109 protein-coding genes and 7 pseudogenes (1 of these 116 running past the window's edge) are annotated in these 111,063 nt (G+C 67.0%); 47 read left to right on the top strand and 69 right to left on the bottom strand.

Going from position 1 to position 111,063, the window contains the following annotated elements; genetic code table 11:
• Positions 1–185 precede the first annotated feature (185 nt).
• The gene (gene fnr, locus BFF94_RS17290; protein ID WP_128846378.1) at positions 186–959 is read left to right on the top strand and encodes a fumarate/nitrate reduction transcriptional regulator Fnr; all 774 of its coding nucleotides are present in this window, start codon (positions 186–188) and stop codon (positions 957–959) included.
• Between the two features lie 25 nt (positions 960–984).
• Here fnr and BFF94_RS17285 read toward each other — a convergent pair whose 3' ends face one another.
• Positions 985–1,974 (bottom strand): zinc-dependent alcohol dehydrogenase family protein, encoded by a 990-nt coding sequence (locus BFF94_RS17285; RefSeq protein WP_128846375.1) that lies wholly within the window; start codon positions 1,972–1,974, stop codon positions 985–987.
• Positions 1,975–2,085: 111 nt separating this feature from the next.
• On the opposite strand from BFF94_RS17285, the pseudogene BFF94_RS17280 reads away from it, so the two are divergent.
• The 3 genes and pseudogenes from BFF94_RS17280 to BFF94_RS17270 form a co-directional block, all read left to right on the top strand.
• Positions 2,086–2,289, top strand: a pseudogene (locus tag BFF94_RS17280) (nitroreductase family protein); the annotation flags it as partial.
• Positions 2,290–2,372: 83 nt separating this feature from the next.
• The gene (locus BFF94_RS17275; protein ID WP_128846372.1) at positions 2,373–2,708 is read left to right on the top strand and encodes a c-type cytochrome; all 336 of its coding nucleotides are present in this window, start codon (positions 2,373–2,375) and stop codon (positions 2,706–2,708) included.
• A gap of 231 nt (positions 2,709–2,939) precedes the next feature.
• A complete protein-coding gene (locus tag BFF94_RS17270) occupies positions 2,940–3,164 on the top strand; it encodes a hypothetical protein (RefSeq protein WP_128846370.1) in 225 nt (74 codons plus the stop codon).
• Here BFF94_RS17270 and BFF94_RS38470 read toward each other — a convergent pair.
• The 5 genes from BFF94_RS38470 to BFF94_RS17245 all read right to left on the bottom strand — a co-directional run bounded on the left by BFF94_RS38470 (position 3,151) and on the right by BFF94_RS17245 (position 5,817).
• A complete protein-coding gene (locus tag BFF94_RS38470; protein ID WP_372454221.1) occupies positions 3,151–3,513 on the bottom strand; it encodes a hypothetical protein in 363 nt (120 codons plus the stop codon). The two genes, BFF94_RS17270 and BFF94_RS38470, sit on opposite strands and share 14 nt — an antisense overlap.
• A 78-nt stretch (positions 3,514–3,591) precedes the next feature.
• Complete coding sequence (locus BFF94_RS17260) at positions 3,592–3,831, bottom strand: hypothetical protein (RefSeq protein ID WP_128846367.1); 240 nt, start codon at positions 3,829–3,831, stop codon at positions 3,592–3,594.
• A 55-nt stretch (positions 3,832–3,886) separates the two neighbouring features.
• The gene (locus BFF94_RS17255; RefSeq protein ID WP_128846364.1) at positions 3,887–4,537 is read right to left on the bottom strand and encodes a BON domain-containing protein; all 651 of its coding nucleotides are present in this window, start codon (positions 4,535–4,537) and stop codon (positions 3,887–3,889) included.
• A 411-nt stretch (positions 4,538–4,948) separates the two neighbouring features.
• Entirely contained in the window at positions 4,949–5,224 is a 276-nt protein-coding gene (locus tag BFF94_RS17250) for a DUF1488 family protein (protein ID WP_128846405.1), read from the bottom strand.
• A gap of 119 nt (positions 5,225–5,343) precedes the next feature.
• On the bottom strand, positions 5,344–5,817 hold the full coding sequence (locus BFF94_RS17245; protein WP_128846403.1) for a universal stress protein: 474 nt from the start codon (positions 5,815–5,817) through the stop codon (positions 5,344–5,346).
• A 945-nt stretch (positions 5,818–6,762) separates the two neighbouring features.
• Between BFF94_RS17245 and BFF94_RS17240 the strand changes: the two genes are divergently transcribed.
• Complete coding sequence (locus BFF94_RS17240) at positions 6,763–8,460, top strand: M4 family metallopeptidase (RefSeq protein WP_128846362.1); 1,698 nt, start codon at positions 6,763–6,765, stop codon at positions 8,458–8,460.
• A gap of 249 nt (positions 8,461–8,709) precedes the next feature.
• Here BFF94_RS17240 and BFF94_RS17235 read toward each other — a convergent pair whose 3' ends face one another.
• The 3 genes from BFF94_RS17235 to BFF94_RS17225 form a co-directional block, all read right to left on the bottom strand.
• Positions 8,710–10,104 (bottom strand): hypothetical protein, encoded by a 1,395-nt coding sequence (locus BFF94_RS17235; RefSeq protein ID WP_128846360.1) that lies wholly within the window; start codon positions 10,102–10,104, stop codon positions 8,710–8,712.
• 569 nt (positions 10,105–10,673) lie between these two features.
• On the bottom strand, positions 10,674–12,263 hold the full coding sequence (locus BFF94_RS17230) for a tetratricopeptide repeat-containing glycosyltransferase family protein (RefSeq protein ID WP_128846356.1): 1,590 nt from the start codon (positions 12,261–12,263) through the stop codon (positions 10,674–10,676).
• A 359-nt stretch (positions 12,264–12,622) separates the two neighbouring features.
• Positions 12,623–13,756: a glycosyltransferase family 9 protein gene (locus BFF94_RS17225; protein ID WP_128846353.1), complete on the bottom strand. Its 1,134-nt coding sequence runs from the start codon at positions 13,754–13,756 to the stop codon at positions 12,623–12,625.
• Positions 13,757–14,125: 369 nt separating this feature from the next.
• On the opposite strand from BFF94_RS17225, the gene BFF94_RS17220 reads away from it, so the two are divergent.
• Positions 14,126–14,545, top strand: coding sequence for a hypothetical protein (locus BFF94_RS17220; protein ID WP_246637354.1), 420 nt, complete (start codon positions 14,126–14,128; stop codon positions 14,543–14,545).
• 72 nt (positions 14,546–14,617) lie between these two features.
• On the opposite strand, the gene BFF94_RS17215 is transcribed toward BFF94_RS17220, so the two are convergent.
• Positions 14,618–15,616 carry an ABC transporter substrate-binding protein gene (locus BFF94_RS17215; protein WP_128846351.1) on the bottom strand — a complete coding sequence of 333 codons (999 nt, stop codon included), beginning with the start codon at positions 15,614–15,616 and terminating at the stop codon, positions 14,618–14,620.
• A gap of 41 nt (positions 15,617–15,657) precedes the next feature.
• Positions 15,658–16,002: a DUF3088 domain-containing protein gene (locus BFF94_RS17210; RefSeq protein ID WP_128846348.1), complete on the bottom strand. Its 345-nt coding sequence runs from the start codon at positions 16,000–16,002 to the stop codon at positions 15,658–15,660.
• A gap of 486 nt (positions 16,003–16,488) precedes the next feature.
• Here BFF94_RS17210 and BFF94_RS17205 point away from each other — a divergent pair, with 486 nt between their 5' ends.
• Positions 16,489–17,673, top strand: a complete 1,185-nt coding sequence (locus BFF94_RS17205) for a porin (protein ID WP_128846342.1) — start codon at positions 16,489–16,491, stop codon at positions 17,671–17,673.
• A 262-nt stretch (positions 17,674–17,935) separates the two neighbouring features.
• Positions 17,936–19,123, top strand: a complete 1,188-nt coding sequence (locus BFF94_RS17200) for an LLM class flavin-dependent oxidoreductase (protein WP_219139581.1) — start codon at positions 17,936–17,938, stop codon at positions 19,121–19,123.
• An 89-nt stretch (positions 19,124–19,212) separates the two neighbouring features.
• Here the strand turns inward: BFF94_RS17200 and BFF94_RS17195 are convergent, their stop codons facing one another.
• Positions 19,213–20,430, bottom strand: coding sequence for an acyl-CoA dehydrogenase family protein (locus tag BFF94_RS17195; protein ID WP_128846339.1), 1,218 nt, complete (start codon positions 20,428–20,430; stop codon positions 19,213–19,215).
• Positions 20,431–20,556: 126 nt separating this feature from the next.
• Positions 20,557–20,733, bottom strand: a complete 177-nt coding sequence (locus BFF94_RS37935; RefSeq protein ID WP_372454217.1) for a GDCCVxC domain-containing (seleno)protein — start codon at positions 20,731–20,733, stop codon at positions 20,557–20,559.
• A 328-nt stretch (positions 20,734–21,061) separates the two neighbouring features.
• Here BFF94_RS37935 and BFF94_RS17190 point away from each other — a divergent pair, with 328 nt between their 5' ends.
• Together BFF94_RS17190 and BFF94_RS17185 are read left to right on the top strand one after the other, a co-directional pair.
• On the top strand, positions 21,062–21,346 hold the full coding sequence (locus tag BFF94_RS17190; protein ID WP_128846336.1) for a helix-turn-helix domain-containing protein: 285 nt from the start codon (positions 21,062–21,064) through the stop codon (positions 21,344–21,346).
• On the top strand, positions 21,336–22,640 hold the full coding sequence (locus tag BFF94_RS17185) for a HipA domain-containing protein (RefSeq protein ID WP_128846333.1): 1,305 nt from the start codon (positions 21,336–21,338) through the stop codon (positions 22,638–22,640). Before BFF94_RS17190 ends, BFF94_RS17185 begins: the two co-directional genes overlap by 11 nt.
• 72 nt (positions 22,641–22,712) lie before the next feature.
• On the opposite strand, the gene BFF94_RS17180 is transcribed toward BFF94_RS17185, so the two are convergent.
• A complete protein-coding gene (locus BFF94_RS17180) occupies positions 22,713–23,678 on the bottom strand; it encodes an SDR family NAD(P)-dependent oxidoreductase (RefSeq protein WP_128846330.1) in 966 nt (321 codons plus the stop codon).
• A gap of 139 nt (positions 23,679–23,817) precedes the next feature.
• Here BFF94_RS17180 and BFF94_RS17175 point away from each other — a divergent pair, with 139 nt between their 5' ends.
• Positions 23,818–24,738, top strand: coding sequence for an AraC family transcriptional regulator (locus BFF94_RS17175; RefSeq protein ID WP_128846328.1), 921 nt, complete (start codon positions 23,818–23,820; stop codon positions 24,736–24,738).
• Positions 24,739–25,238: 500 nt separating this feature from the next.
• On the opposite strand, the gene BFF94_RS17170 is transcribed toward BFF94_RS17175, so the two are convergent.
• The 3 genes from BFF94_RS17170 to BFF94_RS17160 all read right to left on the bottom strand — a co-directional run bounded on the left by BFF94_RS17170 (position 25,239) and on the right by BFF94_RS17160 (position 26,845).
• Entirely contained in the window at positions 25,239–25,844 is a 606-nt protein-coding gene (locus tag BFF94_RS17170; RefSeq protein WP_246637353.1) for a hypothetical protein, read from the bottom strand.
• Positions 25,845–25,879: 35 nt separating this feature from the next.
• Positions 25,880–26,173 (bottom strand): RebB family R body protein, encoded by a 294-nt coding sequence (locus BFF94_RS17165; protein ID WP_128846322.1) that lies wholly within the window; start codon positions 26,171–26,173, stop codon positions 25,880–25,882.
• Positions 26,174–26,287: 114 nt separating this feature from the next.
• Positions 26,288–26,845 (bottom strand): RNA polymerase sigma factor, encoded by a 558-nt coding sequence (locus BFF94_RS17160; protein ID WP_128846319.1) that lies wholly within the window; start codon positions 26,843–26,845, stop codon positions 26,288–26,290.
• Between the two features lie 196 nt (positions 26,846–27,041).
• Between BFF94_RS17160 and BFF94_RS17155 the strand changes: the two genes are divergently transcribed.
• Both BFF94_RS17155 and BFF94_RS17150 read left to right on the top strand, forming a co-directional pair.
• Positions 27,042–27,269 (top strand): hypothetical protein, encoded by a 228-nt coding sequence (locus tag BFF94_RS17155; RefSeq protein ID WP_219139579.1) that lies wholly within the window; start codon positions 27,042–27,044, stop codon positions 27,267–27,269.
• Complete coding sequence (locus BFF94_RS17150) at positions 27,253–27,927, top strand: Crp/Fnr family transcriptional regulator (RefSeq protein WP_128846316.1); 675 nt, start codon at positions 27,253–27,255, stop codon at positions 27,925–27,927. The genes BFF94_RS17155 and BFF94_RS17150 overlap by 17 nt, the downstream gene beginning before the upstream one ends.
• Before the next feature lie 81 nt (positions 27,928–28,008).
• On the opposite strand, the gene BFF94_RS17145 is transcribed toward BFF94_RS17150, so the two are convergent.
• From BFF94_RS17145 to BFF94_RS17130, 4 genes are all read right to left on the bottom strand, one after another.
• A complete protein-coding gene (locus BFF94_RS17145; protein ID WP_128846314.1) occupies positions 28,009–28,332 on the bottom strand; it encodes a RebB family R body protein in 324 nt (107 codons plus the stop codon).
• A 189-nt stretch (positions 28,333–28,521) separates the two neighbouring features.
• Positions 28,522–28,890 (bottom strand): RebB family R body protein, encoded by a 369-nt coding sequence (locus tag BFF94_RS17140; RefSeq protein ID WP_128847973.1) that lies wholly within the window; start codon positions 28,888–28,890, stop codon positions 28,522–28,524.
• A 189-nt stretch (positions 28,891–29,079) separates the two neighbouring features.
• Entirely contained in the window at positions 29,080–29,415 is a 336-nt protein-coding gene (locus BFF94_RS17135) for a RebB family R body protein (protein ID WP_128847971.1), read from the bottom strand.
• Between the two features lie 94 nt (positions 29,416–29,509).
• The gene (locus BFF94_RS17130) at positions 29,510–30,160 is read right to left on the bottom strand and encodes a hypothetical protein (protein ID WP_128847969.1); all 651 of its coding nucleotides are present in this window, start codon (positions 30,158–30,160) and stop codon (positions 29,510–29,512) included.
• Between the two features lie 282 nt (positions 30,161–30,442).
• On the opposite strand from BFF94_RS17130, the pseudogene BFF94_RS17125 reads away from it, so the two are divergent.
• Positions 30,443–30,646: pseudogene (locus tag BFF94_RS17125) on the top strand (dTDP-4-dehydrorhamnose 3,5-epimerase family protein); the annotation flags it as partial.
• A gap of 75 nt (positions 30,647–30,721) precedes the next feature.
• Here BFF94_RS17125 and BFF94_RS17120 read toward each other — a convergent pair.
• The 8 genes from BFF94_RS17120 to urtA form a co-directional block, all read right to left on the bottom strand.
• The gene (locus BFF94_RS17120) at positions 30,722–31,762 is read right to left on the bottom strand and encodes an aliphatic amidase (protein ID WP_128847967.1); all 1,041 of its coding nucleotides are present in this window, start codon (positions 31,760–31,762) and stop codon (positions 30,722–30,724) included.
• A 22-nt stretch (positions 31,763–31,784) separates the two neighbouring features.
• Entirely contained in the window at positions 31,785–32,174 is a 390-nt protein-coding gene (locus BFF94_RS17115; RefSeq protein ID WP_219139578.1) for an FmdB family zinc ribbon protein, read from the bottom strand.
• 16 nt (positions 32,175–32,190) lie between these two features.
• Positions 32,191–33,429, bottom strand: a complete 1,239-nt coding sequence (fmdA, locus tag BFF94_RS17110; protein WP_128847965.1) for a formamidase — start codon at positions 33,427–33,429, stop codon at positions 32,191–32,193.
• Positions 33,430–33,495: 66 nt separating this feature from the next.
• Positions 33,496–34,185, bottom strand: a complete 690-nt coding sequence (gene urtE, locus BFF94_RS17105; RefSeq protein WP_128847963.1) for an urea ABC transporter ATP-binding subunit UrtE — start codon at positions 34,183–34,185, stop codon at positions 33,496–33,498.
• 16 nt (positions 34,186–34,201) lie between these two features.
• Positions 34,202–34,945 carry an urea ABC transporter ATP-binding protein UrtD gene (gene urtD / locus BFF94_RS17100; RefSeq protein WP_128847961.1) on the bottom strand — a complete coding sequence of 248 codons (744 nt, stop codon included), beginning with the start codon at positions 34,943–34,945 and terminating at the stop codon, positions 34,202–34,204.
• A 2-nt stretch (positions 34,946–34,947) separates the two neighbouring features.
• Complete coding sequence (gene urtC, locus BFF94_RS17095; RefSeq protein ID WP_128847958.1) at positions 34,948–36,117, bottom strand: urea ABC transporter permease subunit UrtC; 1,170 nt, start codon at positions 36,115–36,117, stop codon at positions 34,948–34,950.
• Positions 36,118–36,181: 64 nt separating this feature from the next.
• Complete coding sequence (gene urtB / locus BFF94_RS17090) at positions 36,182–37,099, bottom strand: urea ABC transporter permease subunit UrtB (protein ID WP_128847956.1); 918 nt, start codon at positions 37,097–37,099, stop codon at positions 36,182–36,184.
• 92 nt (positions 37,100–37,191) lie between these two features.
• Positions 37,192–38,460, bottom strand: a complete 1,269-nt coding sequence (gene urtA, locus BFF94_RS17085; protein WP_128847953.1) for an urea ABC transporter substrate-binding protein — start codon at positions 38,458–38,460, stop codon at positions 37,192–37,194.
• A 187-nt stretch (positions 38,461–38,647) separates the two neighbouring features.
• Here urtA and BFF94_RS17080 point away from each other — a divergent pair, with 187 nt between their 5' ends.
• The 5 genes from BFF94_RS17080 to BFF94_RS17060 all read left to right on the top strand — a co-directional run bounded on the left by BFF94_RS17080 (position 38,648) and on the right by BFF94_RS17060 (position 49,474).
• The gene (locus tag BFF94_RS17080) at positions 38,648–42,223 is read left to right on the top strand and encodes a hybrid sensor histidine kinase/response regulator (RefSeq protein ID WP_246637358.1); all 3,576 of its coding nucleotides are present in this window, start codon (positions 38,648–38,650) and stop codon (positions 42,221–42,223) included.
• A gap of 4 nt (positions 42,224–42,227) precedes the next feature.
• A complete protein-coding gene (locus BFF94_RS17075) occupies positions 42,228–43,190 on the top strand; it encodes a response regulator transcription factor (protein WP_246637357.1) in 963 nt (320 codons plus the stop codon).
• Positions 43,191–44,736: 1,546 nt separating this feature from the next.
• On the top strand, positions 44,737–45,333 hold the full coding sequence (locus BFF94_RS17070; RefSeq protein WP_128847948.1) for a c-type cytochrome: 597 nt from the start codon (positions 44,737–44,739) through the stop codon (positions 45,331–45,333).
• Between the two features lie 1,253 nt (positions 45,334–46,586).
• On the top strand, positions 46,587–48,455 hold the full coding sequence (locus tag BFF94_RS17065) for an insecticidal delta-endotoxin domain-containing protein (RefSeq protein ID WP_158062087.1): 1,869 nt from the start codon (positions 46,587–46,589) through the stop codon (positions 48,453–48,455).
• Between the two features lie 551 nt (positions 48,456–49,006).
• Positions 49,007–49,474 carry a DUF2087 domain-containing protein gene (locus BFF94_RS17060; protein ID WP_128847944.1) on the top strand — a complete coding sequence of 156 codons (468 nt, stop codon included), beginning with the start codon at positions 49,007–49,009 and terminating at the stop codon, positions 49,472–49,474.
• Between the two features lie 354 nt (positions 49,475–49,828).
• Here the strand turns inward: BFF94_RS17060 and BFF94_RS17055 are convergent, their stop codons facing one another.
• Both BFF94_RS17055 and BFF94_RS17050 read right to left on the bottom strand, forming a co-directional pair.
• Entirely contained in the window at positions 49,829–50,041 is a 213-nt protein-coding gene (locus tag BFF94_RS17055) for a twin transmembrane helix small protein (protein ID WP_128847942.1), read from the bottom strand.
• Positions 50,038–50,388: a hypothetical protein gene (locus tag BFF94_RS17050; RefSeq protein ID WP_128847982.1), complete on the bottom strand. Its 351-nt coding sequence runs from the start codon at positions 50,386–50,388 to the stop codon at positions 50,038–50,040. Before BFF94_RS17050 ends, BFF94_RS17055 begins: the two co-directional genes overlap by 4 nt.
• 214 nt (positions 50,389–50,602) lie before the next feature.
• Between BFF94_RS17050 and BFF94_RS17045 the strand changes: the two genes are divergently transcribed.
• Complete coding sequence (locus BFF94_RS17045; RefSeq protein WP_128847980.1) at positions 50,603–51,361, top strand: YoaK family protein; 759 nt, start codon at positions 50,603–50,605, stop codon at positions 51,359–51,361.
• 87 nt (positions 51,362–51,448) lie between these two features.
• On the top strand, positions 51,449–51,634 hold the full coding sequence (locus tag BFF94_RS17040) for a ribbon-helix-helix protein (RefSeq protein WP_021158209.1): 186 nt from the start codon (positions 51,449–51,451) through the stop codon (positions 51,632–51,634).
• Positions 51,635–51,666: 32 nt separating this feature from the next.
• Here the strand turns inward: BFF94_RS17040 and BFF94_RS17035 are convergent, their stop codons facing one another.
• Together BFF94_RS17035 and BFF94_RS17030 are read right to left on the bottom strand one after the other, a co-directional pair.
• Positions 51,667–52,503, bottom strand: a complete 837-nt coding sequence (locus tag BFF94_RS17035; RefSeq protein WP_128847940.1) for a spermine/spermidine synthase domain-containing protein — start codon at positions 52,501–52,503, stop codon at positions 51,667–51,669.
• A 37-nt stretch (positions 52,504–52,540) separates the two neighbouring features.
• Complete coding sequence (locus tag BFF94_RS17030; protein ID WP_128847938.1) at positions 52,541–52,885, bottom strand: zinc ribbon domain-containing protein YjdM; 345 nt, start codon at positions 52,883–52,885, stop codon at positions 52,541–52,543.
• Positions 52,886–53,302: 417 nt separating this feature from the next.
• On the opposite strand from BFF94_RS17030, the gene BFF94_RS17025 reads away from it, so the two are divergent.
• The 3 genes from BFF94_RS17025 to BFF94_RS17015 all read left to right on the top strand — a co-directional run bounded on the left by BFF94_RS17025 (position 53,303) and on the right by BFF94_RS17015 (position 54,775).
• Positions 53,303–53,566 carry an HPr family phosphocarrier protein gene (locus tag BFF94_RS17025; protein WP_246637351.1) on the top strand — a complete coding sequence of 88 codons (264 nt, stop codon included), beginning with the start codon at positions 53,303–53,305 and terminating at the stop codon, positions 53,564–53,566.
• A 67-nt stretch (positions 53,567–53,633) separates the two neighbouring features.
• On the top strand, positions 53,634–53,855 hold the full coding sequence (locus BFF94_RS17020; RefSeq protein ID WP_128847934.1) for a hypothetical protein: 222 nt from the start codon (positions 53,634–53,636) through the stop codon (positions 53,853–53,855).
• A 380-nt stretch (positions 53,856–54,235) separates the two neighbouring features.
• Positions 54,236–54,775, top strand: coding sequence for a GNAT family N-acetyltransferase (locus BFF94_RS17015; protein WP_128847930.1), 540 nt, complete (start codon positions 54,236–54,238; stop codon positions 54,773–54,775).
• A 130-nt stretch (positions 54,776–54,905) separates the two neighbouring features.
• Here the strand turns inward: BFF94_RS17015 and BFF94_RS17010 are convergent, their stop codons facing one another.
• On the bottom strand, positions 54,906–55,184 hold the full coding sequence (locus tag BFF94_RS17010) for a hypothetical protein (protein ID WP_246637350.1): 279 nt from the start codon (positions 55,182–55,184) through the stop codon (positions 54,906–54,908).
• The gene (locus tag BFF94_RS37925; protein ID WP_246637349.1) at positions 55,151–55,654 is read right to left on the bottom strand and encodes a hypothetical protein; all 504 of its coding nucleotides are present in this window, start codon (positions 55,652–55,654) and stop codon (positions 55,151–55,153) included. Before BFF94_RS37925 ends, BFF94_RS17010 begins: the two co-directional genes overlap by 34 nt.
• Positions 55,655–56,095: 441 nt before the next feature.
• On the opposite strand from BFF94_RS37925, the gene BFF94_RS17000 reads away from it, so the two are divergent.
• The gene (locus BFF94_RS17000; RefSeq protein WP_219139576.1) at positions 56,096–56,806 is read left to right on the top strand and encodes a response regulator; all 711 of its coding nucleotides are present in this window, start codon (positions 56,096–56,098) and stop codon (positions 56,804–56,806) included.
• Positions 56,807–56,963: 157 nt separating this feature from the next.
• Here the strand turns inward: BFF94_RS17000 and BFF94_RS16995 are convergent, their stop codons facing one another.
• The 11 genes and pseudogenes from BFF94_RS16995 to BFF94_RS16945 form a co-directional block, all read right to left on the bottom strand.
• On the bottom strand, positions 56,964–57,446 hold the full coding sequence (locus BFF94_RS16995; protein ID WP_128847926.1) for a DUF1641 domain-containing protein: 483 nt from the start codon (positions 57,444–57,446) through the stop codon (positions 56,964–56,966).
• A gap of 156 nt (positions 57,447–57,602) precedes the next feature.
• Positions 57,603–58,133, bottom strand: coding sequence for a low affinity iron permease family protein (locus tag BFF94_RS16990; RefSeq protein WP_128847924.1), 531 nt, complete (start codon positions 58,131–58,133; stop codon positions 57,603–57,605).
• A 149-nt stretch (positions 58,134–58,282) separates the two neighbouring features.
• Positions 58,283–58,666: pseudogene (locus BFF94_RS16985) on the bottom strand (glycoside hydrolase family 15 protein); the annotation flags it as partial.
• Positions 58,667–58,778: 112 nt separating this feature from the next.
• Positions 58,779–58,972: pseudogene (locus BFF94_RS16980) on the bottom strand (porin); the annotation flags it as partial.
• A 156-nt stretch (positions 58,973–59,128) separates the two neighbouring features.
• Positions 59,129–59,527 (bottom strand): RidA family protein, encoded by a 399-nt coding sequence (locus tag BFF94_RS16975; RefSeq protein ID WP_219139575.1) that lies wholly within the window; start codon positions 59,525–59,527, stop codon positions 59,129–59,131.
• 72 nt (positions 59,528–59,599) lie between these two features.
• Entirely contained in the window at positions 59,600–60,376 is a 777-nt protein-coding gene (benD, locus tag BFF94_RS16970) for a benzoate diol dehydrogenase BenD (protein WP_128844996.1), read from the bottom strand.
• Entirely contained in the window at positions 60,373–61,395 is a 1,023-nt protein-coding gene (gene benC, locus BFF94_RS16965; RefSeq protein ID WP_128844999.1) for a benzoate 1,2-dioxygenase electron transfer component BenC, read from the bottom strand. The genes benD and benC overlap by 4 nt, the downstream gene beginning before the upstream one ends.
• 40 nt (positions 61,396–61,435) lie before the next feature.
• A complete protein-coding gene (benB, locus tag BFF94_RS16960) occupies positions 61,436–61,924 on the bottom strand; it encodes a benzoate 1,2-dioxygenase small subunit (RefSeq protein ID WP_128845001.1) in 489 nt (162 codons plus the stop codon).
• On the bottom strand, positions 61,921–63,279 hold the full coding sequence (locus BFF94_RS16955; RefSeq protein WP_128845003.1) for a Rieske 2Fe-2S domain-containing protein: 1,359 nt from the start codon (positions 63,277–63,279) through the stop codon (positions 61,921–61,923). The genes benB and BFF94_RS16955 overlap by 4 nt, the downstream gene beginning before the upstream one ends.
• Positions 63,280–63,389: 110 nt before the next feature.
• A complete protein-coding gene (gene catA / locus BFF94_RS16950; protein ID WP_128845005.1) occupies positions 63,390–64,325 on the bottom strand; it encodes a catechol 1,2-dioxygenase in 936 nt (311 codons plus the stop codon).
• A gap of 51 nt (positions 64,326–64,376) precedes the next feature.
• Positions 64,377–65,513, bottom strand: a complete 1,137-nt coding sequence (locus tag BFF94_RS16945) for a muconate/chloromuconate family cycloisomerase (RefSeq protein WP_128845007.1) — start codon at positions 65,511–65,513, stop codon at positions 64,377–64,379.
• Positions 65,514–66,189: 676 nt separating this feature from the next.
• Between BFF94_RS16945 and BFF94_RS16940 the strand changes: the two genes are divergently transcribed.
• The 3 genes from BFF94_RS16940 to BFF94_RS16930 all read left to right on the top strand — a co-directional run bounded on the left by BFF94_RS16940 (position 66,190) and on the right by BFF94_RS16930 (position 70,124).
• Positions 66,190–67,662, top strand: a complete 1,473-nt coding sequence (locus BFF94_RS16940; RefSeq protein WP_219139574.1) for a benzaldehyde dehydrogenase — start codon at positions 66,190–66,192, stop codon at positions 67,660–67,662.
• Between the two features lie 14 nt (positions 67,663–67,676).
• Entirely contained in the window at positions 67,677–68,804 is a 1,128-nt protein-coding gene (locus BFF94_RS16935) for an NAD(P)-dependent alcohol dehydrogenase (RefSeq protein WP_128844857.1), read from the top strand.
• Positions 68,805–68,954: 150 nt separating this feature from the next.
• Entirely contained in the window at positions 68,955–70,124 is a 1,170-nt protein-coding gene (locus BFF94_RS16930) for a helix-turn-helix domain-containing protein (RefSeq protein ID WP_246637347.1), read from the top strand.
• 55 nt (positions 70,125–70,179) lie between these two features.
• On the opposite strand, the pseudogene BFF94_RS16925 reads toward BFF94_RS16930, so the two are convergent.
• Together BFF94_RS16925 and BFF94_RS16920 are read right to left on the bottom strand one after the other, a co-directional pair.
• Positions 70,180–70,362 (bottom strand): annotated as a pseudogene (locus BFF94_RS16925) (sugar transporter); the annotation flags it as partial.
• 55 nt (positions 70,363–70,417) lie between these two features.
• The gene (locus BFF94_RS16920; RefSeq protein WP_128844853.1) at positions 70,418–71,320 is read right to left on the bottom strand and encodes a LysR family transcriptional regulator; all 903 of its coding nucleotides are present in this window, start codon (positions 71,318–71,320) and stop codon (positions 70,418–70,420) included.
• A gap of 159 nt (positions 71,321–71,479) precedes the next feature.
• On the opposite strand from BFF94_RS16920, the gene BFF94_RS16915 reads away from it, so the two are divergent.
• Complete coding sequence (locus BFF94_RS16915) at positions 71,480–72,256, top strand: SDR family NAD(P)-dependent oxidoreductase (RefSeq protein ID WP_128844852.1); 777 nt, start codon at positions 71,480–71,482, stop codon at positions 72,254–72,256.
• Positions 72,257–72,338: 82 nt separating this feature from the next.
• Here the strand turns inward: BFF94_RS16915 and BFF94_RS16910 are convergent, their stop codons facing one another.
• Positions 72,339–73,523 carry a sugar transporter gene (locus tag BFF94_RS16910; RefSeq protein WP_128844850.1) on the bottom strand — a complete coding sequence of 395 codons (1,185 nt, stop codon included), beginning with the start codon at positions 73,521–73,523 and terminating at the stop codon, positions 72,339–72,341.
• Positions 73,524–73,740: 217 nt separating this feature from the next.
• On the opposite strand from BFF94_RS16910, the gene BFF94_RS16905 reads away from it, so the two are divergent.
• Positions 73,741–74,415, top strand: a complete 675-nt coding sequence (locus BFF94_RS16905; protein ID WP_219139572.1) for an HAD family hydrolase — start codon at positions 73,741–73,743, stop codon at positions 74,413–74,415.
• A gap of 105 nt (positions 74,416–74,520) precedes the next feature.
• Here BFF94_RS16905 and BFF94_RS16900 read toward each other — a convergent pair whose 3' ends face one another.
• The gene (locus BFF94_RS16900; RefSeq protein ID WP_128848346.1) at positions 74,521–74,763 is read right to left on the bottom strand and encodes a DUF6566 family protein; all 243 of its coding nucleotides are present in this window, start codon (positions 74,761–74,763) and stop codon (positions 74,521–74,523) included.
• Positions 74,764–75,108: 345 nt separating this feature from the next.
• On the opposite strand from BFF94_RS16900, the gene BFF94_RS16895 reads away from it, so the two are divergent.
• From BFF94_RS16895 to treY, 10 genes and pseudogenes are all read left to right on the top strand, one after another.
• Positions 75,109–75,393, top strand: coding sequence for a hypothetical protein (locus tag BFF94_RS16895; protein WP_128848349.1), 285 nt, complete (start codon positions 75,109–75,111; stop codon positions 75,391–75,393).
• A 53-nt stretch (positions 75,394–75,446) separates the two neighbouring features.
• Positions 75,447–75,632 (top strand): annotated as a pseudogene (locus BFF94_RS38465) (endonuclease/exonuclease/phosphatase family protein); the annotation flags it as partial.
• 29 nt (positions 75,633–75,661) lie between these two features.
• The gene (locus BFF94_RS16885) at positions 75,662–76,150 is read left to right on the top strand and encodes a phage protein NinX family protein (RefSeq protein WP_219139571.1); all 489 of its coding nucleotides are present in this window, start codon (positions 75,662–75,664) and stop codon (positions 76,148–76,150) included.
• A 161-nt stretch (positions 76,151–76,311) separates the two neighbouring features.
• Positions 76,312–79,704 carry a maltotransferase domain-containing protein gene (locus tag BFF94_RS16880; RefSeq protein WP_219139570.1) on the top strand — a complete coding sequence of 1,131 codons (3,393 nt, stop codon included), beginning with the start codon at positions 76,312–76,314 and terminating at the stop codon, positions 79,702–79,704.
• Entirely contained in the window at positions 79,704–83,114 is a 3,411-nt protein-coding gene (gene treS, locus BFF94_RS16875) for a maltose alpha-D-glucosyltransferase (RefSeq protein WP_219139584.1), read from the top strand. Before BFF94_RS16880 ends, treS begins: the two co-directional genes overlap by 1 nt.
• Complete coding sequence (gene glgB, locus BFF94_RS16870) at positions 83,111–85,318, top strand: 1,4-alpha-glucan branching protein GlgB (RefSeq protein ID WP_219139569.1); 2,208 nt, start codon at positions 83,111–83,113, stop codon at positions 85,316–85,318. The genes treS and glgB overlap by 4 nt, the downstream gene beginning before the upstream one ends.
• Before the next feature lie 32 nt (positions 85,319–85,350).
• Entirely contained in the window at positions 85,351–87,465 is a 2,115-nt protein-coding gene (glgX, locus tag BFF94_RS16865; protein WP_219139568.1) for a glycogen debranching protein GlgX, read from the top strand.
• Between the two features lie 8 nt (positions 87,466–87,473).
• Positions 87,474–89,354, top strand: a complete 1,881-nt coding sequence (gene treZ / locus BFF94_RS16860; RefSeq protein ID WP_219139567.1) for a malto-oligosyltrehalose trehalohydrolase — start codon at positions 87,474–87,476, stop codon at positions 89,352–89,354.
• The gene (gene malQ, locus BFF94_RS16855; protein ID WP_219139566.1) at positions 89,351–91,576 is read left to right on the top strand and encodes a 4-alpha-glucanotransferase; all 2,226 of its coding nucleotides are present in this window, start codon (positions 89,351–89,353) and stop codon (positions 91,574–91,576) included. The genes treZ and malQ overlap by 4 nt, the downstream gene beginning before the upstream one ends.
• Positions 91,573–94,332, top strand: a complete 2,760-nt coding sequence (gene treY / locus BFF94_RS16850) for a malto-oligosyltrehalose synthase (protein WP_219139565.1) — start codon at positions 91,573–91,575, stop codon at positions 94,330–94,332. Before malQ ends, treY begins: the two co-directional genes overlap by 4 nt.
• A gap of 89 nt (positions 94,333–94,421) precedes the next feature.
• On the opposite strand, the gene BFF94_RS16845 is transcribed toward treY, so the two are convergent.
• Positions 94,422–94,661, bottom strand: a complete 240-nt coding sequence (locus BFF94_RS16845; protein ID WP_128842500.1) for a hypothetical protein — start codon at positions 94,659–94,661, stop codon at positions 94,422–94,424.
• A gap of 114 nt (positions 94,662–94,775) precedes the next feature.
• On the opposite strand from BFF94_RS16845, the gene BFF94_RS16840 reads away from it, so the two are divergent.
• Positions 94,776–96,026 carry a phosphatidylserine decarboxylase family protein gene (locus tag BFF94_RS16840; RefSeq protein ID WP_128842499.1) on the top strand — a complete coding sequence of 417 codons (1,251 nt, stop codon included), beginning with the start codon at positions 94,776–94,778 and terminating at the stop codon, positions 96,024–96,026.
• Positions 96,027–96,048: 22 nt separating this feature from the next.
• Here the strand turns inward: BFF94_RS16840 and BFF94_RS16835 are convergent, their stop codons facing one another.
• The 4 genes from BFF94_RS16835 to BFF94_RS16820 form a co-directional block, all read right to left on the bottom strand.
• A complete protein-coding gene (locus tag BFF94_RS16835; RefSeq protein WP_128842498.1) occupies positions 96,049–96,306 on the bottom strand; it encodes a hypothetical protein in 258 nt (85 codons plus the stop codon).
• A 242-nt stretch (positions 96,307–96,548) separates the two neighbouring features.
• The gene (locus BFF94_RS16830) at positions 96,549–96,875 is read right to left on the bottom strand and encodes a DUF1488 family protein (RefSeq protein ID WP_219139564.1); all 327 of its coding nucleotides are present in this window, start codon (positions 96,873–96,875) and stop codon (positions 96,549–96,551) included.
• Between the two features lie 4 nt (positions 96,876–96,879).
• On the bottom strand, positions 96,880–97,428 hold the full coding sequence (locus BFF94_RS16825) for a type 1 glutamine amidotransferase domain-containing protein (protein ID WP_128842497.1): 549 nt from the start codon (positions 97,426–97,428) through the stop codon (positions 96,880–96,882).
• 300 nt (positions 97,429–97,728) lie between these two features.
• Complete coding sequence (locus BFF94_RS16820; RefSeq protein WP_128842496.1) at positions 97,729–98,094, bottom strand: DUF3022 domain-containing protein; 366 nt, start codon at positions 98,092–98,094, stop codon at positions 97,729–97,731.
• Between the two features lie 169 nt (positions 98,095–98,263).
• Here BFF94_RS16820 and BFF94_RS16815 point away from each other — a divergent pair, with 169 nt between their 5' ends.
• On the top strand, positions 98,264–98,620 hold the full coding sequence (locus BFF94_RS16815; RefSeq protein ID WP_128842495.1) for a DUF3175 domain-containing protein: 357 nt from the start codon (positions 98,264–98,266) through the stop codon (positions 98,618–98,620).
• A gap of 42 nt (positions 98,621–98,662) precedes the next feature.
• Positions 98,663–99,985, top strand: coding sequence for a cation:proton antiporter (locus BFF94_RS16810; RefSeq protein ID WP_219139563.1), 1,323 nt, complete (start codon positions 98,663–98,665; stop codon positions 99,983–99,985).
• A 156-nt stretch (positions 99,986–100,141) separates the two neighbouring features.
• Here BFF94_RS16810 and BFF94_RS16805 read toward each other — a convergent pair whose 3' ends face one another.
• The 8 genes from BFF94_RS16805 to BFF94_RS16770 all read right to left on the bottom strand — a co-directional run bounded on the left by BFF94_RS16805 (position 100,142) and on the right by BFF94_RS16770 (position 104,087).
• On the bottom strand, positions 100,142–100,528 hold the full coding sequence (locus tag BFF94_RS16805; protein WP_128842493.1) for a DUF3022 domain-containing protein: 387 nt from the start codon (positions 100,526–100,528) through the stop codon (positions 100,142–100,144).
• Entirely contained in the window at positions 100,525–100,686 is a 162-nt protein-coding gene (locus BFF94_RS16800; RefSeq protein ID WP_011349711.1) for a DUF1328 domain-containing protein, read from the bottom strand. Before BFF94_RS16800 ends, BFF94_RS16805 begins: the two co-directional genes overlap by 4 nt.
• Positions 100,687–100,732: 46 nt before the next feature.
• Complete coding sequence (locus tag BFF94_RS16795) at positions 100,733–100,921, bottom strand: DUF3008 family protein (protein ID WP_128842492.1); 189 nt, start codon at positions 100,919–100,921, stop codon at positions 100,733–100,735.
• A gap of 73 nt (positions 100,922–100,994) precedes the next feature.
• Complete coding sequence (locus BFF94_RS16790; protein WP_128842491.1) at positions 100,995–102,428, bottom strand: RNA polymerase factor sigma-54; 1,434 nt, start codon at positions 102,426–102,428, stop codon at positions 100,995–100,997.
• A 283-nt stretch (positions 102,429–102,711) separates the two neighbouring features.
• A complete protein-coding gene (locus tag BFF94_RS16785) occupies positions 102,712–103,026 on the bottom strand; it encodes a hypothetical protein (RefSeq protein ID WP_219139562.1) in 315 nt (104 codons plus the stop codon).
• Between the two features lie 50 nt (positions 103,027–103,076).
• Positions 103,077–103,388: a hypothetical protein gene (locus BFF94_RS16780; RefSeq protein WP_128842490.1), complete on the bottom strand. Its 312-nt coding sequence runs from the start codon at positions 103,386–103,388 to the stop codon at positions 103,077–103,079.
• The gene (locus tag BFF94_RS16775) at positions 103,385–103,609 is read right to left on the bottom strand and encodes a hypothetical protein (protein WP_128842489.1); all 225 of its coding nucleotides are present in this window, start codon (positions 103,607–103,609) and stop codon (positions 103,385–103,387) included. Before BFF94_RS16775 ends, BFF94_RS16780 begins: the two co-directional genes overlap by 4 nt.
• Before the next feature lie 172 nt (positions 103,610–103,781).
• Positions 103,782–104,087, bottom strand: a complete 306-nt coding sequence (locus tag BFF94_RS16770; RefSeq protein WP_128842488.1) for a hypothetical protein — start codon at positions 104,085–104,087, stop codon at positions 103,782–103,784.
• Between the two features lie 167 nt (positions 104,088–104,254).
• On the opposite strand from BFF94_RS16770, the gene BFF94_RS16765 reads away from it, so the two are divergent.
• The 3 genes from BFF94_RS16765 to BFF94_RS16755 all read left to right on the top strand — a co-directional run bounded on the left by BFF94_RS16765 (position 104,255) and on the right by BFF94_RS16755 (position 105,623).
• On the top strand, positions 104,255–104,509 hold the full coding sequence (locus tag BFF94_RS16765) for a hypothetical protein (protein ID WP_128842487.1): 255 nt from the start codon (positions 104,255–104,257) through the stop codon (positions 104,507–104,509).
• Between the two features lie 103 nt (positions 104,510–104,612).
• Complete coding sequence (locus BFF94_RS16760; protein WP_128842486.1) at positions 104,613–105,044, top strand: CBS domain-containing protein; 432 nt, start codon at positions 104,613–104,615, stop codon at positions 105,042–105,044.
• A 93-nt stretch (positions 105,045–105,137) separates the two neighbouring features.
• The gene (locus BFF94_RS16755; protein ID WP_128842485.1) at positions 105,138–105,623 is read left to right on the top strand and encodes a PRC-barrel domain-containing protein; all 486 of its coding nucleotides are present in this window, start codon (positions 105,138–105,140) and stop codon (positions 105,621–105,623) included.
• Here the strand turns inward: BFF94_RS16755 and BFF94_RS16750 are convergent.
• Positions 105,617–105,952: a hypothetical protein gene (locus BFF94_RS16750; RefSeq protein ID WP_128842484.1), complete on the bottom strand. Its 336-nt coding sequence runs from the start codon at positions 105,950–105,952 to the stop codon at positions 105,617–105,619. The two genes, BFF94_RS16755 and BFF94_RS16750, sit on opposite strands and share 7 nt — an antisense overlap.
• 12 nt (positions 105,953–105,964) lie before the next feature.
• Between BFF94_RS16750 and BFF94_RS16745 the strand changes: the two genes are divergently transcribed.
• Positions 105,965–106,618 (top strand): UdgX family uracil-DNA binding protein, encoded by a 654-nt coding sequence (locus BFF94_RS16745; RefSeq protein WP_219139561.1) that lies wholly within the window; start codon positions 105,965–105,967, stop codon positions 106,616–106,618.
• 232 nt (positions 106,619–106,850) lie between these two features.
• Here the strand turns inward: BFF94_RS16745 and BFF94_RS16740 are convergent, their stop codons facing one another.
• The 5 genes and pseudogenes from BFF94_RS16740 to BFF94_RS16720 form a co-directional block, all read right to left on the bottom strand.
• A complete protein-coding gene (locus BFF94_RS16740) occupies positions 106,851–107,420 on the bottom strand; it encodes a hypothetical protein (RefSeq protein WP_219139560.1) in 570 nt (189 codons plus the stop codon).
• Positions 107,421–107,482: 62 nt separating this feature from the next.
• The gene (locus BFF94_RS16735) at positions 107,483–107,782 is read right to left on the bottom strand and encodes a DUF2795 domain-containing protein (RefSeq protein ID WP_128845664.1); all 300 of its coding nucleotides are present in this window, start codon (positions 107,780–107,782) and stop codon (positions 107,483–107,485) included.
• A 28-nt stretch (positions 107,783–107,810) separates the two neighbouring features.
• Positions 107,811–107,974: pseudogene (locus BFF94_RS16730) on the bottom strand (SDR family oxidoreductase); the annotation flags it as partial.
• A gap of 310 nt (positions 107,975–108,284) precedes the next feature.
• Positions 108,285–110,588, bottom strand: a complete 2,304-nt coding sequence (locus BFF94_RS16725; RefSeq protein ID WP_219139559.1) for a hybrid sensor histidine kinase/response regulator — start codon at positions 110,586–110,588, stop codon at positions 108,285–108,287.
• A gap of 83 nt (positions 110,589–110,671) precedes the next feature.
• Positions 110,672–111,063 carry the final stretch of a sigma-54-dependent transcriptional regulator gene (locus BFF94_RS16720; RefSeq protein WP_128845667.1) on the bottom strand. 976 nt of this gene lie beyond the right edge of the window, so only the last 392 of its 1,368 coding nucleotides appear in the window; the start codon falls outside the window, past its right edge; the stop codon is at positions 110,672–110,674.

Below are 111,063 nucleotides of genomic sequence, written 5' to 3'. Positions count from 1 at the left end.
AAAAACCAACACGTGGGCCTCCCGGAGCTGCCCGGCGTTGCCGTCCTGCGCGACTGCATCGTCGTCCCGCCGATCCGGTGCGACGCCTGCTTGACGAAGGCGGTGACACCCCAGTCCGCCTGTACGGCGACCAGCGCAACCGTGCCAACGTGACGCGCTGCCGCCCCCACCAACCGGAGCAGATCATGCAGAGCCATGCCGAAGTCTCGACGACCGTACCGTTACGCCCCTTCATTCCGCTGCGCACCGTCGAGCGGACGGACCAGCCGAAGCGCACGTCGTCCCGCTGTTCGTCGTGCACGCTGCGCACCGTCTGCCTGCCGCAGGAAATGACACCCGACGATTTCGCGCGGGTCGACGCGATGATCTGCACGACGCGCGCCGTCAAACGCGGTGAAACGCTGTTTCGCGCCGGCGACCCGTTCAACAGCATCTACGCGGTGAGGACCGGATCGTTCAAGACCATCGTGATGCATCGCGACGGCGACGAACAGATCACCGGCTTCCAGATCGTCGGCGAATCGCTTGGGCTCGACGGCGTGCACACCGGGCACCACAACGGCGATGCGGTCGCACTCGAGGACAGCACGGTCTGCATCATTCCGTTCGGCCAGCTCGAGCAGATGTGCCGCGAAGTGCGGACGATGCAGCATCATCTGTATCAGATGATGAGCGGCGAAATCGTCCGCGAATCCGCGCAGATGCTGCTGCTCGGCACGATGACCGCCGAGCAGCGCGTGGCCGCGTTCCTGCTGAACCTTTCCACGCGCTTCAAGGCACGCGGCTATTCGGCCGCCGAATTCGTGCTGCGGATGACGCGCGACGAGATCGGCGAGTATCTCGGGATGAAGCTCGAAACGGTCAGCCGCATGCTGTCGAAATTCCAGCACAACGGGCTCGTCGCCGCGCAAGGCAAGCAGATCCGCATCGTCGATTCGGAAGGTCTCGGGCGCATCTGACCGCGCTGCGCATCGAGCGAACCGATCAACCGCGCATGCCGAGCACCGCGGCGCCCGACACGCGCCCCATGCGCAAGTCGTCGAGCGCGCGGTTCGCATCGGTCAGTGCGTAGCGCACGGCCTCGACCCGCAGCGGCATCGCATCGGCGATCCGCATGAATTCAACGGCATCCGCACGCGTCAGGTTCGCCACCGACGCGATGCGGCGCTCGCCCCACAGCCACGCGTACGGAAAGCCCGGGATGTCGCTCATGTGAATGCCGCCGCACACGACGATCCCGCCTTTGTCGAGCGCGCGGAGCGCGGCCGGCACCAGTGCCCCCACCGGTGCGAAAACGAGCGCGGCATCGAGTGCCTCCGGTGGTGTTTCATCGCTGCCGCCGGCCCATGCCGCACCCAGCGACAGCGCGAGCTGCTGCGCGACGGTATCGCCGGGCTTCGTCAGCGCAAACACCTTCCGCCCCTCGACATGCGCGACCTGCGCGACGAGATGAGCCGCCGCGCCGAAGCCGTAGATGCCGATGCGACGAGCGTCGCCTGCCATGCGCAAGGTTCGATAGCCGATCAGGCCGGCGCACAGCAGCGGTGCGGCCTCCAGATCGGAATAGCGCCGCGGCAGATGCACGCAATATCGATGGTCGGCGACGGTGCGCTCGGCGTAGCCGCCGTCGATCGTATAGCCGGTGAATCCCGGGCTGTCGCACAGATTTTCGCGGCCGGATGCGCAATACGCGCAATGCCCGCAGGTCGAGCCGAGCCAGGGAACGCCCACCCGGTCGCCAACGGAAAAGCCCGTCACGCCTTCGCCTAGCAAGCGCACCGTTCCGACGATTTCGTGCCCCGGAACCAGCGGCAATTTCGGGTGCGCGAGGTCGCCGTCGACGACGTGGAGATCAGTCCGGCATACGCCGCATGCATGTACGTCGATCAGCAACTGGCCCGCCGCCGGCAACGGGTCCGGCATGCGCGCCTCGCGCAAGTTCGGTGTCGTGCCGTCAAACATCATCGCAAGCATGCCCGCCTCCCCGCACGATCGTCGCGCGCTTCGCTTTCCAAGGCTAGACCCGCACGGCCCGATGACAGGCGCTTGATGTGGGTCAACGGCCGCCGGATGGTTGCTGACACGATGAAATGGCGTGATGCCGCCGGAGCGGCGACCAGAAGACGCTCGAATGATATCCGTTCCCCACTTGCCGCAAGCGCCCGTCCCGACGATCGCCTGAGGTCGCTGCTGGGCTATGCGGTGCTGGCCCCGTCCAGCCACAACTCCCAGCCGTGGCGGTTCCTCGTCGAAGGCACCACGATCGCGGTCTGCGCGGACCGCATTCGCCCCGCCGCCCGCTCGGCGAAGTGATCGCCTGATCGCACCCCGTGACGCGGTGCGCCCCCTTCTGATCCGGACGAGGAAAAAACATGAACATCGTGCGTTGCTCCGCTTTCTGCCTGATCGTCGCGACGGCCGGCCTGGCTGCCGCGCAGACGGCCGTACCCGAGCCGACCGAACTCGTCAACGCGCAGCACTGCATGTTCTGCCACACGCCCGACATGACGTTTCTCGGGCCGTCGTTCCAAGAGATCGCCAAACGATACCGCGGCGATCCGCACGCGGCCGCGCAACTGAAACGCAAGCTGCGCGCCGGCGGCCCCGCGCACTGGGGCGACACGCCGATGCCGTCCGCCGTCGATCGCGGCGGGCCGCTGTCTCCCGACGACGCGCATCGGCTCGTGCAATGGGTACTGAGTCAGTGACTGACCGGCGCCTGTTCCGCTCATGTAGACCGTAGCCAAGCGCGTTCCTGCCGACATTGTGCAACGCTTCGCCGAAGCGGCATGCCGTGTAGGAATCCGCCGACGGCATTCGCACGATTCCTACCGCAGCTTCGGTGCTCTCCGATTGAATCGCGCAGGCGCGGCAACGATACTGAAACCACGGACAACGGCCGCCCGGCACACCGATCGCCAGCCACCAGGAGAGACGTCATGTCACACGCTACCCAGCTTTCCGATTCGGGAAATCAGTCCGGCAAGCCCGACGCAGCCGCGCTCGACACGCTGGCACTCGTCGCACTCGCTCGCGACGCCGGCATGCTTGTGATCCTCGACGGACAGATCGGGCGCGAGCGGTACGAAAGCGTGACGGGATCGATCGCCACGCTGGCCCGCTTCGCACAGGCACTGCAGCTTTCGGCGCTCAAGGCCGCGTGACGTCGAGCGTGGTCGTGCCGCGGCGCCGGGACCCGGTGCGACGGAATCGGCCCGTCATTTGACGCGATGGCCGCCCTCGTACCGCTGTTATATCGACGTCAGCGCAGCCGACCGTCTCGTGGCGCTTTGCGAGGAGCGCCGGGAACAATGCATCGCGCTGGATTTCGCGGAAATGAAAGGGCCGGTGAAGGATCGTCTGCGTGCCCACGGCCTGTTCGACGTATTCGGACGAGCCAGCTTCTTTCCGACCGTAACCGACGCCGTCGCGCATCACCTTCAGCGACAAAAACGAACATGCGCCCGCCGGTGAACAGATCGTGCGCCCCGGCGGACAGGCCCATGAAGGCATGCGGCATTCGACGCACCTTGCATCGCGCGCAAGAGGAAACGTCAGCGTCGATGCTGACACATCCACCGCAGTGCCGATTCAGACCGTGAACGTGTTCGATTTCCTCATCTCGATCCAGGTCATCCCGGCTCGCAGCCCGTCGACCGCGGCTTCGCGCTCGGTGTCATGGGTCCTGCTGTGTGCGAACGTACGCTCGCACGTGCCATCCGGCGACATGAGCGTCACATGAATCCGGCAACGATAGCCGCCCGTTTCGGTGGCGATCGTCTCGATCGCCACCGACCAGTCCGCGTCGTGCACTTCGCCTGACAGTGCCATCTGACTTCCCTCCTTCATCCGCGCGGACTTCGCATCCGGTTGCCGATTACCGCGCTTACTCGACAACCAGATCGTCGACGACGGCGCGCACGCCTCGGGCAGACCACGCGGCGCCGCGCACGGCCTTGCGCTCGGAGAACGAGCCGACCTTGCCGGACAGCCGCACCGTGCCGTCGCGCACCTCGATCGCGATGTGTTTCGCCTCACGCTCCGCATGACGCATGATCGCCCGCTTGATGTTGCTGCCGATGTCGGCGGAACCGACCGCAGCCTGCACGGCGATGTGGTCGGTCACGCCCGTCACGCTGCGCATCTGCGAGATCGCCCGCACGGCCAGATGGCTCTGGTATGCCCATTCGACCCTGCCGGACAGCGTGATCCAGCCGCGTTCGACCTGCACCTTGACCGCATCGTCATTCAGGCCGACCGTCCAGTGCAGGACCGAACGCACTGCGTTCGCGATGTCCTCGTCGGTATGGACATCGTCGTTCGGCAAATGCACGGTCATGTCGACGACGAGCGCCTTGACGCCGGCCACGCGGTTCGCTGCCCGCTCGATCGCCAGTTTCTCCGCGTAGCTCGGCGGGTGACCCGAAAGCGTCACGATCCGGTCGGCTACCTCGACACCGACACGTGTCGCGTCGATCGCCGGGTCGGACTCCAGTTCGTCCTGAACGTCCTGCTTCAACTGCTTGTCGGTTTTCATCGCCTGCACTCCTGTGATCTGCGGCGCGCCAGCTCGCCGTATACAGCCAGATTTGCATACGTGCGGCACCGGATCGCTGATGCAGGTCAAGGGATGGCTCGCGACGCACGTCGCGGACTGCTCATTCGTCGCTTGACGAAGGTCAAGCCGACGCGGCCCGGCCGACTTATCGCGAGATCGCCGATGCGTGAGGTTCAACGCACGCGCAGCGATGCTCGAAGGAGATGCAAATGACGGAACAAGGCGCCTCCGGCACTGTCGGCGCCGCCGCGGGGCGAGTCGCCGCCCATCATCGCCCTGCCGCATCCGGACCTCGACGGCGGCACGCGCGGCGAGGAGGAGTTTCCGCGAATTCGCCGCCACGCCGCTCCCAACCGAGACGCCCGGCGCGATGCCGTGGGCCGTGGGCGGTCAGGTGCAGAACCGGAAAAATCCGCTGTGGAGCAGGATCGGCCGACCGCCAATCTCCTCGAGCAGGCAGCGTGCCGCACGCTCGATGGCTGGGCGATGGCGTGAAAAGGCGTCCACGAGATCCTGTTCGCGGGGTGAGGCCGCGCGGAAGTGATCTTCCAGCGCTTCCGCGGTGATCGCGCAGCGCACGCGGCGACCTTCGACCAGCGCCGGAAAAGCCAGCGCCGGGTCCGGGTCGCAGTACGTCGGATGTTCGGCAGGAAAAACTATTTGCATGATGTTCCCCTGGGCAGGTTGTGTACTGATCGTCGTCCGCTTCCGGCAAGCCGCGTACGTCGTGCCGTCCGGCGGCTTGCTCGATCGCCGCAAGCCGGCCCGCACCGTGCGGGGCGACGCTAGGTTGCCGAAACGGCGGCATGTGCGGCATCGCTACCGCGCACGAGCAGGACCGGGCAACTCGATCCGCGCAGGAAACGTTCGGCGACACTGCCGAGGAGCCACCGCCGCACACCGCGTCGTCCGTGCGTACCGATCACGGCCAGATCGATCGAATGATCGACGACATAGCGTTGCAGCCGTTCGGCGATATCCTGGCCGGGTTCGGTCTCGATGATTTCCGTATCGCCGTTGACTGACGCGTGCGAGATGACGCGTTCGGCACTTCGCAATACCGCCGCGCCATCGCGTCGCACCTCGTCGAGCATCGCGTCCGGGTCCATTCGTCCGCCGTAAGTGATCAGGAGGATTTTGTCGACGACGAAAACGGCGAACAGGCGCGCATTGCACGATCTGGCCATCTTCAGGCCTTCGTCGAGCGCTTGATTCGATGAAGGACTGCCGTCCACGGCGACCATGATGTTCGTGTACATACCGACCTCGCTGGATGAACCGACGCGCCGGCGGCGTTCGGATTCGTTTTCATCATCAGCGCTCGCCGGAAACGGGCGTTGACCGAGGTCAATGGTTTGAAACCGCAAGGGGTCGGCATGAGCCGGGGCGAGAGACGCCGAATTATCGGGTGCTAGCCGGCGGCGTCTGCATTTCCGGTGAGCGTGGCGAGTTCTCGTACGACCGAAAGCCTCGCTCGATCTCAAGGATTTTCGTCGCGCACGCATCGGCATCGAATCGAGCGACGCTGGAGCAAACCGATGATGGACGAGAATCGGCACGCGGCGATCATGTCGGCACGGAGCCCCGACGAAGCGCGGGACCGCAGGAATAGGCAGACGATCGTTCGATCGGCCTCGCCTCGGCGAACGACGCGCGACAGGTGGCGACTTGGTGCGATATCAACGGGTAGACGGCGGGCGTGACGGGAGTCGGATTCTCAAGGTTCGAAATATTGCAGACGACGTTTGCAATATCACCTTTTCATCGCGATCCGGGCAACGGGCCGTCGAGGTGCCACGGTCAAGCAGCATTATCAAATTGCACTGACACGCACAGAATGGCAACAATAAAATTCAATATTTAATAAAGCAAACAACAGCCATTGTTCAACTCCGATTCACATCATCTGCCCTGCTCGATCCGCATCGCGCCCTGCCTCGCCCCGAGTATCACGAAGTTCCCCATGCTCCGTCGATGCGACGTCACCAGCAGCTCCGGCGCTGCCCGACGAGATCATTTCATATTTCTCACCAAATCATGACTTGATTGAAATTACAGATACTAAAAATTAATCTCACAGAAAATATCTTGTAATTATAAAAACCACCTTCTAGCATGCCTCTGCGGTTCGCAACATGTTTTAGATCAAAGTCCTCACTTGATGCATTCCTCGAACATCACCCATTCATAATCCGGGGGATTACATGAAGAAATTGTCTCGTCTGCTGCCCATCGCCGCGATTACCCTCGCGAGTCTCAGCGCTTTTGCCCAGGCCGGCGACCAGTCGGCCACGGTCGACAAAGCACTGCAACTGATCCAGCAGAACCCGTCCGCCTTCAGTGTGGCTATCGGCGGCACTGCACGCGCGTTGAAATTCGACGGGCCGCGGGCAAGCGCGCCGACGGATGGCGATCAGTTCCAGGTACGCGATGTCATCGTCGATCCCGATGGCACCGAGCACGTGCGCTTCGATCGCTTCTACGCGGGCCTGCCCGTGATAGGCGGCGACGTTGTCGTCCATTCGAGCCAGGGGCAGTTGAAGCAAGCAAGCCTGACCCAGCCCGCGCCGATCAATCTCGCCGGCAAGATCGGCAAGGTCGGCGACCGCTTCGTGGTGCGCAACGCGCCCGACGTGGGCGCGGCCAGGGTCAAGCGCATCGCGGCCGCGCGTTTCGACTCGGACGTGCGCCGCATAGATGACGCGGAACTCGTCGTGTTCGCGCGCGACGTCACGCCGACGCTGGCCTACTCGGTGCGCGTATACGGCAAGGCGACCGATACGCACGGCGATGCGGTGCTGTATTACGTCGACGCACGCACGGGCACCGTGCTCGACGCTCAGGACCTGATCAAGACCGCCGCTGCGACCGGCACCGGCCGCTCGCTGTACTACGGCAACTTGACGCTGACCACAGACCAGACCGGCACGAACGCGTACCGGATGCTCGATCCGACCCGCGGCAGCGGCTCCGTCTACGACGGCCGCGGGCTGATCGCCGAGGACGTCGAGCAAGCGACCGACCTGCCGATCTTCACGAGCAGCACGAACGTGTGGGGCAACAGCTCAACCACCGACCGGCAGACCGTCGCCGCTGACATCGACTATGGCCTCGCGTTGACTTGGGACTACTACAAGACTGCGCACAACCGCAACGGCATCTTCAACGACGGGCGCGGCGTGAAGAGTTTCGCGCACGTGGTGTTCGACACCGGCAGCGGCACGACCGGCGCGAACGCGGCATGGATGCCGTCGCACATCATGGTGTACGGCGACGGCCAGTCGGGCACGAGCCTGCCGAAGCCGGTCGTGTCGGTCGACGTGGCCGGGCACGAGATGAGCCACGGCGTGACCGAGGCCACCGCCAACCTGAACTATTCCGGCGACGCGGGCGGCCTGAACGAATCGACGTCCGACATTTTCGGCACGCTCGTGAAGTTCTACGCGAACAACCCGAACGATCCCGGCAACTACGTGATCGGCGCGCGCGTGGTGAGCGGCGGCCTGCGCAAGATGTACAAGCAGGATCTCGATAGCCGGTCGTTCAGTTGCTATCCGTCCGGCGGCTTCTCGTGGTCGAATCCGCGCCACGATCCGCATTTCACGTCGGGTGTCGGCAACCGCTTCTTCTACCTGCTGTCGGAAGGCCCGGCGGTGCCGTCGACCGACACCGGCCTGTCGAGGGCGCAACTGGTCTGCAACGGCGACACGACCTTCAGTGGCCTGGGCCGCGAGAAAGCCGGCAAGATCTGGTACCGGACACTGACCGTGTACCTGAACGCCAACTCGAGCTATCCGAACGCACGGCGTGCGTCGATCCAGGCGACGAACGACCTGTATGGCGCGAACTCGGTCGAAAGCGCAACGGTCGCGCGCGCCTGGAGTGCGGTCGGGGTGAATTGATTACGCTTGAGTGGGTGCGTTGAACGCCCGGAGATCGCGTGGCGGTATTTCGCTTCGAGGTCACGCGGCGCCCGGGCGAATGACGGGCAGGTGTCGATCGATCGCCTGCGATTGCAGGCGGTCGATCGGCCGACAATTCTTTCTTGCTGCGGGCGGTGGAGCCGCGAAAGCGACGCCAACCGGATGCTATCGCGTGTTCATGGTCGGATCGCACTGCGTATCCGTCCTGTCACGCGCTATTCCACGTGGTTACGAGGAGGGAAAAGCTCTAACGCCCGAAATCAGCTTTGCCGTCAAGGATCCCCAGTCTCCCATCGTGTCGGGTCTGAGCACTCTAAGTGACGAATACCACGGTGTGGTATCCACACATTGTTCATACCGCCAGTCAGCGCATCGCGAGTTAAGCAGCAAATAGCCCGATTTGTTCAGCGCACCGGCAGCATGACTGAGTACCCCGTCGTTCCCGACAAAGCCATCCAGGTGATCGATAACGCTGATGGTTTGTGCAAGGCTCGTCTGCATCGGCAGCAGCGTACAACGTTGCTGATCCTTGGAGTACGGGCTGTCGACCCAACATGTCCGCTCGTATCCCCGTTGCATGACGACCCAATGGATATCGTCCGAAGCCTCCCATAACGGGGTTAGATATTCATGGCGCAGGCTGCGATGTGCATAAAGATTGTTCGATTCGCCAGAGGACCAAAAAATGCCGACGCATCGTTTCCCCCGCGCTCGCAGGCGAATCTCGCTCACGATTTCCTCAACCTGGCCATCGGTGCGCGATTCAATGTAGCGTTCCGTCGTTCCGTACCCGAGCACTGGATATAACGAAGCAAACAGCGTAAAGGGATCGGTCCGCATAGACGCATCATTGCGTCCGACAATGAAGCCGGCCGTCACCAGTTGCTGCCCAAGCCGATGGCTGTGATCGTTGACCTTGTAATCACCCAGGATTCCATTCAGCCGCCCATCCCAACTCATCTCCACACCAAGCGCCTGCAGCGCCTGAGCGTATCGGGCCCATTGAATAAAATCGCCGTATCCGCTCGAATGCCCCTCGACGATGAGTCGCCTTGGCAATTCCCGCTGGCCACACCAGTGCTGCTCGACATCCAGCGCAGGCCATAATTCGGCTACCGCAGATCGGCTGCAATATGTCTGGCCGAATACTTCAACGCCAGCGGCAATGCCTTGACTACGCATCGTGCTGCGTGCGCGATAGTGCTCCCTGCTATACGAGAACGGCACGGATACATCGCGCTGCAGGCTCTGCACAGCATCGTCAGCAGCCAAGTAGTGATAGCCGCTCAACCGTGCATGGTAGGACGATTCTCCCGCGAACTCGGGCTTGGACGCCAGCGCCTCGAGCGCCGAAAGACCAATGTCTGTAACGCCCAGATGTGCACAGATGTCTGCTTGGCAATGGAAGTGTGTGCCAAATCCGGGGGCCTCCCGCGTGAGCTTGAAGCAAATGTCCAGCGCTTGAAGCCAGCGCCCCGATCGATAATACATTTGGGCCAACCAATACCAGTATTCCGCACCCCCCTTGTCAGCCTCGTGGCGCGATGCGAGGAAGGCACTGCATTCGTCAACGTGACCGCCAAGCAATGCAGACTGAAGCTTGTCGTAGCTATCTACTTTCATGTTTGGCTCTTAGCGATTCCGGCCGCCTCCATACGGCAAGGCAGCCGAGGCGTGCCTCAGGATTTCCAGGTTCTTATCCGGAAAAATGGTCAAAAGGTAATCGATTGAACTTCATCCAAACATGATCATTGTTTCACATCGCCATGATTTCCCGAACCGTGCCGCGGAGATGGGGCTGGCGGACCGCGTCGCCGTACACGGCACGGCCGATCGCAACGTGCCCGCGCTCCTGTCGGAGCACGGCGGTGATCCGGCCGAGCGTGTCATGCTAGTTCGACCTGTTTGACGACACGCTGCTGGAACAGCTCTCCGGCAGCCACGTCATCATCGAAATCCACGATTTCCTGTTTTCCGACCCGGAGCAAGCCGCACGCGCATTCGACGAATTGAGTCGGCGCGCAAGCGAGCACTTCAACGTGTACGAGATTCGCGACGGGCTGCGGGACATTCGCGACATCCCGTTGCTGCGCCACTGGTCGGACTGGGACGCATGGCTGATATGTGTCGAGGCGCGCCACCGGATGTTGCGATGGCTCTGGCGATACGTACCGGATTCAACGCATTTCCCGTTAATCGGCTCTGCGCAGGACGCCGCGCTGCAATTCCAGAGCGTCGCGAACGGCCTCGGTGACGCTTCGCCAGTTACCGGGTGCCGCCTGACGAAAGATACGAATATGCGGGTACCAAGGCCCCGTGTCGCCGCGCGCGCCCCAGCGCCATTCCGGCGCGCCCAGCATGACCCACGCCGGAAGGCCCAGCGCGCCGGCCAGGTGCACGGGCGCCGAGCAGATCGAAATGGTCAGGTCCAGGGAGGTCGCAAATACAGCCGTATCGTAAAGATCGTTCCATTCATCGGATCGATTCAGGATCGACAGTCCGCTGCGTGCCGCAAAATCCGGCTCAAGCGGATGTTTCTGAAGCACGAACCAGTCGACGTCTTCGATCTCGGCCAACGGTCGGAGATCTTCAGGTGCAAGACTGCGAGCGCGCCCCGCAAAATAATTCGGCGACGTGTCCCAGCACAGGCCGATTCGCAGCCGACCGGATGCACGACGGCGGTCGGCCTGTGCCATGGCGACACCCGAATCCTTCAGCTTGATATAGCCATCCCGATAGGTAGGTACCTCGCCCTCGATCGCCCCCAGCCTCGCGGGCAGCAAGTTTTCGAATATCCAGTAATCGTAATTGCCCCAAGTCTCGACAGGCCACACGCTCAACAGCTCGTCGACACCCTCGAGGTCGTGCAGAAGCTGCATCAGTTCCGGTTTGACGCAGAGCGTGACATGGGCGCCCGCTGCCTTCAGGTTTCGCGCGTAGCGTGCGTACATCAGGCAATCGCCGAGGCCGAGATGGCTAATCACCAGAAGGCGCTTGCCCTCAAGAGGCTGCCCGCGCCACAAACGATCGTGATAGGTGGTCAATACGCCGGGGCCGCTGCCGAGCGGCACAAGATCCGCGAGCATTTCGTAGCGACGCCAGCCTGCTTTCGTGTCACCCAGCAACAAGAGCAGATTCGCCAGCGGAAAAATGACATCGCCTCTGTAGGGATCATGTTCGGCGGCCCGGTACAGATAGCCCGAGCTTTCTTCCAGGCGCCCCAGCAGGTAGAGCGAGATCCCGCACTGCACCAGCGTGCCGATATCCGCCGGGTACTGTTCCAGGATGGCGCGGCCGATCTGGACGGCCCCTTCGTGATCGTCGAGGAATCGATGCCGCGCCCTCAATACGATCCCCGGATCGCCGAATTCGGCCGCCTTCGCGCCATGCCGGCGCGCGGCATCGAAGTCGAGCACCTGGAAACTTGCGTCGGCCAGCATCAGATGCAACTCGGCATTGGACGGAAATGCCTCCAGTCCCATTTTCAAACTGGCGATGGCGGCCGTGCGATCGTTCAGGTGATTGAAACAGATCAGCGCCTTGTCTCGCCATGGAATGGTCGATGTAGGCATCGCAGCGATGGCGCGATCGCAGGCTTCGAGCGCCTTTCGTGCGTGTCCCAAGCGCAGTAGTGCATCCACGTAGGGGCGAAAAACCGTATCGCTATTGGGATATTTTTCAAAGAGGATCCGGAAAAGATCAGCCGACCGGTCGAACTGCCCGGCAGCCTCTGCTTCGCGCGCCTGTGCGGCAACGCTATCGAAATCCTCATCAAACGACATTCGTGCTCCGGTCGTAAATCACGCAAAAAGATAGTCCCAATATGTCGACCATTTTTCTTGGACTACGAACGGTTGGCAACGTCGACGAACCGGCGCATGGCGCTTGCACGTTCGGTGAGGTCGGTCGTGTCCTCGTGCATACCGTTCGTCAACGAGGAACCCGTTAACTCTCGAAACTGAATTGCGCTCGGCCAGCCGTACTGTTCCCGAGCCGGTCAAAGCCGCCGCGTGTATGTGGACTGACATCCCTGCGCATCCCATACCTATTTGAGCGCATTCGCGTCATTCCCAACCAAAGGGAATGAATCACCATTCATTCGAACGGAGTACTCGGCGACGATGTATGTACACGACACCGGCTACCAAACTGCATCATTGCCGGACAACACATCTGCCATCTCTGATATCGGCCCGCTCCAGTCGCCCAATGTTGTTTGTCGATACAATTGCATGGACCTGTACCACGGTGTATCACGATGGCTGTTGTACCAGCGCTCATCACATGCAGCCGACAGCAATACCCATACTGGCCGTCCGAGTGCTCCAGCGAGGTGGGCGGGTCCGGTGTCCACTGTAATCAATAAATCCAGCGCATTGAGGACGACTGCAGTGTCACCGAGATCGCTTAGTTCGTCACTAATGACACCGATGCCGTGTTTATTGAGCACTGCATACTCATCCTCGGTGATCTTGCCGAACTGTAGAGCATGGAAACGGCTCTCAGGCGCGCTGAACAATGGCGAAAGTTGCTCCAGTGAGATTGATCGATATGGTTCATGGCGCACCGCAGTATTGCTCCGCCAAATCAGGCCTATCTCACGAACCCCACGGCGTCGATTCTTGAAAATATCGGCAACACGTGTCGTCATTTCTCGTCCAGCTGGCGCCTGCACGTATGAACCGCTGCAGCCTGGGAAGTATGGCGTCGTCTGATATCGAGCAAAAAGATCAAAGGTACAGATAATGCAATCACTTTGGTCAATTGCACTGCGGGCGTCCTCTACAATTGTGATCCAATCAAAGGATGAAAATATCGGCGCTAACGTGTCCGGTGCCTGCAATACGACAGCCAGCGCACCTTCCTCCCGCAAGAGGTGCAAATACCGGGAAAACATAATCACGTCACCAAGACCACCCTCCTGAATGATGAGTACACGCTTCCCCGCGACAGATTCGTCGAATCGCAGAAACTTGCTGACAATTTTCCCATACTCGATGGTATTGCTTTGATAAATATTTGAAACTATGGCGGCTCGCGCCCATGCATCGCGCAGTCTTCGACTAAGAGCGTGGGCTTCACGAAAACGACCTTGCGCGTATTGTGAAATCGCGAGTTCAACCGTCAGGACTCTGAGGTCAGGTTCGTGGTGAAGTTCGGTGAGTGCTTGAGTTAATAGAGTTTCAGCCTGCGAAAAAAGACCGAGATAGTTCATATCAATACCGATCTGCGCGCGAAAAAATGGCTCTTTAACTCGATCCGCGAGCTCTTTCACTACTCGGATCGCTTCCTCTGCGTGACCTGAGAGCCTGAGCGCGCGACACAGCGCGAGTCCAGTGCTTGCGGATTTTTCCCGGAGGTAGGCGTTGTATGCACTGTCGAGTCCGATTTCGTCGCTTATCAATTTATCCCCTCTTTAAATTCTGTTTTATTCAGCTTCTACACTGTTTCGGGAACCGTTAGCCCTACAACGGGAGCATCAATGCAAGACGACCAGATCGTCAACTTCAGTGGCATATCTTACTCCTCGCTCGCCACCAAGCGTTGTCACGGTAAGCCGCCGCTCCGGAACATTTGTTAAATAGCTTGAATGACCGACAACAGGCCGGCAATTTGCCTTAACATCCGGCCGTCTAATCGGCTAATGTCGAACACGGTCGACCGACCGTCGGGCATCGGCTGTGATTTTTTCTTTCGGGAGCCCGGACCGGGCGCCGATTTCATCCGAACGCCAGGACCGATCATGCTCCAGTCCCCGGGAGATTCCTTCGTCAACGGTTCGTTGCTGGGCCTGTGCGTCGAGGTGCCGCTTGCCGCGCTGGTTTCGCTGGCCATGCACGGCATCGACTGGAACGGCCAGCGCATCGCGATACTCGTCGCTACGCCCGTGCTGATCGCGTGCATTGCGCTGCTGACCCGCCCGGTGGCGTTCAGCACGGTATGGAAGCACAAGCGCTCGCCTTTCGTGCTCGACGACAATGTGCGCGCATCGATTTACGGCCGGCTCTGCGGGATCGCACTCGGGGTGGTATTCGGCATCATGGTCGCGACGACGTTCTCCTGATCCGGTCGAGCCGGATCTGCCGATCAGGTACGCATCGATCCCGACACACCGGCGTCTTCCCGCCGCACCGCGTCACCCCGCCGCAACCACCGAATTAAACGACGTATCCCACAGCGGCGCGACATTCGCCGGCCCGTCCAGCACGCCGATCCGCGCGAACACATCCGCGACCTGCTGATGCTGCGCCACCACATCGGGCGTCACCGGCAGCAGCGCATAGTCTTCGCTGCGCTGGTCGAACAGCTCGACGAGATCGGCAACCGGTACGCGCGTCTCGCGGTTCTGCACGAGCGCATAGTCGCGGAAATGCCCGTTCGCCCACGCATACGCGCGCCGGAACCGCAGCAGCAGATCGCCCGTCGCCGCTCGACGGCGCGCGTCGTCGAGCGTGCGGGGGTTCGCGTAGACCGGAAAATTTCCCGACAGATAGCCCTTCCCCGTCTTCAGCACCCGCGCGCCGTAGCGATTGCGCGCGAGCTGGCCGTTGTAGCCGTAGATCGCCCACGCATCGATGTCGCCGCGATCGTACGCGGACAACCCGTCGGTCGGCGACAGGTTGATCGGCTGGATGTCGTCGAAGCTCAGGCCGGCCTCCGCAAGCTGGCGATACAGAAAATAGTGCGACGTCGTCGCGCGCACGTAGCCGATACGCTTGCCCCTCAGGTCCGCGATGCTGCGGATCGGCGTGTCCTTGCGCGCGAGCGTGACCTGGTTGTTCAGGTCTTCGCGCACCCGCGAGATGAGCCGGACATTGGCTTTCTGGCGCGCGGCGAACACCGCCGGAATTTCGCTGCCCGAACCGATATCGAGTGCGTCGGCATTGAGCGCCTCGATATGCAGCACGCCGTTGTTCAGTTCGCGCCAGTCGATCCGGTAAGGCGTGTCGCCGAGCCCGGCCGCCTGGAGCAGCGCGCGCCAGCCGCCCTTGTAGGTCGCGACGCGCAACGTCGTGCCGGCAAGATCGGCGTTGACGGCCGGCGCGGCGATCGCGGCCCTCGCGGTCATGGGAGCTGCCGCGATCGCGGCGCCGGCGAGCAGCAGGCGGCGGCGTACCGCCGAAACAGACGACATCGGATGCTCCTGTCAATCGGATAGGAAATGAAACCGTCGCGTCAATGAAGCACCGGAAATCCGTGGCGCTCGGCCAGCAGTTCGAGGATGCGGCGCGCGTCGGTGACGAAGCGCACGTCGCCGAGCGTCTGCGCGTCGTCCGGCGCCGGCTGCTCATGACCGAGCACGAGGACCGGCAGCCCCTGGTGCGCATCGTCGAGCGCGTCGATCACCGCGTGCCGCGGCCGCTCGAAGCCGACGCGCTTCACGTCGATACGGCCGGCGCGGTCGGGCGCGCTCGCCAGCAGCCCTTCGATCGACAGACCATGCGGACAGACGAAGCGCTCGCCCGGATGCTTCGGATCGGCAAAGCCCGGTTCCAGCAGAAACAGCACATCACGACTCATGTCAAACGGCTCCCGTGTTCGTGGTTCACCCGGGACGAACGCGCGCTTGCGCGCCCGCCAGTTCCCGGAGCATGCCGGCCCGCGACCGGATGCCCGACTCTACCGTCACGCATCGCACGGCCCTACCAACGTTTTACGGAATCGATATGCGAGCGCGCGTAGCGCATCGGCCGCTCGTCGCACAGCGGGCGTTGCGTAAAAACATCGTGCGCCGAACCGCATGTATTGCGCACATCGAACGATTTTATCGATCGATATGACGGCGCTCGCGCATGTGCGGCGATCGACGTTCGCCGTCCGTGCGATGCGTTCGCCACAGCATGCGCGCCGGACGCAATCGCGACGCACATGCCGGGCTGGCGGCAACGCACATTGCAAATCGACCGCGCAGCGATTTACAAACCACGGATCGACCGTTCGTCTGCGCACCCGTCGTCAATAGCATCGTGATCCTCACAGACGTACCCATAAAAACAGAGGATAGTCATGATCAAAAAATCGGTAGTCCTGGGTTTGGTTTCGATCGGTTCGGTCAGCGCGCATGCACAGAGTTCGGTCACGTTGTACGGCGTCGTCGATGCCGGTATCGCGTACACGAACAACCAGGGCGGCGCGAGCAACATCCAGCAGACGAGCGGCAAGCTGAGCGGCAGCCGCTGGGGCCTGAAAGGCGCGGAGGATCTCGGCGGCGGCTTGCAAGCGGTCTTCACGCTCGAAAGCGGGTTCCGGCCGAGCGACGGCGGGCTCGGCCAGGGCGGCCGCCTGTTCGGCCGCTCCGCGTACGTGGGCCTCGCGAAGTCGGGCATCGGCACGCTGACCTTCGGCCGCCAGTACGAGCCGATCACCGATCTCGTCGCGCAATACTCGGGGTCGGGCTTCTGGTCGCCGGCCACGCACGTGGGCGACAACGACAACATGAACCAGAGCTTCCGGCTGAACAACGCGGTGAAATTCCGCAGCGACACAATCGCCGGCTTCACGGCCGATCTGCTCTATGCGTTCAGCAACCAGGCCAACGGCGGCGCGGGCACGGGTTTCTCGAACAACAACGCGTGGGGTGCGTCGGCGAACTACGTGAACGGCCCACTGTCGGTGGGCGCCGGCTATGTGCGGTTCAATCATCCGAATGCGACGTCGAATACGAGCGGCGCGGTGGGTGGCGCGACCTCGACCACCGGCAACGACTACAGCGGCGCGTTCTTCTACGGGCTGAACGGCGGCGTGCTCAAGCAGCAGATCGGCGCGGCGGGCGCGAACTACGCGCTCGGCCGCGCGACGCTCGGCTTCGCATGGAGCCACACGCAGCTCGACTATCTCGACGGCTCGTCGCGCAAGTTCAACAACTACGACGTCAACGCGCGCTACCAGATCACGCCGGCGGCCACGCTGATCGGCGTCTATACGTTCACCGACGGGCGCGCGAGCGGACTGCCCGGCACCGGCGGCCAGACGCTGAAGCCGCGCTGGCACCAGTTCACGCTCGGTTTCGACTATGCGTTGTCGAAGCGCACCGATCTCTACGTGTCCGGCATCTACCAGCTCGCGGCCGGCGATCCGAGCACGGCAACGGCGGGCGGCTATCGCAAGATCGCGGCGATCTCGAACATCGGCAGCGCGTCGTCGACGAACCGGCAGCTCGCGTTCGTCAGCGGGCTGCGCGTGAAGTTCTGACGGCACGCGCATCGGGCGCGGCGCGATAAGCAAAGCGGGAATCGTTGTTTGCCGCGCCGCGCCCGGTTGCCGAGAATGTCCGTTTTCTGTGCACAGCCCCTGAGCACGATACGCGTTCGACCGTGACCGACGCCCGTTTCCGTCCCCGTCCGCCATACCGGCTCGCGGGTGGACGGGCGATCGCGTGTGCAGATGTCGAACCACGAAGGCTTCGTGCCCGCCGTCATCGCCCGGCACGCGCGTACCCCGCAAGGATCCCGTCATGAGCGACACCTCCCTCGCAGCCCCGGTCGCGCCGTCGCCGTTCGTCGACGTTCGCTCGCCGGTGGATTTCCCCGACAGCCCCGTGTCGCGCGCCCTCGCGCAACCGCTGATGCTCGGGCTGTTCCTGCCGATCCAGGCCGGCGGATGGAGCGCGTCGACGCTGCCGCGCTCGACCGACTGGACCTTCGACTACAACGCCGAGCTGGTCGCGCGTGCGGAAGCACTCGGCTTCGATCTCGTGTTCGCGCTGTCGCAGTGGCTGCCGAAAGGCGGCTACGGCGGCGTGTTCGACGGCCAGGCGCTCGACTCGTTCATGACGCTGGCCGCGCTGACCGCGCGCACCGAGCGGATCATCCTCGTCGCGACGAGCCACGTTCTCTACGGGCCGTGGCATCCGCTGCATTTCGCGAAATTCACCGCGACGCTCGATCACATCTCGCGCGGGCGCTGGGGCATCAACGTCGTGACCGGCCATCGCGCGATCGAGCACGAGATGTTCGGCTGGAACCGGATCGAGCACGACCGGCGCTACGAGATGGCCGCCGAATTCCTCGATGCGGTCCAGCAGTTGTGGGCGCAACCGGACAACTTCAGCTACACGCCGGAACGGTCGAGCTGGCGGCTGGGCGGCGCATTCGTGACGCCAAAGCCGCGCTACGGCCGCCCGCTGCTGGTCAATGCGACCGGCTCCGACGCGGGCATCGATTTCGCGGCACGTTATTCGGACATCGTGTTCGTCACGAGCCCGGCCGGCCCCGATGTCGATCTCGCGCTCGGCGCGCTGCCCGCGCATACCGCACGCGTGAAGGCCGCCGCCGCGGCGCGCGGCCGGACGATCCGCACGCTGCTCAATCCGCTCGTGATCTGCCGCGAGACGGCAGCCGAAGCTCGCGCATACCGCGATGCGATCGTCGCGCATGCCGACGAAGGCAGCTTCCACCGCTTCGACAGCGACGCGCATGCGTGGCGCGGCGGCTTCGAGCAGCGTTCGCAGGCGGCGGCGCGCGCGATCGGCGGCAATATCTCGATCACGGGTTCGCCCGACGAAGTCGCCAACACCATCGTGCGACTGCACCGCGCAGGCATCGACGGCATCCAGTTGAGCTTCTACGATTTCAAACCTGACCTCGACTTCTTCGGCGAGCGCGTGCTGCCGCTGCTGCGCGAAGCCGGCCTGCGGCACTGACGTCCGGCGGCAGAAGCCTGACGCGCCACGGCATCGCGGCGAAACGGTCCGCGGCTGCGCCATCACGCCGCAGCCGCCGGCTGCCGTCGTCAGAACACGCGGCCTTCGGTGAGGTGCGTGGTCACGCCGTTCAGCTCGTAGTCGCCTATCACGCGTGCCTTGTGCAGCAGCGGGTTGTGGCTGAAGATCGTGCGCAGGTTGCGCCAGTGCCGGTCGAGGTTGTGTTCGCGCGCCGTCGCCGACGCGCCGCCCACTTCGAACAGCCGCTCGGCCGCATGCAGCGCAAGCTTGCTGACGATGAGTTGCGTACGCGCGGTGGCGAGTGCGCTGTCCAGCACGAGCGCGTGTGCATCGGCGTGGCCGGCCGCGATCGCGTCGGCGGAGCGGTCGAGCGCCCGCGCGTTTTCGCGCACGAGCCCGTCGATCGCATGACTGTGCGCGGACAGCTCGCCGACGATCTGCTGGATGAAATGATCGTCGCGCGCGGTCGGCGCCGGGCTGTGCAGTGCCGGGCGGCCGTGCGCGAGCACGTAGCGGCGCGCATCGGCAACCACGTTGCGCACGATCCCCGCGCCGGTCGCAACGAGATGAAGCTGCCGCAGCGCGCCGCAATGGCGGCCGACGAGCGTCGAGCCGTCGCGCGCGGCCACTTCGTCCGCGAACACCTGCACGTCGTTCAGCAGCAGGCTGCCGCTCGCGGTCATGCGCTGGCCCATGCCGTCCCAGTCGTCGAGCACCTGCACGCCGTCGCGCGCGACGGGAATGATCACGGCAAGCGCGTCGCCCTGCTCGTCCTCCACGTTGATGCGCGCGAAATCGGAAAATGCGGTACCCGTCGAATAGTATTTGCGGCCCGTCACGCGATGGTGATCGCCGTCCCGGCGCAGCACGGTCGTGTTTTCGCCCGGCCGCGACGTGCCGCGCTCGGTCGACGCGCCGCCGAAGATCGCGCCGGCCAGCGCACGTTCGAGCTGCACGTCGTTGAACGGCGTACGCGACGACAGCCGCAGCGTCTCGGTCTGGTCGTAGTGGATGCGCAGCGCGTGCGCGAGATTCGAATCGGCGGCGGCCAGCGTCGCGATCGTGTCGAACAGATCGACCAGCGTGCCGCCGAGGCCGCCGCGCGCCACCGGAATCCGCAGCACGCCCAGCGCCGAACGCCGGAAGGCCGCGAAACCCTCGAACGGCAGTTCGCGACGCGCCTCGCGTTGCGCGGCATCCTGCCCGATCGCGTTCGCGAGATCGGGTAGCGCGGCAAGCGCGTCGCGCAACGCGTCGCGCGGATCGACGGCATCACGGGCAGTCATTCGGCAAGTCCTTGTTCTGGAAGATCGGGAGCGCTGCTGCGTGGCACGATCGATGCACTCGCGACACGGCGCACGGATGGCACCGCAAAGTATAGGGACGCGCCCGGCGCGCGTGAAAAACCGATTTCAGCTTTGGTTATGCGTGCGCCGGGAATGATCGCGCACGGTCGCGTCAGTGCGGGATGCCCCAATGCACCGGACCGATCCGAACGAACAGAACACGCAGCAGTCCCCGGGCCGCGGGCGCAATCGGGCATGACAACCGCGGCACTCGTAAAAGAACCGGCAGGCATCCGCAGGCATGGTTTCCCGCTAGGCAAACCCGCAGGACGGGCAAGTCGGCACGGATTCGAACACGATCTCGTTCAACTCGGCCTCACTGGTGCATCGTCGACGGGTAGCAAGCCGTCCGCAGGATCGATGCAAAGCGATGGGTCGATCGATCCCGTATTCACTCGGGTACGAAAGCGGCCTCGACCGTGGATTCACGGCATTTCGTTCCCGACCGGAAACGAAATGGCCTTCCAGTCATTCCCACGGCATTGACGTTCCCGTACGGATACGAACAGATGCTCGCGCCCGCGAGTTATGCAATACTGTTCCCGCTCAGATACGAAGCACGGAGAACCTCATGTCGGAGACCCTGCCCGTCAACACGATCGGCGCACTCGCCAACCTCATCCGCGCAGCGCGGCTCCAGCAGGGGTTCACGCGGGACGAACTCGCGCACGCCACAGGGCTCTCGCCGAAGTTCATCAGCCAGGTGGAAGCCGGGAAGCCGACCGCGCAAATCGGCAAGGTGCTGCTGCTGCTCGGCGAGCTGGGCGTCAGCCTGCTCGCGCAATCGTCGATCGAGATTTCGGCGGAAAACGTGCTCAAGGCCGCGCAACGCCGCAGGAGCCGCCATGGCGACTAGAACGCTGATCGCGTCCGCGAACGGAATGCGCATGGGCCGGCTGACCGACGACCGAGGCATCTGGTCGTTCACGTACGACGCGCAGTGGCTCGCGTCGCCAGGCGCGTACCCGCTGTCGCCCGCTTTCGCGCTGCGGCCCGACACCTTCACCGACAGCTCGACCGATCGCCCGGTCCAGTGGTTCTTCGACAACCTGCTGCCCGAAGAAGGCATGCGCACGTCGCTCGCACGCGAGGCGAAGGTCGATGCAGCCGATGCGTGGGGCCTGCTGGCGTACTTCGGGCGCGAATCGGCCGGCGCGCTCACGCTGCTGGCCGAAGGCGAACGGGAAGCGGCCGGCAGCATGCAGCCGCTCCCGCTCGACGAACTCGAGCGCCGCATCCGGGCGATGCCCGAGCGCGCGCTGACGGCCACCGCGCCCAAGCGCATGTCGGCGGCCGGCGCGCAGCAGAAACTGCTGCTGATCCTGCGCGGCAACGCACCCGACTACGCGCTGTTCGAGCCGGTCGGCAGCGAACCGTCGATGCATCTGCTGAAGCCGGACATGCGCGCCGCCGGCTACCCGCATTCGGCGATCAACGAGTTCTTCTGCATGAAGCTCGCGAAGCGGATGGGCCTCGACGTCCCCGACGTGCATTTTCTGCGTGTGCCGTCCGCGTGCTACGTGATCGACCGTTTCGACCGCGATACCGCGGCGGAGCCGGCCGGGCGCCTGCATACGATCGATGCGATGCAGCTGCTCAACTACGATCGCGGCTTCAAGTACCAGCGCGCGAACGCGGAGGAACTCGGCCGCGCGATCGGGCAGACCAGCACGCGCGCGCTGGCGCGCCTGTCGGTATTCCGCTGGACGATTTTCAACGTGGTGGTGGGCAACGCCGACGCACACCTGAAGAACCTGTCGTTCTTCGTCGACGCGCGCGGCTACCGGCTTGCGCCGTTCTACGACATCGTCAGCACGGTCGTCTATCACACGCCCACGCACCGGCCCGACCATCGCGGCGATCATTGGCCGCACTGCGAACTGACGATGCCGCTCGGCGCGGCGACGCGATTCGCCGACATCGACGCAGGCGCGCTGATCGCGTTCGGCAATGCGCTCGGGCTCAAGGAGAAGGCAGCCGAAAACGAGCTTCAGCGCTTTCTCGAACCGCTCGATCGCGGCGTCGCGCAAACGCTCGATGAAGTGCGCGAAATCGCCCGCCCCGACGCCGGGGAAATCCGCCTGCTGAACTCGATTGCCGCGATGCCGATCGCGGAGATGAGCCGCGCGCTTCGAAAGGCGCGCGGGTAAGCGGCCACGCGCGGATATCGTGCCGGCCGGCCCTCACCGGTGCCCGTGCCTTTCCCGGGGAGCGCCCGGGCGTCAGCGGCGCGCCGCAAAGGCATCGACGCCGGTCAGCTCCGCGGACCACGCCCACAGACGCGCCGCCTCCTCCGGATCGATCGCATGCGCCCGCACGCCCGATTCCTCGTTTCCCCGCGTGACAACCGCGACGTCGCAATCCTCGCAATAGACCGCGCCGATCCCGGCGAGGCGCGGCGACGTTGCCGCCCATACCTGGGTTGCCGCACCCTGCGCAGGCGTCTTGAACGTCGGATCGACAGGCTCGCCGTGCTCGTCCACCCAGCCCTGCGCCATCATCTCTTCGCGTGTCAGATGACGCTGCAGCGGCGTCGCGATCTTGCCCGGATGCAGCGAATAGGCGCGGACGCCGAACGGGGCGCCAAGCGCGTCGAGCTGCACCGCGAACAATGCGTTGGCGGTCTTCGACTGGGCGTACGCCAGCCATTTGTCGTAGCCATGCGTGAACTGGACGTCATCCCAGCGGATCGGCGACAGCCGGTGCCCGAGCGACGACACCGCGACCACGCGGGCGCCGTCGCCGTGCACGAGCACCGGCCACAGCCGGTTGACGAGCGCGTAATGGCCGAGATGATTGACGGCCATCTGCGCTTCCCGGCCATCGCCGACGCGCGTCTCCGGGCAGGCCATGATGCCCGCGCTGTTGATGACGATATGCACGTCGCGCCGTGCATCGACGAACCGCGCCGCGAATGCGGCCACGCTCGAGAGATCGGCGAGATCGAGTGCCGCAATCTCCACGCCGGCCATACCGCGCGTCGCTTCGCGCGCGGCATCGGTGCTCCGTGCGCCGACGACGACGGTCGCGCCGGCCTGCGCCAGCGCGCGCGTCGTTTCGAGGCCGAGACCGGAATGGCCGCCCGTGACGATGGCGGTTTTGCCGCGGAGGTCGAGATCGGCCAGTACGTCGCTTGCCGTCGACGCGGCGCCGAATCCGGAATGAAGGGGGTGTTGCCTGCTCGTCATTGAAGGCTCCTGGAACGATGCGTGCAGCCCGCGCCCGCCTGTCGGCCGCGTCACTGCACGAGGCCATTCTGCGGTGGCGCAGCCGGACTGTGAATGCAATAGAATCCGGCTTTTCGTCGAGATCGTCCGGGAATCGCACATGGATCCACTATCGGAAGTGCTGTCGCTGCTGGAAACGCGCGACTCGTATTTCACCGGTCTGCGAGCCGGCGGCGAGTGGGCGGTCGCCATTCCCCCGCCCGAAGGGATCAAGTTCAACGCGGTGGTCGAAGGAAGCTGCTGGCTGACCGTCGACGGCGCGGGGCCGCCCATCCGGCTGCGCACCGGAGACTGCTTCCTGCTTGCCGCGCCGCGGGCATTTTCGCTGGCGAGCGATCCGTCGGTCGCGCCGGTGCCTGCCACCGACGTATATCGGCATGTCGAACGCGGTATCGCGCACTATGGCGAACCGGCCGATTGCTTTCTGATCGGCGGCCGTTTCGCCTACGAGGAAGGCATGCCGCTGCTGCTCGGCAGCCTGCCGCCCGTGGTCATCGTGAGCGGCGACTCCGAGCAGGCGGCGGTACTGCGCTGGGCACTGCAGCAACTCGCGCATGAATTCGGCGCGTCGTCGCCGGGTGGATCGCTGATGGTTCGGCATCTCGGGCACATGATGCTGGTGCAGATCCTGCGGCGCTACATGGATAGCGGCGCGAACGGCGATGCCGGATGGCTTGCCGGGTTCGCGGATTCGAGGGTGAGCGCGGCGCTGACCGCCATTCACGCGGCCCCTGCGCGACGCTGGAGCGTCGACGAACTCGCGACCTGCTGCCATGTATCGCGTTCGACGTTCGCACTGCATTTCAAGCGACGGCTGGGATTCGGACCGCTCGAATACGTGCTGCGCTGGCGGATGCAGCTTGCGATGCGAGCGCTGCGACGCTCGAACGCATCGATATCGGCAATCGCGCAGATGCTCGGCTACGATTCGGACAGCGCGTTCGGACATGCGTTCAAGCGCATCGTGGGCTGCTCGCCGCGCACCTATCGCCATGACATGATCAACGCATCGGGCAGCTAGTCGGCGCTTCTGTTGAAGCACGGAACCGGCTTCGGCGGCATGACCGATGCAGCCCTTCCACCGACCGAATTCGATCGCATCACACGCATCAGGTAAGCGGGAATTATTGCGAGCCTCGATGCGACATGGGTTGATGCACGTCACGCGGCCCGGCGCTGCAACGCGGTTGGTCTGCGTCGAGGTGCGACACGTCCGCGGAAGTCAATCGACCTGCGTTCACAGGCATGATTGCCCGGACGTTCGTCATCGACTCGACAATGGATCCGCGTGTCGCTGCCGGTGCGGGTCGCTTCTCCCTCATCCCACGTGCAGGCGGTCCCGCCGAAGCACACGGTATGGACGACTTAACCTGTCGGTGTACTCATTATTTCTCCGGCCCTCATGCCCGGGATTCGGCAGGCTGGAAATCGGCACGTTGCCCGCCTTCGTCTTGCTTCCCCAAGGACGTCCACCGCCACCGGACGTGAATCGGCGATGCGCCGCGGCGCTACCGGCGCGCACTACGCGCCCTTCTTGTCCAGCAGCGCCTGGTACTTCTGCAGGCTCTCGTCGATCTTGTCGAGCGCGATACTCGCGGCCTCCCCTTCGATCGCTTCCGCGGCACCCGCGACGATCGCCGCGGTCGCGACGAACAGGTCCGTCAACAGCAGGCCCATCGCGTCCATCGCCATCCCGGGCACATTCTCGTCGATGGTCTTCTGCGCCAGATCCTTCATCAGCACGCTCTTGCCCGCGATCGCCAGCGACGTCGACGCCTCGAAGTAGTTGGCCGCCGCCTGCGCGACCAGGCCGCCCGCCTGCGTGATCATCATGTTCGGGCCGACGGCGATCTGCGTCGTCGCGTAGGACGCCGTCTCCGCGTTGATCGCCTGCACGGTCTGCAGCGCCGGGCCGCCGGGCCCGGCCCCACCCGCGATCTGGTCCGGCGCCTTCAGCGCGTCGGTGAGCCTGCGCAGCCGGTTGACCGGCCACGCGCGCGCGCCGGCTTTCGACACCGCGGCGGGCGGCGCGACATCGGCCGGCGTCGTTGCTTCGGCTGCGGCGTCCGCGACATCGCGGGAGGTCGGCGGCGCGCCATCGTCGCGCCCGCCCAAAAGGCCTTTCATGTTCATCGTTCAGGTATCCCGAGAGTCATCATGTCCTAATGCGTGGAGCCCGTCTGCGGCCCGCCCGTCGCGGCAGGCGCCGCGCCGCCCGATGCGGCCTTCGGCGACGCTTCGACGGACAGGATCATCGCCACCGCCTTCGACACGACGGCGTTCGAAATCTGGTTCAGCGCCGCCTGCTGCTGCGTCATGTTCTGCGCCGAGATGCCGACGGCCTGGCTGAACATCTGGTAAAGCATGCCCAGCGCCTGGGCCGGGGATCCCGCGACGACGTTGACATTGGTTTGCGTCAGCGCGTCGGTCACCTGCTCATTGACTTTGTCTGCCACGAGGCCTCCTCTGATCTCGGCTCCGGCGTGCGATTGAAGGAACGGGCGGGCCGGCAGGCCATCGACGCCGCGTATGCCGTTAGGGACGCTGCTTGCCCGCGTTCGTGAACGCACTCAGGCGAGTTCCTCGCGCAACTTCTTGCGCAGCAGCTCGACGCGCTTTCTGGCAAGCGGCTCGTTGATCCCGAGCATCGCCGCGATGAGCGGATAGGGCTGGTCCTCCTCGAACTTCAGCGTGAACAGCATCTGCTGCTGCTGCGGGAGCGCGGACAGCGCCTGCTCGATACGCAGCAGTTGTTGCCGGAGCAGCAGTTGCTGCTCCATCGACGGCGCATAGCCCGCCAGCTCGACGGTGTGATCGTCGTCCCAGCCCGGGTCGAATTCGAGCACGCCGTTTTCGCGCTGTCGGTGGCGCGCGCCGGAGAGGAACGCGTGATTCAGCGCCAGAAAGAGAAAGCCGGCCAGGTTCCGTACGCGCTCGGGCGAGCGCTGCAGGTAAATGTGGACCTTGAGCGCGGTATCGGAGAGCAGTTCGTCGGCACGGTGAATATCGCCCTTGCACAACAGGCGCGCGCGCCGCCGCAATTTCCCTTGCATTTCCCGCCACGTGCGATCGAGCTGCTGCGCCGATGACACAGGCGTAGGGGCAGCGTGCTGGTTCGAGGTTGTCATCCCGTGCCTTCCTTTTTTTGGAAAACACAGAATCGATTTAATGCCGCGAATGGCGCTGTTACCCGCGTAACACCATTATCAAGATAATCGTTTTTGTAAATTTTATTGATTATTATGAACGGAAATTTTTAATCCCCCCGGCGTAGCCCGATCCGTCGCGCCAGGCGCGCCGCCGGGCGTGAATAACGACATTGCGATGAAAAAGAACGACTGCCGCCGCGATGCTTTCCCGCGCCGGCACGCTGCTATCCATGTCGATCGACCAAGCGTCCTTGCCGCCGAAGTGACGTCACATCCGGATTGCTTGCCGATTATTTCGCTCATTTCATTATTCTTTTTTCACGCAGTGCCAGAGGCAGCGTTTTCCGCTAGGTGGCCGCATCGTCAAACAACCTTGCACGGAAAACATGCCTGCCCTTGCTGACGTTCAAACGCTGCGCAATGTACCGATACTGACCGATCTCCCGGAAAGCCTGCTCGCTCACATCGAGCGGCATGTCACGCCCTGGCCCGAACACGGCAACCGCCTGTTGTTCTTCAAGGGCGATCCGGGAGATTTCGTCGCCTTCGTGCACCGCGGCCGCGTCTACAAGACGTTGCACGAACCCGGCGGACGCGAAATCATTCTCGGCCACTCGATGCCGGGCGAACTCATCGGCGAAAGCACGCTGCTTCGCGCACACCGGCGCAGCTTCACCGCCCAGTTGAGCCCCGACTGCCGCGTTTCGCTGCTGCATCGCCAGTACTTCGCGCCGCTGCGGGCCAACGCGGATTTCATGGAGCGCATCTACGAGCAGCTGTGCCGGCACATCCACCAGCTGAGCGACTTCGTCGAGTCGGCGTGCCTGTACCGGCTCGAAGCGAGGCTCGCGCGCCATATACTGAACCGCATGCAAGGGAACGATCTCGAGGTGCCGCTGCCGGAGAGCCAGAGCATCCTGGCCGCGATGCTCAACGTCAGCCGGCCGCGCCTGAACAGCAGCCTGCAGAAGATGCAGCGCGACGGCCTGATCCGGCTTCACGGGCACGGCGTGACGATCGAGAAACCGGAGCAGCTCCGGTACATCGCCGACGCCAATTGACGCCTCGGCACGCACGTGCGTCGTGCAGCGCCGCGGCGCGGGGCGGTTGCGCGCGCCGGGTTGCGCGGCGCGCTGTGAGGGTCAGCCGCGCCAGTGGCCGATGGCGTTCAACAACTGCGCGACAGCGCCCAGCTGCGACACAAAGTTGTCGTTCGCCGACCGCGCCGCGGCGGCCGCCGCCACCGGCGAGCCGGCATAGAGCTGCATGATGCCGACAGTCGTGGCGGCGAGGTTGGACGCCGCCTGGTTCGCCTGCATCTGCACCGCGTTGTGAAGCAGGATCGCGGACGCATGGCTGTTCGACTGCATGAGCGTGCCCAGGGCCACGGCGGGGGCTTCGCCCACCACCTTGACGTTGGCTTGCGTGACTGCATCGGTAATCGCGGCGGAGACCTGTTCCGGCATGTCGTTACTCCTGGTTTGCTCGCCGCTGCGGCGCAGTCACGGCGAAAGCATGAGTGGATCGGTCGGCGACGCGCAGCGCCGTCGATGCGGCGCGGGCGCTCGCCGTCGCGGGCGTCGACACGAGGTCGAGCGCCGGGCGGCAGCCACCGGGGCCGGGGCCGCCGCCCGGCGTCGACGCCGGGTTACGCGTCAGGCGAGCGCCTTGCCGAGCGCGAGCACGTCAGCCAGTACGGAAAGCACGCCGTTCGAGCCGATTTCCGTCGCGGCGGCGCCGGCGCTCGCCGGCCCGAGCGTATAGAGCTGCATCGTGCCCACGTTCGTCGAGGTCGGCAGCTGCACCGCGGACTGCGACTGCTGCTGCACGGCGTTCTCGAACAGCACGCTGAGCGAATGGCTCTGGGCCTGGTACAGCGAGCCCGTCGCCATCGCGGGCGCTTCGCCCACCACCTTGACGTTGGTCTGCGTGACCGCGTCGGTGATCGCGGCGTTGACCGCGCACGTCTTGCAGTTGCAGGCGTCGTTCGGGTCCTTGACGTCCGTATTTGCGTCATTTGCCATCGTATTTCTCCTGGATTGCGAACGGGCGCCGCATCGAATCGGCTCTGCCCGTTCTGTCGGTTACTCCGGAACACCGCGCGGCACCGCTGTTCAGGCGCCGGCGGCCGTGCTGCGGATCCGCGGTACGGCGGCGGCATGGGCGGCTCGTGCCGCTTGCTCCGCCGCCAATCACGGCATTGCGATGGCGCCTTAGGTGCCCTTCACCGCCTTTCCGATCGCGATCACGTCGGCCAGCAAGGAGATGATCCCGTTCGCGCCGATTTCCGTGGCGGCCGCACCCGCGCTTTCCGGCCCGATCGTGTAGAGCTGCATCGTCCCCACGTTCGTCGACGTCTGCGACTGGATCGCGGCCTGCGATTGCTGCTGCACCGCGTTCTCGAACAGGATGCTGAGCGAATGGCTCTGAGCCTGGTACAGCGAGCCCATCGCCATTGCCGGCGCTTCGGCGACCACCTTGACGTTGACCTGCGTGACCGCATCGGTAATCGCGGGATTGACCTGGCACACTTGACACGTTCCACTCATTTTTTGCTCCTTGATTCACGTAGTTGAGAGGTCGCACATCGGGGCCGGCAGGTTTCGCGTTCAGCCGCTTGACTTCGGCCGCATGACCCGCGTGCTACTCCATGGACGCTGGGCCGGGGGTGTCGTGAACGGCAGCGGTGGCGGCGGCATCCGGCGCGCTCGGTTCGGGCAGTTCGGTCGGACCGGCGCCGACGCCTTGCAACCGATCGCATATCGCGTCGAGCCGCACGGCGAGCCGTTCAGCGAGCGAATCGACGTATTGCCGGAAGCATGCTTCGATTTCCTGCCGGATGAGGCCCGTCAGCTGTTCGCCGATCGTCGCCAGCGCCTGGCGGGTGCTGTCCTGGAGGTCGGCCGCGCCGGATGCCTGAGCGTCGCCCGGCGGCTCGTGCGCGTCGAGTACCCCGGACACCTTCCGCTGTTCCGACGCCAGCATGCCGAGGGTCGTCTCGTTCTGCGCGTCGATCGTCTGCAGGATGCCGCGCATCTTCTCGTACGCCTTCTGCTGGTTGAGCTGCAGGAAATGCTTGACCTGCTCGCGCGCCTCCTGCCGGGTTTTCAACTGCGGCAATGGCAGGTTCGCGGCGGGTGCCTGCGTGGCCGTGCCGGCGGCCGGCGCCGGCGGGTTCCCGTGCCGGCTCGGCAGCTGCTCCAGCAGCGCCTGTTCTTCGCCCGGCTCGAGGGGCCGTCCCAAGCGCTTCTCCGCGAACTGCCGCAGCAAGGGGTCGAGTGCTTCGTTGCTCATGGCTCACACCTCCTCGATGCCCGCCCGCGGCGCCGGTGCGTGCGGTTCGGGTTCGGATGGACGCGGCGCGAAGGCGCGTTCGTCGGCGTGCTGCAATGGATATCGCATGGTGTTCTCCCGGAAATGGATGCGCGACGGCCTTGCCGGAAATTCCGGCAGGACCGCTATAGGGACGAACCGTGCGATGGGTCTGTGAAATCAGTCGTTGCCGTGCGCCGGCTGAGTGGGTCGGGTACTCGCACGCGCGAGCGCGTTGCGCGCGCTGGCCGGCGGCAACCGATGCGCGGCGCCGTGTACGACGTCGCGGTCGACATCCGCCCCGCCTCGCCGCATCTCGGGCGCTGGTTCGGCACCGTGCTCGACGACGTGTCGCATCGCCAGCTGTGGATTCCGCCGGGCTTCGCGCACGGCTTCTGCGTGCTGTTCGACGAAGCCGACTTCGCCTACAAGTGCACCGGGTACTACGATCCGTCGTCGGACGCAGGCGCGCTCACGCGGTGCCGTCGCGTGCCGGCGGCGCAGCGATTTTGTCGTCCCGGCTGCGCCGCTCCCCGCTCTCCCCTAACGCGTCTGACCGACGGATTCGAACGGAATACCGTCGATCGGGCATTCCGGCGTGCCGGGCATCGGCCGCGTAATCGCTTCCACGGCCATGCGCGCCTTCTGCGGATCGGTGATCCAGTCGCGATAGAACCCGAATGGACAATCCGCGACGCCGTGCACGCTGTCGCCGGAGCCGATCGTACCCGTGTAGCCGCGGTGCAGCAGCTTGTAGAGATGGTTCTGCGACTGCAGGTTGCGGCGCGCGTCGCGGATCAGCGAGACCGACAGCTCCGCATACTGCACACCCATCTCCTCCTCGCCGCATTCGCCGAGCGTACGGCCGTCGAAACCGACGATCGCCGAGTGGCCGAAGTAGGAATAGACGCCGTCGAAACCGGCCGCATTGGCCACCGCCACATACGTGTTGTTCATCCAGGCCATCGCTTTCGAAACGAGTACCTGCTGCTCCTTGGCCGGGTACATGTAGCCCTGGCAACGCACGATCAACTCGGCGCCCTGCATCGCGCAGTCGCGCCAGATCTCCGGATAGTTGCCGTCATCGCAGATGATGAGGCTGATCTTCAGCCCCTTCGGCCCATCCGTCACATAGGTGCGGTCACCCGGATACCAGCCTTCGATCGGCGTCCAGGGCATGATCTTGCGGTACTTCTGGACGATCTCTCCGTGATTGTCGATCAGGATCAGCGTGTTGTACGGCGCCTTTTCCGGGTGCTGCTCGTGGCGCTCGCCCGTAATCGAGAACACGCCCCAGACGTTCGCCTGACGGCAGGCAGCCGAGAAGATCGCGGTCTCGGCACCCGGGATAACCGACGCCGTCTCATACATCTCGGCTGGGTCGTACATGATCCCGTGCGTCGAATATTCCGGGAAGATCACGAGATCCATACCCGGCAGTCCGCGTTTCATGCCGATCAGCATCTCGCCGATCTTGCGCGCATTCTCCAGCACCTCGGCCGTCGTATGCAGCCGTGGCATCCTGTAGTTGACCACCGCCACGCCCACACTGTCGCGGCTGCTCGAAATATCACCGTGTCGCATCGTTGTCCTCCGTTTGCTTGGCTCAATGACTGATCATCCAGGGCCGGCCGGCGGGCCGTTTCAGCGCCGGGGCGCCCGCCACCGCGCTGGCGGGGCTGCCCGATGCCGTTCCGATCGCAGTGCCGCCGCTCGCACCGGCCAGCGTTGCGCGCCCGCTCGAGCAGCAGCTGCAGCCGGGCCGGTGCCGGGCCGCGGCCACCTCACCCGACAGCTGCGGCGCGTGCGCGGCGCGCTCGTTCGCGGCACGCGCGATGCGCCGCTCGCTCGACATCAGCGCGAGCGAAGGTGCCGTGACCAGACGTGCGGCGATCGTGCCGCAGACAGGGCACGGTGCAGCCCGGTCGCGCTCGGCGATCGAACGCATCGCGACGAAGGGCCCGCAGGATTCGCAATGAAAGTCGTAGATCGGCATCACGCACTCCCGGCCTTCAGGCCTTCACGAGGTCGTAGGAAATCGGCAGGTCCACGTCGCCCTTCACGTGGCGGATCGGCCCCTCGGCATTCGGCCGGACGTCGAAATCGAAGATCTGGGTTGGCAGCCACAGCGTGGCGCAGGCGTTCGGAATATCGACCACGCCGCTGATATGCCCCTGCACGGGCGCACAGCCGAGCAGCGAATAGGCCTGCGAGCCCGAGTAACCGAACTTCTTCAGGTACTCGATCGCGTTCAGGCAGGCCTGCCGGTAGGCAACCGTCACGTCGAGGTAGTGCTGGCCCCCCGTTTCGTCGACCGAGATGCCCTCGAAGATCAGGTAGTCGTTGTAATTCGGCGTGATCGGGCTCGGCTGGAATACCGGGTTGCGGATGCCGTATTTCGCCATGCCGCCCTTGATCAGGTTCACACGCATGTGGACCCAGCCTGCCATCTCGATCGCGCCGCAGAAAGTGATCTCGCCGTCGCCCTGGCTGAAGTGCAGGTCGCCCACCGACAGGCCGGCGCCGTCCACATAGACCGGGAAGAACACCTTCGAGCCGCGCGACAGGTCCTTGATGTCGCAATTGCCGCCATGCTCGCGAGGCGGCACGGTGCGCGCGCCCTCGGCGGCGGCCCTGGCTTTCGCGTCGCCGCCGAGGCGCCCCATGTGCGCGGTGGCGGCGAACGGCGGGTTCGCCAGCGGCGGCACGCGCTCCGGGTCGGTGGCGATCAGGCTGGTCTCACGCTCGTTCCACGTTTCCAGCAGCTTCGGATCGGGCAGGCAGCCGATCAGGCCCGGGTGGATCAGGCCGGCGAAGTTCACGCCGGGGATATGGCGCGAGCTGGTGTACATGCCGTGGAAATCCCAGATCGACTTCTGCGCCGACGGGAAATGGTCGGTCAGGAAACCGCCGCCGTTGGTCTTCGAGAAGAAGCCGTTGAAGCCCCACTGGCTGTCCGGCTTCGCGCCGATGTCGAGCAGGTCGACCACCAGCAGGTCGCCCGGCTCGGCGCCCTTCACGCCCACCGGCCCCGACAGGAAGTGGACGATCGACAGGTCGATGTCGCGCACGTCGTCGGCGCTGTCGTCGTTCTTGATGAAGCCGCCGGTCCAGTCGTAGGTCTCGAGGATGAAGTCGTCGCCGGGACTGACCCAGCACGCCATCGGGATATCGGGGTGCCAGCGGTTGTGGACCTGTTCGTTCTCGTAGGCGGACTGGTTCAGGTCGACCTTGATCAGGGTATCGGTCATCTCGTGTGCTCCTCGCTTCGGCAATGTTGCGCAATGAATCGCGTGAATGGCGGCGCGGCCGCGTCGTCAGACGGACAGGTACTCGCGAATCCGGTCGGTATCGCCGGCCTCACGCGTGCTTTGGTGAACGAATCGGCCGCCCTCGATCACGAACAGCCGATCGGCAACCTCGAGCGCGAAGCTCAGCACCTGCTCGGACACCACGATCGCAATATCGCGCGAGGCGCGGATCTGGTTGAGCGCGCGGGCGATGTCCTTGATCACCGAGGGCTGGATGCCTTCGGTCGGCTCGTCGAGCAGCAGCACCTTCGGATCAGTGGCCAGCGCCCGTGCGATCGCAAGCTGCTGCTGCTGGCCGCCCGAAAGATTGCCGCCCTTGCGGCGCCGCATGTCGAACAGAACCGGGAACAGCGCATAAAGATCGTCGGGCACGGTCTGCGACCTGGCGTTCTCGAGGCCGGTACGAATGTTCTCCTCGACCGTCAGCGACGCGAATATCTGCCGTCCCTGGGGCACGTAGCCGATGCCGCGCGCGACGCGCCGGAAGCTCTCGTCTCTCGAGATATCGGCACCGCCCACCTTCACGCTGCCGCGGCTGGCCGGCAGCATGCCGATCAGCGCCTTGAACAGCGTGGTCTTGCCCATGCCGTTGCGGCCCATCACCGCCACGCTTTCGCGCTTGCCGACCGAAAACGCGATGCCGTGCAGCACCTCGCTCTGGCCGTAGCTGACAACGAGATCGTCGACTTCGAGCATGCTGGGTTCCTCCTGTTCAATGGCCGAGATAGACGTCGATCACGCGCGGGTCGGCCTGCACCTTGGCCATCGGCCCTTCGGCGAGGATCTTTCCCTGGTGCATCACGGTGACCTTGTGCGCGATCCGCTCGACGAAGGCCATGTCGTGCTCGATCACGATCATCGAGCGCTGCTGGCAGATGCGGCCCAGCAGTTCGGCCGTGATCTCGCGCTCCTTCACGCTCATGCCGGCGATCGGCTCGTCGAGCATCAGCAGTTCGGGGTCCTGCATCAGCAGCATGCCGATCTCGAGCCACTGCTTCTGGCCGTGCGAAAGCAGCCCCGCCTCCAGATCGAGCACGGCGGCCAGGCCGATTTCCTCGGCCACCGCCCGCACCCGGTCGCTCACCTCGGCGTCGCGCTTGAAGGCCAGCGCGCCGAACACGCCGCGCCCGCGCGGAAAGGACACCTCGAGATTCTGCGAGACCGACAGGTTCTCGTAGATCGAGGGCGTCTGGAACTTGCGGCCGATGCCCTTGCGCACGCGCCGGTACTCGGCGAGCTGGGTGATCTCCTCGTTGCGGAACTTGATGCTGCCGCCGGTTTCGCGGGTCTTGCCGCAGATCAGATCGAGCAAGGTGGTCTTGCCGGCGCCGTTCGGGCCGATCACCACGCGCAGCTCGCCGCGCTCGAGATAAAGATTGAGCGAATCGATCGCCTTGAAGCCGTCGAACGAGACGCTCAGGTCCTCGACCGCCAGCAGGAAGTCGGTATTGCTCATGCTCATGCCCCCCGTTGCGTGGTGTCGCCGAGCCAGCGGCGCAGGCGCGGCCGCAGGTGCGCCTCGTAGAGGCCGGCCAGACCGTCCGGGAAGGCCATCACCACGCCGATGAACATCGCGGCCATCAGGAACAGCCACAGATTCGGGAAGCTCTCCGAGAACCAGGTCTTGCCGAGGTTGACAAGGATCGTGCCGGCCACCGCGCCCACCACCGACATCCGCCCGCCCACCGCGGCATAGATCACCATCTCGATCGAGGGCACGATGCCGACGAAGGACGGCGACATGAAGCCGACCTGCAGCGTGAACATCGCGCCGCCGATCGCCGCCAGCATGGCCGCGACGCAGAACGCGAACACCTTGAACATCGCGACGTCGTAGCCCGAGAAGCGCACCCGATCCTCCTTGTCGCGCATCGCCAGCAGCAAGGTGCCGAGCTTGCCGCGCTGGATCCAGCGGCAGGCCAGCATCGCGCCGATCAGCAGCGCGGCGTTGATGAAATAGAGCACGTACTTGGCCGAGTTGCCCTGGATGTTCCAGCCCAGTAGGGTGCGCAGGTCCGTGATGCCGTTGACGCCGCCGGTATACCCCTGCTGGCCGACGATCAGCACCGAGAGAACCAGCGAGACGGCCTGCGTGATGATCGCGAAGTAGACGCCGCCCACGCGCCGCTTGAACATCGCGAAGCCGACCACGAAGGCCAGCAGCGTGGGCACCACCAGCACCGCGAGGATCGAGAACGGCAGCGAATGGAAAGGCTTCCACCAGAGCGGCAGCGCAGTCAGCTGGTTCCAATCCATGAAGTCGGGAATGCCCGGCGTGGTCTGCGTCCTGGTGGACACGGGATCGGACGATTCGAGCTTGAGGAACATCGCCATCGCGTAGCCGCCGAGGCCGAAGAACACGCCCTGCCCCAGGCTCAGGACGCCGCCGTAGCCCCAGGCGATCACCAGGCCCACCGCCACGAAGGCATAGGTCAGGTATTTGCCCATCAGGTTGAGTCGAAACGCGTCGAGCGCGAGCGGAAACACGACGACGATCACGATGGCCAGCAGCACGATACCGGCATAGCCGGAGGCATCGGCGCGGCGCGCCAGCGCGCGCCAGCCGCCGGGCCGGGTGCGGCCGGTGGGCGGCGCGACACCGTTGGCGACAGGTTGGATGGGGTCCATGATGGTTCTCCGGTCGGGAGGTCGGAATTCGGTTGAACGAGCCATGAAGCCGTGACGGCCGGCCTCAGGCGCGGCGCACTTTCGACGCGAACAGCCCTTGCGGGCGCAGCATCAGGATGATCACCACGGTCAGCAGGGTCAGCACGCGCGCGGTCGAGCCGGACAGGAAGAACTCGCTGATCGACTGCATCTGCGCGATGCCGAAGGCCGAGGCCACCGTGCCGAGCAGGCTGGCCGCGCCGCCGAAGGTCACCACCAGGAACGAGTCGACGATGTAGAGCGAGCCGCTGGTCGGCCCGGTCGAGCCGATCGCCGTGAAGGCGGCGCCGGCCACGCCGGCCACGCCACAGCCGATCGCGAAGGTCATGCGGTCGGTGAGTCGCGTATTGATGCCGGCGGCGTTGGCCATCGGCCGGTTGGCGACCGTGGCGCGGACCCGCAAGCCCCAGCGCGAGCGATACAGCGCGAGCAGCAGGCCGCCCGTCATGATCAGGGCGAGCCCCATCACGAACATGCCGCTGACGGGGATGTCGAGCCCCGGCGCGGGCTCCCACGAACCCATCAGCCAGTCGGGCAGCGCAGGGCTGACCTCCTTGGGGCCGAAGGTCGAGCGGAACACCTGCTGCATGCCCAGGCTCAGGCCCCAGGTCGCCAGCAGCGTGTCGAGCGGGCGCCGGTACAGATGGCGGATCAGCGCCCATTCGGCCAGCCAGCCGGCCGCGAAGGCGAGCAGGAAGGCGGCCACGATCGCCACGAAGAAATAGACCGGCGTGAAGCCGTGCCAGACGTTCTGCGCGAACCACGAGAACAGGTAGACCGTGTACGCGCCGATCGTCATGAATTCGCCGTGGGCCATGTTGATCACGCCCATCTGGCCGAAGATCACGGCCAGGCCGAGGCCCATCAGCAGCAGGACACTGAACAGGCTCAGGCCGGCGAAGCCCTGCATCAGCGTGATATTGAAAATGTCGGTAGCGGACATCGGGATCCTCCTCGTGCCGGCAGCCTGGGGCGGCCGCCAGCACGCTGGCTAAGGGCGACGAAACGGCGTGGCAAGAACGGGCAGCCCCGCGCTTACATGTAGCCCTTCGGGAACGGGTTCGGCTGGATCGGCTCGCTCGACTGCGCGACCACCTTGAACTGGCCGTCGGCCTGCCCTTCGCCGATCAGCGAACGGCTCCAGAGGTGGTGGTTCGCATCGACCTTCGCGTAACCCTGCGGCGCGTTCTTCAGCTCGATGTTGGCCGACGCGGCCACTACCTTGTCGACGTCGAAGCTGCCGGCGCGCTCGCAGGCTGCCTTCCAGATCCAGGGGCCGAGATAGGCGGCCTGGGTGACGTCGCCGATCACGGCCTTCTGGCCATAGCGCGCCTTGAACGCCTGCACGAAGGTCTTGTTGTTGTCGTTGGCGAGCGACTCGAAATACTTCATCGACGAATAGAAGCCCGCGAAATTCTCGCCGCCGATGCCGAGCACCTCGTCCTCGGTGACCGACAGGGTCAGCAGGAACTGCTTCTGAGGCGTGATGCCGGCCGCCTTCAACTGCTTGTAGAAAGCCACGTTCGAGCCACCGACCACGGTCGCGAAGATGCAGTCCGGCTTCGCCAGCTTGATCTTGTTCATCAACGAGTAGAAATCGGTCGTGCCCAGCGGGTAGTACTCCTCACCGGCTACCTTCGCATGCAGGTGTTGCTCGATATGACGGCGCGCAATCTTGTTCGAGGTGCGCGGCCAGATGTAGTCGGAGCCGACCAGGAAGAAGCTCTTGGCCTTCTTGGTGTTCGAGGCCCAGTCGAGCGCCCACAGAATCTGCTGGGTTGCTTCCTGGCCCGTGTAGAACACGTTCTTCGACTGTTCGAGCCCTTCGTAGAAGGTCGGGTAATACAGCAAGCCGTTGTCCTTCTCGAAGATCGGCAGCACCGCCTTGCGCGAGGCCGAGGTCCAGCAGCCGAACACGGCCGCCACGTGGTCGTTCTCGAGCAGCTTCTTGGATTTCTCGGCAAAGGTCGGCCAGTCCGAGGCACCGTCCTCCTGGATGATCTGGACCTTGCGACCCAGCACGCCGCCCATCGCATTGATCTGCTCGATCGCGAGCCGTTCGGCCTGGATCGATCCCGTCTCGGAGATCGCCATGGTGCCGGTGGCCGAGTGCAGCTGGCCGACCGTCACCGTGGTGTCCGTGACCGCGAGCCTGGTGGTATTGACCTTCGCCGTCGGCGGGGTCTGCGCGTGGGCGCCGCGAGGCAGGCCCAGCGCCATCAGCGGCGCGGCGGCAAGGCTGCCGATCAGGCGCCGGCGCAGCACAGACGGGGCTTCGTCATCGTATCGATCGTCCATGGACATCCCATTCTCCTTGTCGGTTCGGTCCGCCGGAGCAGGTGGCCGGCGTGTGAGGCGGAATGTAGGAAGCCAAATAAACGACTGAAATACGTCGATTGACGTATATCCCGACGCGCGCCTGGAATGTAACTTGCGTGACGCATCCCACCCGCCATCCGCGCCCCAACCTGGATCACCCGACATGGCCCCGATGCACCAGTCCGTCGCTCCCGAGCCCGATGCACGAGCCGACGGGCGACCTATCGTCACCCAACGCATCGTCAAGGTGCGCCGCGACTACAACGCCTGGGTCGGCGACGAAACGCTCGAGGACTATGCGCTGCGTTACGCGCCCACCTCGTTTCGCCGCTGGTCCGAATTCCGGGTCGCGAACACCGCGATCGGTGCGGTCTCGTTCCTGGTGCTCGAGGCGATCGGCGGCAGCCTGGTGGTCGACTACGGCTTCACCAACGCGGTCTGCGCGATCGCGGCCGTCTCGGTGCTGATCTGGATGACGAGCCTGCCGATCAGCTATTACGCCGCGCGACACGGCGTCGACATGGACCTGCTCACGCGCGGCGCCGGCTTCGGCTATATCGGCTCGACCGTCACCTCGCTGCTCTACGCGAGCTTCACCTTCATCTTCTTCGCGCTGGAAGCGGCGATCATGTCGCTCGCGCTGCAACTGATGTTTCCGATCTCGATCGGCGTCGCCTACGTGATCAGCTCGCTGGTGGTGATTCCGATCGTGATGTTCGGCATCACGCTGATCAATCGCCTGCAGAGCTGGACCCAGCCGCTATGGCTGGTGCTGTTCGTGCTGCCCTACGGCGCGGTGCTCTGGCACCACCCCGCGCTGTTGCGGGAATGGACCACCTTCGCCGGCTTCGCGCCCGAGGGCCGCGCGTTCAGCGTGATCGCGTTCGGGCAAGCCGCGACCGTGGTGTTCGCGCTGATCGTGCAGGTCGGCGAGCAGGTCGACTACCTGCGTTTCCTGCCGCCGCTGACCGCGCGCAACCGCCGGCGCTGGTGGATCGCACTGCTCGCGGCGGGGCCCGGCTGGATCGTGCCCGGCGCGCTGAAGATGCTGGGCGGCGCGTTGCTCGCCTTCATCGCGATCCAGCACGAGATCGGCGTCACGCAGGCCGCCCAGCCGACCCAGATGTACCTGGTCGCCTACCATCTGCTGCTCGACCCGCTCGGGCTCGCCACCTGGGCGCTGCCGGCCACCGTGCTGTTCGTGATCGTCTCGCAGCTCAAGATCAACGTGACCAACGCCTATGCCGGCTCGCTGGCCTGGTCGAACTTCTTCGCGCGGCTCACGCACAGCCATCCGGGGCGCGTGGTGTGGCTGGTGTTCAACGTGCTGATCGCGCTACTGCTGGTCGAGATAGGCGTGTTCGAGGCGATCGGCAAGGTGCTGTCGATGTACGCGAACGTGGCGATCGCCTGGGTCGGCGCGCTGTTCGCCGACCTCGTGGTCAACAAGCCGCTCGGCTACAGCCCGCGCGATATCGAGTTCAAGCGCGCCCATCTGTACGACATCAACCCGGTCGGCGTGGGCGCGATGACGATCGCCACCGTGGTGGCCATGCTCGCGCACGGTGGCGCATTCGGCGAGCTGGCGCGCGCCATGTCGCCCTTCATCGCGCTCGGCGTCGCCTTCGTCGCCGCGCCGGCCATCGCGATCGCCACGCGCGGCCGCTACTACCTCGCCCGGCAGGCCGAACCCGAGCCATTAGCCGGCTTGCGGCGCTGCGCGATCTGCGAGAACGAATTCGAGCATGACGACACGGCCTACTGCCCCGCCTACGGCGGCACCATCTGCTCGCTCTGCTGCTCGCTCGATTCGCGCTGCAACGACCGCTGCAAGCCGCACGCGCGGATCGGCGCGCAACTCGAGCGCGTCCTGCACCGGCTGTTCCCGAATGCGCGGCTCGGCGCCACCGGCGTGCGTCTGGCTCACTACCTCAGCCTGGTGGTGGTGATCTCCCTGCTGCTTGCCACCGTGCTCTACCTGATCTGGTCGCAGAGCGCCGATTCGCTGGCCGCGCCCGGCTCCGCAGCCTGGCACGAGGTTGCCAACGGTTACGTCAAAGTGTTCGTCGTGCTCTCGCTGATCGGCTGCATCGCCGCCTGGTGGCCGGTGCTCGAGCGCGAGAACCGGCGCGTCACGCAGGAGGAATCGCAGCGCCAGACCGAGCTGCTGATGCACGAGATCGACGCGCATCAGAAAACCGATGCCGCGCTCAAGCGCGCGCGGGCCGCGGCCGAATCCGCCAACAACGCGAAAAGTCGCTACGTGACCGGCCTCAGCCACGAGCTGCGCACGCCGCTCAACAGCATCCTCGGCTACGCGCAGTTGATGCTGCAGGCGCGCGAAGATGTCCCGCCCGCGCGGCTCAACGCGATCCGCACCATCCATCGCAGCGGCGAGCACCTGCTCGCGCTGGTCGACGGCCTGCTCGACGTCGCGCGCATCGAGGCCGGCAAGCTGCAACTGAACGTCACGCCGATCGCGCTGCCCGATTTCCTCGCGCAGATGACCTCGATGCTGAGGCCGCAGGCGGTCGAGAAAGCACTCGACTTCGTCGTCCAGCCGGCTGCGCGGCTGCCTCCCACCGTCAAATCGGACCAGAAGTGCTTGAGTCAGATCCTGACCAACCTGATCGGCAACGCGATCCGCTTCACGCAGGCCGGCGGCGTGACGCTGCGCGTCGGCCACACGCTCGACACGCTGACGTTCGAGGTTATCGATACCGGGCCCGGGATCGCACCTGAGGACATGGAGCGGCTGTTCCTGCCCTTCGAGCGCGGCGTCACAGCCAGCGCGAACGATCACGGCGCGGGGCTCGGCCTGACGATCTGCAAGCTGCTCACGCATGCGCTCGGTGGCAGCCTCGAGGTCGACAGCGAGCTTGGGCGCGGCACGCGCTTCGTGGTGAAGGTGTTCGCGCCGGCGGTGCACACGGCGGTGCCGGCGCGCACCGAACTGGCCGATATCGCCGGCTATCGCGGGCCGCGCCGTACCCTGCTGATCGTCGACGACCTGCCCGACCAGCGTGCCATCGTGGCGCAGATGCTCGCGCCGCTCGGTTTCGACATCGTCGAGACCGACAGCGGGATCGGCGCGCTGCGCTGGCTCGGCACGCAAGCGGCCGACGCCATCCTGATGGATATCTCGATGCCGGTCATGGACGGTTACGAGACCGGCCGGCTGATCCGCGAGCGACGCATCTCGGACGCGCCGATCATGCTGCTGTCGGCCAATGCCTTCGCCGACGATCGCGAGCGTGCGATCGCGATCGGCTGCGACGACTACCTCGTGAAGCCGGTGCAGGTGCCGGTACTGCTCGACAAGCTGGCAGCCCTGCTGAAGCTCGAATGGGTCATGACGGACGACGCGCGGACCGACCCGCAGACGGGGGCACCCGATTCATTGACGGCAACGCATGCGGACGACGTAGCGTTCGGCGTTGCCACGACGCAGGGGACTGCGATGCAAGCGGCTGTGTCGCCCTCGGCCGCCACGCATGCGGTCGCGGCCACGCCCGCTCCGGCGGCCCCGGTTGCGTCGCCGGTCCTGCCGCGCTCGACGCACGCGCAACTGAGGGCCTTGCTCGACGTCGGTTACGTACAGGGCTTGATCGAAGCGCTCGACATCGCTGTCGCGCGCCATCCCGGCCTGGCGCCGGCGCTGGCAGCGCTACGCGAACGAGCCGAGCTATTTCAACTGAAGGAGTTCGAGCATGAGCTTGACCGTCTCCCGCTCGGCGCCGATGACTGAATCGATGCGCGCGATCCCCGAAGCCGCGCTGCCCGGCGTGCTCGGGAATCGGTCCGTGGTGCTGATCGTCGACGATACGCCCGACAACCTTGCTCTGCTGTCCGACATGCTGCGCGCCGACGGTTATGCCGTGCTGGTGGCGCTCAGCGGTGACGATGCGCTGAAATGCCTGGCGCGCGTGACGCCCGACGTGGTGCTGCTCGATGCGATGATGCCCGGGCTCGACGGCTTCGAGACCTGCCGGCGGATCAAGCTCGACCGGCGGCACGAGCATCTGCCGGTGATCTTCATGACGGCGCTCGCCGAAAGCGAGCACGTGGTGCAGGGATTTCGCGTCGGCGGCATCGACTACGTGACCAAGCCCGTGCGGCCCGAAGAAGTGTGCGCGCGAATCGCCGCACACGTGCAGCGCTCGCGTGCGCAGCGTTATGCCGATACGGTGCTCGGGCTCGATGCGCGCGCGGCCGTGATCGTCGACGGCGCGGCGGCGATCCGCTGGCAGAGCGCGCAGGCCGCGTCGCGGCTCGCCAGCTACGATGAGCCCGGCCACGACGCGGGCCTGTCGATCGCGCGCGCGATACTGCCGCCGCCGCTGACGCGCTGGTTCATGGAATGGCTCGAGCAGGGCTGCCCCGAGGATGCCGTGTATGAAACGGCCGATAGCGGCGTGCGCCGCTCCGCGCGCGTGAGCGGCACGCCCGATCAGGGCGAATGGGTGATCGTGCTCGAAGCCTCCGACGACGACGCGCAGGTTGCCACGCTGATCGGGCGCTTTGGATTGACCACGCGTGAGGCCGAGGTGCTGCTGTGGGTCTCGCGAGGCAAGACCAACCGCGATATCGGCGACATCCTCGACATGGCGCCGCGCACCGTCAACAAGCACCTCGAACACCTGTTCCGCAAGCTGCATCTCGAGACGCGCTCGGCCGCGGCGGCACTGGCGTTGAAGGCACTCGGACGCGGGTAAGACGCGCTGTGCCGTAGCTTGCGACGGGATTTGAGCCAGCCTTGTTCACCGGCGCTCGACAATCCGCATCGGTATTCCCATCGTCGTACAGTGCAGCCGAAAGCCAGGAACGATGCCCTGGCGGGGCATCATGCCGTTCGATACAGGACAGTCCAGATCCGTTCAGCCGGACTACCTACAAACTGCCGGTGCATGACGACACCACATCGCTGACAGCGATAGTGCTCGATTGCCACTGTCCCGTCACACGCGCCGATTCCAATCAGTGTCATTCCACTGTCGTTGGACCGGTCGGCGGGATGACCTTGAAGGCTCACGCACGCACTACAGAGTTCCACCATGTTTCGCATCCGGCTTGTGATAAACGAACCAGTTGGAAAAGCAACAAGCAGGCAGTCCGGACGCCGGTTACCTCTACGTTTGAATGACTCACCTTTCGAGAGCCAACCTACCGCATCCCGTCCCAACCTGCGGTCATCGAATCGTAGCGTCGTAGCTTGGTATGGCTTGCTCGTACCGAGGGCGCCTGTCACAAATTTGTAATACAAGAACGTGGAACTACGCGAGCGTCTGGTGTCATGACATTACCGGATCACGAATCACCATGCACTGGAATCATATCATTTTCCCGTTCCCGACCGGGAAGATCACGAAAACATCGAAGACGACAAGATTGGTTGAATTACAAGGATTATTCATCCACAAAACTCATCCAATTTATGTGATTGTGAAATTCTTTTTTGCGTACCATTTGATTTCAAGAAAAAAATACATGATTGATCACAATAGCGCGCACCACCTATGACATATTTAATTACAATCTAAAAACGATGAAATAGGTGTCATTTCTGACAAATAATTAGACTTAAATTACTAAAGATTTTGAGCAATACTATTGCCCTCCGGATAATGCACCGAATCCAAGAAATTCCATGCACACCGAGCCTGGGTTCTGGCATATGTCATCCTCGGATCGCCAGAACTCTTTAGCCGATCATTCTTTGATCGGCTTTTTTTTGGTTCTTCGTGGATTTCCGTGGACGTCGCTTGCCGACCCTGAACTGCCCTTCGAGCGGGCGCAGTTCCACCGGCTGGTTCCAAAGGAACTATGACCATTTCGGTTAATTGTGGGGTACTGTATGGCACCTCCGCGAATGACTGATTCCGTAGAAACACTCTGCTAGTGCCCGCCCCGACGGGGGCGACCCGGCCGGCGTTCACGGCCGTCCGTTAGGCGCACATGAGACGGTTGGACAATTTTTGCCGCCGCGCGAAAACGAACAAGCTGAGCCCGTTGGGGGAAGTGCTATGCCGAAGCGCTTCACGGACCGGCCCGACCGTGATCGAGACACTCAGGATTCGTCACTCGAGCGCCGTTGCCTGTGGCAACGTACCAGGACCGGCCGCATCTGTGACACAACACGTCCGCCTTCAACTTTCCCTTCGCATTGAGTTCGAAAATAACCTATGCTGCCTAGACGGGGCGACAGCTTTCATCCGATCGTCTTGAAGACAACGCTGATAAAAAATGATCCTCCGTCCACGAATGCCCGTGATCGCGTTGCTTGCCTCCACTGGCTTCACCTTGACTCCGGCCCTCGCACAAAGCGAGGACGGCCCCCACATTGCCATGCAGATCTGTGCCGGCTGCCATGGTGTAGGCGGGCGTAGCGTATCGCCGATGTTTCCGAAGCTCAATGCGCAGACCCCCGAATACATCGAAGCGCAATTGAAGGGATTCCGCGACCACGCGCGCGGCGAAAACACTGCCCGCGATTACATGTGGGGCATGGCCGCACTGCTGGACGCCGCCGCCGTCAAATCGCTGGCCGACTATTTCTCGCACCAGCCGGCAACGCGAGGCGCGACTGGAGATGCCGCCTTGACGGCCAAGGGGCAGAAAATCTTCGAACGCGGCGTGCCGGATAAGGGCGTGCCAGCTTGCGCAACATGTCATGGCGCGGAGGCTCAGGGGGCCGGCGCATTCCCGCGGCTGGCCGGGCAACACAAGGAGTATCTATTACATCAGATCGAGGTTTTCAAAAACGGTACGCGTGGCAATGCGCCTGTGATGAGCGCAGTGGCGCACACTTTGGATGACGAACAGGCCAAAGCCGTTTCTGTCTATCTGCAATCAAAATGAAATGCCGATCGCATAGCGCGTCGGCGGACTTTGAATAATCTATTTCGTATGCCTGATAATTGTGATCAATGCGCAGTTGCCACGGCACCGGGAGATTCACTCATCGCTAATTGACTCGCCTTCGCTACCGATTACTCTAATGAAGAGCGAGATGCGGTGCGACACTGCAGAGGGAGAAACGACCATGACGTCCGCTCTTGCCCGCGATCGAATATCCTGCTGTCTGTTTCGCCGCGCCTGGATTGTTGTACTGGCGGTGCTTTGCCTGCACCAGGCCATTGCCCATATTCGCACGTCAAACAGGGCAAAGCTGCGTGGCGTGTCACGCCGGCGGGCAATTTCCTGAACTGACTCCCTACGGGCGCTGGTTCAAGTTAAGTGGCTATACCCTCGGCGAGCGCAGTGCGGGTGATCCGGCCCACCCACAGATCTATCTGCGCGGGTACAACCCGTACGCACGAATCGCCTTTACCCACGACTGGCACGCCGCACAGCACGAAACGATATGGCTTTGACGATAGCAGGACAAGTGTCAGCGTCAAGCAGCACTTGCATGGGGTGAGCTGCATAGCGCTCCCCGCTGATTCGAGCACAAAGGTCCGCTATCCGGTGCGGATTCAACATTCGAATGTCCGTTGGAAAAGTAGGGGGCAATGGCGGGAGTTGGCTGAATGCCGACGGCCCTCCCCGCGTTCCCCGGTAATCTGCGATGAACCTTTTTTTGCTGGTCCGACACCAAGCACTTATCTGCCGGCTCAAGTTTCGATTGAGCCAGTCATCAAGCGTCGTGCGCTTATAGATATCGCGACGAGGGGAGCTTCTTCCTCGAAATCCGCGAGTCAGGCTTCGTACACAAAAATGTTATCCTTCCCGTCATAAAGAAGCAGCCGAACAAGAAAAAGGCCACTTCGCCCAACCGATACGCGGCACCCGAACCGCTCCTCCCCACATCCGTTCCCGTTGCCCGGCACGCCGGGTATCCGCACGTCAGCCAGCCGATTCACCACCGATCACGCCGGCCGCACGATGCACCGTCACTTTCCTACGGAGACGCGATGACATCTCGAATCGACCGACGAGCCTTCCTGATGTACAGCGCATGCAGTGCGGTGCTGCCACTTCTCGCCGCCTGCGGCGACGACAGCGGCACGCAACCGGCCCGATCACGCGCCATCGCATCGGGTGTCGGGGGAAATGCCGCCCTGCCTATCCATGCTTTCGACGAAAACGACTTGCTGGTTCCCGGTTTCAAAATGAAGCTCGGTGAAATCAAGACGCAAATCGAGCAATACCAGTCGGCGGCGATCGCGATCGCGGATGTCGTCGATTCGGCGTTGTCGGCCAATACGCTACCGGGACTCATCGCCTTCGGCGAGGTCACGATCAAGGCGCTCGCATCGTTCATTCCGGCCGTCGGGCCGATCGTCGGCGAAGTATTCAACCTGCTGTTCAATCACCTGAATACGCTGTTCGAGCGCGGGCCGGATGAAGAAACAGTAATCCGGCGTATTGCGACAGACGAGATTTCGAAAAACAACGTCGAGATCATGCGTCGGACGCTGGCCGGCATCAACGACGACCTGCACTTCCTCGCCGAATTCGTGCGAACGAATGCGCCGCCGTACTCGAGATCGATGGCAGACAGCATTGCCGCCAAGTTCGTGGCGTTCTGGAGCGGCTGCACCATGCTGACGCCGATGTTCCTGATCAAGGGGTCCGAATACCAGGGACTGACAATGCATGCGCTCGCCTGCAGCGCGCAGTTGTCGATGTATGGCGTGTACCTGTCGATGCGTCGCGAACTCGGTCTCGCGCCCGACACGATCGCCGCGACACTGAACGAGATGCGCGAGAAGATCTACAAGTACCAGAACGACATGCGGAAAGTGCTCGCCGATCATTTGAGCTCGCTTTCCGATCCGGCGAAAAAGAACGACTACGTCCGCAATTTCTATACGCTCGGTTACGCGAAGTTTCTCGAATCGGCGAAGACCTACTTCACGGCATCGCACGAAGCGAAAATCGACTTCCGTAACTCGATGGAGATCTATACGAACGACGTCGTGCGAAGCACGGCCGATGCGACGCTCGTGTCGCGCACGTCGTACGTGACGGACCTGCTCGCAATTTGCCATTGCGGCTACGGCGGCGATCCTAGCGTCGTCCGACTGAATCAGACCTTCGTCGATGGCGCCGGCCGGCCGACACACATCGACACGCAAGGTTGCACCGGCGACTTCGATGGCGTGTCGGGCGGCCTGGCCACGATTCAGCGCTCGTTCGCCGCGAATCAATCGAAGGGAGAGTTGACGGATGGCCGCAACTGCATCTGGAAGGCGGCCGTCCGAGGTGCGATCGTCAGTCGTGACGAAGACCAGATCCTGTATGCGCTGCAAATGCAGGACGGCACCGGCGCCCGCTATTCGGCTGCAACCGACGGATACGGCAACGTAGTCGATCTGGTCGACAATCCGGGCTACATACAGTCGTACTCGCCCGACAACGCGGCGAAGCTCGAGCCGGGTTATTTCGTCTCGGCGTTCCTGAGCAATCCGGGCACCTATTCCGGCAAGACCTGCCGCGAGGATTCGAGCCGCGGGGTTCCGTACGCCGGCATGGCACTACGCCACTACTCGTCTGCATCGCAGCTCGCGGAATTGCTCAACGCCGACGTCGGTCTCGAACTCGATCTGACATGTGGTTACAGCACCGTTGATTCAACGACGCTTGGTGCGCCGACAGCCTATCCGGACGTGATGATCGGCAAGTCGATCCTGGTCGGCAAGCACCTGACGTTCGTCGTGACGAATCGAACCGCCGCACCGATCACCTGCCGTCTCATCCCGCTTCTGGCAGACGTCAGGACGACCTCGGACACGTTCGTCAATCTGACGCTCCTCGCGCACGACAAGCAACGCACGCTCGCTTCGGCCACGCTTGCCGCGCACGACAGCGGACCTGCGCTGCTTGGCGAGGACGGCCAGGCGTTCTTCTATTACGAGACGACTGACGTCTTTCCGTTCTCACCCGGCACAAACTACGTGCAAATCGCACGCAACGCCGATCTCGGCGAAAACGCATTTCGCTTCGCTAGCTTGCTCGTCGTGCCGACGCGAACATGAGCCGGCGACGCGCATATCGGGCGCCCCGGCACGCCAGTCATCGTGGCGAGAGCGCCAGACACGCGAGCGTCGACGTCGCACACGAGCTGTCCGGCACTCGCGCGAATGGTAAGCCCCTCGCGACGACCGTTCGCCACGCAACCCAGCCGGAAATCTCCACTTCTGATCGTGACTCATTCCTTCCGAGGTAATCTAGCCGCACTGGCATTTGTTTATACATACTGGACCCGACATGCGGGCCAACCGTAAAGCGTGTGGTCCGCGTCGGCATTGCGGTCGAAAAATCGGATTCGTCCCATTGGTCGCGTCCCTGCCTTAATCGCGCCGTGCCAATGTCATTTTCGAGTTTGACGAAACGGCAGAGATCGAGCAAAGCCTGCCGGCCCAACGCGGCAGCCCGGCCGGGTGGCGGAAAGGCCGCCCAACCGATCCGCTTCGGCGGCAGTGGCATCAAGCAGTGCAATGCGCGGCTTCTCGCCGCGAGCCTCATCCGGGCGTGAAGTCGCGTCCGGTCGCCGCATCACTTTTGTCCCACTTCCGATTATTCTCGAATGAAAGAATTGGTGAACACACAACTGGCAACGGAACAGCCGAGCGCCCTGGCTGTACTCGAAAAACTCGCCGCCAAGCAAGGCATCACGCTCGGAAACCTGTCGTCCGGCGACATGTCCGTCATACTGGCGCTGGCATCCGTCTGCATCGAGGCGAACACGCCGCTCGCCGAGCCGGCCGTCAATCAGGCGCTCAAGCAATGGCTCGGCGAAGCCGGCTCGATGCTGCGCATCGATCATGTCGAATTGAGGCGCACGCTGATCGATCTGCGCTACTGGCAACGCGATGGCTTTGGGCGAAGCTACGAACGCCGGCCGCTGCCGGGCGATCACCCGGCGCACGACGCCGTCGCGGCGCTGGAGTCGATCGACGTCGCGCGCTTCGTGGCCGACGCACGCACTCGACACGAGACCCTGCGCGCTGAACGCATGGCGGCACACGCACGGAAAAACCACGCGGACAACTGACCGGCCGCACATGTGCGTGCCCCGGGATGCGACGCCGGCTCGCGCTCCATTCCGATCGACGCAAATTGATTCAACGATCCGCGCCGGCGCGCGTGACGCGCAGACATCGAGATAGAGACGTGCGATGCGCGGATTCCGAACGCCATCTCCGGCCTGGAGGCGGCAAGATGCCCATTCATTCGACGCAAGACCTTCTCCCGGCCCCGCCTCGGCTGGACGCGCTGGTCGATGCGCGTGCCCGTGAGTGAGCCGGCAATCGTGCCATTGAGATAAGTATTCTTATCACAACACATCTATTTCAGACTGAAACTTGCATTTCCGGAAACGCCCCGCATGCAACAGGGCGTGGCCCGCTCAACGCCCGATCGGCAGCCCGGTCGGCTCGATCCAGCCGAACTTGTACGCGATCAGCAGCGACAGGAACAGCGTGACCGACAGCCCGACGCGCGCCGCGAGCGACCATGCCATCCGCTTGGACTTGCCGCGATCGTGATTCATGAAATACAGCGCGAAGATCAGGCTTGCGATGATCAGCGCGAATGCCACAGAAACCAGCAGGGTTTTCATTGCCGTTGCCTTTGAAGATTCGAATCGGCCTCAATCAGTTCGGCCAGTTTTTGCCGTTCGTCGGCGATGCCGCCGACGCCCGACGCCGGCCAATCCAGCGCGACGCCGTTGCCCAGCGAATCGCGCACGAGCGTCTGGTAGCGCCGGTCGTTGATCCGGCCGTGGTCCATCGCTTCCGAGATCTCGTGCCGGAACGGCAGCGGGAAACTCGCGTACGCGCGCGACAGCGCCGCATATTGTCGCGCATCGATCTCTTTCGACGATGGGATGGCAGTCCAGATCACCACGGCCACGATGGCCGTGAAAGGGATCGCCGTATAGCGAAGAATGAACTTGGTCGGAGTCATGAAGCGGTGGGTCGGAGTCGTCGCGAACGCGGGCCGTGCGGCACGCCATTGTACTGAAAGCCCTATCCGGCTAACAGAGTATGATAATGACATTATCATGGTCATCACATGATTCGAGAACCCGGTATCCGGCGCAGGCGGCGTGCCCGCCCTGCCGTCCGGCACCGGTCTTCCAGTCCGTACCCGCGATCCGCGGCGATTGAGCGAAGCCCTTATGCCAGCGCAGTACTTTCGAAACCTGACGGGAAAACACCGCAGCGCGACCGCGAACCGTCAGCTCGGGTTTTCGCTGGCGTTCGTCGCCGGCGCGACCAACGCCGGCGGCTTCCTCGCGGTCAGGCAGTACACGTCGCACATGAGCGGCATCGTGTCGGCGATCGCCGACCAGACGGCGCTCGGCGACGTGCGGCTCGCGCTGGCCGGCATCAGCTCGCTGGGGGCGTTCCTGGTCGGCGCGAGCTGCTCGGCGATCCTCGTCAACTGGGGGCGCCGCCGCGGCCTGCAGAGCCAGTTCATGCTGCCGTTGCTGGTCGAGTCCGCGCTGCTGCTCCTGTTCGGGCTGCTGGGCAGCCACCTCGCGCTGTGGGAAACGTTCTTCGTGCCGGTGACCGTGACGCTGCTGTGCTTCATCATGGGGCTGCAGAACGCAACGATCACGAAGCTGTCGGGCGCGGAGATCCGCACGACGCACATCACGGGCATCGTGACCGACCTCGGCATCGAGCTCGGCAAGCTGTTCTACTGGAACCGGTCGGCCATCGACGTCGACGCGCATGCGGTAATCGCCAACCGCTCGAAACTGGGGATTCACGGCACGATGCTCGCGTCGTTCTTCGTCGGTGGCCTGGCCGGCGCGATCGGCTTCAAGCATGTCGGCTACGTGTCGACCGTGCCGCTCGCCGCGCTGCTCGTCATGCTCGCGATCGTGCCCGTGATCGACGACCTGCTCGCGTTGCTCCGCGACAGGCGCTGATCGCACGCGAAGGCGGCACATCCGGCCGCGGCGCCGTAAGCGGATCGATTATAATTTGATTAACATACCGACCACCCTCGCCCCGTAATGGAAACGAAAACTGCCCGCCTGACCGTCCTGATCGACCCCGCGAAGAAGGAAGCCTTCGAGATGCTCTGCGCGGAGCAGGATCTCACGCCGTCGCAAGTCGTGCGGCAGTTGATCCGCGAGTACCTCGACCGGCACGGCGTAACGTACAAGACCAAGAGCGCACTCGGCAAGCGGGTGAAGTAACGCGGCCGGACAGGTCGCGCCGGCGGCGCCGGCTACGCGCCGATTTCCCATCGTTCGTGCGATTGCGTACGCCGGACCAGCCGCCGCGGATCGACGCATTCCCCTGCCTTCATGCGCCTCGCCGTGGCCGCCAGCTTGAGCTCGCCGGCCCGGGCGCACGCAAGCGCGCGCTCGAGCAGGATGCGCAGCGACGGCAACCGGCGGCCGTCTTTCCATGCGAACGCGACGAAGTTATTGTCGTCGCCGCACGGCACCAGCGCATACGACGCCCCGAACACCGATCGCAACTGCTCGACGTGCTGCGGCAGCGCCGGATCGTCATCCATGAAGTTGATCGCCAGCACGCCGGTTTCGCCCAGGCGCGCGCGGCACGCGTCGAGGAAGGCGGCGCCCATGCACCGGCCCCGCATGCCGTCGGCGACAAACGCGTCGTGCAGGATCACGTCGGTCCGGACATCCGCCCGTTCCAGATGATCCGCGCCATCGGCGCACACCACCGTGAACCGCGCATCGTCGGCAGGAATCCTGAACACATCGCGCAACGCGATCACGTCCGGATTGATCTCGACCGCGTCGATCGCCGCGCCGGGCAGGTGCCGGTAGCAGTACTTCGCGAGCGAGCCGCCGCCGAGCCCGAGCATGCAGATGTGCGCAGGTTCGGGCTGCAGCAGCAGGAAGCCCATCATCACGCGGGTATAGCCGAGTTCGAGCCGGAGCGGATCGCGAAGCGACATGAAGCTCTGCGTGCCGAAATGATCGAAGTGCAGCGAGAGCGCATGCTGCGTCTCCAGCACGAACGGCCTGCCGTCGGTCAGCGGCGTCGCCAGGAATTTGACGAACGCTTCGTAGGAAGTGCGATCTTCGGCCATGCGCGGCTAGTCGGATGGAAACGTCAATCGTGCGTGCTCAGACCTTCTTCAGGTAGCAGGCCTTCAGCATGAAGCCGCCCAGGTCGGTCTTGCAATCGACTTCGTGATCGCCGCCGACGAGCCGGATGCTCTTGACCTTGGTGCCCATCTTCAGTGTGATCGACGAGCCCTTCACGCGCAAATCCTTGACCAGCACGACCGAATCGCCGTCCGACAGCACGTTGCCGTTCGCGTCCTTGACGACATTGCCCGCCGGTTCGTCGCCCGCTTCGGCGCCGGCGCCGGCCGACCATTCATGGCCGCAGTCCGCGCAGACGGTCAGCGTGCCGTCCGGGTAAGTGTTTTCCATCGCGCATTGCGGGCAGGCGGGGGCGGCGTTCATTGCAGCTTCCATTCGAGAAGAGTCGGGTCGGGTCGGTCGAAAAAATGCCGGGCAAGCAGGCTGCGCGCCCGGTCGAGTGCGGTCCGGGCACGCCCGCCGACGGAGCGGCGGGCCGGTATGGGCGCACACGGCATTATAATGCAATACACATGATCCGGCCGATGCATTATAATCGTCGACTTCGCGACATTCAGCGAACTTGAAAGCGGCTTCAGTGAGGATGCCGGCGTGTTCGCGCCGGATAACGAGCCTCGACCGCCCGGCCGGTGCTCCGCGACCCTGCGGCAAATCGCGAAAGTCCGGCCGCCCGATGTCCATAACACGCGTCGCGAAACCGCGTTTCGCGCGGGCCCGGTGCGTTGCCGGCCCCGCGCCGCGTACCGATCCCGACCACCTGTCCGGAGGCTTTCCAGCATCGTGGCAACCGTTGTGTACGTTCAGATCGGCCCCGCGTGGAACCGCAATCGCGGCCGCGCCGCGCGAGACGCAGCCGTCGACGCGGCACGCCGCTTCGAAAGCGACATCCTGCTGATCGCGAACGGGTACAGCGGCAACGCGAAAGACGGCACGGCCGTCGCGTCGCTGCAGGTGCACGGCGGCACGTCCGCGCAGGTGCTGGCCACCGGGCCCGACGAGGAAGCCGCACTGCACGCGCTGCTGCCGTTGCTGCAAGCGTGCTGACCCCGTGCGCCACGCGATGTCGCGGCAGCGTGCCGCCCACCCTGAATCTCCAATCCACGAGGAAGCGATGAGCGACAACTTCACGTCAAACGCCCCGGACCTGTCAGCGTCCGCCATCTGGGCGCTCGAACGCCTCGCCGACGTCCGCTACGGACGCGACGCGCCGGCGCTCGGCTGGTCGATCGCGCGGGAACTCGTCAGCGCGGGCTTCGTCAGCCATCCCGTGCACGGCCGCTCCGGCGCGTCGATCACGCCCGCAGGGCGGACCTTCCTGAAAAGCCGGAAGTAGATCGCCGGCGCACGGCCGGGCCCGCACCGGTGCCGGATGCCGACGATTGCAGGCCGTTGCGAATGCGTGCCGGCATCGGCGTTGCACGGCCCGATCGGCTGGCGAACAGGCTGCGCGAACCATCGCTATTGCCCTCGCTCGCGCCGGCAGGGGTTTTGATATGATTTCGGCGCCCTGCCGTGCCGGCCGCGTGATCGCAGTCGCCGACGCGTCGAAGCCGATGAAGCGCAACCTGTCCGCGCTCGCGAGCGTCGAGCCGCTCGACATGCCGATCGCCGATACGGGCGCCGCTCCGGCCGTGGACGACAACCTGCGGCAGCGCGGCGTCGACGTGCCGACGATCCAGCCGCCCGGCATTCACCCTTCTTCCGGAAACCGCGATGCCGCTCGTCTCTTCCCCGCCCGTTCTCGACACGCCGCGCCTCGTCCTCGAAGGCCATCCGCCCGGCGACTTCGACGCGCTCGCCACGATGTGGGCCGAGCCGGACGTCGTCGCGCACATCTTCAACGGCGAGCCGTCGGCGCCGCGCGACTCGTGGATGCGCATGCTCGCGTATCGCGGGCTGTGGCCGCTGCTCGGCTATGGCTACTGGGCGATTCGCGAGAAGGTGTCGGGCCGCTATGTCGGCGATCTCGGCTTCGCGGATTTCCACCGGAACATCGAGCCGTCGATTCGCGGCGTGCCGGAAGCCGGCTGGGCGCTCGCGACCTGGGCGCACGGCAGGGGCTATGCGACCGAGGCGCTCGCGGCCGCGCTCGCATGGCTCGACGGGCAGCAGCGGTTCGAGCGCAGCGTGTGCCTGATCGCGCCGACGAATGTCGCGTCGATCCGGGTGGCGGAAAAGGCCGGTTATGGCGAACCGGTGCGCATGCGCTTCAACGACGCGGATTCGTTGCTGTTTTCGCGCGCGTGCCGGTAGGCGCGGCAACCGGTTATCGCGGCAGCGTCGTATCCGCTTCGGGCGCGGGCGATCTGGCCGCGCTCCATCCGTTACCCGGGGCGTGCGTCGATCGTTCGCATCCGGCTCGCTCCGGCCTTCGTCGAACCGATCAGTCCGCTACCGGTTCGTAGAAGTGCATGAAGAGGCTGTTGTCCATCGGCCAGCAGTTTCCGCCTTCATCGAGCAGGATCCAGTCACCCGGATTCACCGGACGCCAACCTTCCGGCGTGGCGACCGCCCACCTGCCTTGACGGCGCTCCACCCGATCATGGTCGCCCTCGACGAACCATCGTGTTGCATCGACATAACCGGCGCGTTTTCTGAATTGCATGTCACCACCAAAAGAAACGGATATCACTGTCGCGTTGCCGCGCGAGAAGCGAACCATGTATCGGCACGGGAAGCGCATGGCGACATCTCGGCGCCCGCCCCCGGCGATTTCCGTGTCGCCTTCAACGCGTTCGTCGCCAGCCTGGTTTCGTACAACGCAATCCAGCCCTCGGTGATAAGCGCATGCAGCGTTTCCCGTGCGACGGCAGAGATCCGCACGTCGATCTCCTGCATTCTGCCGAGCGCCGCAAGCACCTCATCCGGTTGACCGGGCGCAAGCGCAATCACGAACCTTGAACGTGCGTCGGCGGCCCGGACGGCCTCGCTCCAGTCGGCCCGCGCGACCGCGACTTCGATCGCGTCGGTGAGCGCGTCGAGACTCCGGATGACTTGCAACGGCGTCATTTCAACTCCCCCCGTCAGTACGTCGTACCGCCCGCTTGCCTGCCGGGCATGCGTAGTACAGCAAAACGCTTCGTCAAACCCGGCAGGCAACACGATCGGAAACAGCGAGAAATCCCCGCGCATCGTACACGCCTGCCAGGTGCGAGGATTGTAGGGAGCGATACACCGCCACGTCGGTAATATTTTGTAATGATATGTCGAGTAACCTTGCCTGGCCTCGGCTTGGCCAGCATGAGCGACGTTCACGACCGCGGTTTTTTTCGCAAACGTTTTCGTCGGAAGGATGTTTTGTCTCGCATCCCCCGCCGCTTCGCGCCAGCTCTCGCGCCGAACATTTTCGGTCGAATTTCGGGCCGTTCGCCGTCGACACGATTCCACATCGCCATCCATTCGCTTTTCCGCCAATCCGCGGGGATCGCCGTATGGATAGGTTCACCGAACGATCCATATTTCGGCACATTCCGTCGGAATGTTGCGCAGTATCATCCGCCTCGCTTCGGCTGACACGCGTTCGGACTGGGCCTGACCGCTCGCCGTTTTCCCGCTTTGCCCCCTCGTTTAGCGATGCCCATCCGAATCCTGCTCGTCGAAGACGACATCCATTTGTCCGCGCTGATCGCGGACTATCTGCGCAACCATCAATACGAGGTGGACACCCTGTTCGACGGCACCGATGCGGTGTCGACGATTGTCGCGAGTCGCCCCGACCTGGTGCTGCTCGACATCAACCTGCCGGGCAAGGACGGCTTCGAGATTTGCCGCGAGGCACGCCTGCAATATGACGGCGTCATCATCATGGTGACGGCCCGCGACGAACAGTTCGACGAGTTGCTCGGCCTGGAATTCGGCGCGGACGACTTTCTTCGCAAGCCGGTCGAGCCACGCATTCTGCTCGCGCGGATCAAGGCGCAGTTGCGGCGGACCCGCATGCGTCCGGCCGACCGCGCGCCGGAATCGCCCCAGCGATTCGAGTTCGGCAAGTTTTCGATCGACCGGGCGAATCGCAAGATTCGCCTTCCTGACGGTAGCGCGCCTCGCCTGACTTCAACCGAATTCGACCTGCTGTGGGCCCTTGCCTGCCGCGCAGGCGAGGTGGTCAGCCGGGAAGACCTGACGTTGCTGTTGCGCGGCATCGCGTTCGACGGCCTCGATCGCTCGATCGACGGCCGCATCTCGAAGCTGCGCCGCAAACTGCGTGACGATGCAAGCGAGCCGAAACGGATCAAGACGATCCGCTGCAAGGGCTATCAGTTCAGCAAGCACGCGTGGGAATAACGCCGCATACGTGTTGACGCGTCGCGTCGTGCGCCACGCGTGCGGCACACGACCGCACGCGTCGATCGACTGCCCACCGGCCATTGCGCGTGTGCACCGCTACGACCATTGCCGTTCGGCGTCGAGCACCTCGAGGCCGGCCCGCAACCGGACACCGTCACGCGCCCGTCGTCTTGTCGCCGGGCGCGGCAGCGGGTGTCTCCGGATCGCGCGCAAGCCCTTGCGCGAACACCTTCAAGCCTTCGAGCAACGGCGTCAGCGCATCCCACAGCGCTTCGTCGTGCAGCAACCGGTACGCGCCGCGCACGCCGGGCGCGACGTGTTCGTGCTGCGCCGGCTGCCACGCGCCGACGTGGTGCAGCGCATCGGCCGCCGCGAACACGGCCTTGCCGAACTGTTCGGGTGGAATGCGCGACAGGGCCAACACGAGCACCGAGAGGTTCTGCATGCCGCTCTGCATGCCCGGTTTGTCGAGCGCATCGATGAACGTGTCGGCCAGCCGCGCGTTCGCGCTGACGACCTCGTTCGCAAAATGCAGGAAACCATGCCGGTGCAGGCTGCCGAGCAGGTGTTCGAGTGCGTCGTGCGCACCGGGCTCCGCGTGCGGAGGCGTCGTGTCGGGGGGCTCGCGTTCGGTCATCGGTTTTCTCCGGATGGGGCGCCAGGTTGCCGTCAGGAAAACAGTCCTATGCGCGCCGATTTCGTGTATTTCGCCTCTCATCGCGCCGCCGGCGATACCCGGAACAACCCGGTCGTGTCGTCACGCCCGCAGGCGCCGTTCCGTTGTGCGCGCACGTCACGACGCCGGCCCGGTTTCAGGCCGGTCTTCGCCGGTTTCGCGTTCGTCACCGGCATCCGGTTCGTCCTCCCGCGCGGCCACCCGCTTCGCCATGTCGAGGTAGCTCTGTGCCATTGCGCGCAACTCTTCCTCCGAGGCGTCCTCGATCCCGATCAGCCGGTCGCTGGCCGCACGCGTGACGGAAAGCAGCTCGTCGAGCTTCAGGTGCAGCGCGACGCTGTCGCGGTTCTGGTTGCGCTGCAGCAGGAACACCATCAGGAAGGTGATGATCGTCGTCCCGGTATTGATGACGAGTTGCCAGGCATCCGAATAGTGGAATACCGGCCCGGTGGCGAGCCACAGCACCGTGACGGCGACCGCGCTGCCGAATGCGACCGGCGAACCGGCCCACGTGGTCACGTGCGACGCGAAGCGTTCGAAGGCGCGCGTGACGGGGTGCCGGGGCGGCCGGTACGCAGCCGCGACATCGGCTCTGGGTTCGCCGCCCGCATCCTGCCGGATGCGGGAAGGATCGTTCGTTTCGCGCATGGCGCCTCCCGGATGCAACTGTCGATCTCGGCGCGGGGTTCGCTCCCGTATGCACGCGCCGTCCACCCACGAGCATGTCGCATGCCCGGCGATGTTTACACGATGCCGACGAAAGGTTTGCGTGATGTGACGTAACGCGACGCGACGCGCTATCCGATGCCGTCATCGTCCCGCTCGTCGCCCTGCAGCGCGAGCGCCGCGTTCACGAGCCCGACCTGCGCGAGCGTGAACGGGAAATTCCCGCACATGCGCCGCGCCTTCACGTCGTATTCCTCGGCGAGCAGCCCGACGTCGTTGCGCAAGCCGAGCAGCCGCTCGAACAGCGCGTGCGCGTCGGCGTCGCGCCCCTGCATCCGGTAGACCTGCACGAGCCAGAACCCGGCCGCGACAAACGCGCCCTCGTCGCCTTCGCAACCGTCCTCGAAACGCGGCGGACGATAACGGAACGGCAAGCCGTCGTCGACCAGCTCCCGTTCGATCGCGGCGACCGTCGCGACGACGCGCGGGTCGCGCGCGTCGAGCATCCCGGTCAGCGCACAAGCCGGACACCGGTGCCCTATTTACAACCGGGCTGTAATGCAAGGGCCGTTGTGCTTGCCGAACCCGATCGCGCCCGCCGCCTGGTGCGGGTTCGAAGCGATCCGCTCAGAACATGTGCCGGATGCCGGCCATCACGCCGACCTGGTTCTGCCCCGGTGCGGGCGTCGTGCCGCCGCCGCCGGCACTGATCGTGAATGCGGCGTGCGCGCTGTTGGCGAGGTACGCGCCCTGCAGGTAGAGGCCGTCTGCTTCGACAGGAAGTAGGTGCCGCGCAACGCGCCGAGCGTCGCACGCGCGTCTGGCCCGGCACATTGACGTGATGGACGCCGCCGTCGACCTGCGGCTCATCTACGACCTGTCCGACGAGCACGGGATCGCGTATTTGCCGGCGGCGCAACGCGACGATCCGGCGTTGCACGCCTGAGCGGACGCCGGACGGCGATGCAACGACGCGATCAGTCCGGCAGCACGGCCACCGCCTTGATCTCGACGATATAGCCGGGCGAACCGCCCAGCATGTGCGCGCCGACCGCCGTCCACGCCGGCTTCGGGTGCGCATCGAGGTAGCGGTCGCGCACCTGCATGAACAACGGCAGGTCGCGCATGTCGGTATGGAATGTCGTCAGGTCGACCACGTCGCCGAACGATGCACCGGCCGCGTCCAGCACGAGCCTCAGGTTCTCGAACGCCTGCACGATCTGCGCTTCGCGGCCTTCGACCAGTTGCAGCGCCGCATCGCGGCCGATCTGGCCGGATACATAAAGCGTATCGCCGACCTTCAGCCCCGGCGCATAGCCGATCTTCTCGTACACCGCTTCCATTCCCGCCGGAACGATGGCTTTGCGTTCACGCATGGATGTCTCCGTGGCCGGCGTCTTCGCGCCGGCCGGTTGTTTGTCGATGAGCACGGGCAAGCGGCGCGCCGCTCAACCCGTATCGCCGCCCGCGACCGGCAGCACCGTGCCGGTGATATAGCTCGCCTCGTCGGACGCGAGGAACAGGATCGGCGCGATCTGCTCGTCGAGGCTGCCGTAGCGCTTGAGGAAGGTCGACTCGGTCACCTGCCGCACCGCTTCGCCCATCCAAGCCTGTTCCTGCTCGCTGTCGCCCGCTGCATTGCGCGGCACGCGGCGCGGCGGCGCACTGGTACCGCCCGGCGCGGTGGCCACGACACGGATGCGGTGCTCCGCGTATTCCATCGCGAGCGCCGCCGTCAGCGCGTTGACGCCGCCCTTCGCCGCCGAATACGGCACGCGGCGGATGCCGCGCGTCGCGTTCGACGAGATGTTGACGATCGTGCCGCCGCCGCGCGCGATCAGGTGCGGCAGCACCGCATGACAGGTATAGAGCGTCGGCATCAGCGAACGGCGGATTTCCGCGTCGATCTGTGCCGGCTCGAACTCGGCGAACGGACGCATGCGAATCGCGCCGCCGACGCCGTTGATCAGGATGTCGATGCCGCCGAACGTCTGCACGGCGCACGCGATCGCCGCATGCGCGCCTTCGTACGTTTCGAGATCGGCGACGAAGCCGGCCGTCTCGCCCTGCGGCGCTTCGGCGGCCACCTCGGCGACGAACGCCGCACGATCGACGAACAGCACCCTGCCGCCCTCGGCCGCCGCGCGCAGCGCGACGCCGCGGCCGATACCCTGCGCCGCGCCGGTGACGACGACGACCTTGCCGGAGAATCGTTGCATGGTCATGCCGCCTTTGCCGTGACGTTGGGAGTGAACTTCTCGTAGTAGAAGCTGTTCGGCTTCACGCCTTCGTCGTCGAAGTACTTGCGCACCGCGTCGACCATCGGCGGCGGCCCGCACAGATACACGTCGACATCGCCGTCGTTCAGCGCATCGGCCGGAATGTGCTGCGTGACCCAGCCCTTGCGCGGGTGGTTCGATTCGGCGTCCGCGATGACCGTCGCAAAGCTGAAGTTCGGCAGTGTCGCCGCGTAGGCCTCGATCGCATCGACCAGCACGAGATCGAGATCGCGCGTCACGCCGTAGATCAGATGCACCTTCTGCCGCGACCCGCTGCGCGCGAGCACCTCGAGCATCGACAGGAACGGCGCGAGGCCGGTGCCGCCGGCGAGGAACAGCAGCGGCCGCTCTACGTCGCGCAGGTAGAAGCTGCCGAGCGGCCCGTGCAGCTCCAGCTTGTCGCCGGGCTGCGCCGATTCGAGCCACGTGCTCATCACGCCGCCGGGAATCTTCTTGATCAGGAAGCTGACCTTCGCGTCGGCCGGCGCCGACGAGAACGAATAGGAACGGTGCTGGCCGCTCGCGGGCACGTCGATGGTCACGTACTGGCCCGGCAGGAACACCGGCGCGGCCGCGCCGACGTCGAGTTCGAGCACGACGGCCGCATCGTTGTGCTGCTCGACCTTCGTCACGGTCGCGGCAAAGCCGCTTTGCCCGGTCTTGCACGCGACCGACGACGTCGGCACCGCGATCACGCAATCGCTTTGCGGCACCATCTGGCAGGTCAGCACGAGGCCGCCGTCCTTTTCGTCCTCGGTGAGCGCATCGTCGATGTAATCGTCGCCGAGATCGTAGCTGCCGCTTTCGGCGCGGCACTTGCAGGTGCCGCACACGCCGTCGGAACAATCCATCGGCAGGTTGATCTTCGCGCGGAAGGCCGCGTCGAGAACCTTCTCGCCGGCCTTGCAGTCGATGAAGCGGGTCACCCCGTCCTCGAAATTCAGTGCAATCCTGTAGCTGGACATGCGATCACCTCCACTTCCTTTCATGACAAAGCAACGGGCGTCAGACGTGGTAGACGTCGAGCACCTGCCGGATGTAGTCGTTCTTCAGCACGATCTTCTTGTGCGAGATCAGCAGCGCGTCGCCCGCCCGGCGCAACGTGACGAACATCGTGCCGAAGAAATGGTCGGTCACGCGGTAGCGGTGGTTCAGCGTATGAAAGTTGTAGCGCACGTCCACCTCGTCGTCGCGTTCGGCCAGCACCTCGACGTTCGTCACGTTGTGGCTGGTACGCGGCTCGGGCGTCGATGCGCCGCTGCGCTCGGTCTTGATCCGGAACACGCGATCCTCGAGGCCGCCGCGATCCGGGTAATACATCAGCGAGATCTGGCGCTGGTGATCGTCGGTCGGCCGATCGTCGTCGTCCCACGCGGGCATCCAGTACGTGACGTCGTCCGTGTAGCAGGTCAGCCACTCGTCCCACTGGCGATCGTCGAGCAGGCGCGCTTCGCGATACAGCGCGGCGCAAATGGTCCGGTAATCGATGTTCATGCCGCCACCTCCCCGCGTTCCTTCTTCAGCGCATCGCGCATCACATGCACCCAGTGTTCGTGCTGGCACACGAACAGCCCTTCGTCCTCGCTGCGCTCGCCCGAGATGCGCGGGTTCAGCCCCATCTTTCTCGCGTTCTCGTCCGGGCCGTCGACCCACAGCGGCGCGCCGCGCGACAGGTCGTTCCACATCGCCGTGATGCCCGCATAGCCGGCCTGGCACGCGCGGAACTCCTCGAGATCGTCGGCCGTGCCCATGCCCGTCACGTTGAAGAAATCCTCGTACTGGCGGATGCGGACCGTGCGGTCGGCCTCGCTCTCGCCCTTCGGCGCGAAGCAGAAGATCGTGACTTCGGTCTTGTCGACGCCGAGCGGCCGCACCACGCGAATCTGCGTGCTGAACTGGTCCATCAGGAACACGTTCGGGTACACGCACAGGTTGCGCGTCTGGTTGACGATGAAGTCGGCCTGCACGTCGCCGACGCGTGCGCGAATCTCGTCGCGATGCTGGTACACGGGCCGCACTTCGGGGTTCATCGTCTTGGTCCACAGCAGGATGTGGCCGTGGTCGAACCCGTACACGCCCGCGACCGACTTGCTCCAGCTGTTCGCGTCGACGGCCTTGGTGCCGTCTTCCTTGCGGCGGCCCATCGTCGCCGCGTAGTTCCAGTGCACGGTGCTCACGTGGTAGCCGTCGCAACCGTTCTCCATCTGCATCTTCCAGTTGCCTTCGTAGATGTAGGACGAGTTGCCGCGCAGCACTTCGAGCCCGTCCGGCGCCTGGTCGACGATCTGGTCGATGATCACGCGCGCTTCGCCGAGGTAGTCCTCGAGCGGCAGCACGTCGGCGCTGAGGCTGCCGAACAGGAAGCCGCGATAGTTCTGGAAGCGCGCGACCTTCTTCAGGTCGTGCGAGCCGTGCGTGTTGAACTGCACCGGATACTCGGTCGTCTTCTCGTCCTTCACCTTCAGCAGCTTGCCGGTGTTCGAGAAGGTCCAGCCGTGGAACGGGCACGTGAAGCTGCCCTTGTTGCCGTGCTTGCGGCGGCACAGCATCGCGCCCTTGTGCGCGCACGCATTGATGACCGCGTGCAGCTCGCCGGTCTTGTCGCGCGTGATGACGATCGGCTGGCGGCCGATCCACGTCGTGTAGTAGTCGTTGTTGTCCGGAATCTGGCTTTCGTGCGCCAGATACACCCAGTTGCCCTCGAAGATGTGCTTCATCTCGAGCTCGTACAGTTCCGCATTCGTGAAGATGTCGCGGCGGCAGCGGAAAATGCCGGCCTCCTTGTCGTCCTGCACGGCGGTGGCGAGCAGGTGATCCAGTTCGTTGGTGTGGTCGATCGTGGCGGACATGTTGGCTCCTCCCATGCGCGTGCCGCGTCCTGCAAGCACGCTCGCATCGGTATCGTTTGAATCTCGCGGGGACCCGGGCGGCGGCGCATGCGCGCCGCGCCGTCGGGCGGTTAGGCCGTCGCGGCTGCGCGCAGGCGGTGGACGATCTGGTTGTCCTTGCCCTGCACCAGCGGCGTCAGCACGAAGTTGAACTCGATGTCCTGGTACGCATCGGCCTTCATGCCGAGCGCCGTGCCGCCGGTCTTCCCGACCACGGGCGGGATCAGTTCCTCGCGCGTCGCGTACGCGAAGTCATCCCAGATCAGCGGATCGCCGTCGATGTTGAACTGCGTCGTCAGCTTGCGGTGGTCGTTGCTGTCGACGAAGAAGTGCACGTGCGCCGGGCGGTTGCCGTGGCGGCCGAGGCCGTTCAGCAACTGCTGCGTCGCGCCCTGCGGCGGGCAGCCGTAGCCGACCGGCATCAGCGTGCGGAATTCGTACTTGCCGTCCGCGCCCGTCTTCACCGCGCCGCGCAGGTTGAAATCGGTCTGCGCGCCGGTCGGGTCGAAGTGCGAATAGAAGCCGTGGGAGTTCGCGTGCCAGCATTCGACCAGCGCACCGGCCACCGGCTTGCCGTCGAGGCCCGTGACCGTGCCGTGGATCACGAGCGGGCCCGCGCCTTCGTCCGCGTCGAGGTCGATCTTCGAGACGCCGTCGCGCACCGGTGCGCCCGCCACATACAGCGGCCCTTCGATCGTGCGCGGCGTGCCGCCGTCGAGGCCGACCGCCTTGTCCTCCGCATCCATCCGGATGTCGAGATACTTCTCGAGGCCGAGGCCGGCCGCGAGCAGCGCCGCTTCGCCGTCCTGGCCGAGCTTGTTCAGGTAGTTGACGCCGGCCCACACTTCGTCGGGCGTGATGTCGAGATCGTCGATCGCCTTGAACAGGTCGCCGAGCAGCCGCTGGACGATCAGCTGCGTCCGCGCGTTGCCGCCGTTCCCGCCGGCGTTCGACGCGGCCTTCAGCAGGTCCTGCACTTCGCGGGTATCGAAAACTTTGACGCTCATGATGGTGTCTCCACGTGTATTTGGGGGAATGACGGCTTTGCCTGACTCGGACTACCGCGCGACTTTCGTCAGCCCGTCGCGGGTGAAACGCCTGACCTTGTCCTCGTCGAGCTCGATGCCGAGACCGGGGCCGTCCGGCACGGTCAGTTCGAATTCGCTGTAGTCCAGCGGCTGCGTCAGGATCTCTTCCGTGATCAGCAGCGGCCCGAACAGTTCGGTGCCCCACTGCAGGTTCGCGAAACTCGCGAACAGGTGCGCGGAGGCAACCGTGCTGAACGCACCTTCGAGCATCGTGCCGCCGTACAGCTCGATGCCGGCCGCATCCGCGATCGCGGCCACGCGCTGCGCGGCAAAGAGGCCGCCGCTCTGCTCGATCTTGATCGCGAATACATCCGCGCCGTGATGCTTCGCGATGTCGAACGCGCTGTCGGGGCCCTGCAGGATTTCATCGGCCATCAGCGCGACGGGGAAGCGGCGCATCAGGCGCGCGAGTGCCGCGGCCGAAGCAACCGGCTGCTCGACCAGTTCGCAGCCGGCCTCGGCCAGCGCCGGAATCGCGCGCGCGGCCTGCGTTTCGCTCCACGCCATGTTCACGTCGACGCGCACCGACGCGCGATCGCCGACGGCCTTCTTGATCTCGGCCACGTGCCGGATATCCGCGTCGAGCGCCTTCGCGCCGATCTTCAGCTTGAAGACGTTGTGGCGGCGCAGGTCGAGCATCCGCTCGGCTTCGGCGATGTCGGTTGCCGTGTCGCCGGAAGCGAGCGTCCATGCAACCGGCAGGCGGTCGCGCCGGCGGCCGCCGAGCAGTTCGCTGACCGGCACGCCGAGCCGCTTGCCGTGCGCGTCGAGCAGCGCGGTTTCGAGCGCGCTCTTCGCGAAGTGGTTGACCTTCGCGAGCTTGCCGAGGAATGCCATCAGCGTCTGGACGCGCGTCGCGTCCCGGCCGACGATCGCCGGCGCGAGATACGTGTCGATCGCGAGCTTCATCGCCTCGGGGCTTTCGGGGCCGTACGCCATGCCGGCGATCGTGGTGCCTTCGCCGATGCCCGTCGCGCCGTCGCTGCAGATCACCTTCACGAGCATCAGCGTCTGACCGTGCATCGTCGCGACCGACAGCTTGTGCGGACGGATCGTCGGCAGGTCGACAAGACGGGTTTCGATGCGTTCGACGGTGACGGAGGACATGGGGCACGCTGCGTGTGGGGAGTTCATGGGACGGATTTATACGCGCCGGGGAAATGGAGCGTCCAATACTTTTGGTCGCGGATTTCAATACCTGGCAGGTATTGAAATGCGACTGAATACGCGGAATATTGCAGCGCACCATACTTTTTTGGTTAGGTAGCCGCGCCGGGAGGCTTTCTGGAGCGGGGTCCCGTGCGCTCGGGGCACGGCTTGCGCGGGCGCGTGATGCGGTGGCTGCCCGGGCCCGTGAATCCGGCTGAAACAAGCCGCCGGCACGGGCGGATCAGGGTTTTCCTTAGGGAAAAACGGCGGGACTGACCATCCGGTTTCGACTTCGACTGCGGCGAATGACGGTCGGAAAGCTCGTACGCCGGCACGCGAGCCGTGGCAACGATCGCCGCCGATACGCGTGGCGAGCGTGGCGATCCCGGCCGTTTCGCTCGACGACGGGCAGCCCCGTCGTGAGCGAGTCACCAACGCACCGCTCGCGCCGGCCGCGCGACGCGTGTTCAGTTTCCGCACACGTGCACGCAGGTGGCCACCGGCCGGTGCGGGCGCGGCGGGTGGGAACAAACCCGGATAGCTCGGTTTCGCCGTGCCCGCCTACCTTCGCGGGCATGCCGGTCAGGCGGTGCAAGCCGCGATCCGGCGGGTCGGAATTCCCTCTGGAGCCTACATGAATAGCAGCAGCAACACGGCACTGTTTGACGCCGACGTATGGCGCGGCAAGACTTTCAACGGACGCTGGCACGCGGGTTCGCACGCGGCCGACGTGATCGAGCCCGCGACCGGCCGCACGCTCGGCCGCATCGGCCTCGCGGACGGCGTGGCGGTGGCCGACGCGGCAGCCGCCGCGTATCGCGCGCAGCCCGCGTGGTTCGGCCTGCCGTACGATGAGCGCGCGGCCGTCCTGCGCCGCGCGGCGGCCGTCGCGGAAACGCACTTCGATGCGATCGTCGACTGGCTCGTGCGCGAAAGCGGATCGACGCGCGCGAAGGCGTCGTTCGAAACGTCCGTCACGATCAAGGCGCTGCACGAAGCGGCGGGGCTGCCGTCGCGCGCGGCCGGCGAAGTGCTGCCGTCGGCGGCCGGCCGCCTGTCGCTCGCGCGCCGCCGCCCGCGCGGCGTCGTCGGCGTGATCTCGCCGTTCAATTTCCCGCTGTACCTGGCGATGCGTGCGGTCGCGCCGGCGCTCGCACTAGGCAACGCCGTGGTGCTGAAACCCGATCCACGCACCGCCGTCTGCGGCGGCGTCGCGATCGCCCGCGTGTTCGAGCTCGCCGGCTTGCCGGAAGGCGTACTGCATGTGCTGCCCGGCGACGGCGCGGCCGGCGCCTCGCTGGTCGCCGATCCGCACGTCGCGATGATCCAGTTCACCGGCTCCACCGCGGCGGGACGCAAGGTCGGCGAGGCGGCCGGCCGCTACCTGAAGAAGGTATCGCTCGAACTCGGCGGCAAGAACTCGCTGATCGTGCTCGACGACGCCGATCTCGACCGCGCCGTCGCCAATACCGCGTGGGGCGCGTATCTGCATCAAGGCCAGATCTGCATGGCGACCGGCCGCGTGCTCGTGCAGCGCGGCATTCACGACCGCTTCGTCGCGAAGCTCGTCGAGAAGGCGCAAAGCCTGCGCGTCGGCGATCCCGCGACGGCCGACGTCGGCCTCGGCCCGTTGATCAATGCCGCGCAACGCGACCATGCAGCGAGCCTGGTGGACGCGGCCCGCCGTGCGGGCGCGCGTGTCGAGACGGGCGGCGGCCATCGCGACCTGTTCTTCGAGCCGACCGTGCTGAGCGGCGTCGCGCCGGGCAATCCGGCGTTCGACGAAGAGATTTTCGGGCCGGTCGCGGTCGTCGTGCCGTTCGATACCGACGAGGATGCGATCGCGCTCGCGAACCAGAGCGAATACGGGCTGTCGATGGCGATCCTGTCCGCCGACATCGGCCGCGCGCTCCGGATCGGCGAGCGCCTGAACACCGGACTGCTGCACATCAACGACCAGACGGTCAACGACGAGGCGATCAACCCGTTCGGCGGCGTGGGCGCATCGGGAAACGGCTCGAGCATCGGTGGCGCCGCAAACTGGGAGGAGTTCACGCAGTGGCAGTGGCTGACGATCAAGGGTGAAGCACCGCTGTATCCGCTTTGACAAGGAGACCGAACATGTACACGGAAAACGATACACGCATCATCACCGCGGCCGTCGTGCGCGCCGCCGGCGCGCCCTTCTCGATCGAAGCCGCTCGCATCCGCGCGCCGCGCGGCGACGAGGTGCTGGTGCGCGTCGTCTCGACGGGTTTGTGCCACACCGACCTGATCGTGCGCGACCAGTACTTCCCGGTGCCGCTGCCGGCCGTGCTCGGTCACGAGGGCGCCGGCGTGGTCGAGGCGGTCGGCCCGAACGTGACGACGCTCGCCGCGGGCGACCACGTCGTGCTCACCTACGGCGCGTGCGGCCACTGCCCGTCCTGCGTCGTCGGTCACGGCGCGTATTGCCGGCATTTCTTCGCGCTGAATTTCGGCGGCGTCGACGCCGACGGGCAGACCGCGATCCGCGACGAACACGGTCAACCGCTGCACGATCATTTCTTCGCGCAATCGTCGTTCGCGAGCTACGCGCTCGCGCGCGAGAACAACGCGATCAAGGTGCCGGCAGAGGCGCCGCTCGAACTGCTTGGGCCACTCGGCTGCGGGATCCAGACCGGCGCCGGCGCGGTGATCCATTCGCTCGCGGTGCGCCCGGGCAGCAGCTTCGCGAGCTTCGGCGCGGGCGCGGTCGGCATGAGCGCCGTAATGGCCGCGCGCGTCGCGGGCGCGACGACCATCATCGCCATCGACGTCGTGCCGTCGCGGCTCGCGCTGGCCCTCGAACTCGGCGCGACGCACACGATCAACAGCAAGGAAGTCGACGTCGTCGACGCAATCCGCGAGATCACCGGCGGCGGCGTCGACTTCGCGCTCGAATCGACCGGGCTGCCCGCCGTGCTGTCGCAAGGGATCGAAGCGCTCGGCTCGCGCGGCACGATGGGCGTGGTCGGCGCGCCGAAGCTCGGCACCAAGGCGGAATTCGACGTCAACAACCTGCTGCTCGGAGGCCGCTCGATCCGCGGCATCGTCGAAGGCGACAGCGTGCCGCAGACGTTCATTCCGCAGCTCGTCCAGCTTCACCTGCAAGGCAGGTTTCCGTTCGACCGGCTGGTGAAGTTCTATCCGCTCGAACAGATCAACCAGGCCGCGGAGGACAGCAGCAACGGCATCACGCTCAAGCCGATCCTGCGCTTGCCGCACTGAGCGCCGGGGCGCCGGGGCCGCCCGGCGGGGCGCGGCGCCCCCGCTTTCGGGAAAATACCCCGCTTCGGGCACCGGGCTATATTACGCATTCGCGCGACACGCCGGGCCGGCACGCCCGGCCAGGACATTCGACCCCAAATGGAACGCAGCGTGAAGACGGCACCCGAATCCCCCTCACGGCCGGTCGACCTCGACCGGCTTCGCGCCCGCTTCGCGGCGGGCGAGCCGCTGCCGGAAACGGCGTTGCCGGCCAACGTCGCGCGCTCGTGGCTGCGTTCGCGCGACGCCGGGCTCCGGCCGTGGCAAACCGCTCGCTATGAAATGCAGCGCGAACTCGACGAATCGCGCGCGGACCGGCGGCTGACCCGCTGCGTCGCGCAGGAGATCGAGCAGCTATGGGCCGCGTTCGGCGGCAGCGAATGGGCAATCTTCTGCGCCAATTCGCGCGGCACGATCGTCCATGCGCGGCGCAGCCCGCAGTGCGACGACGCATTGCTGACACCGATCGTCGCCGGGCGCCGGATCGTCGAACCGAACATCGGCACGACCGCGCCGAGCTGCGTGATTCACGACGGCGCCGAGGCTGTCGTCGCGGGCGCCCAGCACTATCTCGACCAGCTGTCGCGGGTGTACTGTCTCGCGGTGCCGCTGGTCGGCTTCGACGGCGAAGTGATCGGCGCGCTCGACATCACCGGCGTCGGCCGGCGCAATGTCGTGCAACTGCGCGAACAGTTCCGGCATGCGGCGCTGTCCGCCGAGCAGCGGCTGTATGCGATGCTGCGCGACTGCCATCTGCTGCAGGTGCAACACGATCCGCGCTGGCTCGGCACGCCGCTCGCGGGTGTCGTCGCGCTCGACGAGGCGGGCCGCGTGCGCGCGGCGAGCCGGCTCGCGCGGCAGATACTCGACCTCGCGCCCGCAGGGCCGCTCGGGCCGCGCGATCTCCGGCAACTCTTTCCCGGCGCGACGCCCGCGCAGCAGCGTCGTTTGCTGACACCGGCGCGCACGCCGCAGCGGATCGCGCGCGACGACGGCAGTCACGTGTGGGTGCGGACCATGCGCGCGCCGCTCGATCGGGCGACGATGCCGCGGCAATCCGATGCGCTCGAAGAAGCCGCCGACGTGTGCGGCACGGCGCTGGCTGCCGGCGCGCAGGCCAGCCTGCACGAGCAGTCGCTCGACGCGATCCGGCGAGCGGTCGACGAGCACGACGGCAATGTATCGGCCGCCGCGCGGCAACTGGGCATCTCGCGCACGACGCTGTACGCGAAGCTCAGGCAGCTCGATGCGGCGGGCATCAGGAACGACAGGCCGCATTGACGCGGCATCACGGGTGACGCGGCGTGACGCCGTGTCACGGGCGGGACGCCGCGGGCTACGCCACCGCCCGCCTCTCATGCAGCCGCAACGCGAGCCACGCGATCGCGGTCGCGCATGCGCCGGCCACGCCGTCGAACGTGCCGACCCAGGGCAGCCCGAAGCCGCCGGCGATATGGTTGCCGAGGAGCACGCCAGCGCCGATGCCGATGCCGACGTTGTACAGCCCCGTCGCCGCCGAACGATCGCGCCGCGCCTGCCTTGACTGCCTGCGCCGATTCCCCCGGCCGCACCGACTACCCTCGCCACGTCGCCTGCACGAGCTTCGCCACCAGTTCGTCGTACACCACCCTGATACGACGGGGCATCGGGCCGCGCCGCGGCCGATAGACGTGCAGCTTCCACGGTTCGGGTTCGAGGCCGGGCAGCAAGCGCACCAGGCGCCCGTCGTCGATGTAAGGCCGGACCAGATACTCCGAGCACTGGCCGAAGCCCGCCCCCGCGCACACGGCCTCGACCTCCACCTCGGCGTCGTCCGTCAGATAGGCTGGCGACGCGGGTTTGAATTGTTGCTCTCCCCGGAAAATCCACGGCCACGCGCGACCGCTCGCGCGGTCGATCAGGCACGTGACCGGCATCGATTCGAGTTCCTTGCGGTTTTTGGGCGCGCCCAACCGCTCGATCAGCGACGGCGCGCCGACGACCCACATCGGCAACGGCCCCACCATGCGCGCGACAAAGCGGTTGTCGCCGATCGCCCCGACCCGCACGCCGATGTCGATCTGCTCGTCGACCACCGGCGACGGCACGTCCGACAGCCGCAGATCTGGCACGAGCCCCGGATACCGCTGCGTGAGATCGTTCAGGACCGGCTGGACGTAACGACGGCCCATGCCTGACGGCGCCGTAATCCGGACGACGCCGACCGGCTCGTCGGCCTGGCCGGCCACCGGCCCGAACAGCCCGTCGACGGCGGAAAGCGCCGCCTGCGCGTCACGCGCGAAAGACTGCCCGAAGGCGGTAATCCGGATCCGCCGGGTTGTCCGGTGAAACAGGGTTTCGCCCAGCATCTCCTCCAGCTCGCGCACCGCGCGCGTCACGACCTGCGGCGACACGCCGAGACGCGTCGCCGCCTCGCGGAACGTGGGCGCCGCGGCGGCCGCGGAAAAGATCTTCAGGATGTCGAGTCGGTTGAACATGGCGGACCCTTCTGACGCGCGGGAAGCAGTGAATTTAATTCCTGAAATAGGAATTCTGAATGCGCCATTGTTCCATTTTTTTGCGGGCGACGAACGACCACAATGAGCAACAGACGTCGCTTTGACGTGAACGGTCAAACCACCCTGGAGAATCTCATCATGAACGCAAGCACGAAACCGGCCCAGCTCGACGGCCGCATCGCCCTGGTAACGGGCGCCAGCTCCGGCATCGGCCGCGCATCCGCCATCGAGCTCGCCCGTCGCGGCGCGAAGGTCGTCGTCAGCGCGCGGCGCAAGACCGAACTCGATCGGCTGGTCGACGAAATCGCGACCGCCGGCGGCGAAGCCCGCGCATTCGCCGCGGACGTCGCGAACGAAGGCGATCTGCGGAAGTTGTTCGATTTCACGGTATCGACCTACGGGCGCCTCGACATTGCGTTCAACAATGCCGGCACGGAAGGCGTGTTCGCGCCGCTGCTCGAACAAGACGCCGAACGGTTCGACATGGTGTTCGAACCGAACGTGCGCGGCGTGTTCAATTCGATGAAGTACGCGGCTGAAATCATGCTGCGCCAGGGTTCGGGCAGCATCATCAACAACGCGTCGATGGGCGGGCTCATCGGCTTCGAGAATGCGTCGGTCTATATCGCGAGCAAGCACGCGGTGATCGGGATGACGAAGACCGCTTCGATCGAATGGTTCAGGCGCGGCGTGCGCGTCAACGCACTGTGCCCGGGACTGATCGAAACGCCGTTCCATCACCGCGGCATCTGGCCGTCGGACGATGCGCAGCAGGCTTTTGCCGCATCGACACCGGCAGGACGGTGGGGGTCCGCCGAGGAGATGGCGACGATCGTCGCGTTCCTCGCGTCGGACGATTCCAGCTATGTGTCGGGGCACGCGCTCGTGGCCGACGGCGGCTATTCGGTTGCATGACGCGGCAAGCGCGATCCGGGAAGTGAATTCGCCGGGCACCGGGCACCGGCCGCCCTCGCCGCACGCCGGAACCCGGCGTCGGCTACGCCACCGCCCGCCTCTCGTGCAGCCGCAACGCCAGCCATGCAATCCCGGCCGCGCACGCGCCGACCACGCCGCCGAACGTGCCGATCCAGGGCAGCCCGAAGCCGCCGGCGATATGGTTGCCGAGGAGCGCGCCGGCGCCGATGCCGACGTTGTACAGCCCCGAGTAGATCGACACGGCCAGGTCGGTCGCCTCCGGCGCCAGCTTCAGCACCCACGCCTGCATCGCGAGGCCGAAGCAGACGATCGCCCCGCCCCACACCAGCGTATGCACGGACAGCGTGACGATGTTCAGCGCGCACGGGAACAGGATCAGCAGGCAGCCCGACAACGCGACGATCGACGCCAGCAGGAAATCGTCCGGCCGGTGCGGATAGACGCGATTGAAGCAGATCGCGGCCGGCATGCCGGCCACGCCGAACAGGATCAGCACGTACGTGATCCGGCTGCTGCTCGCGTGATTGACGCTCTGGACGAACGGCTCGATGTACGTATACGACGTGAAGTGCGCGGACACCACGAGCACGGTGATCGCGTACAGCGCCACCAGCGCCGGCTTGCGCAGAAACACGCCGACGCTGCCGAGCGATCCGGCGCCCTGGCTCGGGAGTACCGGCAACGTGGCACGCAGCAACAGCAACGTGACGCCCGCCGCACCGCCGATGATCAGGAACGTCACGCGCCAGCCGAACGCCTCGCCGATCACGCGCCCGAGCGGAATGCCGGCGACCATCGCGATCGACGTGCCCATCGCGAGCAGGCTGAGCGCGCGGCTTTTGCGGTCGCTCGGCGCGAGCCGCACGGCCAGCGGGACGGAAATCGACCAGAACACCGCATGCGCGCAGGCGATGCCCAGCCGGCCGATCATCAACACCGTGAAATTCCACGCGACGCCGGTCACGACGTGGCTGGCGATGAACACCAGCAGCGCCCAGACCAGCAGCTTGCGCCGCTCGACGTGGCGCGTGACCAGCGTCAGCGGCAGGGACACGACAGCGACGGCCCACGCGTAGATCGTCAGCATCAGCCCGACGTCGGTCGGCTGCATGTGCAGGCTGTCGCCGATCGCGCCGAGCAGCGCGACGGGGACGAATTCGGTGGTGTTGAAGATGAAGGCGGCGAGTGCGAGGGCCAATACGCCCCACCACGAGTGTTCGGAACTGATGGCGTCGGGTGTTGCCATACGTGGAATCGACGAGACGAGGGTTGGGAGCGCGTCCGGTACGGAAAGCCCGGCCCGGCGCATCGCCGCGATTGTATCAGCGGCGCTTGACGCGTCGCGGCACGTCGCGGCACGTCGCAGCGGCGGGACATGACGATGACACGGCCATCCGCGGATAATGTGTCGACAGGATTTTCGCGGACGATACGCCCGAACCTCATCGGGCCAGGAGATTTACATGCGCATTGAAACGTCGTTTCTGTTCGATCTCGACGGCACGCTCGTCGACAGCGTCTATCAGCACGTGCTCGCGTGGAAAGAAGCGCTCGATGCCGAGGGCATCGAACTGTCGGTATGGCGCATCCACCGCAAGATCGGGATGAGCGGCGGCCTGTTCCTGAACCAGCTGCTGCGCGAGACGGCGGGCGACATCGACGCCGAGCGCGTCGAACGGCTTGCCCGGCTGCATGCGGCCGCGTACCAGCGGCTGCGCGCGCAGGTCCGGCCGCTGCCGGGCGCGCGCGAGCTGCTGGCCGCGCTGTCGAGCGCGGGCATCCGCTGGGCGATCGCCACCAGCGGGCGGATGGAGACGGCCGCCATCAATCTCGAGGCGCTCGGCGTCGATCCGGCGAAACAGGTCGTCGTCACGCGCGACCAGGTGAAATATGCAAAGCCGGACCCCGACCTGTTCCTGACCGCGGCCGCGCAACTGAACGTGCCGATCGAACACACGGTCGTGGTCGGCGACAGCATCTGGGACATGCTCGCCGCGAGCCGCTGCCGCGCGCTCGGCGTCGGGCTGCTGTCGGGCGGCTACGGCAGCGATGAGCTGGAACGCGCGGGCGCGCTGCGCGTGTATGACGATCCGGCGGACCTGCTGTGGCATCTCGATGAAATTGCCGCGCGGCCCTGAACCGCCCGGATCGCCGAAAGCACCTTCGCCGGACCGGCATCGGGCCTGTCACGCCGTCCGCGTCCGGCCACGCCTCGCCGTACCGGCACGCAGCCGCGCTGCTGCTCAATCGTCGTCGATGCGCTTGTCGATCAGGTAGCGGCCGCGCTCGACGCCAGCAAGCAGGGCTTCTTTCTCGGTCAGCCAGTCGGGGCCGGCGACCGCCGGCACGACCACCTCGATGCGCGCGCCGCCGACATACACCTGCACCTCGTCGTGCCACGCGCCGCTGTCGTTGCGCCGCGCCCACACGCGGATTTCGTGGCCGCGATACGGGTCGCGAACCTGTGCGTCCTGTTGATCTTGCACGGTGGCCTCCTATCCTTATCTACGATGGCGATGCAAAAAATGCGCGCCGCATGATCGCCGCGCGCCCAGTCGGCGCTGCACGCACGTACCGTGCCCGGTGCCCGCGGCCGGCACGCGGCTTGCGCCCCCGTTTGCGCGTCGACCCGCTACCGGCACCGCTGCATGCCCGTGAAGCGGTTCATCGTCCAGCACCCGGACGACGGATCCGGACCTCGGTGCCCTCCCGGCTTCGTTCCCGCGAACCGGCCTGCGGCCTCGTCGCCCCGCCCCTTCGTCAAGGAGTTTCGTGTGAACCAGACGACCGACCTGCTCTCCTATCTCGTGACGAGCCAGCTGGCCGCGCGCATGCGGTCCGGCGCATGGCTCACGACCGGTCAGCTCATCGGCGCGCAGCGCGTGTGGCTCGCGTGCCATCACGCCGAACGCGGCTGGCTCGCCCGGATCAGGATCGCGAACGCGTCCGCGACGATCGCGCAAGGAATCTACGACATCGCGGTCGCGAACCGCGACCCCGACAGCGGCGAACGTGTGCGGCTCGACGCGGATTCGCCGGAACTGCGCGCGCTGCGCGAGCGTTGCGATGCACTATTGCAGCGCATCGACGGCGGCCCGGACGTCGACGATCGGTAGCCGCCCATACACACGTCGACGTGCGCGACGTACGGCTCGGCATCGCGTATACGGCGCCGCGCACGTTCCCGACGCTGTACCCGGTGTGCTCGCTGGACCGGATCTGGATCCACCCGGGCGAACTGCTGATCGACGTGGTCGTACATCGCAGCATGCGCGCACGGCACGCGTCCGACCACTATCCGCTCGTCGCGCGGATGCGTGGGGCGCCCGCGACGGGCACGCCGCTTGCGCGGTGAGCCCCTTTTACGATCCGGCGGAGCAGCCCATGCGAACCGACATACTGGACGGAAAGGATCTCGACTACTGGTGCGCACGCGCGTTGTGCGCTGATGAAGAAGACACGCTGAGCTTCACGGCCGTCGCGCCGACCGTGGTCGTGACGGCCGCCTGCGACGCGTTCCGGCACCGCGATGCACCGTTCGTGCCTTCGACATCGTGGGCCGACGCGGGCGCGGTGCTCGACCGCGTGGACGACCTGCGGATCGCGCACCACGGCGAAGACGTCGAATGCGACGCGACCTTCGTCGACGGCCCGTCGACCTGCGGCGCACACGGCCCCGATGCACGCGCGGCGCTGCTGCGCGCGTTCGTGCGCGCGCGCTTCGGCGACGAGGTCGACGCCCCGCCGCCGTTCGCGCACCGGATCGAACACGGCGCGGTGGTGCGCTACGACCCCGGGGCGCCGCTTCCCGAAGCGGACGACGATCGGGCCGCCGGCGACAGCACGGATATCCGTTCGATCCCACGCATGTAAGTACACGCGCCCTGCCGCCGTCATGTAAAAACGACAGTCGCCGAACCAACGGCCTCCCGCCCGAGCGCTGCCGCGCGGGAACACCGGGAACACATCCCGGCAGGCACGCGCGTTGCGGCGAACCGGCTTTATCGATCGCCGCCACCTGCCCGCGCCACGCCATGGACTCCACGCCGACTTTCGCTCCCCACATCTACTTCTGCGACGCCCGCCTCGTCGGTCCGCTCGACGCATGGCCGCAGACGTTCGCGCAGATCGCGGGCATGGGCTTCGATCACGTGCTCGTCGGCGCATTCTGGGCCACGAGCGTCGCCGGCTTTCCGCGCCACGTGGCCGATTTCCACCGGCCGGCCCAATCGTTCGCGACGCGCGCGAGCGCACTCGAAACGTTCTCGCGGCTCGCGCAGCTCGCGCACGGCCACGGGCTGCGCCTGCTGCTCGAAGTCGTGCCGGACCGCATCGCGCACGAGAATCCGCTGCGCGCCGAGCATCCCGACTGGTATGTCGAGCACACGCACGACGACGCGCTGATCGACCCGCGGGGCTCCGCGCAGGCACTGGACATCGCGCACGCGAACCTCGGCGACGACGCGGCGCGCGATGCGCTGTCCGCGTGGTGGTGCGCGCACCTCGCCGCGTTCGCGGATGCGGACGCGGCCGGCTTCCTGATCGACGCGCCGCATCATCTGCCGGCCGACTGGTGGCCCGGCTGGCGCGCGGCGCTGCGCCGCGCGCGCCCGGACGTCGCGGTGCTCGCCGGCGTGCCCGGCCACGCGCGCGACGCGCTCGCGCAGCTCGAAGGGGCCGGGTTCGATGCGGTGTTTTCATCGGTGCGCTGGTGGGACCTGCGCGCGCCGTGGTTCGCCGACGAACACCGGCTGCTGCGGCGCATCGGCTCGCCGATCGCGTTTCCCGATACGTTCGACGGCCCGCGTCTCGCCGACGACTGGCCCAACGCGCCGGACGACACCGTCGCGCGCGCCTATCGCCGCGCATTGTGGACGGCCGCGGCCGTCGGCACCGGCTGGCTCGTGCCGATGGGGTTCGAGCGCGGCGTCGCGGTGCCGCTGATGGCGCGCGACGCGGATGCCGCGCGCTACCGCGCCGCGTTCGAGCGTGCGCGCTTCGACCTGTCGGGTGCGCTCGCCGATGCGAACGCATGGCGCCGCGCAACGCCGGTGGCGGCCGCGCGCGGCGAAATCGCGCAGTTGAGCGCGCCCGGCGCGAACGCGACTGCGCTGCTGCGCGGCACCGGGCCGTCGCTCGAACACGACGAAGCGGCGCTGCTGATCGCGTTGAATCCCGATCTCGACGCAGCGGCGACGGTCGACCCCGCGACGATCCTGCCCGGCGTGCCGGGCGGTTTCACGCGCGTCGTCACGCACGATGGCGCGCAAACCCACCCGCCGGCCGCGCTCGAACCGTTCACGCTCGGGCCCGGCGCGTATGCGCTGCTGCATGCGTGGCGGGCGCCGCCCGTCACGACACGCCCCGACGACGCGCGCGAGCGCTCGGCGCTGTCCGCCGCGCTCGCGGCCGACCGGATCGCGATCGAGCGCGTCGAGCCGTCGGTCGACGGCGGCCGCTTCGCGGTCAAGCGCGTGATCGGCGAGCCGCTCGTCGTGCACGCATCGATCTTCACGGACGGACACGCGCATCTCGCGGCCGCGCTCCAGTGGCGCGCGGACGGCGACGACGACTGGCGCGAAATACCGTTCGAAGCCGAACCGAACGACGGCTGGCACGCACGCGTCATGCTGGACCGCGTCGGCCGCCATGCGTTTCGCGTGATCGCATGGCGCGACGACTGGGCATCGCTCGTCGACGACGTCGCGAAGAAACACGCGGCCGGCCAGGACGTGACGCTCGAAGTGCGCGAAGCCCAGCTGCTGCTCGCGACCGCGCTCAAGCTCGCCGATCCGCTCGATGCGCACGCGGTCCCGCGGATGGAACGCCTCGTCGCCGAATTCAAGGACGCGCCGGCCGACGCGCGGCTCGCGCTGCTCGGCGCGCCGCCGTTGGCCGACGCGTTCGCAGCGCTGCGCTACCGCGCGTTCGTCACGCACGACGAAACGACCTACCCGGTCGACGTCGAGCGCCGCGCGGCGCGCTTCTCGAGCTGGTACGAGATGTTCCCGCGCTCGGCGAGCGACGATGCGCACCGGCACGGCACGTTCGACGACGTGATCGCGCAACTGCCGCGCATCCGCGACATGGGCTTCGACGTGCTGTATTTCCCGCCGATCCACCCGATCGGCAGCGCCGCGCGCAAGGGCCGCAACAACACCCTGAAGGCCGGCCCCGACGACGTCGGCAGCCCGTACGCGATCGGCTCGCCCGACGGCGGCCACACGGCCGTGCATCCGCAGCTCGGCACGCTCGATTCGTTCCGTGCGCTGGTCGATGCCGCACGCGGTCACGGGCTCGAGATCGCACTCGATTTCGCGATCCAGTGCTCGCCCGACCACCCGTGGCTCGCCGCGCATCCGGGCTGGTTCGCGTGGCGACCCGACGGTTCGCTGCGTTTCGCGGAAAACCCGCCGAAGCGCTACCAGGACATCGTCAACCCCGATTTCTACGCGCCGGACGCGCGGCCCGGCCTGTGGCTCGCGCTGCGCGACGCGGTGCAGTTCTGGGTCGACGCGGGCGTGCGGATCTTCCGCGTCGACAACCCGCACACGAAGCCGCTGCCGTTCTGGGCGTGGATGATCGACGACGTGCGCGGCCGGCATCCGGACGTCGTGTTCCTGTCCGAGGCGTTTACACGGCCGGGGATGATGTACAGGCTCGCGAAGGTCGGCTTCTCGCAGTCGTACACGTACTTCACGTGGCGCGAGTCGAAGCGCGAATTCATCGACTACCTGACCGAGCTGACCGCCGGCCCCGCGCGCGAGTTCTTCCGGCCGAACTTCTTCGTCAACACGCCCGACATCAACCCGCGCCACCTGCAGAACGCGCCGCGCTCGCAGTTCGTGATCCGCGCGGCGCTCGCGGCGATGCTGGCCGGCTCGTGGGGCATGTACTCGGGCTTCGAGCTCGGCGAATCGGCACCGCTGCCGGACAGCGAGGAATACGCGAACGCGGAGAAGTACGAGCTGCGCGCGCGCGACTGGAGCCGTGCCGCGCATATCGGCACCGAAGTCGCGCGGCTGAACCGCGCGCGGCGCGACAATCCGGCGCTGCAGACCCATCTCGGCCTCACGTTCGCCGATGCGGACAACGACATGGTGCTCGTGTTCGTGAAGGCGACGCCCGCGTTCGACAGCGTGGTGGCGGTCGCGATCAGCCTCGACCCGTGGCATCCGCAGGCCGCGAACTTCACGCTCGATGCGGCGCTGTGGCGCGGCTTCGGGCTCGCCTTCGGCGAACCGCTCGACGCGCTCGAACCGGATGCCGCGCAGGCGCAAACGTGGCGCGGGCCTCGCCAGTACGTGTCGCTCGATCCGCACGTGCGGCCGTATGCGATCTGGCGGCTCGCGCCGTCTCCGGGCGCCGTGCGGGCGGCGGCGCCGAGACCGGACGATGCCCGCCGCCCTTCGGGAGCACACGCATGATGAAACGCGAAGATTCCCTCGACGACGTACGCCGCGCGCAGTTCCCGTCGCTCGCGCCGGCCGGCACGCCGCGCCGGCGCCGCGCGCGCCGCCGCGCACCGGCGCTCTGCGCGGACGATCCGCTGTGGTACAAGGACGCGATCATCTACCAGGTGCACGTGAAGTCGTTCTACGACTCGAACAACGACGGCATCGGCGATTTCCCCGGCCTGATCGCGAAGCTCGACTACATCGCCGAACTCGGCGTCGACACGATCTGGCTGCTGCCGTTCTACCCGTCGCCGCGCCGCGACGACGGCTACGACATCGCCGACTATCGCGACGTGCATCCCGACTACGGCACGCTGGCCGACGTGCGGCGCTTCATCCGCGAAGCGCATGCGCGCGGGATCCGCGTGATCGCCGAACTCGTGATCAACCACACGTCGGACCAGCATCCGTGGTTCCAGCGCGCACGCCGCGCGAAACCCGGCTCGATGCACCGCGACTACTACGTGTGGTCCGACACCGACACGAAATACGCGGGCACGCGGATCATCTTCCTCGATACGGAAACGTCGAACTGGACCCACGACCCGGTTGCCGGCCAGTACTACTGGCACCGCTTCTACTCGCACCAGCCCGACCTGAACTTCGACAACCCGGCCGTGGTGCGCGAGGTGATCCAGGTGATGCGCTTCTGGCTCGACCTCGGCATCGACGGGCTGCGGCTCGACGCGGTGCCGTATCTCGTCGAGCGCGAAGGCACGAACAACGAGAACCTGCCCGAGACGCACGCGATCCTGAAGCGGATCCGCGCGACGATCGACGCCGAGTATCCGAACCGGATGCTGCTCGCGGAAGCGAACCAGTGGCCGGAAGACGTGCAGGAATATTTCGGCAACGAGGACGAATGCCACATGGCGTTCCACTTTCCGCTGATGCCGCGCATCTACATGTCGATCGCGAGCGAGGACCGCTTCCCGATCGTCGACATCATGCGGCAGACGCCGGCGCTCGCGCCGAGCAACCAGTGGGCCGTGTTCCTGCGCAACCACGACGAGCTGACGCTCGAGATGGTGACCGATTCGGAGCGCGACCTGCTGTGGCAGACCTACGCGAGCGACCGCCGTGCGCGGATCAACCTCGGCATCCGGCGCCGCCTCGCGCCGCTGATGGAACGCGACCGGCGCCGCATCGAGCTGATCAACTCGCTGTTGCTGTCGATGCCCGGCACGCCGGTGATCTACTACGGCGACGAGCTCGGGATGGGCGACAACATCCACCTCGGCGACCGCGACGGCGTGCGCACGCCGATGCAGTGGTCGTCCGACCGCAACGGCGGCTTCTCGCGCGCGGACCCGGAACTGCTCGTGCTGCCGCCGGTGATGGGCTCGCTGTACGGCTACGATGCGGTCAACGTCGAGGCGCAGACGCGCGACCCGCATTCGCTGCTGAACTGGACCCGCCGCATCCTGTCGACGCGCCGCGCGTCGCAGGCGTTCGGGCGCGGCACGATCCGCTTCCTGCGCCCCGAGAACCGCAAGGTGCTCGCGTACCTGCGCGAGCTGGACGGCGAGGATCCGGTGCTGTGCGTCGCGAACCTGTCGCGCGCGTCGCAGGCCGTCGAGCTCGACCTATCCGAATTCGCGGGCCGTGTGCCGATCGAGATGACGTCGGATTCGCCGTTTCCGCCGATCGGCCAGCTCCCGTATCTCCTCACCTTTCCGCCTTACGGGTTCCTGTGGTTCGTGCTCGCCGAGCACGGGCGCGAGCCGTCGTGGCGGCAGCCGCATGCGCAGCCGCTGCCCGAATACGTGACGCTCGTGATGCGGCGCGGCGACGCGCGGCCGGACGTCGCGCAACTGCATGCGCTCGCGCACGACGCGCTCGCGTCGTGGCTCGCGCGGCGGCGCTGGTTCGCGTCGAAGGATCGCGCGATCGGCGATGCGTGGCTGAACGTCGTCACGCCGGTGCCGGACGAGCCGTTCCAGTACGCGGAGGCGTGGGTATCCGCGAGCGACGGCGGCGTCGAACGCTACGTCGTGCCGCTCGCGACCGCGTGGGGCGGCGAAACGTCCCATCCGCTGTTCGCGCAGCTCGCGCTCGCGCGCGTGCGGCGCGGCCACACGGTCGGCTACCTGACCGACGCGTTCGCGCTGCCGGCGTTCGCGCGCGGGATGCTGCGCAAGCTGCGCGACGGCGCGACGGTGCCCACGTCCGACGGCGGCCGGCTCGCATTCCTGCCGGAGGACGCGCTCGCCGCGCTCGATCCCGGCGACGACGCGGAAGTACGCTGGCTCGCGGCCGAGCAGAGCAACAGCTCGCTCGTGATCGGCGACGCGATCGTGCTGAAGCTGGTGCGCAAGGTCGCGCACGGCGTGCATCCGGAAGCCGAAATGAGCCGGCACCTGACGCGGATCGGCTATGCGAACACCGCGACGCTCGCGGGCGAAGTCGTGCACGTCGATCCGGACGGCACGCCGCATACGGTCGCGATCCTGCAGCGCTATGTCGACAACCAGGGCGACGCGTGGACGCGTTCGTTCGACTTCCTGCGGCGCGCGGTCGACGAGCTCGCGCTGCCGGCCGCGGACGAGGACGCCGCGACCGAAACCGACGACGAACCCGAAGCGCTGCTCGGCTATGCGGCGTTTGCCGGCATCGTCGGCACGCGGCTCGGCCAGTTGCACGTCGCGCTTGCGCAGCCGTCCGACGATCCCGCGTTCGCGCCCGAACCCGCGACGCCCGGCCACGTCGACGGCTGGACCGCGGACGCGATCGCGTCGTTCGAGCGCGCGCTCGACGTGCTGCGCACGCGGCTCGATGCGCTCGATCCGGACATCCGCGCGGCGGCCGACGCGCTGCTCGCGTCGCGCGATGCGGCCGTGCGTGCGCTCGGGGCGCTCGTGCCGCGCACGCTCGACGCGCAATGCATGCGGATTCACGGCGATTTCCACCTCGGTCAGGTGCTCGACGTGCAGGGCGACGCGCTGCTGATCGACTTCGAGGGCGAACCGGCGCGCCCGCTCGAGCGGCGCCGCGCGAAATCGCATCCGCTGCGCGACGTGGCCGGCCTGCTGCGTTCGCTGTCGTATGTGAGCGCGACCGCGCAGATCGCGATCGAGAAGGCCCCGCCGCAGGCGGCCGACCGCAAGCGCGCGCTGTTCGACCGCTTCGGGCAGGCCGCCGCCGACCGCTTCGTCGACTGCTATCGCACGGCCGCCGAGCTCGCGCCCGCGCGCTTCGTCGACCCGCGCTATGCCGATCGCCTGCTCGCGCTGTTCCTGATCGACAAGGCGTCGTACGAGCTGTGCTACGAGGCCGCGAACCGGCCGGACTGGCTGAGCGTGCCGGTCGGTGGGCTCGCGGCGCTGGTCGAGCGCCTGCTCGACGACGGCGGCGCGCCCGACGACGGAGGCACACGATGACCGATACGCTGTTCGAACGATCCGATATCGATGCCCTGCTCGCCGGCCGTCATCCCGATCCGTTCGCGTGCCTCGGCCCGCACGGGCAGGACGGCCGGCTCGTCGTGCGCGCGCTGCTGCCCGGCGCCGAACGTGTGCGCGCGCTGTCGCCGGACGGCGACGAACTCGGCACGCTCGCGTGTGTCGATCGCGCCGGCTGTTTCGCGGGGACGATCGGACGCAACGGCGGCGTGCCGCATTACCTGCTCGCGATCGACTGGCCGGACGCGCGGCAGGTGACCGACGACGCGTATGCGTTCGGCACGCTGCTCGACGACGCGGTGCTCGCGCGTCTCTCGGCCGGCGACCCGGCCGCCGTGCTCGAGTGCCTCGGGGCGACCCCCGCGCGCATCGACGACACCGACGGCGTGCGCTTCGCGGTCTGGGCGCCGAACGCGCAGCGCGTGTCGGTGGTCGGCGATTTCAACGGGTGGGACGGCCGCCGCCATCCGATGCGGCTGCGGCTGCCGTCGGGCGTGTGGGAGCTGTTCGTGCCGGGCATCGGCGCGGGCGAGCACTACAAGTACGAGCTGCGCGCGGCCGACGGGCGCGTGCTGCCGCACAAGGCCGATCCGTGCGCGCGCGCGACGGAAGCCCCGCCGCGCACGGCGTCCGTCGTCGCCGATGTCGCGGCGCTCGACGCGTTCGCGTGGCACGACGACGGCTGGATGCACGCGCGGCCGCACGCCGACCGCTACCGCGTGCCGTGGTCGATCTACGAGGTGCATGCGGAGTCCTGGCAGCGCGTGCCCGAGGAGATGGACCGCAGCGCGACCTGGGACGAGCTCGCCGGGCGGCTGATTCCGTACGTGCAGGGGATGGGCTTCACGCATGTCGAATTCATGCCGATCGCCGAATACCCGTTCGGCGGCTCGTGGGGCTACCAGCCGCTCGCGCAGTTCGCGCCGTCCGCGCGCTTCGGGCCGGTCGACGGCTTCGCGCGGTTCGTCGACCGTGCGCATTCGGCCGGCATCGGCGTGATCGTCGACTGGGTGCCCGCGCACTTCCCCGACGATCCGCACGGGCTCGCGCAGTTCGACGGCAGCGCGCTGTACGAGCATGCCGATCCGCGCGAAGGGCTGCATCCCGACTGGCACACGTGCGTGTTCAACGTCGGGCGCACCGAAGTCGGCGCGTTCCTCGTCGCGTCGGCGCTCGCGTGGGCGCGCCGGTATCACGTCGACGGCATCCGCGTCGATGCGGTCGCGTCGATGCTGTACCGCGACTATTCGCGCAAGGAAGGCGAATGGGTGCCAAACGTGTACGGTGGGCGCGAGAACCTCGAATCGGTCGCGTTCCTGCGCATGCTGAACGACACGCTGCACGGTGCGGCCGCGCCGGCCGGCGTCGTCACCGTCGCGGAGGAATCGACCGCGTGGCCGGGCGTCACCGCGCCGACCGGCGACGGCGGGCTCGGCTTCGACTTCAAGTGGAACATGGGGTGGATGCACGACACGCTTGCGTATCTGCGCGAAGACCCCGTGCACCGCCGCTATCACCACGACCGGATGACGTTCGGGCTCCTGTACGCGTTCTCCGAGCGCTTCGTGCTGCCGCTGTCGCACGACGAGGTCGTGCACGGCAAGGGCTCGCTCGTCTCGAAGATGCCGGGCGACGCATGGCAGCGGCTCGCGACGCTGCGCGCGTACTTCGGCTTCATGTGGGCGCACCCGGGCAAGAAGCTGCTGTTCATGGGCAGCGAATTCGCGCAATGGGCCGAGTTCGCGCATGACAGCACGCCGCACTGGGACCTGCTCGACGCGCCCGCGCATCGCGGCGTGCAGCGGCTGGTGCGCGACCTGAACCGCACGTATGCGGCCGAACCGGCGCTGCATGCGCTCGACTGCCACGCGGCCGGCTTCGCCTGGCTGATCGGCGACGATCGCGACAACAGCGTGTTCGCGTTCGCGCGCCGCGACGAGGCCGGGCACCTGGTCGTCGCCGTCAGCAACTTCACGCCCGTGCCGCGCACCGGCTACCGCGTCGGGCTGCCCGCGCCCGGCCAGTGGCGCGAACTGATGAACACCGATGCCGCGCCGTACGGCGGCACCGATGCCGGCAACGACGGCGCCGTGTGGGCCGAGGCCGTGCCCGCCCACGGCGAAGCGTGGTCGGCAAGCTTGCGCCTGCCGCCGCTCGCGACGCTGTGGCTGCGTCCTGTCTGAATGCCTGCGCCCTCGATACGGAGATCCGCCGCATGCCGACCGCCCTGCCCGCCCGTCTTGAATCCGGCCGGAGCTACCCGCTCGGCGCGACCTGGGACGGGCTCGGGACCAATTTCGCGGTGTTTTCCGCGCACGCGCAGCGCATCCAGCTGTGCGTGTTCGATCCGACCGGCCGCAAGGAACTCGCGCGCCTCGACCTGCCCGAATGCACCGACGAGATCTGGCACGGCTACCTGCCCAACGCGCATCCGGGCACCGTGTACGGGTTTCGCGCGGACGGTCCGTACCAGCCGCAGCACGGCCATCGCTTCAATCCGACCAAGCTGCTGCTCGACCCGTATGCGCGCAAGCTGGTCGGCCAGTTCCGCTGGTCGGACGCGCTGTTCGGCTATCGCCTGCATTCGAACCGCGCGGACCTGTCGATGGACCGGCGCGATTCGGCGCCCGCGATGCCGAAGTGCGTGGTGGTCGACGAGGCGTTCGACTGGAGCACCGACCGGCGCCCGCGCGTGTCGTGGCGCAACACAGTGATCTACGAGACGCACGTGCGCGGCGCGTCGATGCGGCGCGCCGGGTTGCGCCCGCCCGAGCGCGGCACGTTCTCGGCGTTCGCGCATCCGGCGTTCATCGATCACCTGCTGTCGATCGGCGTGACGACGGTCGAGCTGCTGCCCGTCCATGCGTTCCTGCAGCAGCGCGCGCTGGTGCAGCACGGGCTGCGCAACTACTGGGGCTACGACACGGCCGCGTTCTTCGCGCCGGAGCCCGCGTATCTCGCGACGCGCCGGCTCGACGAGATGCGCATCGCGATTCGCCAGCTGCATGCGGCCGGCATCGAGGTCGTGCTCGACGTCGTCTACAACCATACGTGCGAAGGCAACCAGCTCGGCCCGACGCTGTCGTGGCGCGGCCTCGACAACGCGAGCTACTACCGGCTCGTGCCGGGCGACCCGCGCTTTCATGTCGACGAGACGGGCTGCGGCAACACGCTGAACCTGTCGCACCCGCGCGTCGTGCAGATGGTGATGGATTCGCTGCGCTACTGGGCCACCGCGTTCAACATCGACGGCTTCCGCTTCGACCTCGGCGTGACGCTCGGCCGCGAGGCGCACGGCTTCGATCCCGGCGCGGGGTTCTTCGACGCGTTGCGGCAGGACCCGGTGCTCGCGCAGCGCAAGCTGATCACCGAGCCGTGGGATCTCGGCCCCGGCGGCTACCAGCTCGGCCGCCATCCGCCCGGCTTCGCCGAGTGGAACGACCGCTTTCGCGACACCGTGCGGCGCTTCTGGCGCGGCGACGCGGGCCAGCGGCCCGAGCTCGCCGCGCGGCTCGCCGGGTCGGCCGACCTGTTCAACCACCAGCGGCGCCATACCTGGGCGTCGGTCAATTTCATCACCGCGCACGACGGCTTCACGCTCGCCGATCTCGTGTCGTATGCGACGAAACACAACGACGCGAACGGCGAGGACAACCGCGACGGCCGCGACGACAACTGCACCGCGAACTGGGGCGTCGAAGGGCCGACCGACGACCCGGTGATCCTCGCGGTGCGCGCGCGCGTCGCGCGCTCGATGCTCGCGACGCTGTTCACCGCGCTCGGCACGCCGATGCTGGTGGCCGGCGACGAATTTGGCCGCACGCAGCACGGCAACAACAACGCGTACTGCCAGGATAACGAAATGTCGTGGCTCGACTGGGATCTCGCGCGCAGCGACGAAGCCGTGACGCTGATGCGCTTCGTGTCGCGGCTCGCCGCGCTGCGGCGCATGTATCCGGTGATGTCCGCGCCGCGCTATCCGTCGGGCGATCGCGACGGCGCGCCGGGCATGGCCGAGATCGGCTGGTTCGACGAACGCGGCGACGCGCTGACCGTGCCCGCGTGGCAGGACGGCGAGCGCCGCGCGCTGACGATGCGGCGCGTCGGCACCGGCCGCACCGGGCGCACCGAGGCGCTGCTCGTGATGCTGAACGCGTCGTCCGAGACGATCGCGTTCGCGCCGCCCGGGCCCGTGCTCGACTATCGCGTGCTGGTCGATACGGCCACGCCGGACGCCGGCCCGCGCGCGTGGCCGGCCGCCGGCCTCGACGTCGCCGCGCACGCGGCCGCGATCGCCGTCGCCGCCGTGCCGCCCGACCCGCCTTCGTGAGGACCGCCATGACATCCCGTTCCGCCCGTCCGTCCCGTCCGCCACCTACGCACGCCTACGCAGCGTCGTTCGGCGCGACCTGCATCGACGCCGATCGCACGCGCTTCCGGCTATGGGCGCCCGCGAGCCGCACGGCGGCCGTCGAACTCGAGGACGCAGGCGTGCACGCGATCGCGATGACACCTGCCGGCGACGGCTGGTTCGAGGCGGTCGCGCCGTGCGGCCCCGGCGCGCGGTATCGCTACCGGCTCGACGGCGATCTCGTGGTGCCCGATCCCGCGTCGCGCTTCCAGCCGGGCGACGTGCACGGCCCGAGCCAGGTCGTCGATCCGGCCGCGTATCGCTGGCGCCACGATGCGTGGCGCGGCCGCCCGTGGCACGAGACCGTGCTGTACGAATTGCACGTCGGCGCCTGCGGCGGCTACGCGGCCGTCGAGCGGCGACTGCCGGCGATCGCCGCGCTCGGCGTGACCGCGCTCGAGCTGATGCCCGTCAACGCGTTCCCCGGCGCGCGCAACTGGGGCTACGACGGCGTGCTGCCGTTCGCGCCCGACGCGGCGTACGGGCGGCCCGACGAACTGAAAGCGCTCGTCGATGCCGCTCACGGGCTCGGGCTGCAGGTGTTCCTCGACGTCGTCTACAACCACTTCGGCCCCGAAGGCAATCTGCTGCCGCGCTACGCGCCCGCGTTCTTCCGCACGGACCGGCAGACCGCGTGGGGGCCCGCGATCGACTTCTCGCGCGAACAGACGAGCGCGTTCTTCATCGACAACGCGCTGTACTGGCTCGACGAATTCTGTTTCGACGGGTTGCGTATCGACGCCGCGCACGCGATCGACGACGACGCGTGGTTGCGCGAACTCGCGCGCCGCGTGCGCGCCTATGCGGGCGACACGCGCCATGTGCACCTCGTGCTCGAGAACGAGCGCAATGCGGCCAGCCTGCTCGGCCCCGGCGGCTTCGACGCGCAGTGGAACGACGATTTCCACAACAGCGCGCACGTGCTGCTGACCGGCGAGCGCAACGGCTACTACCGCGCGTACGCCGATGCGCCGCTGCGCCATTTCGCGCGCACGCTCGGCGAAGGCTTCGCGTACCAGGGCGAACCGTCGCCGCTGCACGACGGCGCCGCGCGCGGCGAGCCGAGCGCACACCTGCCGCCCACCGCGTTCGTCGCATTCCTGCAGAACCACGACCAGATCGGCAACCGCGCGTTCGGCGAACGGCTGCGCGCGCTCGCGAACGACGACGCGGTGCGCGCGGTCACCGCGCTGATGCTGCTCGCGCCGTCGATCCCGCTGCTGTTCATGGGCGAGGAAGACGGCAGCACGCAGCCGTTCCAGTTCTTCACCGACTATCGCGGCGTACTCGCCGACGCGGTGCGCGAAGGCCGGCGCCGCGAATTCGCCGCGTTTCCCGCGTTCGCCGATGCCGCGCATCGCGACGCGATTCCCGATCCGAACGACATCGCGACGTTCGTGCGCTCGTCGTCGAGCCACCCGGCCGACGACTCCTTGCCCGACGTCGCCGCTTGGCGGCGCTTCTACCGCAGCGCGCTGACCGTCCGCGCGGCGCTCGTGACGCCGCACCTGCCGGGCGTGCACGCGCTCGGCGTCGACCTGCTCGCCGCCGACGGCGAGCCGCAGGCGCTCGTCGCGCGCTGGCGGCTTGGCGACGGCAGCACGCTGACGATCGCGCTGAACCTCGGCTCGCACGACGCGGCGCTGCCCGCGCTGCCGATCGGCAAGATCGTGTTCGAGACGCCGCCGCGCGCACGCGACCGGTTGTCCGACCTGCGCCTGCCGCCCCGCGCATGCATCGTGTGGCGCGACGGCGCGGTCAACCAGGATGCGCGGCAGCACCGCGCGAACGGGCAAAGCCGATCATGACGACCGACGTATCGATCGCGGCACTCGCTCATGCGGCCGGCCTGGAAGCCGACTGGACCGATGCGGGCGGGCTCGCGCGGCGGGTGGACGACGACGCGCTCGTCGCGCTCGTCGACGCGCTCGGCTGGCCGTGCGGCACGGCGCTCCAGCGCGTCGACAGCGCGGCGGCGCTCGCCGAGGCGAACACGGCGCCGCCGCGCATCGTCACCGGCGACGCCGGCCTGCCGCTGACGCTGCCCGCGACGGTCGCGCCGCCGGGCGCGCGCTTCCGGATCTCGCTCGAGACCGGCGGACATGTCGACGGACGCGTGAGCGCGCAGGGCACGCTGCCGCCGCTCGCAATGCCCGGCTATCACGCGCTCGACCTCGGCGAGCAGCGCATCGGGCTCGCGATCGCGCCGCCGCGGGCGCGCCCGTTCGACGCATTCGCGCGGGCCCAAGACGCGGGCAACCGCTGGGGCATCGCGGCCCAGCTCTACAGCCTGCGCCGCACCGGCGACGACGGCGCGGGCGACTACACCGCGCTCGCGCGGCTGGCCGCGCATGCGGCACGGCATGGCGCGCAGGCAGTGGCGATCAGCCCGACGCACGCCGGTTATCCGGCGCTGCCCGCGCACGACAGCCCGTATTCGCCGTCGTCGCGGCGCTGGCACAACGTCGCGTATCTCGACTGCGACGCGGTGCCGGGCGCCGATGCCGCGCGCGACGCACCCGGTGCCGTGCCCGACGCGCCGCTGATCGACTGGCCGCACGTGCTGCCGATGAAGCTGCGCCGCCTGCGCGCGTGCTTCGATGCATGGCGCGCCGGCGACGCGCCGTCGCACGACGCGTTCCAGCGGTTTCGCGCGGCGGGCGGCGCGGCGCTCGACGTGCATGCGCGCTTCGACGCACTGCAGGCGTTCTGCATCGAGCACGGGATCGGCGCGGACTGGCGGCAGTGGCCGGCGCCGTGGCGCATGCCGGGATCGGCCGAGGTCGATGCGTTCGCGCATGCGCACGCCGACGCCATCGCGTTCCACACGTTCCTGCAGTGGTGCGCGACGCGCGCACTCGGCGATGCGCAGCACGCGGCGCGCGGCGCGGGCATGGCGACCGGGCTGATCGCCGATCTCGCGGTCGGCTCCGATCGCGCGGGCAGCGACGCGTGGGCGCACGGCACGACGCTGCTGCAGCGCCTGTCGGTCGGCGCGCCGCCCGACCTGTTCAACGCGGCCGGCCAGGCGTGGGGCGTGACGACATGGACGCCCGCCGCGCTGCGCGCGGACCGCTTCATCCCGTTCATCGAGTTGTTGCGCGCGGCGTTCGCGCATGCGGGCGGCATCCGCATCGATCACGTGCTCGGCTTCGCGCGAATGTGGATCGTGCCGGACGGCGGCTCGCCGCGCGACGGCGCGTACCTGCGCTATCCGGTCGACGACCTCGTGCGGCTCGTCGCGCTCGAAGCGGCGCGCCATCGCGCGATCGCGATCGGCGAGGATCTCGGCACCGTGCCGGCGGGTTTTCGCGAACGGCTCGGTGCGCAGGGCGTCGCGGGCATGCGCGTGCTGTGGTTCGAGCGCGATGCGGACGGCGCGTTCCGGCCGCCGTCCGCATGGGATCGCGATGCGATCGCGACGACGTCGACGCACGATTTGCCGACCGTGGCCGGCTGGTGGCGCGGGGTCGACCTGGGGTGGCGGCAGGTCGCGGCGGAGGCCGAGGCCAACGCCGCCAGGCAGCAAACCGGCACGGGCGCGCACGATGCGGCCGGCGCCGTGCCGGACGATGCGAGCGCGCACGATTCCGACGAAAGCGTGCAACGCACGGCCGCCGCGCATGACGCCGCGCCGCGCGCGGAAGCAGACGGCGGCGCGCTCCCGCCCGCCGCTCATCCCGGCCTCGTCGCCCCGCACGCGCAACGCGCCGCCGAACGCGCGGCGCTGTGGCGCGCGTTGCAGCGCGCCGGCTGCGCACCGGCCGGCGACGCCGCCCCGCCCGCCGACGCGCCGCCGGTGAGCGCGATCCTCGCGTACGTCGCGCGCAGCCCGTCGCCGCTCGCGATCGTGCCGCTCGAGGATCTGCTCGCGCTGGACGCGCAGCCGAACCTGCCCGGGCCGCCGTGCGGCCATCCGAACTGGCGGCAACGCCTGCCGCGTGCGATCGACACGCTGTTCGACGCCGACGCGCGCGAACGCATCGCGGCAATCGTGCAAGCGCGCCGCTCGCGAGGGCGCGGCACATGACCCCGCGCGCGACGCTGCGGCTGCAGCTGCATGCGGGCTTCACGTTCGACGACGCAGCCGCGCACGCCGACTACTTCGCGCGGCTCGGCGTGAGCCACCTGTACCTGTCGCCGGTCTCGACGGCCGAGCCCGGTTCGCTGCACGGCTACGACACGGTCGACTACGGCGCGCTCAATCCGGAACTGGGCGGCGAAGCCGGTTTCGTGCGGCTCGCCGACGCGCTGCGCGCGCGCGGGATCGGCGTGATCGTCGACATCGTGCCGAATCACATGGGCGTCGGCGGATCGTCGAACGCCTGGTGGAACGACGTGCTCGAATGGGGGCCCGCGAGCCCGTACGCGCGCCATTTCGACATCGACTGGCATCCGCCCGACACGGCGCTCGACGGCAAGGTGCTGCTGCCCTGCCTCGGCGCGCCGTACGGCGATGCGCTCGCGGCCGGCGACATCACGCTCGGCGCCGATCCGGCCACCGGCCGCTTCTTCGTGTCGTGCCCCGGGTGGCGGCTGCCGGTGGCCGCCGCCACCTACGCGGAGATCCTGCGCGTCGCGAACCGCGCGGACCTGAATGCGCTCGCCGAACGCTTCGACGCCGCGCCGGTACGCGACGGCGCGCGGCTAGCCGCCGCGCATGCGGCGTTGCGCGATCACGCGGCCGCGCAGGGCCCGCATGCGCTCGACGCGGTGCTGCGCGGCGCCGATCCGCGCCGCGCACGCTCGCGCGCCTGCCTGCACCGGCTGCTCGAACGCCAGCACTATCGGCTCGCATGGTGGCGCACGGCCGCCGACGAACTGAACTGGCGGCGCTTCTTCGACATCGCGACGCTCGCGGCCATCCGCGTCGACGACGATGCGGTGTTCGACGCCGTTCATGCGCTGCCGCTGCGGCTGCACGCGGCCGGGCTCGTCGACGGCGTGCGCGTCGATCACGTCGACGGCCTCGCCGATCCGCGCGCGTATTGCCGGCGGCTGCATGAGCGACTCGCCGCGCAGCGCGACGCGCGGCCGTACGTCGTCGTCGAGAAGATCCTCGCGCCCGGCGAGGCGCTGTGCGCCGACTGGCCCGTCGACGGCACGACCGGCTACGACTTCATGAACGACGTCGGCGCGCTGCTGCACGATCCGGCCGGCGCCGCGCCGCTGGCCGCGCACTGGGCGTCGGTGTCGGGATCATCGCGAACGTTCGCGCAGGAGGCGCTCGACGCCAAGCGGCGCGTGCTGATGCGCCAGCTCGCCGTCGAGCATGCGCGCGCCGCGCGGGCATTGCACGGCATTGCGCGTACCGCGCCCGCGACGCGCGACGTGAGCCTGGTCGCGATCCGGCGCGTGCTCGCCGAACTCGCGGTGCAGCTGCCCGTGTACCGGATGTATCCGGCGCGGGACGACGAACCCGCCGACGCCGACCGCCGCGTGCTCGCGCAGGCGTACGAACGCGCGGGCGCGGCCGTCGATCCGGCCGACCGGTTCGCGCTCGACCATGTCGCCGCGTGGCTCGGGTTGCCGGTCGTGCGCGTGCCGCGCGCGGACGCCGCCGCGCTGCAGGCGGCGCGTGTCGCGTTCGCGCAGCTCACCGCGCCGCTGGCCGCGAAGGGCGTCGAGGATACGGCCCACTATCGCTACGGCCGGCTGCTGTCGCGCAACGAGGTCGGCGCCGACGCGGGCGACTTCAGCCTGTCGCGCGGCGCGTTCCATGCGCGCAACCGGCGCCGCGCGCGCACCGTGCCGCACGGGCTCGTCGCCACCGCCACGCACGACCACAAGCGCGGCGAGGATGCGCGTGCGCGGCTGGCCGTGCTCAGCGAGATGCCCGACGCGTGGCGCGCTGTGTCGCTCGACTGGTCCGTGCTCAACCGGCCGCATCGCGGCGGCGCGCAGCGCGACCTCGTGTGGGCGCCGGGGCCGGCCGCCGAGGCGATGCTGTACCAGACGCTCGTCGGCTGCTGGCCGCCGGCACTCGAACCCGACGATGCGGCGGGGCTCGACGCGCTCGCCGGGCGCGTGGCGCAGTGGCAGACGAAGGCGCTGCGCGAAGCGAAGCTGCATACGGACTGGCAGGCGCCCAATGCGGGCTACGAGCGCGATTGCGAAGCGTTCGTCCGCGCGATCCTGACGCCGCGCGGCGCCGGCGACTTCGCACACCGGCTGCATGCGTTCGTCGCACGGATCGCACCGGCCGGCGTCGTCAACAGCCTCGCGCAGACCGTACTGCGGATGGCGTCGCCCGGCGTGCCCGATCTCTATCAAGGATCCGAGTCATGGGATCACTCGCTCGTCGATCCGGACAACCGGCGCGACGTGCCGTTCGCGGCGCTGGCGGCCGAACGGGTCGACGGGGCGGTAGCGTCGTACCTGCCGGCGTGGCCCGATGCGCGGGTGAAGCGGGCATTGGTCGAGCGGATGCTCGCGTTGCGCGCGCGCTGGCCCGCGACGTTTGCGGATGGCGCGTATGTCCCGCTGCGGGTGCGCGGCGGGCTCGGGCGTCATGCGGTTGCGTTCGCGCGGCGCGACGATGCGGCCACCGTGGTGGTCGTTGCGACGCGGCTCGCGTGCCGGCTGCTCGGCGAAACGCCCGGGTTGCCGCGTGTGGAGCCCGCGCTATGGGGCGATACGGCGGTCGTGCTGCCGCGCGGTGCCGAAGGGCCGTGGGCGGACTGGTTAAATGCGCGCGACGGAATCGATGCGCCGGAGGGCGTGCTGACGCTCGATCGCTGCCTGGCCGCGTCGCCGGTTGCGGTGCTCGTCGCGGCGCGTGCCTGAGGGCGATGCCGATTCGGCCGCGTCCGGCAGGTCCCGCGCCGCAATCCCTTTTGCGCCTTTTGCGCAGGCGCGGATACGACTCCCCGACGTCACGACCACTCTTCCGGCGGCAACGGCCCGCCGTCATCCTCCCACAGCGGCTTGCCCGTCTTGCCGTCATCGCCGGTGGCCACGGGCCCGCTCGTACCCTGATGCTTCGACCGCCGCGTATCGCGCGACGTCGCCCGCACCCGTGTCCGCGCCGGCGCCACCGTGCGCTGCGCGCCGCCGCGACGCTCGTCGCCCGGGCCCGCATCCTTTTTCTGCCGCGCATTCGAAACCGCGTTCATCTTCGTCTCCCGTGCCGTTGAAACAAGCACTCGAACCACGGCAGCAATTTCGATACCGCCGCCGGGCAAGCATATTGCTGCGCATTCGTACCCTGTCCGCGCCCGGAGGCAACGATGCCGACCGACCTCAACACGCCGCCCGCCGCGCGCCACCGGCTCGGCGAATGGATGGCCCGCGAGGAAACGCACATGGCCGCGTTCCGCGAAAAAATCGCGAACGAAGCGCGCGCGCATGCCGGCGCGCGGCTGCGCACGCCGGCCGTGCAGGAACTCGCGCGGCTGTTCGACGACAACCCGGTACTGCGCATGGGCCTGACCCTCGCGATCGACGAAGCGCTCGCATCGGGATACCGGCTCGGCTACGCGTCGACCGGCGAACTGATGACCGTGATCGACCGCCTGATGACCTACACGCCGCCGTTCAGTGAAGCGAGCCTGATCGTGTGCCCGCTGAACGCGTTCCTCGACTGGCCGATGTGCATGCCGTCCGGCCATGCGGTGTTTCGCGACCCGGCCGTGAACGCGCAACTGAAGCAGGTGCTGAACGTATGGTGCGACTTTCTCGGCGGCCCGCATTCGCGCGCGCATCTCGACACGGCGGCGCCCGACGGCTGGTTCTGCGACGCGGCATGCAAGCGCCTCGGCCTGTCGCAGTTCCGGTATCGCGACGACCAGCCGTACTGGGGTTTCGATTCGTGGAACGACTTCTTCACGCGGCGCTTTCGCGACGGCGCGCGGCCCGTCGCGTCGCCCGACGATCCGCACGTGGTCGTCAGCGCGTGCGAGGCCGCGCCATATCACACAGAATCGAACGTGAAGCTGCGCGACACGTTCTGGATCAAGGCGCAGCCGTATTCGCTGCGCGAGATCTTCACGCCCGCGTGGTTGCCGCTCGCCGAGCGCTTCGTCGGCGGCGACGTCTACCAGGCCTATCTCAGCGCGTACAACTACCATCGCTGGCATGCGCCGGTGCGCGGCGTCGTCACGCACGCGTACCGGGTCGACGGCACCTACTACTCGGTCGCCGACGCCGAAGGCGCGGACCCGGCCGGGCTCAACGACTCGCAGGGCTACATGACGGCCGTCGCCGCGCGCGCGGTGGTCGCGATCGCCTGCGACGATCCCGGCATCGGCACGGTGGCGGCCGTGTTCGTCGGGATGGGCGACGTATCGTCGTGCGTGGTCGAGGTGGTGCCGGGCCAGCGTGTCGACAAGGGCGACGAGATCGGCTATTTCCAGTTCGGCGGCTCGACGGTCTGCCTGCTGTTCGAGACCGGCGTGATCGATCGCTTCCTGTACGCGCCGCCGTTCGACGACCAGACGCCCGTCGTGCAGGTCAACACGTCCGTCGCGATCGCAAGGTGAGCACCGCGCGCGCCACGGCGCATTACGCGTCGGTCACATCGATCGCGTTGTTCAAGTCGGTCAAGTCGTTCAAGTCGGTCGCGCCGTGCCGCTGCATGCACCGCAGGACCGACAGCCCGTCGGCCGTCAACACGGGGCGATACTCGCCCGACGCGTCGTCGCGCTGCATCACGATCAGGTGTTGTTCGACCAGCGCGATAACGTCCTCGCGGTCGATCTGGAGCTGTTCCGGTGCGCGGTGCACCAGGAACAGCGTGGCAAATTCATGGGCGGTCAGCATGTTCGTTTCCCCCTGTGGTCGGCTGCGCGCGATGCGACAACGGCATCGCACCGGCATGCGGCGCAATTCACACGCCGGCCACAGAACAAGCACGCAGGGACCATGCCAATCGGCTTCGCACGAGCGCCGTCGGCGCGCGGCGCGATGTGGCACTACGCGGCACCTGCGAGCCGCTGCAAAGTTTTCAACGACATGTAATGCCGGACGCGCAAAGCGGAAGAACGTCGGGGACGGCAATCGGGTCAGGACCGCGGCCGGAACAGGCCGGCCTTCGCGCTGCCTGCCGGCGCGCGGAAATAGCCGCTGTGCAGCACCACGTCGCCGTGGCGGTCGGCCAGCACTTCCGCGCACGCGGCCTCGATGCGCGCGCGGCCGCGTTCGAACGCAGCGCGCAGATCGGCCTCCAGCGCGGACGGCGCGCCGAAATGATCCTCCAGCGCTTCGACGGTGATCGCGCAGGTTTGCGGGGCGCCATCGACGTCGACGACGAAGCACAACTGCAGCGCCGCGCCATCGAACACGGGCGGCGCGTCGGTCAGCGTCACGCGGCGGGCGGAATCGGTCGGCATCGTCTCAAGCTCCCCGCGCCGCGAGGCGATCGACCAGCGCGCCGTTGAACGCGGGCAGGTCGGCGGGCTTGCGGCTCGTGATCAGGTTGCCGTCGCGCACGACTTCCTCGTCGACCCACTTGCCGCCCGCATGACGGATATCGTCCTGCAGGCTCGGCCAGCTCGTCATCGTGCGGCCCTCCACGAGGCCGGCCGACACGAGCAGCCAGCCGCCGTGGCAGATCGCCGCGATCGGCTTGCCGGCGCCGACGGCCGCCGTCACGAATTCGCGTGCGGCCGGAATCATCCGGATCGCGTCGCCGTTCACGACGCCGCCCGGCAGCACGACCGCGTCGTAGTCGGCCTCGCGCGCATCGTCGAACGTGCGGTCGACTTTCACGCGCTCGCCCTTGTCGACGTGCCGGAAGCCCTGGATCTCGCCGCGCTTCTGCGAAATCACGTCGACCTGCGCGCCTTCGGCCGCCAGCGCGCGCTGCGGTTCGACGAGTTCGGCTTCTTCGAAGCCGTCGACCGCGAGGATAGCCACCTTGCAATGATCCAGCCTGCCGCTCATGAATGCCTCCGTTGCCGTGGCGGCACGCGTCGTGCCGTGCCGGTCGCGCAGCAATCGGCGTGCCGGCGCAGCCGGCTGCCTGCCGCGACGTCGTAGCCGGATCGTTCGCGGTGTTGTATCGACCGGGGAGCGACCCGGGATCGGACGACGGCACGACGGGCCGGCGCCCGTCCACGCCTGTACATCCCGGGCCCGCCCGTACGACGTCGCCCGCACCGGCTGCAAAGATTTCAACGGTGTGTAACCGGCCGGATGCGCCGCCCCCGACACGGATGCCGCCGGCGGCATTCGGCGGCACGGTTACTGCAGATGACGCGCCGCGTCGAGCATCGCGTCGGTCAGTTCGACCGTCAACGTCAGTTCCTCGTCGGTGTCGGGCAACCGGTCGAGCGCCTGCTGCACGGCATCGTGCAGCATCGCATGCACGCGCATCCGCGCGCCTTCGTCGAGTTCCGCGTAGCGTTCCATCGTGTCGCAGTCGAGCGCGAGCACGACCGATTGCCGCGCCGCCTCGGGCGGCGCGGCGACTGTATTCGCCCACGCCGCATGAAACATGACCCTGCCCGTTGCAACGTCGACATGAACCGTCGTATCGGGATCGTCCGTGTCGATCGTGTCGCCGTCGACTTCGTCATTCTCCAGCCAGGTCCGGGAATTCGATTGCATGATGACCTCCTGCATGGTGGCGAGATGGCATGTCCTGCTCGTCTTTCCAGCAAGACCCATGCCGCCGGTGGCACGCGCTCGCCGCGCATGCGATATGAGTTGCGCGGCACGCGGTTTGCGCCGCCAACGCCAGTACTACGCCCCTGTGACCCCATACGGAGCCCATCCAATGCCTTCCGCTACCGCTTCCCACGCGCACGGCAAGCGCCTGACGCGACGCCCGGGCCGCGCCCGCAGCACCGATCAGCAACCCCGCAAGCGCTGGTCCGCCGAAGTCACGCAAACCAGCGACGCGCTCGACATCGAGCCCGACATCTTCAAGTCCGACGACCCGGCCGCGATCGCCGCGTCGCTGAAGCGCTCGGCCGAACACAGCCGCCGCCGCAAGGCGTCGCCGTTCCAGTCGGCGATGTCGATGCTGAACTTCTACGTGAACCGCGCGGGCCGCCACCTGCCGAAAACCCGCCGCGCAACACTCGAACGCGCGAAGCGGAAACTGCGCGAGACGTTCGGCCGCAAGCCCTGACGGGCTGCCCCACCGCCGTATCGGCCTGCCGCGACCGCGCACATGCATGAGACGCTCTGGTACCTGATCATCGGCGCGGTGCTGATGGGCATGGGCGTCGCGACGTCCGCGCTGCGCCACCTGCCGTGCAGCGCCGCGATGATCTACCTGGTGCTCGGCGTCGCGCTCGGCCCGTCCGGCGCCGGCCTGCTGCATCTCGACCTCGAACGCGACGCGCCGCTGCTGCGCGAGATCGTCGAGATCGCGCTGCTGGTGTCGTTGTTCGCGATCGGGCTGCGGCTGCGCGTGCCGCTGTCCGACCAACTGTGGCTCGTGCCGTGCCGCCTCGGGCTGCTCGCGATGATCGTCACCGTGCCGCTGCTCGCCGCATGCGCGGTGCTCGCGCTCGGGCTCGGCTGGGGCCCCGCGCTGCTGCTCGCGGCGATCCTCGCGCCGACCGATCCGGTGCTCGCGCACGACGTGCAGGTGCACGACCCGGGCGACCGCGATCTCGTGCGCTTCGCACTGTCCGGCGAAGGCGGGATGAACGACGGCATCGCGCTGCCGTTCGCACTCGCGGGGCTCGCGCTGTGCGGCGCGCCCGACGCGACGCACGGGCTGCCGCCACTGTCCGGCACGTTCGCGCTGGTCGCGCTGTGGGGCATCGCGGGCGCGGCCGCGATCGGCGGCAGCCTCGGCTGGGTGACGACGAAGACGGTCGGCTGGCTGCGCACGCGCCATGCGCAGGCGCTCGGCCTCGAAGGCTTCTTCGCGCTCGCGCTGATCGTGCTGTCGTTCGGCGCCGCGCAGTTCGCGCATACGTTCGGGTTCATCGCGACGTTCGCGGCCGGCGTCGCGATGCGCCGCGTCGAGCACCGCGCGAGCGGCGACCGCAAGCCGCACGAGGTGATCGGCAAGATCGATTCGGAGGACGTCGTCGCCACCGAGCAGCATCCCGACAAAGCGCACGCGTTCATGGCCGAATCGGTGCTCAGCTTTACGATCGAGCTCGAACGGATCGCGGAAGCCGTCGTGATGACGATGATCGGCAGCGTGCTCGCGACGCTGCCCGGCCCGCTGCTCACGTGGGGCGCGGCCGCGCTGACCGCGATGCTGTTCGTCGCCGTGCGGCCGCTGGCGGTACTGCTCACGCTCGCCGGTTCGCACGCGACGCATGCGCAGCGGCGGCTGATGGCGTGGTTCGGCATCCGCGGGATTGGCTCGTTCTACTACCTGCTGTTCGCGCTCGAGCACGGGCCGTCCGGCGCGATGCGTCCGCTCGCGGCACCGGTGCTGGCTGTCGTGGCGGCATCGGTGATCGCGCACGGGATCTCCGCGACACCGCTGATGAACTGGTATCACCGGCTGCAGCAGCACCGGCGCTGACGCGTTCACGATTCGCCACGCCGCGCTGTCGCGCCGCCATGCGGGTGACGGAGTCGGGTCGGCTGATGGAGGAATCGGCATCGAAGTGCGCTCGCGCGTTCGGGGCGCGACGGCAACGCGGATCGTTGCGACGCCGCCCCGCGGTCGGCTTCGGCGTCAGGGCGCGCGCAGCGCCGCGTCGAATTCGGCGCGCGTCACATCGAGCGCCACGTTGCATTCGATCGCGTCATCCTCGACGCTCGGCTTGCGCTCGTCCACCGCGCGCCGCGCGTCGTCGCACAGACGTGTGCGCACGCGCAGCCGGTCAGCCGCGTCGAGCGATGCGTAGCGCGTGATCACGTCCGGATCGAACCGCAGGTCGACCACGCAGCGCCATTCGCGCGCGCTTTCGTCGATCGGCACGCGCACCCACGACACCTGGATCGTCAGCCGCCCGGAGGCGTCGTCCGCATGCACGATGACGGTCGACTCCGACGGAAAGCCGATCGCGAGCGCATGCTCGAGTTCCGCGATACGCTGCGACCGGTCGGGCTTGCCGTTCATCGTCGCACGACGCCCAGCAGCAGCGTGACCAGGAAGATCACGACGAAGATGTAGAACAGGATCTTCGCGATCTCGGCCGCGCCGGCCGCGATGCCGCCGAAGCCGAACACGGCCGCGACGATCGCGATGATGAAGAAGATAACGGCGTATCGCAGCATGGATACCTCCTGGATGGCAGCAGTCGTCAATACACGTCGTCGCCGATCACGCATCGTGCTTGTGCCTGGGTTTGCCGTGGATCGGCGTGGAAGCCATTTTTTCGAGTTCCTTCTCGCTCATCGACTTGGCCATCGACTTCGCCGGCGGCTTGAGGTCCTTCATTTTCGTGTCGCCGCGCTTGGCCGACAGCGCGGCCCCCGCGGCACGCTGCTGGGCCTGGGATTTTGCTGGCATGGTTGCCCTCCTGTCGTTGGGGCGCGCGGGTCGCTTCGACGTGCGGCACGCGCGCGGTCAAACCACCGGACCGTCACGCGGCGTCGCGGCGCCGCAGGTCGGCTGGCGGAATCTTCATCGCCTGGCGATACTTCGTCACCGTGCGACGCGCAAGAAGAATGCCGCGGCCCGCGAGGTTCTGCGCGAGCACGACGTCGGACAGCGGATCGGTGTGCCGCTCGGCGGCGATCATGTCGCGGATCAGCACCTTCGCGGCCGATGCCGAGCACACGCCCTTGCCGGCCGCCTCGAGCTTGCGCGGGAAGAAGTGCTTGAATTCGAACGTGCCGTGCGGCGTGGCCATGTACTTGTTGCCGGTCGCGCGCGACACGGTCGATTCGTGCAGGTCGAGCTCTTCCGCGATGTCGCGCAGCACGAGCGGCTTCATCGCGATCTCGCCGTAGCGGAAGAAATCGCGCTGCCGCGCGACGATGCATGCACCGACCCGCTGGATCGTGTCGAAACGCTTCTGCACGTTGCGGATCAGCCAGCGCGCTTCCTGCAGTTGCTGGCCGAGCGGCGAATCGCGCTCGCCGCTCGACTGCGCGAACAGCGTCGCATAGCGCTCATGCAGGCGCGCGCGCGGCAACACGGCCGGGTTGATCGTCACGATCCACTCGTCGCGCACCTGGCGCACGATCACGTCGGGCACCACGTAGTCGCCGCGCGTGCTGCCGTAGTGATCGCCGGGGCGCGGGTCGAGCCCGCGCACCAGCGCGCAGGCCGCGTGCAGCGTCTGCGCGTTGCAGCCGACGCGCCGCTGGATCTCGGCGGTCTCGCGGCGCGCGAGCCGTTCGAGATGCTCGTGCGCGATCGCCTTCGCTTCGGCGAGCGCCGGCGTGCCGGCCGGAATCGCGTCGAGCTGCAGCGCGAGGCATTCCGACAGCGAGCGCGCGGCGATGCCCGGGCGGTCGAGCATCTGCACGAGCCGCAGCGCCACCGCGAGATCCTGTTCCGACAGCAGCAGCGCCGGATCGGCCGCGACCAGCAGCTCGGGCAGTTCCTGCCGCAGGTAGCCGTCGTCGTCGAGCGCGTCGATCACGATGCGCGCGGCTTCACGGTCGCGCTTGTTCAGCGGATAGAGTCGCAGCGCATCGTGCAGTTGCTGGTGCAGCGACGGCTCGGCGGCCATCCATTCGCCGGGTGCCAGGCCGTCCGTGTCGTCGCCCTGGCGGTTCGTGCCGCGCGGCGCGGGCGCGGCCGTATACGGCACCTCGTCGTCGGGCGGGCGTACTTCGTCGGGTTCGGGCACGGCTTCCGGCGCGGCCGCTTCGGCCGTCTGCTCGGGGGCATCGGCGGCGGCTTCCTCGTCGCCCTGGCCGTCTTCCAGAAACGGATTCATGTCGAGCGCCTGCCGCAGCTCCTGTTGAAATTCGAGCGAGGACAACTGCAGCAGCCGCAGCGACTGCTGAAGCCTCGGCGTAAGTGCCAGATGCTGTCGCATCTGCAGCGCAAGCGAGACGGACATCGAAAGTCCTCCTGACGGTTCGGTTCGTGGTATGCGTGCAGGATTCATGCAGTTTTCGTGCCAGACCGGCCCGCCGCGCCGCGTCGCGGCCTGTGCGGGTTCGCACCCCGTCGCGCGTCTTCTCGAGGCCGCTTTTTTACAAGCCGCCGGCAAGTTTGGGCACGCGTTTCGCGCGCCACGAAGCGCGCCCGGTCATCGGTGCGTCACGGGCTCGATGCTGCTCGCCATCGCATGCCTCCGGCCGTATCACGGTGCCGCGTGCCACGCGCCCGGTTCGGTGCGTTCAGTACTGCATCGGCGGCGGCATACCGGGCAGCGGCTGGTCGCCCTGCACGCCGTTCGGGCCCGGCGGCGGAACATCGGCCGGATCGCCGCCGGCCGCGCCCGGCGGCAGCGTGTTGCCCGGCGACCGGCGCGTGTCGTAGCGCGTGTTGGCGTCCGGCATCGTCGTGGTCGACTGCGCCCCGCGACCGTCGGGCGGCGCCGGGGGCGCCCCTCCCGTACCGTAGGTGCCGGTCGTCGGTTGCGTGCATGCGGCCAGCGCGCACGCGACAGCGAACGCAACTGCGCCCACGCGCATCGTCTGGGTCGGTTTCATCGGAACCCTCCCTGGGATCGACGGCTCCGGGCAGGCCGTTGCGGCACGACTCAGAGCCGGTTGAAATGAAAATCCCCCGCATACGCGGCCGGTGCGCGGCGCGCCATCATCATGTCGAATTCGGCCGCGACGCGCGTGAGCGAGCCGCGTTGCCGCTCGATGCCGGCCTGTTCGAGCGCGGCGAATGCGTCGGCGTCGAACGTCACGGTCAGCGACGCCGGACGACCGTCGACACGAAAGCCGATGTGCAGTGCGCCGGCCGGCTGTTCCTCGACATGGAACGGCATCGCGCGCGACTCGAAATGACGACCGAGCGTCTCGGCGAGGTCGCGCAGCATGCCGGGTTTCACACGAATGCTCATCGCATGCACTCCATTCGCGTTCGTGCCGGCGACACCGCGCCCGCCGGCAGCATGCTCACGGGCGGTTCTCGCGAAGGCGGCGCATGCCCGGGCGGATCGCCCTCGGGAGGACGGCAACGCTCCGGCATATCGGGCGGTTCGGGGTCCGGGTCGGGATCCGGCTCGACATCGAGCATCGGCGGATCGAGCCGGCGCGGCGAATGATCGACATCCTGATTCATCACATCCATTCCATCATGGCGTTGTCGTGACGGAGGGCTCGCAATCCGCATGCCATCCGGTACGCGCGGGCACGCGCGACCCGCCTGCGCGCGCCGGTGCGCGTACGGGCACTCGCGCGCGATGCACCGTGTCTTCGCTACACCGGTCGCTGCAAATCTTGCAAGCGCGCCGCTACGCATCGTACGCGGCCATCACGAGCCACAGCTCGCGGCCGTCGTCCTGCACGCGCGCCGCGAGCGCATACGGGTCGGCCGGCTCACACGCGCACTGCAGCGCAAAGCGCGCCGGCTCGGTCGAGCCGAACGTCTCGTCGCCGAGCGGCCGCACTTCGGCCTTGCCTTCGAACATCCGGCGCTCGGGCCGGTAGATCAGCGGTTCTTGCTTCCACGAATCGAAATGGCTCTTCACCGAATCGAATCCGCCGCCGCATACGTTGACCTCGTAGCGCACACCTGGTCGTCGTTTTGGAATCGTCATCGTGCCTCCGGCTGGATGTGCGCATGGCAGGCACCGATTGCGCCGCGCGTTGTCGTCATGATCGTCTTCGTCGTCGCTGTCGACATGGCAAGTCGCGTGCCGCGTGCGAGCCGGGAATGGCCGTTGCAAAAATATCCGCGTCATCGTCATCGACACGGAGCCTCGCCATGAACGATTCGATCCGGTCCGGCCGCGACGCGCCGGCGCACGAGCGGCAATCCGACCCGTCGCCGCCGCTGAAGCACCAGGACCGCACGCAGACGCGCCATTCGGAACGCCATATCGACAAGCAACTCGAGGACACGTTTCCGGCCAGCGACCCGCCGGCAACCGGCGGCGTCACGCGCATCGAGCCGGACACGCCGCCCGGCACGCACGACGAAGGGCCGTGGCAGGACCAGCGCGAACGCGGCGACGCATGACAGGCCGCGGGTGCCGGACGGCATGCGGTTTGCTGAATTCGCTGCGGAATTCGCTGCGGAATTCGCTGAAGAATCCGCCCACCCAACCCGCAAGGAGAACTTCATGCATCGCGTCAACGAAATCATGTCGCAGGACGTCGTGCACATCGCGCCGACCGACTCGATCCGTCATGCCGCACAACTGATGGAGCGCTACGACATCGGCGCGCTGCCCGTGTGCGACAACAACCGGCTGATCGGGATGGTGACGGATCGCGATCTCGCGGTGCGCGCGATCTCGGCCGGCAAATCGCCGGAGACGCGGATCCACGAAGTCGCGTCGGGCCCGATCGAATGGTGTTTCGACGACGATTCGCTGGACGAGATCCAGCACTACATGGCCGACGCGCAGTTGCGCCGCCTGCCCGTCGTCGATCACGACAAGCGGCTGGTCGGCATGCTGTCGCTCGCGGACATCGCGACGCGCACGGCCGGCCCGTCGCGCGACGGCATCGCGAACACGCTCGAAGGCGTGTCGCAGCCGAAGCAGACGTGACGGGGAGCAGCGCTTCTTCGCCCCCGTCCCGCCCACCCGCGCGAACCGCGGCCCATCCGGGCCCGGTCGCGCCTACGCAGCCTGGAGGAAACCATGCAGACTCACGATCAAGGTCAGACCCGCATCATCGGCAAGGGCGCCGCAACAGCGGCCGGCCCCGGCCCCGACGTCATGGCGGCCGGCACCCTGGAGGGCGACAAGGTCTACACGACCGACGGCGACGACGTCGGCAAGATCAAGGACATCATGCTCGACGTGCGCTCGGGCCGCGTCGCGTACGCGGTGCTGTCGAGCGGCGGCGTGCTCGGCATCGGCGACAAGCTGCTCGCGATCCCGTGGAGCGCGCTGACGCTCGACACCGAGCGCAAGTGCTTCCTGCTGTCGGTGTCGTCCGAACGGATCCGCAACGCGCCGGGCTTCGACAAGGACCACTGGCCGGCAATGGCCGACCCGCAATGGGCCGAGCCGCTGCACGAGTTCTACGGCAGCGCGCCGTACTGGAGCCCCGGCGACGAGCTCGGGCTGACCGACCCGACCGAGGAACTGAACGATCCGCGCACGCGCGGCGGTCATCACTGATTGCGGTGATGCGGTGCCGGTTCGCCGGCACCGCGCTCGGCACCGTTCAACACGCCCCGCCCCCACGCGGGGCGTTTTTCATACGATTGCGACGCGTCACGCGTTTTTACAAGCGCCGTGTAACACGCAAGCCGTGCGCCCATGTCGACTGCATGCGGCATGCCGGTTGCTGCATCGGCTGCCGCATATTTCGCATCGTCGAAACGGGAGTCCTTCATGCTTGTGATCTCGCGCCCTCCGTCCGCTTTGCTTCCATCCGCGCGTGCAACACGCCGCGCGTCGCCGGAGCGTTCCGCGCGATCGCGCCACGGTCCCTTGCCGGCCTGCACGGGAGGCGCCGGATGATACGGGAGACGCCGCCCGCCGCCGACGACCTGCCGGCCACGCTCGACGCGTGCCGCCGCTGCACGCTGTGGGAACACGCGACGCAGCCGGTGCCCGGCGCGGGGCCTGTCGCGGCGACGATCATGCTCGTCGGCGAGCAGCCGGGCGACCAGGAGGACCGCACGGGCCTGCCGTTCGTCGGCGCGGCCGGCCGCATGCTCGGCCGCGCGCTCGACGAAGCGGGAATCGATCGCACTTGCGTGTACGTGACGAACGCCGTCAAGCACTTCAAATGGGAGCCGCGCGGCAAGCGGCGGCTGCACAAGACACCCGCGCAACGCGAAGTCGAAGCGTGCCGCTGCTGGCTCGATCGCGAACTCGAGGTGGTGCAGCCGCGCGTGATCGTCGCGCTCGGCGGCACCGCGTTGCGGGCGGTGCTGCAAGACCACGACGCGACGCTGGAGCGTGCACGCGCGCCGGTGCGCACGGCCGACGGCAGGCTCGTCGTCGCGACCTGTCATCCGTCGTATGTATTGCGCACGCGCGGCGCCGATTCGCGCGAGCACGCGTACCTGACGCTCGTCGATGCGTTGCGCACCGCGTCGCACCTCGCGGGCGACCCTCACCACGACCACGGCGGCAAGCCCGAAACCCGCGGAAACGCCGGATGAGCGGGCCGGGCGAAGACGCACGGCCGCACGCGCAGGCCGTGTCGCCCGCCGCGAAGCGTGGTACCGAAGGCTGGTTGCATTCGCAACCGATTGAACCGGCGGCCCGGGCAGCCGCCAAGCGCGAGACTGCCCGGCAGCCGGCACGTCACATCATCTTGCCGCGCGAGCGTTCGGCGCGCGCCGCATCGGCCGCCGACGATCGAGCCGCCGTTCGGGTGCGGCGTCTGCCCGGTCAGTGCGTCCGGCCGCCCGACGCGGCCTCGCCGGGCCGGCGCACCGGATCGAAATCGCGCCACTCGCCGTCCTGCCAGTCGCCTTCGACGCGCTCGATCGACTTCGCGCCGGTCGCGCGCAACACGTCTTCCGCCGTCGCCGCGGTGTCGGGCGTCACGTGCGCGGCGAGGATCACGCCCGTGTCGCTCCGCGCGAGCGCGCCCTTGCCTTCGGCCCGCTCGCCGCGCATCCGGCCGAGCGCGCCGCCGAACGCGCCGAGATAGGCGCCGGCCAGCGCGCCGGCGGCCGGCACGTACCAGTAGCGCAGCCCCACCGCGTAGGCGACCAGCCCCACGACGATGCCGATCAGCAACCCGCGCATCGCGCCGACCATCGCGCCGCGGCCGCCCGGCTGCGCCGCCGTATCGGCATACACGTCGCCGCCGATCGGAAAGCGCGCATGCTGGCCGCCCGGGTTCAGGAAGAAGATCGACACGTCGTCCGGGCCGAACGTGCGCTCGTAAAGGTGGCGCGCCCCACCCTCCGCTTCATCGAACGTCGTGAAGCGGCCTGCGACGATCATCGCCATGCTCGTGCTCCTCGTGACGGGTAATGCGCCGCGCGCGCTGCCGCGCACGACGGAACGGCCGCTTACATCAACCGCCCGAGTTCCTTCGATACCGATGCCGGCGTGCCGTACTCGCGATCGGGAATGCGCCGGAGCATGTCGATCACGTCGCGGTCCGCATGCGAGCGTTCCGCGCACTCGACAATGTCCGACCTGCTCGCCGGATAGTCCATCCCCTTCAACGTCTTCTGCACGTCGACCGGGCCCGGCGCCTTGCCGTGCCCGCTCTGGTGGCCGCCCTTGTCGTGGTCCTGCTGCACGCGGTCGCCTTCGTGCGCGCGTGCATGGCTGAGTTCGTGGCCCGTATGGATTCGGGATGTCATTGAAACCTCCTGCTGAAAATGGCCGGCATCACGCGGACGCGCGCCGCGCACGCGCCAGCGCGGCAATCACCAGCGCCGCCGCACCGCCGCGCCGACCGCGACCTTCGGCCGCTGCACCACCGCGTTGTACCCGCAGCCGCGCAGCACGGGGCCGGCCATCCCTTCGCGCTCGTGCAGCGCGTGGCGCGGCTCGGCCGGCGGGTACACGTTGACGGCGCAAGCCGTGTGCCGCGGCGTCGATGCCGCGCACGCGCGCGAAGCGCCGATCGGAGGCCCTTTCATCCAACGCGTTGTAATTTTTTCGACCACCGTTTGCGCGATCGTGCCCGCGCGCCGGCAGGCATGCCGGTTGCTCGGCGGATTGCGGACCGGCACGCACCGCACGGGGTTCGGCGTGGCGCCGGCATCGGGATGCGACACGCGTCGAGACGAACGGAATCGGGGGGTGAATGCGCACGAATGCGCACCGCCATCGCAGGCGGGCGGCGGGCGCGTTGCGGCGTCAGTCGGCGTGCTTCGTCAGGCGTGCGATCTTGTCCGCCAGTTCGCGCACGTCGACCGGCTTGCACAGATAGCCGTCGAACCCGGCCTCGAGCGCGCGGCGCTCGTCGGCGAGGCCCGCATGCGCGGTGACGGCCAGCACGCGCGTATCGGGCGGCCCGCCGCCGTTCGCGCCCGCACGCCGCAACGCGTCGAGCAGCCAGAAGCCGTCGCCGTCGGGCATCGCGAGATCCGACAGCACGACGGTCGGCCGCATGTCGGCCGCTACCGCGAGCGCTTCGCGGCCCGTCGATGCGATCGCGACGGCCGCGCCGAACGTCGTCAGCGCGGCGGTGAGGCTCGCGCGCGTCGTCGCGTCGTCGTCGACGATCAGGATGCGTTGCGACTCGAGCGTCGGCGCATCGCGACGACCGTCCGCTTGCGCGATCCCCCACGCCATCGCGCCCATCGGCTGCCAGCCGGCCGGCAGCGTCACCGCAAACGTCGCGCCGCGATTGCGGCCCGCACTCTCGACGGTCACGCTGCCGCCGTGCAGCTGGGCGATGTGCCGCACGATCGACAGGCCGAGGCCGAGGCCGCGCCGCGGCGATGCGGGCGAATCGTCCGCGCGGCGGAACATGTCGAACACGTGCGGCACGAACTCCCGTGCGATGCCCTGCCCCGTGTCGACGACGGTCAGCACCGCATGCGCGTCGTCGCGCGCCAGCCCGACCGTCACGCTGCCGCCGCCGGGCGTGAACTTGAGCGCATTCGATACGAGGTTCGACAGCATCTGCCGCAGCCGCTCGGCATCGCCCGACACGATGCACGCGCTTGCCGCGCAGTCGAATTCGAGCACGATGCCGGCCGACGACGCGGCCGTCTGGAACGCGCCGACCGAGTCGGAAAACAGCCGCACGATGTCCACCGGCATCGCGTCGAGCCGCAGCTTGCCGGTCGCGAGCGACGACGCGTCGAGGATGTCGCCGACCATCCGCGTGAGCGAGCGCGCGCTGCGGTCGATCGCGTCGATCGCCTGATGCTGCAGCGCGGCGTCGCCCGAATTGCGCAGCACCTCGACCCAGCCGTAGATCACGTTCAGCGGCGTGCGCAACTCGTGCGACACCGTCGCGAGCAATTCATCCTTCAGCCGGTTCGAGGTAGCGGCCTGGTCGCGCGCATCGCGTGCGCGTTGCAGCGAACGCTGCGCGCGCAAATCGCGCCGGCGCTGCGCACCGGTCTCGCGCAACGTCAGCGACAGCGCGACGCAGGCCCGCGCGTCACCGCGCACCGGGCACGCCGACAAGATCGCGCGAAAACGCCGGCCGTCGCGCCGCACGCACAGCAGCTCGATCGGGCCGACCGGCTCGTGCATCGCGTCGAAAGATTCGGCAACCGGATTGCGTCGCAGCCAGCGCTCCGCGATCAGCGATTCGAACGTGCGCCCGCGTGCGGCGGCCTCGTCGTACCCGAAGAGCCGCTGCGCGGCCGGGTTCCAGCTGACGATGCGGCCCTCGACGTCGATGCCGACGATTGCGTCCGGCGATGCGTCGACGACCGCATGCTGCAGGCGCGACGCGTCGACGCGCGCGCGGTCCGCGCCGGCATCGCGCAGCAACAGCACCGCGCCATCGATGTTGCCGTCCGCGTCGCCGATCGGCGATGCGACCTCGACGATCGGCACCGGATTGCCGCCGCCCGCCTGCAGCCAGTGCCGGTCCGACATCGCGCCCGCGCCGCCGAGCGCGATGTCGAGCGGCGTCGCCTGCACGCGGCGGCCTTCATGGTCGACGATCCGCAGTACGTCGCGCACGGGCCGCCCCGCCGCATCGTCCGGCCGGCAGCCGACGAGGTCGGCCGCGGCCGCGTTGATGTAGGTCAGCCGTCCTTTCGTATCGGTCGCGATCACGCCGTGCGGCAGCGCCTGCAGCACGGCTTCGAGCCGGCGCCGCGCGGCCGCTTCGCGCCGGCGGGCACGATCGATCGTGAGTCGCGTGTGATGCAGCATCGCCGCGATCGCGCACACCAGCGCACCGACCAGCATGAACGTACCGAGCTGCACGAGCCGGTCGGGCAGCGGCGCGGTATAGGCGGACGGATCGGACAGGAACAGCGTCCACACGAGCATTCCGCTGACGATAGTCGACGCGATGCCGAACAGGAACGACGTCGCCCACGCGGCGCCCGCGAGCAGCGGGTAGTACAGGACGAACGGCAGGTTCACGCCGCCGAAGCGGATCGCGAGCGCCTGCAGCACGGTCGCGATCGCGACCAGCATCACGGCCGTCGCGTAATTTCCGGCCTGCATCCGTGTCATGTCACCCATCGAACCTGCTCCTGCGGCCTGTTCCGTCGCGATTCGCCCGCGGATCCGGCGGGCGGCGCTGCCGTCGCTGCACCGCGGCGGCATCAGGAATCCGATTTGTCCGCTTCGTCTTCCAGTTGCGCGAGCCGGTTGTAGATCGTCTTCAGGCTGACGTCGAGCACCTCGGCCGCCTGCGCCTTCACGCCGCCGCATTGCGCGATCGTGCCGAGGATCAGCTTGCGGTCGACTTCCTCGAGCGGCGTGCCGAACGGCACGGTGACGCGATCCTCGTGCGAATCGACCATGCTCGACAGTTCGTCCATGATCGGCGGCGGCAGCGTATCGATCACGTCGACGTCGCTGAAGATGCTCGCGCGCTGCACGAAGTTGCGCAGCTCGCGCACGTTGCCGGGCCACGCATAGGTTTTCAGCGCTTCGCGCGCGGCCGGCGCGAAGCGCAGGTTGCGGCCGCTTTCGTCGTTGTAGCGCTGCAGGA

It is taken from the genome of Burkholderia catarinensis (genome assembly GCF_001883705.2).
In the GTDB taxonomy this organism is placed as follows: domain Bacteria; phylum Pseudomonadota; class Gammaproteobacteria; order Burkholderiales; family Burkholderiaceae; genus Burkholderia; species Burkholderia catarinensis.
Note: the sequence above shows the minus strand (reverse complement) of the source record. Positions and strands in the feature narration are given on the sequence as shown.

Bases quoted from the DNA above. Each gene is read 5' to 3' on its own strand.
- fnr (WP_128846378.1), top strand. From the start codon at position 186: ATGCAGAGCCATGCCGAAGTCTCGACGACCGTACCGTTACGCCCCTTC.
- BFF94_RS17285 (WP_128846375.1), bottom strand. From the start codon at position 1,974: ATGCTTGCGATGATGTTTGACGGCACGACACCGAACTTGCGCGAGGCG.
- BFF94_RS17275 (WP_128846372.1), top strand. From the start codon at position 2,373: ATGAACATCGTGCGTTGCTCCGCTTTCTGCCTGATCGTCGCGACGGCC.
- BFF94_RS17270 (WP_128846370.1), top strand. From the start codon at position 2,940: ATGTCACACGCTACCCAGCTTTCCGATTCGGGAAATCAGTCCGGCAAG.
- BFF94_RS38470 (WP_372454221.1), bottom strand. From the start codon at position 3,513: ATGCCTTCATGGGCCTGTCCGCCGGGGCGCACGATCTGTTCACCGGCG.
- BFF94_RS17260 (WP_128846367.1), bottom strand. From the start codon at position 3,831: ATGGCACTGTCAGGCGAAGTGCACGACGCGGACTGGTCGGTGGCGATC.
- BFF94_RS17255 (WP_128846364.1), bottom strand. From the start codon at position 4,537: ATGAAAACCGACAAGCAGTTGAAGCAGGACGTTCAGGACGAACTGGAG.
- BFF94_RS17250 (WP_128846405.1), bottom strand. From the start codon at position 5,224: ATGCAAATAGTTTTTCCTGCCGAACATCCGACGTACTGCGACCCGGAC.
- BFF94_RS17245 (WP_128846403.1), bottom strand. From the start codon at position 5,817: ATGTACACGAACATCATGGTCGCCGTGGACGGCAGTCCTTCATCGAAT.
- BFF94_RS17240 (WP_128846362.1), top strand. From the start codon at position 6,763: ATGAAGAAATTGTCTCGTCTGCTGCCCATCGCCGCGATTACCCTCGCG.
- BFF94_RS17235 (WP_128846360.1), bottom strand. From the start codon at position 10,104: ATGAAAGTAGATAGCTACGACAAGCTTCAGTCTGCATTGCTTGGCGGT.
- BFF94_RS17230 (WP_128846356.1), bottom strand. From the start codon at position 12,263: ATGTCGTTTGATGAGGATTTCGATAGCGTTGCCGCACAGGCGCGCGAA.
- BFF94_RS17220 (WP_246637354.1), top strand. From the start codon at position 14,126: ATGTCGAACACGGTCGACCGACCGTCGGGCATCGGCTGTGATTTTTTC.
- BFF94_RS17215 (WP_128846351.1), bottom strand. From the start codon at position 15,616: ATGTCGTCTGTTTCGGCGGTACGCCGCCGCCTGCTGCTCGCCGGCGCC.
- BFF94_RS17210 (WP_128846348.1), bottom strand. From the start codon at position 16,002: ATGAGTCGTGATGTGCTGTTTCTGCTGGAACCGGGCTTTGCCGATCCG.
- BFF94_RS17205 (WP_128846342.1), top strand. From the start codon at position 16,489: ATGATCAAAAAATCGGTAGTCCTGGGTTTGGTTTCGATCGGTTCGGTC.
- BFF94_RS17200 (WP_219139581.1), top strand. From the start codon at position 17,936: ATGAGCGACACCTCCCTCGCAGCCCCGGTCGCGCCGTCGCCGTTCGTC.
- BFF94_RS17195 (WP_128846339.1), bottom strand. From the start codon at position 20,430: ATGACTGCCCGTGATGCCGTCGATCCGCGCGACGCGTTGCGCGACGCG.
- BFF94_RS37935 (WP_372454217.1), bottom strand. From the start codon at position 20,733: ATGCCTGCGGATGCCTGCCGGTTCTTTTACGAGTGCCGCGGTTGTCAT.
- BFF94_RS17190 (WP_128846336.1), top strand. From the start codon at position 21,062: ATGTCGGAGACCCTGCCCGTCAACACGATCGGCGCACTCGCCAACCTC.
- BFF94_RS17185 (WP_128846333.1), top strand. From the start codon at position 21,336: ATGGCGACTAGAACGCTGATCGCGTCCGCGAACGGAATGCGCATGGGC.
- BFF94_RS17180 (WP_128846330.1), bottom strand. From the start codon at position 23,678: ATGACGAGCAGGCAACACCCCCTTCATTCCGGATTCGGCGCCGCGTCG.
- BFF94_RS17175 (WP_128846328.1), top strand. From the start codon at position 23,818: ATGGATCCACTATCGGAAGTGCTGTCGCTGCTGGAAACGCGCGACTCG.
- BFF94_RS17170 (WP_246637353.1), bottom strand. From the start codon at position 25,844: ATGAAAGGCCTTTTGGGCGGGCGCGACGATGGCGCGCCGCCGACCTCC.
- BFF94_RS17160 (WP_128846319.1), bottom strand. From the start codon at position 26,845: ATGACAACCTCGAACCAGCACGCTGCCCCTACGCCTGTGTCATCGGCG.
- BFF94_RS17155 (WP_219139579.1), top strand. From the start codon at position 27,042: ATGAAAAAGAACGACTGCCGCCGCGATGCTTTCCCGCGCCGGCACGCT.
- BFF94_RS17150 (WP_128846316.1), top strand. From the start codon at position 27,253: ATGCCTGCCCTTGCTGACGTTCAAACGCTGCGCAATGTACCGATACTG.
- BFF94_RS17145 (WP_128846314.1), bottom strand. From the start codon at position 28,332: ATGCCGGAACAGGTCTCCGCCGCGATTACCGATGCAGTCACGCAAGCC.
- BFF94_RS17140 (WP_128847973.1), bottom strand. From the start codon at position 28,890: ATGGCAAATGACGCAAATACGGACGTCAAGGACCCGAACGACGCCTGC.
- BFF94_RS17135 (WP_128847971.1), bottom strand. From the start codon at position 29,415: ATGAGTGGAACGTGTCAAGTGTGCCAGGTCAATCCCGCGATTACCGAT.
- BFF94_RS17130 (WP_128847969.1), bottom strand. From the start codon at position 30,160: ATGAGCAACGAAGCACTCGACCCCTTGCTGCGGCAGTTCGCGGAGAAG.
- BFF94_RS17120 (WP_128847967.1), bottom strand. From the start codon at position 31,762: ATGCGACACGGTGATATTTCGAGCAGCCGCGACAGTGTGGGCGTGGCG.
- BFF94_RS17115 (WP_219139578.1), bottom strand. From the start codon at position 32,174: ATGCCGATCTACGACTTTCATTGCGAATCCTGCGGGCCCTTCGTCGCG.
- fmdA (WP_128847965.1), bottom strand. From the start codon at position 33,429: ATGACCGATACCCTGATCAAGGTCGACCTGAACCAGTCCGCCTACGAG.
- urtE (WP_128847963.1), bottom strand. From the start codon at position 34,185: ATGCTCGAAGTCGACGATCTCGTTGTCAGCTACGGCCAGAGCGAGGTG.
- urtD (WP_128847961.1), bottom strand. From the start codon at position 34,945: ATGAGCAATACCGACTTCCTGCTGGCGGTCGAGGACCTGAGCGTCTCG.
- urtC (WP_128847958.1), bottom strand. From the start codon at position 36,117: ATGGACCCCATCCAACCTGTCGCCAACGGTGTCGCGCCGCCCACCGGC.
- urtB (WP_128847956.1), bottom strand. From the start codon at position 37,099: ATGTCCGCTACCGACATTTTCAATATCACGCTGATGCAGGGCTTCGCC.
- urtA (WP_128847953.1), bottom strand. From the start codon at position 38,460: ATGTCCATGGACGATCGATACGATGACGAAGCCCCGTCTGTGCTGCGC.
- BFF94_RS17080 (WP_246637358.1), top strand. From the start codon at position 38,648: ATGCACCAGTCCGTCGCTCCCGAGCCCGATGCACGAGCCGACGGGCGA.
- BFF94_RS17075 (WP_246637357.1), top strand. From the start codon at position 42,228: ATGCGCGCGATCCCCGAAGCCGCGCTGCCCGGCGTGCTCGGGAATCGG.
- BFF94_RS17070 (WP_128847948.1), top strand. From the start codon at position 44,737: ATGCCCGTGATCGCGTTGCTTGCCTCCACTGGCTTCACCTTGACTCCG.
- BFF94_RS17065 (WP_158062087.1), top strand. From the start codon at position 46,587: ATGAAGCTCGGTGAAATCAAGACGCAAATCGAGCAATACCAGTCGGCG.
- BFF94_RS17060 (WP_128847944.1), top strand. From the start codon at position 49,007: ATGAAAGAATTGGTGAACACACAACTGGCAACGGAACAGCCGAGCGCC.
- BFF94_RS17055 (WP_128847942.1), bottom strand. From the start codon at position 50,041: ATGAAAACCCTGCTGGTTTCTGTGGCATTCGCGCTGATCATCGCAAGC.
- BFF94_RS17050 (WP_128847982.1), bottom strand. From the start codon at position 50,388: ATGACTCCGACCAAGTTCATTCTTCGCTATACGGCGATCCCTTTCACG.
- BFF94_RS17045 (WP_128847980.1), top strand. From the start codon at position 50,603: ATGCCAGCGCAGTACTTTCGAAACCTGACGGGAAAACACCGCAGCGCG.
- BFF94_RS17040 (WP_021158209.1), top strand. From the start codon at position 51,449: ATGGAAACGAAAACTGCCCGCCTGACCGTCCTGATCGACCCCGCGAAG.
- BFF94_RS17035 (WP_128847940.1), bottom strand. From the start codon at position 52,503: ATGGCCGAAGATCGCACTTCCTACGAAGCGTTCGTCAAATTCCTGGCG.
- BFF94_RS17030 (WP_128847938.1), bottom strand. From the start codon at position 52,885: ATGAACGCCGCCCCCGCCTGCCCGCAATGCGCGATGGAAAACACTTAC.
- BFF94_RS17020 (WP_128847934.1), top strand. From the start codon at position 53,634: ATGAGCGACAACTTCACGTCAAACGCCCCGGACCTGTCAGCGTCCGCC.
- BFF94_RS17015 (WP_128847930.1), top strand. From the start codon at position 54,236: ATGCCGCTCGTCTCTTCCCCGCCCGTTCTCGACACGCCGCGCCTCGTC.
- BFF94_RS17010 (WP_246637350.1), bottom strand. From the start codon at position 55,184: ATGGTTCGCTTCTCGCGCGGCAACGCGACAGTGATATCCGTTTCTTTT.
- BFF94_RS37925 (WP_246637349.1), bottom strand. From the start codon at position 55,654: ATGCGCGGGGATTTCTCGCTGTTTCCGATCGTGTTGCCTGCCGGGTTT.
- BFF94_RS17000 (WP_219139576.1), top strand. From the start codon at position 56,096: ATGCCCATCCGAATCCTGCTCGTCGAAGACGACATCCATTTGTCCGCG.
- BFF94_RS16995 (WP_128847926.1), bottom strand. From the start codon at position 57,446: ATGACCGAACGCGAGCCCCCCGACACGACGCCTCCGCACGCGGAGCCC.
- BFF94_RS16990 (WP_128847924.1), bottom strand. From the start codon at position 58,133: ATGCGCGAAACGAACGATCCTTCCCGCATCCGGCAGGATGCGGGCGGC.
- BFF94_RS16975 (WP_219139575.1), bottom strand. From the start codon at position 59,527: ATGCGTGAACGCAAAGCCATCGTTCCGGCGGGAATGGAAGCGGTGTAC.
- benD (WP_128844996.1), bottom strand. From the start codon at position 60,376: ATGACCATGCAACGATTCTCCGGCAAGGTCGTCGTCGTCACCGGCGCG.
- benC (WP_128844999.1), bottom strand. From the start codon at position 61,395: ATGTCCAGCTACAGGATTGCACTGAATTTCGAGGACGGGGTGACCCGC.
- benB (WP_128845001.1), bottom strand. From the start codon at position 61,924: ATGAACATCGATTACCGGACCATTTGCGCCGCGCTGTATCGCGAAGCG.
- BFF94_RS16955 (WP_128845003.1), bottom strand. From the start codon at position 63,279: ATGTCCGCCACGATCGACCACACCAACGAACTGGATCACCTGCTCGCC.
- catA (WP_128845005.1), bottom strand. From the start codon at position 64,325: ATGAGCGTCAAAGTTTTCGATACCCGCGAAGTGCAGGACCTGCTGAAG.
- BFF94_RS16945 (WP_128845007.1), bottom strand. From the start codon at position 65,513: ATGTCCTCCGTCACCGTCGAACGCATCGAAACCCGTCTTGTCGACCTG.
- BFF94_RS16940 (WP_219139574.1), top strand. From the start codon at position 66,190: ATGAATAGCAGCAGCAACACGGCACTGTTTGACGCCGACGTATGGCGC.
- BFF94_RS16935 (WP_128844857.1), top strand. From the start codon at position 67,677: ATGTACACGGAAAACGATACACGCATCATCACCGCGGCCGTCGTGCGC.
- BFF94_RS16920 (WP_128844853.1), bottom strand. From the start codon at position 71,320: ATGTTCAACCGACTCGACATCCTGAAGATCTTTTCCGCGGCCGCCGCG.
- BFF94_RS16915 (WP_128844852.1), top strand. From the start codon at position 71,480: ATGAACGCAAGCACGAAACCGGCCCAGCTCGACGGCCGCATCGCCCTG.
- BFF94_RS16910 (WP_128844850.1), bottom strand. From the start codon at position 73,523: ATGGCAACACCCGACGCCATCAGTTCCGAACACTCGTGGTGGGGCGTA.
- BFF94_RS16905 (WP_219139572.1), top strand. From the start codon at position 73,741: ATGCGCATTGAAACGTCGTTTCTGTTCGATCTCGACGGCACGCTCGTC.
- BFF94_RS16895 (WP_128848349.1), top strand. From the start codon at position 75,109: ATGCGGTCCGGCGCATGGCTCACGACCGGTCAGCTCATCGGCGCGCAG.
- BFF94_RS16885 (WP_219139571.1), top strand. From the start codon at position 75,662: ATGCGAACCGACATACTGGACGGAAAGGATCTCGACTACTGGTGCGCA.
- BFF94_RS16880 (WP_219139570.1), top strand. From the start codon at position 76,312: ATGGACTCCACGCCGACTTTCGCTCCCCACATCTACTTCTGCGACGCC.
- treS (WP_219139584.1), top strand. From the start codon at position 79,704: ATGAAACGCGAAGATTCCCTCGACGACGTACGCCGCGCGCAGTTCCCG.
- glgB (WP_219139569.1), top strand. From the start codon at position 83,111: ATGACCGATACGCTGTTCGAACGATCCGATATCGATGCCCTGCTCGCC.
- glgX (WP_219139568.1), top strand. From the start codon at position 85,351: ATGCCGACCGCCCTGCCCGCCCGTCTTGAATCCGGCCGGAGCTACCCG.
- treZ (WP_219139567.1), top strand. From the start codon at position 87,474: ATGACATCCCGTTCCGCCCGTCCGTCCCGTCCGCCACCTACGCACGCC.
- malQ (WP_219139566.1), top strand. From the start codon at position 89,351: ATGACGACCGACGTATCGATCGCGGCACTCGCTCATGCGGCCGGCCTG.
- treY (WP_219139565.1), top strand. From the start codon at position 91,573: ATGACCCCGCGCGCGACGCTGCGGCTGCAGCTGCATGCGGGCTTCACG.
- BFF94_RS16845 (WP_128842500.1), bottom strand. From the start codon at position 94,661: ATGAACGCGGTTTCGAATGCGCGGCAGAAAAAGGATGCGGGCCCGGGC.
- BFF94_RS16840 (WP_128842499.1), top strand. From the start codon at position 94,776: ATGCCGACCGACCTCAACACGCCGCCCGCCGCGCGCCACCGGCTCGGC.
- BFF94_RS16835 (WP_128842498.1), bottom strand. From the start codon at position 96,306: ATGCTGACCGCCCATGAATTTGCCACGCTGTTCCTGGTGCACCGCGCA.
- BFF94_RS16830 (WP_219139564.1), bottom strand. From the start codon at position 96,875: ATGCCGACCGATTCCGCCCGCCGCGTGACGCTGACCGACGCGCCGCCC.
- BFF94_RS16825 (WP_128842497.1), bottom strand. From the start codon at position 97,428: ATGAGCGGCAGGCTGGATCATTGCAAGGTGGCTATCCTCGCGGTCGAC.
- BFF94_RS16820 (WP_128842496.1), bottom strand. From the start codon at position 98,094: ATGCAATCGAATTCCCGGACCTGGCTGGAGAATGACGAAGTCGACGGC.
- BFF94_RS16815 (WP_128842495.1), top strand. From the start codon at position 98,264: ATGCCTTCCGCTACCGCTTCCCACGCGCACGGCAAGCGCCTGACGCGA.
- BFF94_RS16810 (WP_219139563.1), top strand. From the start codon at position 98,663: ATGCATGAGACGCTCTGGTACCTGATCATCGGCGCGGTGCTGATGGGC.
- BFF94_RS16805 (WP_128842493.1), bottom strand. From the start codon at position 100,528: ATGAACGGCAAGCCCGACCGGTCGCAGCGTATCGCGGAACTCGAGCAT.
- BFF94_RS16800 (WP_011349711.1), bottom strand. From the start codon at position 100,686: ATGCTGCGATACGCCGTTATCTTCTTCATCATCGCGATCGTCGCGGCC.
- BFF94_RS16795 (WP_128842492.1), bottom strand. From the start codon at position 100,921: ATGCCAGCAAAATCCCAGGCCCAGCAGCGTGCCGCGGGGGCCGCGCTG.
- BFF94_RS16790 (WP_128842491.1), bottom strand. From the start codon at position 102,428: ATGTCCGTCTCGCTTGCGCTGCAGATGCGACAGCATCTGGCACTTACG.
- BFF94_RS16785 (WP_219139562.1), bottom strand. From the start codon at position 103,026: ATGAAACCGACCCAGACGATGCGCGTGGGCGCAGTTGCGTTCGCTGTC.
- BFF94_RS16780 (WP_128842490.1), bottom strand. From the start codon at position 103,388: ATGAGCATTCGTGTGAAACCCGGCATGCTGCGCGACCTCGCCGAGACG.
- BFF94_RS16775 (WP_128842489.1), bottom strand. From the start codon at position 103,609: ATGAATCAGGATGTCGATCATTCGCCGCGCCGGCTCGATCCGCCGATG.
- BFF94_RS16770 (WP_128842488.1), bottom strand. From the start codon at position 104,087: ATGACGATTCCAAAACGACGACCAGGTGTGCGCTACGAGGTCAACGTA.
- BFF94_RS16765 (WP_128842487.1), top strand. From the start codon at position 104,255: ATGAACGATTCGATCCGGTCCGGCCGCGACGCGCCGGCGCACGAGCGG.
- BFF94_RS16760 (WP_128842486.1), top strand. From the start codon at position 104,613: ATGCATCGCGTCAACGAAATCATGTCGCAGGACGTCGTGCACATCGCG.
- BFF94_RS16755 (WP_128842485.1), top strand. From the start codon at position 105,138: ATGCAGACTCACGATCAAGGTCAGACCCGCATCATCGGCAAGGGCGCC.
- BFF94_RS16745 (WP_219139561.1), top strand. From the start codon at position 105,965: ATGATACGGGAGACGCCGCCCGCCGCCGACGACCTGCCGGCCACGCTC.
- BFF94_RS16740 (WP_219139560.1), bottom strand. From the start codon at position 107,420: ATGGCGATGATCGTCGCAGGCCGCTTCACGACGTTCGATGAAGCGGAG.
- BFF94_RS16735 (WP_128845664.1), bottom strand. From the start codon at position 107,782: ATGACATCCCGAATCCATACGGGCCACGAACTCAGCCATGCACGCGCG.
- BFF94_RS16725 (WP_219139559.1), bottom strand. From the start codon at position 110,588: ATGGGTGACATGACACGGATGCAGGCCGGAAATTACGCGACGGCCGTG.